Raw genomic sequence first — 115343 nt, 5'->3', positions numbered from 1 at the left:
ACTACATTATTGAAACAGCAAAACAAAGATATGGAGGCTGTATGCCGCTTTCACTTATTATTTTTAATTTACTAATTCAAGAGAGATCAGTACCTGTAAACTACAATCTTTGGCTATCACAAAAGTTCAAATCTGGCTTTATAAATGGTGAAAATATAGAAATGCAAATAGAAAAAATTTCTCCAGGCTTCGTGAGTTGCTATGAACAGAGTTTAGATAACTAATAGTAAATAAGCTACCTTATCTAATATATCTACCATTAATTATTTAAAAAGCCTGAAAAGTATTCTAACATGAAGTTTTAGTTAACAGTATATATGCTTATGGAGGTGTGATTATGTTAGTATGTCCAAAATGTAAATGTGAATATGAAGAGGGGTATACGGTCTGCAATGATTGTGACTGTGAATTAGTTCATGTACCTGAGGCAAATGGTGAAAATGTACCTGCTAAAAAGATGCCAAATATAATTGGATTAACAGGAAGAACATTAATTTTCGGAGCTATATTTGTTATAGGAATAATAATTTTAATCAGTAGTACAAGTCTAGCCGATACAGAAATGGCGATCATTATGAAGGCTCATGGAGGAAGTATGGACACTAGCTATTATTTGATTTATCTGGAACAATCTATAATAAAATATCGAACATTGGGCTGTGTATTATCAATTTTAGGCGGTTTGGGTGTATTGATAAATACAAGGATTAGTAAATGATATAAAAAGCATGTTTACTACCTGAAAAGATAGCGATGGTAATTTATTGTGAGGTGATCTTTTTGGATATGGAACAAGCAATAATTGCAGTAATCTGTGTTATTGCTTTAGTTTTAACAATAATAATAAAAAGAAAAAAATAATGATAAGTATATTTATTAAGTTACAACATTTTTTATGTAGGCAACAAATACTTAATCAAATAAAAATAAGAGATATAAAAGTTTAATGGGGTGTTTTGTAATGGATATAGTGGTAAGAAATGAAGAATTAAATGATTATCGTAGAGTGGAAGAGATCACAAGAGAGGCATTTTCCTATCCTGGAAGAATCGAGCGAGGAGGAATTGGTTCTCCGTATGAGCATTGGATGGTAAATGAATTGCGTAAACGAGATGGTATAAAAGAATTAAGTCTTGTAGCTGAAGCAGACGGTCAGATAGTTGGACATATTATTTGCAGCAATGCTCGTATTGAAATACCTGACGGAAGGATCATACATGTACTTAATTTTGGACCAATCAGTGTACTTCCAAAGTATCAGCGTCTGGGAGTGGGAAAAGCGCTTATAAACTCTATGATTAATAATGCCAAAAGTCTTGGCTATGGTGCAATTATATTTTTTGGGCGCCCAGAATACTATCCACAGTTTGGATTTGTTGAAGCTGCTGAATATGGTGTAACAGACTGTAATGGGGAGAATTACCCAGCATTTATGGCAATGGAACTAGTTAAAGGATATCTTGCTGATGTAAGGGGCGGTAAATACTATGAGTCAGATATTTATGACGATAGTAAAAATCGTGAAGATGTTATGAAGTTTGATAAATCATTTAGATAAATTTCAATTTGTCAAAATAAATTAAATGAGCATATAAGGTGGGGGCATTTAATGCACATCAAAAGATGTTTTAGGGGGATAAGCATATAAGACAATACTTGTTTCAACACTTAGAGGATGATTACTTCTCAATTTTTTTATTAACCTAACAAGATTTTTATTATATAACAGAACAGATAAAACAAAATGGTTATTGAAGCTACTATATATTAGTTTTTCTAATAAAAAACATCTCTGTTTATGGAAATAAGTTTAAATTATATGCTATAATTACCAGTGGATTATTTGTAATGGTAAGTAACTACAAACTATCTATAATTTATATTTTGGAGGTGTAAAAATGGATTTAAGACTTACATTTAACGAAGTTGCGTCTGAGTATGATAGAATGAGGCCATTGTATGTTGAGGAACTGTTTGAGGATGTTATAAAATATACAGACTTAGACAGTAGCAAAAATGCACTTGAAATTGGTATTGGTACGGGTCAAGCTACATCACCTTTTTTGAAGACTGGTTGCAGGGTAACGGCTATCGAACTAGGCAGCAAGATGGCAGCGTTTACAAAGGAGAAGTTCTCTGAGTTTGAAAACTTTGATGTGATAAATGATGATTTTGAAAGTATTATCCTTGAAAATAATTCATATGATTTAATTTATTCTGCCAGTGCTTTTCAATGGATAACTCCAGAAATAGGCTACCCAAAAGTTTATCAGCTGTTAAAAAGTGGCGGAGTATTTGCAAAGTTTAGTCATTCACTTTATCAAGAAGAGGAATTTGCAGCTGTAGCTGCTGCAATGGACAAAGTATACGATAAATACAGAAATGATTTTTACACTGATCCAAGGATAAGTTTAGATAAGGTCCATGAAGGGTATAAAAGAGTCTTGATTTCCATGAATCCGCCAACACCGCACAACAAAGAAAGATGCCTAGAACATGCTAATTGGATTAAAGAATTTGGATTTTCAGATGTGGTATATAAGTGTTATCATCAAACACTAATATATGATTCAGAAAGTTACGTATCGCTAATCAGTACTTATTGCGACCAAATAGCATTACCTGAGAGTGTAAGAATACAATTTGCTAAAGAAATAAAGGAAGCAATCGACAGCAATGGAGGAAAGTTTGGCCTTTCTGATACAATAGATTTGTATTTGGCTATTAAGTCTTAATTACACGTATGTATAGAGGGATACTTAATAGAAACGCTGAGTTGGTAAATAGAGAAAATTGAACAATTAGGAGAGTCCTTAATATTGAAAATTAATGGATGAAATTACGGATGTATCGCTTCGTAATAGTTATATTCCATCTAAAGAAAAAGCCTAGTGGTATGTATTAAATAAATGTTGGTACTGGTGCCTAAAAGTACAAGCTATAAAATACCAACATTTATTTAATACAGAAGCTTATACTATAAAAATATATACATACAAAAAAGCTAAGTTTATTTTTGGACAAAATTGAGCTGATATATGAATTAAACTAATGAAAGTATAATTTTCTGATGTATGAAACGGTAAATACTATGAAGCAGATATTTATGATGATAGTAAAAATAGTGAAGAGGTTAATGAGTTTCATAAATCATTTTGAAAATAGAAATTGTTAGATTAGATGTAAGAAATCAAAGTGGGGAGGGATATTGCATGGGAAAAATATTAGTGTTTATTTTTGATGGAATGACAGATTATGAAATAACATTTATTACTCACATATTGGGCGCAGGCGAAGGAAAAGAAATAATTACGATTGCATATGAAGATAAAATAATTAAAAGCCGTTCTGGATTTTTATACAAACCAAAAGCATTGGTTAAGGATGTATTAAACGAAGAGGTAGAAGGGTTAATTATTTGTGGAGGATGGTATGGAGACACAAGACGTGAACTAATAAAATTAATTAACAATTTGCATTCAAAAGGAAAATTAATAGCTGGTATTTGTGGTGCAGGTACAATTTTTCTAGCAAAAGCGGGTATTCTTGATAATGTAAAGTACACTACCCCTGCTGTTGAATGGACTGAAAAACATATTGAAGTTTTTGGAGAAAAAGACCCTTTTCCAAGAGAAAACTTAGTTAAAAAAAGAGTTGTAAGAGATGGGAATATTATAACCGCCCAAGGAATAGCCTTTATTGATTTTGCCATAGAAATATGTGATTGGTTCAATATTTTTGAAAGTCAAGAAGAAAGAGATAGTTTTGCTAAAGATATTAAAGGATTATAAAATAGATTTTATAAAAATAGCATGTAACTCAAATGGAAAATATTAAAAAAACGATTGAGGATTAAAATGAAAAGAAGAAATATTATATTAAGCTGTTTATTTATCTTATGTATTATAATATCAGCTTATGTTGGATTTGTTATAGGTAATAATACAAAAAAAGATAGTAAGTCAATTGATTATTCTAGTAGCACATGGGCAAGCATCCATATAAAAACTATACAACATATGCCATCAGGTATCGCATATTCAATAACTCTAAAGAATAATAGCAGCTATGTAATAAAACAAAATTCACTATATGTTAGTTATACAATTACTGAGAATAATAGTGCAAAAGCAAGTGAAGCTAAATTCGAAACAACAGGGAATAAATTAGATATTAAGCCAAATGAAGAGGTGCTACTATTTTGTTTTATCCCTTTGGAAAGTTATAAAGATAATAAAAATATTGATGTTACTAGGCTTCAGTATGAAATAAAAGGGTATTTAAATGAAGTTACTACATTGAATCATTTTACGCAAGCAGGTTATTTTTCAAAAGAAGAGCTTCAAACTAAAGATTAAAAGAAGATTTATAAAATAAATAGGATATGATATATTTCTAGAACACCGCATTATTAAAAGTTAAATTATGTGGTGTTTTTTACGTCTTAATTCAAGAACAATTTAGAAAGTCGTATATGAATAGTGAGCTTTATTTGATGTTAAACAGTTAAGTAAACTATCTGTTCAGCTGATAAGATAATTAAGTTATTTAATATAAGTTTTAACAATTCTATTAGAAATGCTTTTATGTAACTAAATTGTATTATTTTGGAGATAGCATATGCTATAATTTTGTATATTATAATATTTTAGTAAAATAATTCAAGTTGATCAAAGTTTAAATCTTATAAATTGTATGATGGGAGTAATAAGTAGGAAGGGTATGCAAAAGTGGGAATACAAAATAATTAATTGTAGCAGGAGTATTGGATTCTTTTCAGATTATAAGTGGGATAAGGATATGGAGGCAATGCTGCCAAAACTCGGAGAAGAGGGGTGGGAGCTTGTAAACGTAGTGGCTGAGTGTTCAGCATGGGGAGAAAATAACTCTGGGGCAACTACTGAGGAGAAATGGGTTTTTAAAAGACCCAAAAGTTAATAATGAAGTTTTAGTATTAAGGGAGGTGTAATCATGTCAATAATGGATAAGGTTGAAAATGTCAAAGAACAATACAAGGATGGGAACAACCTGGCAAAAAGAACTAATCTGCATGTTAAACATAGTACAAATAAGCAAGGCTTTGTACCTTGGCTTTTTGAGCAATATAAATTTTATAAAGGCTATCGAATACTTGAATTAGGATGCGGAAACGGCACACAATGGGAGAGTCGGATTAATACATTACCAGAAAACTGTACCCTTATTTTATCGGATTTTTCAGAAGGTATGGTAAAAGTTGTTTGGGACAAATATTCTGATCATAAGAATACTTTGGTACAAAAGTTAGATATTCAGAATATCCCTTTTCCTGATAATTGTTTTGATGTTATCATAGCTAACCACATGTTGTATCATGTTCCGGATTTACCAAAGGCCCTTTCTGAAGTAAAAAGAGTATTAAGAAGTGGCGGCAAATTCTATGCTGCAACCAACGGTGACGGAGGCATGAGAACTTACCTACGTGATGCTTTTAATAAGGTTAACCCAAACCTAAATTCTTTCACAAAAGAACTCTCGTTTACTCTACAAAATGGACAAAATTTATTAGAAAAGTATTTCGATGATGTTCAAAGGTATGATTATGAAGATTCGCTGTCTATCACTGAAACGCAGGATTTAATAGATTGGTTAGAATCTACAGTCACTATAGCAACTTATTCTGAGAATGATTTAAATGGCTTCTATGATTATTTCGAAGCTATAAGACAAAAAGATGGAGCTATCAATATTCCTAAAGAAGCAGGATTGTTCATATCCACTTAGCTATAAGTTTGTACAAAATTAAAGAAGATTTAGATACTATGCCTTTAAAGATTATAGTTAGGAAAGAGGGCTGATTCTATGAAATGTTTTTGTAAAGAAGCAGGTTTTGATTTAAGTTAAGAGTAATTAATTTTAGGGGGATCTATGAAAAAGATAACAAATGGCCTTGTTAAAGCGACATTTTTAAGCTTATGCAGCATATTTTATTTCTTGGAGGTCTTTTTTTATTATACTTTCACATCGCCAGTTGATCCAGGGGTCGAAGAAAATCAAGTTGGAGATTTAAGAGTTATGCTGATTTTATGCTTTATAAAAATAGTGATTATCATAACATATATCTTGATTTTAAATAAGTTAAAGTTGGAACACTTAAATAGTTATATTTTAATTTTTGCCTTTTCGATAGCTGCAGTTGGGGTTATTTTGCCGACGATACAGTATGCTCATGATTTAAATATAATTATAGCTATGAGAATTTTTATACCAATTATACTCAATGTAGTAATAGCTACTGTATTAGGCAGATATCTACTAAAGGTTCTAATTTTATCGAAACGGTTAAAGTCATGAATAAGATTATAGACTCCTTATATGAATTGTGACTGGTTCCAAGATGTGGATTCGCAGAAACTTATTATTTTAATTGTCTGACGTGATTTTGCATAATGTTGGTTTGGGTATCAAATATTCAGTTGACGTAAAGCTTGTATTATGCTAAATTAATTTTATTAAGTTGCAATTTATGAATTATAAAAACTTTATATGTTATAGTTTTCTAGGGTTCCGCAGTGTATAGCTGGCTGGTCCGAGAGAAAACGCACAGTTAAATGTGTACACGGAAGGACAAAAGCCTGGGAGATATTTTAATAATATTTCCTTGGGCTTTTTTTATTTTTATTTATTTTAGAATAATGCTGAAAAGTTAGAAAAGATAGGAGTGATATGTATGAGGTTTCAGTATACCCCAATTTTGCTGGTGATATTATCTAGCTTATGTTATCATCTGTTTCAAAAGTCAACGCCAGCAAATATAAATCCTATTGCTGCATTAATTATCACCTATGCTTGTGCATTAGTTGTATCTATTGTAGCTTTCTTTATACTTTCACCTAAAACAAACTTAATTCAATCATTTGGAGATGCAAATTGGGCAAGTTTTTTCTTAGGCCTAGCTGTAGTAGGTATAGAGTTGGGATTTTTATTAGTTTATAGATCCGGATGGAATATAAGTTCTGCAAGTCTTTTGTCAAATACCTTTGTGGCAATTTTGCTTATACCAATAGGTTTGTTGCTTTATAAAGAGAAGATTTCTCTAACAACCATTGCAGGTGTTATATTATGCATAAGTGGATTAATACTTATCTCAAAAAGATAATGGTTATATAATCGAAATTTTATTGCAGGAAGCATAGATAAGCTGCTTATTATTGGAATTTATCAAAATAAAGATTTGTAGATTCACCGAGTTCTTTTTTTGAGGCTAAGGATTGATGTGGTTTATCTGCTAAAGCGGAATAGATATTCTAGTTTCATGAATTTAAAATAATTCTATGGCTTTTGATCCTACAGTTATTTATCAAGATATTTTATGCAGATATATGAAGTTAGTAAAAATCAGTTATTCAAACTGCTTTATAAATATTAATAATCAAATGATATGAGGAGGAACAAAATAATGAAAAACTTTGTGATAGAAGATGATTTTTGGAGTCTATTTCCCAATGCTAAGATAGGAGTTGTCGTATGTCACCATATAGTTAACTCCATAAAAGATGAAGATAAATATAAAGATATGATTTATAATTCCGAAAAGGAAGCTTTAAAATATTTGCAAAATCCAGAGTTTAGCAGCAATGAGGTTATAAAAGTATGGAGAGAGGCATTTCAAAAGTTCAAAACCAAAAAATGAGCAAGATCATCTATTGAGGCTTTACTTAAGAGAGTGAACAATGGAAACCACCTAGGTACTATCAATCCTTTAGTTGATATTTATAATGGTATTTCCTTAAGATATGCATTGCCTTGCGGTGGAGAGGATATTGATACCTTTGTTGGTGATATAAGACTTACTAAGGCAGTTGGTGATGAAGATTTTATTACCTTAGGAACGGATAAAAGTGAATCTCCATATGAAGGTGAGATAATATATAAAGATGACGAGGGGGCTATTTGCAGGTGCTGGAACTGGCGTGAATCAGTAAGAACTATGCTAACTGAAGATACAAGAAATGCTTTTTTGTGCATTGAACTCACTGATGAAAAAAGAGTAGAAGAGTTTGAAAATGCTTTAAAAGATCTAGCAAAAACAGTGCAAGAGGAATTAGGCGGAACATGTAAAGCTTCAATTCTTGATATAAATAATAAACAAGTAACAATAGAGTAGTTGGAGGAATAAAATTTATGGAAAACTTTTTAATTAAAGAATGTGATTTAATGGATATAGAAAAAATTAAAGATATAGGTGAAAAAACCTTCTATGAAACTTTTTCTGATGAGAATTCAAAAGAAGATATGGAAAATTATTTAAGAGAAAATTTCTCTTATGAGCAAGTTGAAAGTGAAGTGAAAAATAGCGGCTCAAGATTTTACATAGTGGAAAATAATGAAGAAGTAGTTGCATATATGAAAGTGAATTTTGACAAAGCACAAACAGAGGAAGGTCACGAAAACAGCTTAGAAGTGCAAAGAATTTATGTATTGCAGCAGTGCAAAGGTAAGCAGATTGGTAAGAGATTAATACAAAAAGCTATAGAGCTTGGAAGAGAGAATAACATAAATTATGTTTGGCTAGGGGTATGGGAACATAATATAAATGCAATAAGATTTTATGAAAAGCTAGGATTTGAAAAGTTTGATACCCATATTTTCGTATTAGGTGATGATGAGCAGACAGATAATTTAATGAAGCTTATATTATAGGGTTTATTAAGGTACCGTGCTTAAATTTAGTAGTTAGTAATCTGATATGTAAATGTGATTACCCTAATGATGGTTATATGAGAACACCGCATTATTCATGAATTGAATTCTGCGGTGTTTTGCGTTGCAAGATTGAAAAATGGGGCATGAAATATATAAGAACAATATCTTGAGATTTAAATGGTGTGGTGGAAAAGTGTATTTGGAGACCCAGTAAACCATACATTTTGTGGAATAAATTGGTTTCTAATGATATAATTACAAGTAATTAAGTCAGAGTGGTAATTATATTTTGAATCCACATCAAAATCCTGATTTAATATGAAGTGTTAATTTACTTCTAAGCCTTTATGATACCTCGGAGGTTTGTATGGAAGAAAAAATATTAAATTGGTTGAGTAATTTGACCTTTCCAGAAGATGAAAAAGAAGAATCCCAATGTCCATTCTGTATTTTTGGAGAAAACACCTGGAGATATTGTAGAAATCCAATATTTATAGACCTAATTGTAAATAAAATATATAGTATTAATTCACAATATTTCAAATCATGGTTATGCATGGATTGTGCAGTTACGGAGGATTTTACATGAAACTGAATATACAACAAATGAGTTATGATTATGCAAGGCAAATATCAAAGTGGGCTTATAAAGAACCATATTCAATGTATAGCATGGACGGAAGTGATAATTGCAAAGATGAACTTCTTAATGGGTGTTATTTTTCGGTTTTAGATAAAGAAAGCAATCTTGTTGGTTACTATTGTTTTGGTGAAGCTGCTCAAGTTCCAGTAGGAAATAAATTTGGGGTTTATGCTAGCAAAGATGTTACGGATATTGGTTTAGGAATGAACCCAGATTTGTGTGGTCTTGGGTTAGGACTTGAATTTCTAAAGGGTGGTTTAGATTTTGCTAGAGATAAGCTATCTGCAAAAGAAATTCGTTTAACAGTATCAGCCTTTAATGAAAGAGCAATAAGAGTATATGAAAAAAGTGGATTTAAAAAAGTTAGTTCTTTTGAAAGATCATCTGATAGTGGCAATGTTGATTTTTTGGTTATGATTCTCTGATAAGAAAAGCTTCCTCAAATCAAATCTGATTGGAGAAAATTAAATAAAGATTATAAGAATACCAAGTAGTTATGTAATATTTTAATGATATAGCTAATTTAATATTAATAGGGGTGATATAGTGAAAAATAAAATAATATTAAGAGTATCAATGGCAATGTCCATAGCTTTAGTTTTTATAGGATTTATTTATTATTCTAACACTCATATTTCAATATGGCAGTTCAATATTTCTAAAAATGAATTGAAAGACGTATTAATAAACACTAAGGATAACAATTATATTATAACAAATCCAAAGTTGGTATCTGAATTATCTCAGGAAGTATCTAATATGAAAAAACTTAATAAAATTGAGCTAAATAATTTTCCTCCTAAAGAGAAAACTATGAAATATACGAAACTAATGATACAAACAAAGAATAATTACACCTATGGAGGTTCATTTTGGAAGGATGATAATGATGGAATAATGCTAGACAGTAGTGGATATTATTGGAGTGTAAGTAGTGATTTAATTGAATTGATAGATAAGTCAATAAATGATTCTAAAAAACTATAAAGATACTTAGAAGTCTTATATTAGAGTTTATTAATTCATTCTGATACAAGTGATAATTAACTGTTAAAGATGTGCGATAATATGATCATAAATATATGATTTTATTATCGCTATTTAATTCAATTATTTAGTTACACAGCCTTATTGTAAAAACGTTCTATTTCTATTATATGGGGTGAGGGTATGTTGATTTTAACTTCTAATGGATTATCATCAGATAATATTATTAAAAAAATGAAGGAATACTGTGATTCTCTATCTAAAGCTGTGATAGTTACAACTGCATCTGTCGAATTCAAAGAAAATGACTGGCATATTCCACAGTTGACTGAAGAATTAAAGTCATTAGGTTTACTTGTAGATTACTTTGATTTTGATTTTCAAAGGCCAGAGGTATTGTTAAATTATGATGTTATTGAAATAAACGGTGGTAATCCGTTTTATTTGTTAAATGCTATAAAGAGAGCAAACTGCGAAGACATCATGGAAAAGTTGATTCGTGAAGATTTCTTCGATATTTCAAGATTCGCAGGAGAGGGCAATATTGGACATATTATGGAACACATACTTTTATCTAAGGATATACTTTTAGTGTGATACAAAGATTATAAAAAGTACGAAGACAAGCATAAAATTAATAGACATTAAAGTTTGAAAGTGGTAACCGTGGATAGTATGTATACATAATCTATAGGTGAGATATAGGCTATGTAGGAGTAGTAAAATACCGTAAGTAAATATTATTGAATAATTAGAATGTAATGGAGAGGGGAGATATATGCAAAGTTTTAACTGGAAATTATTGAAATCTGAACATATTATTAAGGATAAATGGATTTCTTTGAGGGCTGATACATGTAAAATGCCAAATGGTAAGATTGTTACTCCGTATTACGTATACGAATATCCAACATGGGTAAATGTTGTAGCAATAACTAAACAAAAAGAAGTTGTTTTAGTGGAACAATATCGGCATGGATGCCAAAAGACACTTGTGGAACTACCATCAGGTGGAATGGAGCTATCAGATAAATCCCCTGTTGAAGCAATTAAGCGAGAATTGGCTGAAGAAACAGGCTATACAGGTGAAAAATTTATTCATATATGTACTATATCTGCTAATCCAGCAAACCATAATAACCTTACTTATTGTTTCCTTGCCTTGGATGTTGAGTTAACTAAAGATATTAATCTAGATGAAACAGAAGAAATTAGAGTTATACTAAAACCCATGAATGAAGTAATCAAAAGTCTTAAAAACAATGATTTTTTACAAGCACTACATGTTTCATCTTTATTTCACGCCCTTATGTATATGGATATTATAAAGATTTAATACTGAATATTCATATAAAACCACACAATAGATAAAATAGAATATTTATCTAAAACACCTCATTATTCGCAACTGAATTGTGGGGTGTTTTTAAGTTGTAATATAAAAATACAGACAAGCTATTTTCTACTGAAGTTTATCCAAATAAAGATTCGTAGGACCAGTATAAATTAAATTTCCGTAAAAGAACTCTATACTTACATTTTAGACTTAAGATTAAGAATTAGGATATTTGAAAAGTGAAAAATCAGTGGAAAAGATTAAAATGTCTACTAATTATGTGGGGGTAACTGGAAATTAATGATATAATTACAAGTGAGAAATCAATAGCTTCAAATTATCACAAACATACATATAAGGGGAATATCTATGATAAAGGGGATACTATTTGACTGGCATGGGGTGCTAGTTGAGAATAATAGCAATAATGATGAGACAATAAAAAGTATATATAATATGCTTTTACAAAATACCGCTGAAGAAGACGAGATTATAGAAATAGTTACATCATATAAAAAGTATGAACCATTGTGGGAAATGTTACCGGTATTAAAGAAATACTTCAAAATGTGTGTAGTTAACAATGGACCAAAAGCAACCTTTAAGTATTGGGACCAATATTATGGTTACTCTGAATTTATGGATTTTGTTAATTCAGAAATAGAGGGAGTAGAGAAGCCACAACCAGAAATATATAAAATTGCATGTAAAAGAATAGGTGTTGATCCAAGTGAAGTTATATATATGGATGACAGCTTTGGATTTCCTGAAGAAACTGAAAAGTTAAATATGAAATTCATACATTGGAGCACAACAAAAGATGGTTTTATGGAGTTTAAAAAATATTTGAATGAACATACAGAAGTGCAAATATGATGAGTCGTAGTAGAAGATTGGAACCTTAAAGTTTGGTATTTAAATTTATCGTAAAATAATAATTTAAAATCAAGGATAATATTATAGGTAAAAGAGGTAAATAGATGGAGATAAATCAGGTTTTAGAGTGTTGGAATCTTTCAAATGAACCAATTAAGCAAATTTATAGTTCTGCTTGGCAAATTGGTGACAAGTATATCTTAAAAACTGGCAAAAATATTGATGAAATGCATAGAAATTTATTGATGATTAACGCTCTATCAGAGCAAAACATACCAGTAGCTACAGTGATAAAGACCATGGATGGATTAGAATATATAGTTGAGGATAAATCATATTTTTTTATAAGCAAAAAAATAGATGGAGAGCATTTAACTGATATTTACCAGCAGAATTATTCTGAATTAGCATATTTAATTGGACAAGTAATTGGTAGACTTCATATAGCATTCAAAGCATGTGAAGCCAAGATTTCCTGTTATGATAATAACTTTTATGATGAGATTGTTGGCTGGGTATCTAAGACATTCGAGGATAAAAATATTACTTTAATACCAGATGATATTTTAAAGCAATGTGTTTCGGAATTAAAAGAAGTATATCCAAATTTGCCTCGTCAGTTAATACATAGAGACATACATCCAGGAAATATGTTGTTTAAGAATAACATGCTGACAGGTTATATAGATTTTGATTTAAGTCAAATCAATGCACGTGTTTTTGATCTATGCTATATGTCATTGAGTTTTTTAATTGATAATACTGATGACAATCAGAAAACAGCGAAATGGTTTGAAATATTAAATAAAATAGTTAAGGGTTATAACTCAATAACCCCACTAAGCTCTGATGAGAAAAAAGCTATCCCAGTTATGATGTTTGCTATCGAAATGCTTTTTGTTGCATATTTTGATAACAACAATGATACAGCTGGTACTAAAGGAGCTGCAAAAACTTTGTTATGGCTGTGGGAAAATAAAGAAAAAATCAGCTTTCAAGTGGAATTATAGTGAGTTTTAAAATAAGTTAATTGCATAAAAAATGATGCAAAGTGTGCTGAAAGGAAATATTATATGATTAATAAAGATATATGGAAGATAGCTATGGAACAATCGGCAATAGATTTAAACTGCAAAGCTACTGATTTCATGAGTAAAGGAAGTACAGTGGTAACATCAAAACTAAATGAAGGAAGAAAAAAGTGTTACAAAAAACCAATGTTTTGTGGATTAGCTTATTATGGTGAAGGATTAGTTGCCTCAGTGGACGAAAGAATAAAAGAGTTTATGGAAGTCTTTGTTAGTAGGCATTCTGAGTATAGGTGTTTTGATACACCGCAGTTAATTGTATTAAATAAAGAGTTCGGAAAATACGGTAAATGTGTATGCTTTATCGCAGAGTTCTTTCTTCCTGATTTAGAAAAGAAGGTATTAATTAATGAAAATATTGAAGTGAAAGTATTTTCAGAAGACGAGATTCCAGCATTGTATGAAGATGATAGATTTCATATGGCGCTAGGATATAACTCTGATAGTGATAAAAAGGACGTGTTGGCAGTAGTAGGATTTGTAGATGGAAAAATAGCTGGTGTAGCAGGTGCAAGTAATGACTGTGATACGATGTGGCAGATAGGTATTGATGTCTTACCTGAATTTAGACGAATAGGCGTTGCATCAACACTTACCAAGATTTTGACAGACGAAATCATTAAATGCGGCAAGGTACCATTTTACTGCACTGCGTGGTCCAATATTGCATCAAAAAGTAACGCTGTTAAGTGTGGCTATAAAACCGCCTGGGTAGAAATGACTGCGATCGATACAGAAGATGCTATGAAAATCATTGGTGAGTAAACAAGTTTTAGAGACAAGAAGTATTTTTAATTGATCCGTAGGTTTATAAAAATTGCTTAAAGCGCAGGTGATTGGAAGGTCCTACTTATGGAGTAGAGATATTACTTAGTCAGCTTTTGAACACTATTATATATTATAGAGTCCCTAGGTCAACTGTTAATTTATACATGACAGAAGATTCGCAGAGAAGGGGGACTTTGGAATGAGTATAAATTAAGTTTCGATATAGGAACTCTTTAGGAGAAGTAAATATGAAGGTATTAGTTATTGGTGGTACTCGATTCTTTGGGGTACATTTGGTTAACTCACTACTATCTAGAGGGCACAAGGTGACAATAGCCACTAGAGGTAATGCAAAGGATGTGTTTGGAGACAAGGTTGAAAGGATTATTATCGAACGAAATGATCCAAGTAATTTGAAGGAAACAATAGGCGGAGATTATTATGATGTTGTTTTTGATAATATTGCTTATTGCTCCAATGACGTAAAAGGTTTACTAAGTTCATTGAAATGCGGTAGATACATAATGACTTCTTCAGCTTCAGTCTATACAAACCAGCATATCCAAACTTCTGAAAGCGAATTTGATCCTATTTCATATCCACTTAAGTGGTGTTTTCGAGAAGACTTTCCTTATAATGAAGCAAAACGTCAAGCAGAAAGTGCTTTGTTTCAGATATATCCTCAATTTGGATCAGTCGCTGTCCGTCTTCCATATGTGATTGGAGAAGATGATTATACAAAAAGACTTTATTTTTATGTTGAACAAATTATTAAGGGAAATTCAATAAATGTGGATAATCTTAATGAAAAGATTGGTTTTATAGATTCTGCCGAAGCAGGAGACTTCCTAGCATGGATAGCAGAGCAAAATTTTGTTGGAGCTATTAATGGTAATAGTAATGGGACAATTTCTTTAAAAGAGATAATTGAATATGTAGAGCTCAAAACCAACAAGAAAGCAATCTATTCTTCTGAAGGTTTAGAAGGACCATATAATGGGCAAAAGTCCTTTGATCTTGATGTAATCCATGCAAATAAATTAGGTTACTGTTTCACTGATTTAAATTCATGGATATATAAATTGCTGGATAAATATATAAGAACGCTGGAGGCTAATATATGAATACTAATATGAAACATAAAAAGATTTTAGAAATTGTTAAAGAAAGATTAACCTGTTCAGCTCATAATTTAGATCATGTGCTTAGGGTTCTTAATCTTTGTTTATTAATTGCAAAGGATGAGGAAAATGTTGATTTAGAGATTCTAATTCCAGCAGCATTACTACACGATATTGCAAGAGTAGAGGAAAGCCAAGATAAAACTGGAGAAATTGATCATGCTGTCTTAGGTTGTGACATTGCTGAAGATATATTGAAGCAATTAGAATACGAAAAAGAAAAAATTCATAGGATAAAACACTGCATCAGTGCTCACAGATTTAGGACAGGAAATGAACCTAAAACAATAGAAGCAAAAATACTTTTTGATTCAGACAAACTTGATATTATAGGAGCAACCGGCATTGCTCGTTCCTTTATGTTAGCAGGACAGTTTGGACAGAGATTAATAACAGACACACCAATTAGCGACTATCTAAAAGCTAATACTGTTGAAAATGGAAGAATAAAAGAAGTATCAAAACACACACCTTTTATTGAATACGAAATAAAATTCAAGAAAATCCCTGATAAATTATATACAAAGACTGCAAAAGAAATTGGTGAAAAAAGACTGAAATTCATGGATGAATATTTTAAAACATTAAGAGCAGAAATTGATGGTGTAAATGAGGTGCTCTACATATAAATTAATGAATTTAACGATATTTTTAAACTATGTTATATATAGAAATAAAAAAATGGAGGCTCATATGGGGATTTTTTTATATTTAATTGGCATTATTAGTGCATATTTCATTATTAAACTGGCTGTGAAACACGCAATAGAAGAGAGCTTAGAAGATATTAGAGGTACGGTAAAAGAAGCAATAACGGGAGGGCTATATGAATACAAACGTAGAAATCAAGATAATTAGAAATAGATTAATTAATATGAAGGGGCTAAGATTTTGGAAAATTTAAATGAATATAAAATTTATAAGGCTAACTCAGAACAGTGGGCTAAATATCATGCTATTTATAGACTAAGTAATTTTAATGAATGGATGTCATTAAGCTTTCAGAGCGATATTGATAGGTATAAAAACTTAGATATTTGCTACTGGGTAGAAAAAGAAGGGAAAAGAATAGGTGGAGCACTTATTAAACCCAATATTCTTAAATGTGTATTTGTAATACCTCCCTTTGACAATATTAGCAAACTAATTGAGGTATTAACTTTATATGTTAATACAATATCTGATGAAACTGAAGAGATTGTAATTCCAGATGCTGATTTAAGAGTAGTAGAATCTTATAAGAGTGTGGCCTTTAAGTTGGATAGAATTGACAAGCTTATGGTGTGTGCTACTGATGAATTTAATGTGATTTGGGAAGAACGATATAAGATAGTAGCTCCTGAAATTGAGCATGTTGAAGCAATGGCTAAACTTTATTATGATTCTTATAGTAATAACAAGTTTCAGTATATATCATCTCAATCCTATGATTTTCAACTTTTAAATGTTCAAGCATATTTTAATCATATTAAAGCAATGAATATTACTAATGAGTGGTCTACACTAATTTTTGATACAATTTCAAACCAATTTGTTGGAGCTTGTATGGTTGGATATGTTAATGGATTACCATATATACTTGATTTTGTAGTGCACCCCGAATTTCAAAGAAAAGGTATAGGAGCAAAGATGCTGCAAAGGACATTAACTTTATTATCTGGAAACTATTCTGCAATAAGGTTAAATGTTACTGTAGGTAATAATGCAGAAACTTTTTACGATAAATTAGGATTTGTTAGCTTAGCAGAAAAGGGGTATATGACAAAGAAAGCTGGAGTTTAGATTACATTGAAATATTTGGTGAAAGGTTAATGTTCAAATTTTATGTCTATCATATTAATATAAGGCTATATATATGAGCGAGTTCCAAATAGAATTTATAAACCAAATTATATACCGTTAATAGTTAAATAGCTTATTGGTATGTTTTTAAGTCGTGGAAATGGGGTATCTATTGGGTTGAATAGATAAACTACTTCAGTTATTAAACTCCAAATAAAGATTTCGATGATTCTACGAATCTTTATTTTGATAAATTCTAATATGAAGTAGTTTATCTATAGATGTACCATTTCAATCCGAAAGCTATTTTTGAAACTATACTAGGTTCTGAGCAGAAGATTGAAAACACAAGTTTAATTTTAGAATTATCAACCTATATAGAGTTCCTATGTTGAAATTTAATTTATACTTGATTAAAAATCACGGCCTAAGACTTTTAGCATATATAAATTAAAAGTTGAGATATGAACTCAATAGCAATTACTATAAAAACTAAGAAAAAGGTGATGAAAATTAGTTATTTAGAAAAGGCAATATGTCTAGCTGTAGAAAAGCATAAAGGCCAAACTGATAAAGGTGGTATGCCATACATATTACATCCAATATATGTGATGAGCAAAATGGAATCTGAGATAGAAAAAATAGTAGCAATCTTACATGATGTAGTTGAAGATACAGATACAACTTTTGAGGATCTTAAAAATATGGGATTCTCAGGGGAGGTTTTAAGTACATTAAAATGTTTAACAAGAGGAGAAGAAGAGGATTATTTTGATTATATTGGTAGAATTAAAGTAAATCCTTTAGCAATCAAAGTGAAATTAGCTGACCTTGAGCATAATATGGATTTTAGAAGAATTAAAGATATAACTGATGAAGATATAATTAAGCGTACAAGAAAATATAAGAAAGCTTGGGATGAATTAAAAAGCAGCATATAATATTGACTTTACCCCAAGGGAATAGTCTAAATTTAGTTTTAGAGGTGATATTAATGAAGATAAATGAAGTTATGAAGATTACTGGATTGACTAAAAAGGCTATTTATTATTATGAGAATACAGGACTAATAAACCCTGCAAAAGACTATGAAAACAATTATAGAATATATACAGATGAAGATGTGGATCTACTAAAGAAAGTAGATCTACTTAGAAAACTGGAGGTGCCTGTAAAGGACATTGCAATAATTCTAAGTGATCCATTTAAGATAAATGAAGTAATGGTTAAACAGCTACACTCAATCAATGACAAAATCAAGTATTTAAATAAATCTAAAAATATAATAGAAAGCCTACTTGAGGATTACGATGATGTGAATAAAAGTCTAAGAACTGATAGTTTTGAAAAATTAAGTTTATATTTAGACATTGATAAAAAGGCTTGTGAAGGGTATATGAAAAAGGAGCTTAAAAGAATTTTTCCAGGTAATTTTGGCAAAGCAATGTCATTTTTTTTAAATGCTTACTTAGATGAGCCAATAGATACTGAGGAAAAAGAGAGAGCTTGGTATAACTTAGTGAATGTGCTGGATTCTGTTGAAGAAATAAAGTTTCCAAATGATATAAAAACTATATTAGATAGGGTATATGAAAATACAAACAATCAGGAAAATTTTCAAACATTGAATAAAGAAAAAATAGATAAATTCATAAGCGAACTTAGTAAAATGTCAACTGAAGAAAGACAGGCCTTGAAAACTAAAATGGAATCTTCAGTGGAAGATGATAAAAGCAGTAGATCAAGAGAAGATTACTTAAGGTTACGTAAATTTTTCAGTGAAAATCAAGTGGTATTGCCTAAAGAGTGTAGCATTTACTTGAGAATATTAAGTAAGAAATATAATGAATTGTGTGAGTATATCTTAAATGTGCAAAAGATAACAGGATAAGTTTTTGAAAATTGGTTTCAGATTGAAGGAGTTTATTTTTATAAAGATTTTCATCTATAAGCTCTAATGATCAAATACGGAAGCTATGACATATAAAAATTAGAACCAAAAGACAAAATTAAATCTACAAAATTGATAGCAGGAGTAAGTTTAATGGGGGATTTTACAAACACTGTACTTCTTTGGCTTCCTTTGGCAATAGTTTTAATGCTTACACTTAGCAATACTAACTCAAAAAAGAGAAGGAAAGATAAAAAATAGTACGGAAATGGAAAGGTGGAGCAAATTACATGTAATGTTCTATGTATTAAAGAAATGTGAAAAAAGGAGTGACTTTTATGAGCTATATATTAATGAGTGGTGTAATATTAATCTTTTTTTTAATATTAAGATTTGTAAAACAAAAGCAGATTACAGGATTCGGATATAAGTCAAAACTTTCAATGCAGAATTTGACTACCTGGAATGAAGGAAATAGATATGTTTCTAATTTTATTATTGTTGGAAGTTTATTGTCAATTATTCTAGGCTTAATTCTAAATTATAGCAATGCCAGCAATATAGCCATTGCTTTTTATATTAATATTGCTGTTATGTTAATAGCTAGTTTATTTACAGAGCTTCATTTGAGAAAGTTATTTAACAAGGATGGAAGTGCAAAATAACGTATTGAACAAGCTTGTAAAGTGATTAACAATAATCTGTGTGCGATGAATTGGAGTGTAATGATGTGATTTTAAGTAATTGGGATAAACATTAAATTTGTTTGGAATTGATATTTATTGAGAAGTTAAGACTATTTCTATATTAAAAAGATGAGGTGTGTTATGGTTGCTAATAATATAAGAGCATTATTATGGTATATTTTCTTGAGGATTGTAACCTTATTTTCAAATTTTGTTATTGGCTTTAATTCTTCTAAAATTGAATCACAGCAAGATGGTATAAATAGAATGAACTTTCAAATAGCAAAGACATGGACAATAGCTATTATAGTAATAATTTTATATAATCTCATAGGAAGATTTACTCTAAAAGACCAAGGCACCAGGGTGAAAAATATAATGTCAGTTAGTCTTATTTATATAGTGGGGTTAATTCTTTGCATTATGATATCTTTAGGTTTTCTTAAATCTGAATCTTTGTACTATATGTATACATCTGCTTTTTCACCATTTTTTACTAGCAATATTAAAGAAGGTGGACTACTAATGCAATTACCTTATGCTATAATACCTTCTTTAATTATGGGGATTTCGATAAAGAGTACTAATGCATAAGCATAATTTATCATGTACTATTTAAGAATCAAAAAATGGAGGTGTTAAATTGAGTAAGAAGTTTTTAGAATCTGAAAGATTACTTTTGAAACCTTTATCTTTTCGTGAATTGCAATATATAAATAACAATGAGATTAATAATGTTGAAAATCCAATTGAATCAGAATCAATAATGGATTCAGTTAAATTAGCAATATCAAAGAAAATAAGAAAAATGCAGAACATTAATGAAGATATTCATGAGTGGTATACATATTGGCTGATTATTAATAAGGAAAATAAAAAAGGAATGGGTTTTATCGGCTTTAAAGGAGTACCAGATATAAATGGCTATTCAGAAGTTGGATACAGTATTTCACCTAATTATAGAAAGAGAGGATTTATGACTGAGGCTTTAGAAACATCAATAAACTGGGCCTATGGATTTCAAGATGCTAAAGGTATAACAGCAGAAGTTCTAAGAACGAATATTGGTTCTATTAGAGTATTGAATAATTGTAATTTTAAATTAGTTAGTTCTACTGAACAAGTGCATAATTATATTATTAAGTTTAGATAAAATTTATATTTAGTAGTAGTTAGAATCTTTAAATGGATTAATAATAAATAAAGGAGAGTTATTATGGAAGAATTAAAAAGCATTTTAGAAAAATTCGCAGGATCAGGTTGGGATTTGATTGCTGTTCCTTCAAAAGCATATCTTGATGGAAACGGAGATAAAGAAGACCTAATCAGAGCTGTAGAACAAGCAGACAATGAATGTGGAAGTTGTGGTTGTGAGTTTGATCCTTTGTATAAGAAATGTATTGAATTAAAAGGCTCACTATAATATGTAAGATGCGATTATAATTACTGATTCTGTACACTTACTGAAGCCCAAAAACTAATATAGGTAATAATTGAAATCTATAGGGTTTCCAAATAAAAATATAAAATAAATTTAAAACTATTGACTCTTACCTTAGAGGAGACCTTAATATTATAAACGAGGTGAGGAATTATGCTATATACAGTAAAAGAAGTTGCAAAATTAACTGGAGTAACTATAAAAGCACTCCACCATTATCACAAAATAGGATTACTACAGCCCTGTGAGATTACAGACGCCGGCTATCGTCTCTATGGGACAAAGGAACTTGAGATTTTGCAGCAGATATTGTTTTATCGTGAGCTTGATTTCTCTCTCGAAAATATCAAAAAGGCATTGGAGGATGAACCAAGTCGTTTAATATGTTTAACAAAGCAACAGGAACTGCTACTTGCGCGCAAGCAGAGACTTGATTGTTTGTTAAAAACTATAAATGAATCCATCGTCCTCAGTAAGGAAGGAGAAATTATGAATACAACAGATATGTTTAAGGGATTTAACAAAGATCAGTGGAAGGTTGCACTTTCTGAGCAGAGCGAATATATCAAAGACAAATATGGCTATGATATACCAGAGGTGCAGGAAGCTGATGTGCCTAAGATGAATGAACAAGCTCTGGAAGCTCAACGTTTCATAAGATATATGGGAGATGCACTGAAAAGTGGATTGAGGGCTAATGATGAAAAGGTGCAAGAAGTATTGGAAAATCATATTCAATTTTTGAGAAAGCATGGTCATAGTATTGATGCAAAGGCACTTGCAGCTCAGACAAAATTCTTTTTAGAGGATGATTTTCATAGAAATATGCTTGAAGGTCAGCAGGTAGGACTTTCTTATTACTTATGTGTAGCTACTGACATGTATGCAGCTTCAAAATAATAAGTGATTGTAATATTTCTACAAAAGAATATAATACTCATGATATTCACGCAAATAAAACTTGATAATTTTATAACTGTTATAAAATGAACAAAAGTCCTAAATAGTACGAAAGTCATGGGGAAATAGAGATTCTATTTTCCCATGACTTTATTTATATTCAAATTTGTAAGACTATTACAAAGTTAAATTTCATAGATTATTAGCTTAATAAGTGACTATTTACAAATCTATAATCTCGTAGTAGCCATTGTTTTGCACAATAATATCTATAATGATTTTCTTCAGCTGACTTGTATGGAGAATCTTTTTTATATCTAAATAATTCAAATTCTTTTAAATTGCCAAGCAGTGGCAATATGTTTTTTTATATACTGCACTGATAAATTTGAATTGTTACAATAAAATTTTAAAGTTTTATTGTACATAAATATCTCCTCAAACTATTATTTATATGTTCTACACTTTATCAATATTCCGAAATGTTGCATGAGGTGTTTAAAATATTGATTAATAGACTTTGAGTAATAATAAATTATAACCAAATGGAAATAGAAAGTAATAACTTAAATGATTTACTCGTAAATGATAATTAATATAAAATAACTCCATGAAATTAAATTAACCGTTTAAATTAAACAACTTACCAATCTTTATTTTCATAAAATCTATTTTATTAGATGTCCATTTATTCGTAGCAATAAATGGATAGTTTTGTAGAAAGTTGTACAGAATTATGTATAATTAAATTAGTAAAAAGAACTTATCAGTACAATCCTTTTCTATCGGTTGATGATATAAAAGAAGCTGCAAATAAGGTGAAGTTTTTTAGAAACAAATCATGATAATATCTAAACATTAAGTTTAAATTAGGTTCATCTTAAAATTGATGAAGTCAATCTTTGCAAAATATAGTTTAGCTGGCTAAGAGTTATTAAAATAAACAATGAATTAGCTTAAATTACTTAAGTAAGTCTATTAAACAGAGAGTGGAGGCAATTTATGAAAGTTGTAGTAGCTATAGATTCTATGAAGGGAAGTCTTTCTTCAATGGAAGCAGGAAATGCAATAAAAGAAGGTATTTTGAGAGTAAAACCTGAAGCTGAGATTGTAGTTAAACCACTAGCAGACGGAGGAGAAGGGACTACTGATGCGCTTTTGGAAGGTCTTGGTGGAGAAAAAGTAGGTGTTATAGTCACAGGGCCCATGGGAAAACCTGTTGAAACTTATTATGGTTATCTTCCTGAAAAGAAGGTTGCAATAATGGAAATGGCTTCAGCTGCAGGTATAACATTAGTTAATGATTTTGACAAGAATCCAATGTTGGCAACAACCTTTGGTTTAGGTGAAATGATAAAACATGCAATTTTAAAAGGCTCACGACATTTTGTTATCGGAATCGGAGGTAGTGCAACCAATGATGGTGGGATTGGTATGCTTATGGCTTTAGGTTATGAATTCTTAGATGAGTATGGACAAAAGGTTGGAGAAGGAGCACAGGCTTTAGATAAAATAGCAAGTATATCAAAGGAACATTTAATAAAGGAACTAAAAGAGTGTACGTTTCAGATAGCCTGCGATGTTAATAATCCTTTATGTGGACCTAATGGAGCAACTTTTGTTTTTGGACCTCAAAAAGGCGTAACAGATGAGATGAAGAAAAGTTTAGATGAAGCTATGAGGAATTATGCTAAGGTTTCAGAATTATTCACAGGGAAAAAATGCTCCGAAGCAAAGGGAGCAGGAGCTGCAGGAGGACTTGGATTTGGATTTTTAGAATTTCTAAATGCAGATTTAACGCCAGGCATTGAGCTTGTACTAAAGATTATCGAACTTGAGAAAGAGATAATTGACGCAGATTATGTAATCACTGGTGAAGGACGACTGGATTTTCAAACTGCAATGGGTAAAGTTCCAGTGGGACTTGCAAAGCTTGCAAAGAGATATAATAAAAAGGTCATCGCTTTTGCGGGAAGTGTTACTAGAGAAGCTAAAGAATGTAATAATGTAGGAATTGACGCATTCTTTCCAATTGTAAGAGGGGTTACAACCATAGAGGAAGCAATGAACCCTGAAATTGCAAAGGAAAATATGATGGATGCGGTAGAACAAGTATTTAGATTGCTATAATAATTTTAAGGCTATGCAAGAGAGGATAATTTTTTTTACAACAGTGGATATTACAGCTTAAAGAGTTACAAGATATAATTTAATTCGAAGAACAGCTAAAATATTTGCCTAATGCCCACAGAGAAAAATCAGACTTATGAATTTAAGTCTGATTTTTTTTGCAAAGGATTTGAATTCTTCAATTTTATCGTTATAAACCTTTGGAATAAAGTAAAGTTTATTCAACTAATAATTTAAAGTTGACTAAAAATCTACAACTTCTTGACAAATTCCAGTATTTATGGAATAGTGAAAATATTGTAGAATAAATAAATATTTAGTAGAAGTTAGTCATGTACGATGGGGAGGATTTTATGGACCGTAACACTGTTTTCTATGATGAAGTTAAAGATGAATTAAAGACAGGGGATCTTATTCTTTTTCACGGATTGCTTTTAAGTAGTCAACTTAATGAAATAATTACTAGAAGTCAATGGTCTCATGTTGGTATGGTAGTAAGGCCAGAGGATATAGGAATAACTAAAAGTGACAGATTACTACTTTGGGAATCAAACATTTTGGTAAATCTTCCAGATGTTGAACTAAAAGAATCAAAGGTTGGGCCAATGCTTGTTGATTTGGAGGCGAGACTTATAACTGATGTTGAGGATAAAAAAGATAATAGATTCAAAATTCGTTATAATGGCTGTGAAATAACTGAAGAAATGCTGGAAAAGCTTAAGACATTTGTGGGGAAAGTACATATGGATAATTTTCCTGAATCAGAATTTAATTTAAGCAAAGAATTTTTTGAAGCTAGAATTCTTAACGAAGAAATTACTAACGATAGTTATTTTTGCAGCGAGTTGATTGCAGACACTTTTATAAATATGGGACTTTTAACAAGAAGATATGCACCTAACAGTTACATGCCCAAGGATTTTTCAAGTGATACTGTTTTACCTTTTATTAAAAAAGGACAACTTATAGATGGTCCATTAATTGATGTAGTAGGACAATAATTCATATAAAAAACTCTATATAATAGATTATATAATAATTTATTATATAGAGTTTTTTTGAAATTTTATTTGGAATATATGAAGATATATATTATCGTTGTGTAGAATACATTGGAACCGTACATGAAGACAAAATCTTCAATAGTATAATGAAAAGTATATGCATTAATGGTTAAAAATTGGGGTGTTTTAATGTATAATTAATTTATGCATTAATTTAACAGTTGAAGTTATTCAAATAATAAACATATTACATAAGTATATTAAAGCTAGTATTAAAATCTGAAATATAGTCATTAAATATTTTAATAATCAAAATAAATATGATTTTTTGCCTAACGAGTTCAACTAACTAATGGAAAAATGTAATATTCTTGACAAATATTAGCCGGTATGTAATAGTAAAAATAATACAAGTAAAATATTAAATTAAGTAAAATTCAAAACAATAAATGAAATGAAGTCGAATATTGCAGGAAAACTTATAGAAGGGCCGTTGAGTGATGTTTAAGAAAAACACTTTGATTTTAAAAAAACAAAATTTAATCCTTATCTTCTTTATTTTTATAACACTTTTTTTATTTGGATGTGATGTTCAGAAAGACGATATACCTAGAGCTTTCCAAGGAAAAGTAGACTTAAGCAATGTTAATTTTGATAATAGTAGAATAGCTAAGTTGGACGGGCAATGGGAATTATATTGGGGGCAGCTACTGGAACCAAAGGATTTTAATAATGATACAAGAAAAGCTGATGACTATTTACAAGTTCCAAGCACAGTAAAGGTTTCTGAATATAATAAAACACTTCCTAAATACGGTTATGGCACCATGAGACTTAGAATTAAAATGAAACCAGATGATGATAGACTTTATGGAATAAAGACGCAATATATATTATCTGCTTCAAAAATATGGGTTAACGGTAAACTACTAGCTTCCTCTGGACAAGTAAGTAAAGATGAGTATGGTGCCGCAGGAAGTTTTGAACATCAAATTGCATTTTTTAATAATGATAAAAGTGAAGTTGAAATAGTAATTCAAATGTCAAACTTTAATAATGTGGTTGGGAAAGTTCAAAGTATTTATATAGGAGATGCGAAGCAGATAAAAAAGGAATATGTGAGTGGTGTGGCTTCAGATGCTTTTATTATAGGTGCACTTGTTATAATGGGAATCTATCATTTTGCTTTATATTATAGGAGGCCTCAGAATAAAGCTCCGTTATACTTCGGTATATTTTGTTTATGCATTTCATTAAGAAATGCAATAGTTAGCGAGAGAATTATATTTGATATAATTCCTAATATTTCTTTTGCTTTATTTAATAAGCTAGCATATCTAACAGTATATATATCTCTACCATTTATAGTTATGTTTTTTAAAGAGATTTTTGAACATGAATTCTCAGCAAAAGTAGTAAAAGCAATGAATATCATATCAATACTGGTCAGTGTAATAACAATATGTACAAGCATTGAAGTTTACGATACTTTTTTGCTGTATTTTGAAATATGGGGAGTATTGCTATTTATCTATATTTTGTATATTATTGTTAAAGATATAATCAATAAGAATAAAGGCGCTATAATAATTTTACTTGGATTTTTGGTGTTTCTTACTGCAGTAATTCACGATATATTATTGCAGGCAGGTATGATGTATACTAAATCTCTTACTCCAATAGGTTTGTTTATTTTTATATTTTCACAGTCATATATATTAGCTGCAAAATTCTCTGATGCCTTCGAGAAGGTTGAAAAGCTAGTTGAAGAAAATAAAGCTGTGTATATAGATGAATTAACAGGTCTTCTAAATAGAAGAGGTCTCTATGAACAGGGAAGATCCCTATTTAGAGCTGCGCAGATTACAGGAGGTAAATTTACATTATTTTATGGAGACTTAAATAGGTTAAAGAAAATAAATGATTTTCATGGGCATAAAGAGGGTGACGAAGCAATTAGAACTGCAGCTAATCTTCTAAGAATGTCCTTTGGAAAAGATGATATAGTAGCGCATATAAGTGGAGATGAATTTATTGCTATTGCAGTTAATAAAGCTTCAAAAGTAGATGCAAAAGTAATTATAGATTTTATCAATCATAACTTTAATAAATATAATCAGTATTCCGACAAGACTTATCCATTATCCATAAGTATAGGATATTCTATATATAAGCCAAATGTTAAAACAACCTTTGAGAACATGATACATGAGGCTGATATTATGCTTTATGACGCTAAGACATTAATTGAAGGTAGATAGCTTTGGTGTGGATAATAGATGAATTTGAAAATTTGAAATCCCTTTGGAAGTATAGAATAACAGCAAAGCTGAGAATACTTTCAAAGGGATTTTTCTTTTGTTTATCATTAAGACAATTTAAGTTTTCTTAAATTCACACGATAACCAAAAAGTAGAAAATAAAGGGGGAAGGCAGTGAGGTTAACTGCTACACGAAATATGAAAAAATTCATTAAATTAGTGTTTGCTTATTTATTATGGGTAATAGTTTTTACAGTAATTTCAGCTGGTGTTGTTTTTTTTGTTGTTCCTTTTAGTTATGATTTAACTAATGTAGTAACATATACGTTTGTAATATCGATTGTACTATTCATTCTGTTTTTTATAGTAGGGATGATAAGAGGAAAGCTTAAGATTTTTAGAATATATAGTAGAAAAAGACTGATTTATAGAAGTATACTATTTTTATCTATGATAAGTATATTCTTAATTGTAAGTGTGTTACAAATGGGCGTTAGGGCTGGTTATATACAAATTAATGGGATGCATGAATTGACTAATAAGGAAAAAGTCCAATTTATAAAGGCTGTGTATACCAATCTTAATACTGCAAAATCTAGGGATGAACTTACAAAAGGCATGAATGTTGTAAAGTATAATAACATAGAGGTATATTATTACGAAGAAGATAAGAAATTAGCTGAAGAAATAGTAAATAAAATACCTGATTTAAACAAAAAACTTAATTCTGTTATTAACGTGAAGGATTCAGAACCTTTAAAAATTATAGTTTATAAAGATAAACAAGAATATAATAAATATAGTAACTCACCTAACAGTGCAGATACTCTTGGACTTTATAATAATGGTGTAATAAACCTTCACAATTTAAAAACTATTAAAGAGATAAATAGTGAAAATGGTATTGATGAAAGCAGTGAAGAAAGTTTTTTTAGGACAGTAACACATGAATACACTCATTACTATATTAGAGCTTATTTAAAGGAAAATAACTTATCTAGCACTTTGCCACCTTGGCTAGATGAAGGCTTTGCACAGTATATGGAGTATGAGCTTTATAATAAAGACTTCAAATTAGAAACAAAGCCCATAAAGGGACAAGTAATACCTCTTAGGGATTTATCAACACTAGGACAATGGGAAAGTCAGTGGAAAGACAGAGATAGTATTGAAAAGATTTATACTGAATCAGTATTGGCTATAAACTACATCTTCGATTCTAAGGGAAATGAAATACTAAAGAATATTCTAGCTCAGTCAAATAACAATAAGGTATCTGACGTTGATTATCAAAGTAACTTTGAGAAAACCATTAAGAATAATGTAGGATTAACCTTGGACGAGCTTCAAAATAAGGCTATCAAATAAACTATAACAAAAGCATTGACAGATATATTATCAATATAAGCTGTTAATGCTTTTTTACTACATAAGAAGCTATAAAAATTTAATGCAGCTAAACCAAGATATTTCAATGCTTTCAGAAACTTCTTATGGCGATACAGTAAAAAATAAAACTGATTTCACTGCTCAATTGTCCTCATATTCATTTGAAAAGACAGATTCGTTAAAAAAGCTCGCTTCAGCGACATTTTTATTAGCTTAAAACCTTAACCGTCACTCTATTTCTGCCATTCTTTTTAGACTCATAAAGTGCTTCATCGGCAAGTTTTAGAACTTCACCAAAAGTTTTAAGTCTTCTATCATATACTGAAATTCCAATACTCAAAGTAAAATATATAGGTTTATTTCCACAAATGATAGGTTCTTTAGAAACCATATCGCAGAAGAATTCTGTTATATTATTGGCTGCATCAAGACTGGTGGAGGGTAATATTACAGCGAATTCTTCCCCTCCTAAACGGCCTATTATATCAGTTTTTCTAAAATACCTTTTCATCTCACATCCTAAATAAGCTAAAACAGCATCTCCTGCAGCATGACCATTTGTGTCGTTAATATGTTTAAAGTGATCTATATCAATCATTAGAAGTGTAAAGCCGGTATTATAATCAGATGAACACTCCATTTGAAGGTTAGCTAGTTGCATAAACCGATTTCTATTATAAAGGTTAGTAAGAGCATCAGTTGAAGCAAGTATTTTTAGCGCTTCCTGATCATTTTTTCTTTCAGTAATATTTATAAGATTTATGAGCCTACCAACAATATTACCAAAATCATTTTTTATAGTGACTGTTTTCACTTCAAAATATCCATAGCTATCACCATTAGAAATCTTTATATCGCTACTATCATTGGTATTTAATATTTTAAGAAGATTAATTTGATCTCCTAATATGAACTCAATGGTTTTACCTTTCATAGAACTGTCAAGTTCTTGGAAAAGCTCTGCAGCAGCAGGATTATAATCCATAAGACGACTTGTATTGTCTATCAAAATCATGGCATCAGAACTTCGCTCAAATAGAACATCTCTAGCTAAAGTTTTAAGTGCTAAGAAATCATATTTGAATAGAGCTATAAGTATTAAAGAAAAAGAAAACGGAAGTATCAGCGCTACATAATTAAAGCTCACATTTCCTGGATTTATTAAAATTAGTTCAAAACTTATAAAAGGAAGCAGAGAAGCTAAAATCATAATCTTATACCCTGAACGTTCAAAGTCTGCAACTTTTCGATAGTTCTTTACATAACATGATATAGATATGAGAAAGTATAGTGTTATATAAATACAGTAAAACAAATACCAAGGTTCTTTATCAAATGTAAGAAAATTTAAGCCTAATGTTGTCTTTAGCATAAGTGATTTATAATAAAGGTGATGCATTGGATTTGTCAACTGCATCAAAAAAGTCAAAATAGGTACTGTAAATATAATAAAAAAGGTATTTCTATTAAAGGTTGTAATTGTTTTTGTATAAATTAAAGATAGTAAAAGCCATAAAGCTGGGTAAAATGGTATCCCTATATATTGAATCTGGTTCCAAAACATTATTTGAGGTAATGAACTACTGTTAAGCTCCAGAAGATATCCAAATAAATAAATACTAACAAGTAAGCAAAGGGAAAAGAAAACTTTTACTAATGTAGTTGTTCCCTTTGATATAGCATATGCTGCAAAAAATACTGCAAGTAATGCGGATAGGAAAAAATATATACTAAGGAACGCAAGTGTAAATGACATATAATAAACCTCTCTTTAACATTATTGATTCACCTGAATTTATTTTTGTTAATCCTTTGCAGGCAAGTTTGAAAATTTTTTTCCAAATATCCAATTAGAAATGTAATATTATAAAAAAATATATCATAACTAAATTTATAAATATAAAAATATCAGAATAAATGGTTATGAATGATAGTATTCAAGTAAAACAAAAAAAGACTTTATATATCAATATTCGACACAAAACTACAAAACTTAATTAAAACGATGAAAAAAGTGTAAAATAATAATATAAAATTAATGAAATATATTATAAGATATGTCAATTGAATTAGAAGACTATATTGATTTTTAAAGAAAAAGTCTCACCTCAAATATAAATGCAAGATATACGACTTATTGAATTAAAATATATTATTGGGGGTAAGTGTTTACTTTATGAAGTGACAAGTATAAAAGAAAAACTGAAATAATAACAATAGGTTTTCAAAACTAGAAAATTCACTCCTTTACTTTTGTGATAGAATTTTAAATGTATATAAAGTGTGTATATATATGAAAGTTTACTTGCTAGATTACTTATGAATTAATTCGGTAATTTATTATAATATGATTGGAACTTTAAGAACTTAAAGCGAATTAATACTATCTAAAATTAAGAATTAATGATTTTAAGTGGAGTGTTATTTTCAAGGGAGAGGATTTATATGGGAAATAAGATAACTTTTTTAGATATAGATGGAACCTTAGTAGATGTTCCTTCTGGGATGATTGAGCCAGCACAAAGTACTATTGAGGCTCTAAAAAAATTTAGAGCAAATGGTAACTATACTGTGGTAGCTACGGCAAGGTCAGCAGTTCCTAAAACTATCTCAAAATTAGACTTTGATGGGTATATATTTTGTAATGGGAATTATATAGTGTTTAACAACGAGGTATTACATGATAATTATTTTTCAATAGAAGATATCCAATATATAATGAATTTATCTGACAAATGTGATGCTCAATATCTGTTAAGTGGGCATCACGGTGTATGGTGCAGCAATCTTGATCACCCGCTTTGTGTTAGGCAAAGGGAATTATTCTTAGGTGGACCAGATAAGCCAAAGGATTCAATAGATATATGGAAAGTAGAAGATGTACATGCTAATATGGGAACAATACTATTTAATAGTGAAGAAGATATGATGAATTTTAAAGAAAAACTTCCCGAAGGTTGGGTTGTACATGCTTATATTGAAGCTAATATTAGATTGGATATACATTTACCTGGTTTCTCTAAAGGATCAGCAGTTGAGTTTTTATTCAAAAAATTAGGAATAGACAAAGAGGATACCTTTGCTTTTGGTGATGCTCAAAATGATATTGAAATGCTGAAACTTGTGAAACATGGCATAGCAATGGGAAATGGTACAGATGAGATTAAATCTATTGCATACTATGTTACTGATGAAGTTGACAAAGATGGTATTGCAAATGCATTAAAGAAATTTAAAGCCATATAAAATTTTATGTACAAAATAATAGGAGTAATAGTCTTTTAAAGTCTATCTCCTATAATATTTATAACTTAAATATTGAAGTTATTCATGCTTTGAAAAACATCAGAAACCACGATTTTTTAACATGAATAACTTAGATTTTGTGATGAAACCTTTACGTTTTTCTAGCTGAAATATTTATTTATACATGCTAGAGTATATCTAGGAACTGAGATTTTATGCAATCAATAGATTAAATTTGGACACGGTAATTCCTTAAAGAAGAATGATTAATAGTCATAATATAAAAACACTATAGGTATGTATTAAAAAAATGTTGTTGGTTATATACAAATATCCAACAACATTTTTTTAATACATAAACATAGGGAGTTTAAATAGCAATGAGTTCACTAATCCAAATATGGTTATAAAAACAATATAAATAAGCGCTTAAGCTTTTCCACACTGTTTCTTGTGTGCCATGGCAAATGGGGGATATAGTTATAACTTGATATTTAGAGTATTCTTTTAAATTTTCAGTGCAATTTTAACAAACTTTTAAAGTTAGTTTATAAATAGTTTAACAATTAATACTTTAGATTTAACCTCTTTAATTTATACTGTAGTTGAACATATAAAAGATGTGTTAATGAATAGATGGCAAAATGTATAATTGCATGATTTTCATACAAGTGAAAAAAATCACTATAGAAGAATTTTACTATTAAGTATTAATTAATAAATAGAAAATAGTTTGTATTACGAACAGATAAATTTTTATATGTAGCTTAATTGAGAGTTAAAAGGAGCAAGAAAAATGAATATAGGACTTTTTACTGATACCTACTATCCACAAATAAACGGGGTAGCCACTTCGGTACTAATGCTTAAAGAATACCTTGAAAATCTAGGTCACAAGGTATATGTGTTTACAACAACAGATCCAAAGGTAGAAGGATGGGAGAAAAATGTCTACAGAGTACCTAGTATACCTTTCGCAAGTGCAAGAAGGGTTGGATTGTTCTATAATCCAAGACTGGCAAAGGTTATAAAGAAATTAAATTTAGATTTAATTCATACACATACAGAATTTTCACTTGGCATTTTTGGAAGAGCTATGGCTAGAGAACTTAACATTCCTTTTCTTCACACATACCACACCATATACGAGGATTACACCCATTATATTGTAAAACTTAAAATTTTTGATCCATTAGCAAAGATAGCAGCTAGAAAATTAAGTGTTAATTTTTGCAATTCTGCAGATCAGGTCATTGTCCCAACGAAGAAGGTTCTAGACATGCTAGAATCCTACAATGTTGAAAAAGATATTTCAGTTATACCTACAGGCATTGAGTTAAATAAGTTTTCTAGAATTAATTATAATTTTGATATGGCACAAAGCTTACGTAAAAGTCTCGGAATAAATGCAGAAGATAAAGTTTTGTTGTATGTAGGTAGGATATCTAAAGAAAAAAATATTGAAGAAATAATGATTAATTTGAAAGATTATTTTAAATGTACAAAAGATGTGAAATTTGTGCTTATAGGTGATGGTCCTGATAAAAATAGACTAGAAACAATAGCAAGTGATTTAGGGATAAACGAACAAGTAGTGTTTGCAGGAGAAAGACCTTGGAACGATATAGGTAGGTATTATCAAATTGGAGATGTTTTTGTAAGTGCCTCTCAAAGCGAGACTCAAGGACTCACCTATATCGAGGCCCTTGCTGCTGGATTGCCTGTTATAGCAAAAGCAGATAAGTGTCTAGATGGAGTTATTGAAAATTACGTGAATGGGTATCTTTTTAATGATACTAAAGACTTTATTGAAGCTTTGAATTTAATTATATTTAATGATTTAAAGAAAAAGCAATTGTCTTTAGAAGCAGTAAAAACTGCAAGAAGATTTTCAGCAGAAAGCTTTGCAGTAGCTGTAGAACAATTGTATAAGACTATGGATATATACAAGGGATACGAAGAGGTTTCTATATAAAATTATCATGTTTTTGAAATTAAAAGTAAGGTGTATAAGTGGCAGAGTTTCTCATACGGAAACGTAATTTACATCTGATTATTTATTTTGAGGAATTGATAAGAAATGTCTATTGACGAAATTCGTCTTTAGAAGCACTGGACAATTAAGAGTTTTTCCTTAAAGATATATAAAATTTAACTAATAATTAATTATGGACAGGAGAGCTTGATATGAAAATAAAGACCCATGTGAAATTAGCAGAACTGGCTTTTAGAAAAAATATAAAAAATGCACCAATAGGATTTTCTAAATTTATGTTTAATTTTGGTCTTATAATGATTGATCAGTGTTGGCATGTAAAAACTCATCCTCACTACATGCAAAAATCCCTTGGATATATAAATGATAAGATTGAGAAGCTTATTGCTATAAAAAGGTTTAATCTTTATACTTCGATGCAGTTAGGAATAGTTGTACACTACTTATGCGATTTTTGCTGTAATGCACACATATCAGGTGGTGTTGGTAATATACCTATCCATCTCAAATATGAACGTGACCTTCAAAAGTATTTGCTTGAAAACTATGATTTCTTAAATGATCATATAAGTGAAATATCAGATAAGTTAAAAGATAAAACGAGACAAATGAATTCATTAAAAGAAATGATTAATGTTAAGCTTACTGAGTATGTACAAGGAGAAGCATCCTTTTTATGGGACATCACTCAAAGCACTGAGATTGTGTCACTAGTTTGCTCTAGAGTTTTTGAATTAAAAAACTGTGTTCAAGAAAATTATCAGTATAATACTAGAAAAGTTCAAATTACATAAGGAGAGATTGTATAAAGCATTATCAAATATGAACCTTTGATGCACAAAAGATATACTAGCAGAAAATATTGATTATTTATGATAAAATATATTCTGTTAATAAAAAGAGAGGTGATTCACCTGAATATAAAGAGACGGTTATTTATTTCTAACATCTTAGCACTAGTAGTTCCAATACTATTGAGCTCTGTTATGTTTGTTGGAATGATGTTTGTTGTTATGGAAGTAACGAAAACTCACGATGAGAAATTATTTGATGGTGACGGGCAACCGTTTTATGATTCAATAAAAAAAATAGATCAGATTATAACTAATCTACCAAAGCCTATTGAAGTAGAGCAGATAAAGGCTGTAGTAGATGAGTTTAATAGAAAACACAGTGTGATGAAAGTTTCTTTATCCATTTATGAAGGTGAAAAACTATTGTATCCTTCTTCTTCATACTTAGATAGCTCAATAATGAATATTGCTTTAGCACAGAATAATAATCATACTTTTTCTATGGACAATATTGCTATTTATAGAGCTAATGTAGGAAAATATACTATACTATTAACAGATACAAACTTTAATAATCATGATAATGAAAATTATAAAGATTATCGTACTAGGATAATTAATGAAGGTATAATAATGTTTTTATTCATTATAGTTATAATACTTCTTACAAATAGATTCTTAACAAAGTTTGTATTCAAGCGAATAATTACACCAATAGAGACTTTAGTTTATGGAGTTCATCAAATACGTGATGGAAATTTGGAGTATAATATTGAGTATACTGAGAACGATGAGTTTGCAGGAGTTTGCTCTGATTTTAATGAGATGGCACAGAGACTTTCAGACTCAGTAAAGGCAAGACAAAAAGATGAGTCTAATCGTAAAGAATTAATTGCTGGAATTTCTCATGATTTGAGAACGCCTCTTACTTCAATAAAAGCATACGTAGAGGGACTAGAGATGGGAGTTGCATCTACTCCAGAGACACAAAAACATTACTTAGATACAATAAAAAGTAAGTCCAATGACTTAGAGCATATTGTAAATCAGCTGTTTTTATTTTCTAAACTCGATATTGGAGAATTTCCATTCTACTTGGAGAAGGTTGATATCGGAAAATATCTATCAGAGATGATATGGAATTTGACTTATGAGTATGAAAATAAAGGCCTCATAATATCATTAACTGAAAATGTTGAAAATATCTGTGTAAATGTAGATAAGGTTCAACTTCGCAACGCCTTAATCAATATCTTGGAGAATAGTGTTAAATATAAGGAAAAGTCTGAAGTAAAAATGAAAATTTCTTGTACTAAAGAAAATGATTATATAAAAATTAGACTAGAGGATAATGGACCTGGAGTTTCAAGTGATGCCATTGAAAAGTTATTTGATATATTCTATAGAGGGGACTCTTCAAGAAGTAATCCAAGCAAAGGCAGCGGTTTAGGATTATCGATTACAACAAAAATTCTTGAACGTTTGGGTGGAGCGATATTAGCAGAAAATGTTACGAATGGTGGATTAGCGATTATAATGAAACTCCCTATATATAAAAACGTAGGAGGTAACATAGATGGCCAGAGTTTTAATAATTGAGGATGATAAATCTATAGCAGAAATTGAACGAGACTTTTTAGAAATAAATGGATTTGAAGTTTTTATAGCTACAAATGGAGAAGATGGATTAAAGCAGGCTACTTCTGGGGAGTATAATATAATTCTTCTGGACTTAATGCTTCCAGGGATAGATGGATATGAAATCTGTAAGAAAATAAGAGGAGTTATTGATATTCCAATAATCATGGTAACTGCTAAGATTGAGGATGCTGATAAGATAAGAGGTCTTGGTATAGGTGCCGACGACTATATATCAAAACCGTTCTCTCCAACAGAGTTAGTTGCAAGAGTAAAGTCCAATATTGCTCAATACGAAAGACTTACAGCTGGGCAATCTTATAAAAATGAAGAAATACACGTTGGTAGTATAAGGATAAATCCGAAAACTCATAGAGTTTATGTTAATGGAGAAGAGATAGAGTTCAAAAATAAGGAATATGAGTTGCTACTGCATCTTGTTACAAATTCTGATGTTGTCTTCAGTAAAGAAATGTTGTACGAGCGGATATGGGGAATAGATGCTTATGGAGACGTTAAAACTGTTGCAGTTCATATTAATAGATTGAGAGAAAAAATTGAAAAAGATCCTTCAAATCCAACGCATATAGAAACTGTTTGGGGAGCTGGATATAGATTTAAGGTATAGTTAAGAAAATTAGTACTGGCATATAAATATCTGAAGCATGAAATCAAGCTAATATCATACAATGAGTTTTAATATGAATGGGATAATGACCACTTTTGCGTAAGGTAAAGGTGGTGTTTTTATTTTCATTAATAAAGTGAATTTATAAATTTTATTTGTAATTAGGACCCAGTTTAATTTTAGTTTAACTTTTCAGTATTTGTAGTTTACAATTACTTGATATAATTATTGAAAGTTAGTTTAATATACATACTACTTCAAATTGAAATTTATCAAAATAAAGCTTCGTAAGACCATCGAAAGCATTATTTTGAGTCTAATGATTGAAGTAGTACGTCAATTTAGAGGAATAGATATCCCATTTCCACGATTTAAGAACAGACCAATAATCTATTTAATTATTAATGGTATTTTACTTGATAAATACATTTGATTTGGAACTGGTATATCTATAATAGACAAAATTTAAAATAACATAAATAGTTGATAGAACTATCAGATTAGCTTTTTAATTATTGGCATATCTATAACTATAGAATAGAGACAATAAATATAAGGAAATTAGATAAGGAGCTTAAGGATGGAGTATACTGGGCGTGAAAAATGGAAAATAAATATTGTAATCAATAGCATTACTTTTTTAGGAATGGCCTTAGTGGGAGTATTTATAATCTATGGTGTACAAAAGCACTTATTCACTTCTCAGGCTGCCTTAGAAGTGTTTTTGCATCATTTTGGAATATTTTCTCCAGTGATTTTTATGGTATTTCAAGCAGTACAAGCCGTATTGCCAATTGCACCTGGAGGTATAGGATGCCTAGGTGGAATCATAGCTTTTGGTCCAGTTAAAGGGTTTATTTATAATTATATTGGAATATGTATTGGCTCAATTATAGCATTTCTTATTTCTAGAAGGTACGGACTTTCTTTTGTTCAAAATATAGCAAAGAAGAAAACTTTTAATAAGTATGTTGGATGGCTTGAAAAACCAAATTTTGAAAAGTTATTTGCCATAGCTATATTTATGCCTGTAGCACCGGACGATCTTCTATGTTATTTAGCAGGTGTTAGTAAAATAACCTTGAGAAAATTTGTTGTTATTATAATTTTAGGCAAACCCTTTGCCATTGCTGCCTATAGCTTTGGACTTAATTTGATAATGCAATATTTATTGCCATTATTAAAATAGAGTAGAAGTCATTTTTGAAGAGTTATTATAAAAGAACCTATATATTTAATATGAAAGAATTCATATAACCAATGTGAGTTTAAATCTGGAGGAAGTTGTTAATGAAGATATTTTTATTTAAGGGATCTCTGAAAATTGTGGAAAAGAGTGGAGTTGGAAAAGCAATCCATCATCAGCAAAAAGCAATGGAAGAAAATAATATTGCTTATACATCGAATAAAAAAGATTATTATGATGTAATGCAACTTAATACGATTTTTCCTGATTCTGTGGTTGCTGCGATAGTTGCAAAGATGAAAGGTAAGAAAGTAATATATTATGGACATTCTACAATGGAGGATTTTAAAAATTCCTTTAAAGGATCCGATTTTTTTGCACCACTTTTTAAAAAATGGATTATGTTTTGTTATAGCCTCGGGGATGTTATTATAACTCCAACAGAATACTCAAAAAAGTTACTTAGCGGTTATGGTATTAAAAAGCCAATATTCGCTTTATCAAATGGAGTTGACCTTTCCTATTTTAGCCCAAGCCCTGACGGAGTCAAGAGGTTCAGAGAGAAGTATAAGCTGAAACCTAATGAAAAAGTAGTTATATCAGTTGGCCATTACATAGAGCGAAAAGGAATCAGTGATTTTATAAAATTGGCTAAACGTATGCCTGATATAAAATTTATTTGGTTTGGCTACACTAATTTAAAACTTGTACCATCATATATACAAAAAGCTATTGCAGAAGCACCTAAGAACGTAATTTTTCCAGGATATATTTCTGCTGATGAGCTTAGAGATGCTTATAGTGGGAGCGATTTGTTTTTATTTCTCACTCACGAGGAAACAGAAGGCATTGTTTTACTGGAAGCATTGGCAATGAAGATTGCAGTGTTGGTACGAGATATTCCTATCTATAGTGATGACTTTTCTGATGGAAAAGAGATTTATAAAGCATCCACCTTAGATGAGTTTCAGGATAAAATAGAAAAAATAATTGATGGATCATTACCTTCCTTAAAGGATGCCGCCTATGAACTTGTGAAGAAAAAAGACATTAAAGCCATTGGAAATAGATTGCAGAATATATATAATTCTATAGATAAATCATACGAGGGATTAGATTTAGAGCTGTAAATTTCAATAATTACTAAACTTGAACAAGCGAAAATACAAAACAATAGGTAGAAAAATTAATACTAATATTTAAGATCCAATAAATGAGATGTATAATTATAGGATAAGCAGTGTTAACTTTATACTGTATTACATTACTTTTTTATTAAATTAATACAATTGTGAAGTAAATAACTTTTAATAAAGGGTAGGGGGAATTTGGTGTGTTAATTAAAAAAATTCAACTATGGGAAGATAATGAGCAGGTAAATTTAGTTACTTATATTTTGGACAACTCAATGGAGTTCCAGACAAATAAAAAGAGAGCTTCTGTAATCATTTGTCCTGGAGGTGGGTACCTTGGAACTTCTGACAGAGAAGCAGAGCCTATTGCGATGAGATTTGCAACAAAAGGCTATAATACTTTTGTACTTAGATATAATACTTGCTTTAATAATATGGAGATTGACTTCAATAATCTTCCGCAGGTGAACGAAAGGGCAGTTTATCCAGGTCCATTATTTGATTTAGCAAAAGCAATGATGGTAATAAAAGAGAATGCAGAAGAGTGGCTTGTAGACAATGAAAAAATCAGCATATGTGGATTCTCAGCAGGAGCACATTTAGCTGCAAGTATGGGAGTTCATTGGCAGGACGAATTGCTAAAAGAAAAATTCAATGTTAGCAATGAAACATTTAAACCTAATACAGTAATTTTAGGTTATCCATTGCTAGACTATAATTTGATGAAAGAAGAAGTTGAAGAAACCGGCAATGAATGGGTAAGAGAATTTTGGAAGGTTTCTAATAAAGCTATATTTGGAAAATCAGATCTTACAAAAGAAGAATTAGCAGAGCTTAGTCCAACAAATTATGTTACTCCAAGTACACCACCAACTTTTATCTGGCATACTGCAGATGATGGGCTTGTTTATGTATCTAATTCATTAAAATTTGCATCTGAATTAACTAAGAATAAAGTGCCATATGAACTTCATATTTTCGAAAGTGGAGTCCATGGACTATCTTTGTGTGATGAAACTACTGCTTCTGAGCCTGCTCATATAAATCCGCATTGTGAACATTGGTTTGATTTAGTTGTAGAATGGTTAAAAAAACACTAGTATTTCAAGTTGAAAAATAAAAATGATCACTTATACTATGAAGAGGGTTTAATCTTAATAACGAAAGATTGAGCTCTTTTTTACTTTAAAGAAAAGTAAAAAACTTTTATACAGTATAATTGAATCTCTATATAGAGAAGGTTTGTAGTATATAAAACCACTGAGAATATGTATTAAAAAAATGTTGTTAATCATATGTAATAGATTAATATTGATTGGATGGCTAAAATAATATCAATAATTCTATAGAAGGCATTAACATTAGATATTGAATAACTTAAAAGATTAATATGGATGTACCACTTCGTAATAAAATATATATTTGATAATCTCGGCTTCTGGGGATTATCGAGCATGTTTAACTTAATAGTTGAAGTTGGAGCCTTATATAATAAATAATTTAGCTGTTATATTCACGACCTAGTGAAATGAAGGATATGGATATAAAGTAGCTAAATATATTAGAAAATCAGCTAATTTGAATTTGTAAGTAAATGTTTTCAGGCATATAATTATATTGTCACTATATAGTGACAATATATTTTTTTCATAGTTCATAAAATTAAAGTGTTCACTATAGAAATAAATAAAGATTCGTAAATTCTCCGAAAGTTTTATTACGAAGTGGTACATCCATGGCATGTCTGTGCAACAGTAATAAATGGTTTAAAAAATAGGTTTATTTTCAAAGTTAACAATATAGGAATTCAACTTAAATTTAATATAAAACTATCGAAAAGCATAGCATTTAAGAGTTTATAAGTATATAAGTTAATAATTAAAGTTGGAGTCCTATAAAATATGAAAAAATGCAAGCAAATTGGGGGGAGAACATGGGCACATACAAGTTTGCAATTAAGATGCTAAAGACTGATTTAAGGCAGACTATTTCTTATTTATTATCAATAGCTTTTTCATCATCAGCGTTATTTTATGCTTATAATTTAATGGATGATAGTAAGAATATAGCTACTGGAGGTACTATTTGGGAAACATTTCAGATGTTGTTATTCTTTTTGACTCTTCTGTTAATGTTTGTAGTGTTTTTTACTAATTCGTATTTTATGACTGAAAAATCCAAGGAACTAGCCATAGCAGAATTAAATGGGGTCTGTTCTTATAAGATGATAGGGCTGATAAGTTTTCAAAATCTTCTTATTGGTCTAGTAGGAAGTGTACTTGGAATAGCTTTTGGTATAGTTACAATGCCAATCTTGTCAGAAGTGCTATTTAAACTTTTAGGAATGAATGTCGGTTCATTTCATTATTCGAAAGATAGTTTGGTACTTACTATAATAATAATTGCATTTATAGTATGTCCTTATTTAATTATTGGAGATTACACTTATGTATTCAATAAGGAAATAAAAGATTTAATTTATGGGAAAAGACAGCTTTATACACCGAAAACAAAGAATTTTGCTAACCTCGATATTCCTGAGGATTTGAAGAATATTTTTGGGGGTAATTCTAAGAAAAGAGATGGTAAGAATTTTCATCTTACATCTACAATATTATATTTTATACCATTAACCGCACTATTCTTAAATTCAAAGGTTTTTCATTCACTACTATTTTTATATATGTTTATATCGGTAGCAGGAATACAGAGATTGTTACGTTATTACTTTCCAGAAAAGATCATGGAGTTAAAAAGGGATAAGTATTCTAATGATAAAATAAAAATGATTTCTCTAAGTAATCTTCATTACTCATTAAAGAAAGTAAATTTTTTAATTATGACTTTAGCAGTTTCTACAGTTGTTCTTATATATATGATAGGGATGAATGAAAAAATATATCAAATAAAGGCTGCGGGAATATTTGTATATGTTTGTGCTTTAGTATCCTTAGGTGTAAGTATACTATATAAATTTATAATAGAAGCTTCCTATAGAAAACACATATTTAGGCAGTTAGGGTTGATTGGGTATTATAAAAAACTCATAAAGAGGATTATAAAAGAAGAAATATTGATGCTTTATGGCATAGCAATAATCATACCGTTAATCCACATTGTTGTTTACCTATTTAAGTTTGCAACCTTTGGAATTATAACTGTTCAGCTTGCTATGATTTTGTTAGGTATATTCTTAGGAATATTTCTTTTTATGACTTTATTTTCTTATTTAATATATAAAAAACTCGTGATGTAAATTTAAACGGTAAATTTGGAGGTATTGATATGAAAGAGATAATAACTGTAAAAGATTTAATTAAAATTTATGGAGGAGAAAGTCAAGTAAAGGCACTCAATGGAGTTAGCTTAACAGTAAATGAAGGGGATTTTATATGTATAATGGGTCCATCTGGTTCGGGAAAATCAACCTTCTTAAATATATTGGCTAATATAGATAATCCAACAAAAGGCGCAGTGCTTTTCAATGGAGAAAGTATCTATAAGATGTCTGAAAGAAAAGTTGGGGAGTTTAGAAGAGATAATATAGGATATATTTTTCAGGATTTTAATCTAATCGATACATTAACAATAAGAGAAAATATAAATGTACCTTTGGTTTTAGCAAATAAATCAAAGGCTGAGATAAAGGAAAGAGTTGAAAATATAGCAAAGAAACTTAATATTTTCGAGTTCTTAGACAAGTTCCCTGTAGAATGTTCAGGTGGACAGAGGCAGAGAGCAGCTGCAGCAAGAGCCTTAGTTTCAGATCCTAGAATGATAGTTGCAGACGAACCAACAGGAAATTTGGATACAAAGAATTCTCATGATATGCTTAAATTACTCAAGGAGCGTAATGTTAATGATGGAATTGCTATAGTTATGGTTACTCACGATTCAATGGTGGCAAGCTATGCAAAAAGACTTTTATTTTTAAGAGACGGAAAGATAGATGATTCTATTGACAGAGGGGAATTGACTCAGAAGGAATTTTTCTATAAAATTGTTGATGTTACATCTAAAGAATCACAAGGTCTATTTGATGTAATGGGAGACTAATAGAGATCTTTAAGAAAATTAATAGCTGTAAAATTATCTTTATAAAATAAAACCACCGAAGGTTGTATTTTATTAGGATCAAGTTCGTTTTTATAATACAGTTCACTTTTTGATGAGATTCGCGGAAGGAAGATGTTATGAGTGGCATTAGTATCATTACAGTAGAAAATAGAAGGCTTTACCCAGTCAAGGCTTATGATACTGAAGAAAATAACGAAATAACACCAATTTTAGATATTGATAGTGTGTATGATTTATTGAATAGAAGAAAAAAAATATTTTTTATATCAAATCAATATGACCAATATGGACGTGAATTAGATAATTTTTATGGGTATATAGGTTCAGAAGATATAAAAACGCTGTTCTATGTAAATGAAGATGAAGTTAATAATAATCTAAGTGCTGTTATGACTTTATCCGAAGCTGCAAAGAAATGGGGCTTTTCTGATGGTTCTACTATTAGAAAGGCCATTGAAAGAGGAAAGTTTGAAAAACATGAAATCAAACAAGCTGGAGACATATGGATTACAACCTATGATGCTATGGAAAGAGTATTTGGAAAGATTAAAAATGAAGAGAATGAATTAATCATTTATGATGATTTTGAAAGCAATTTATATAGACTTTTTCTTAAGGATGTGCAAAGAGATTACCTAAGAGAAAAGGTAAGAGAAAGACATTTAAGAGAAAACGAGATCTTATACAATGATATAAAAGTAATTCTCAGAAGTGCTTTAGACGCCATAAGAAAAGGGAATAAAGTAATAATAAAGAATAAGCGAAGTAATAAGACTAAGCAAGTCATAAATACTGAAAGAGAACTTTTTGTATTTATTGAACTGTTCAGTAGAAGGAATTTCATGACTGAGCAACGAAATAAACGTCTTTTAGAAGAACTCAAGAAAATATAATATATGTATTATTTAAGAAAGAGCTGCTACAAAATGCATAAAAGCTCTTTATAAAAATCAAAGCTGTGCATAATTAAGGAAGACAAATCTCCTTATATGCATGGCTTTTATTCATGTAAAACTATAAATATCAGTATTGGAGGCAGCCACTATTTGCTCTTCTAATAGAGATTCTGTTAACTATAACTAGTCATCTAACATAACATATAGGTTAGATCTTAAATAGCATTGAGATACTGAAGTCTGTGATTTCAAATTGGGGATTTTCATTTAAATAATAAAAAATATGTTTTTCAATATAAAAGGAATTAAATAGAAAACCTTTTGAATAGACATATGCTAAGAATAGGTTTTGTAATATAATGGATATATTAATAAGCGACAATAAATTTGATAATGCTTTTATTGTGATTTAGTAAATACTACTTATATATCGGGGGATTAAAATGAAAAGAAATGACAGTGCAAAAATATCAAAAAAGAAATACATAATTTTATCATTAGTTATTTTAATTCTAGTACTTTCTCCATTTTTGCCTAAAATAACTTATACTGTAGATTCAAAGCTTGTTTCCATGGATATGAGACCTATATTTGCAATAAGCAAAGGTATGGCTAAAGATGGAGGCACCACTGAATATAGGGGGCTTGGATATCAAGTTATTAGGTGGAATAGATACGTGGCGGAAGGAACTGAGTATGGTTTTGAAATATATAAAGCGCCTAATTATAGGGACTTAAATGACGGACCTTCTAAAAAGTTGACTATTATTAAGGATATAAATAAGTAAATGAATATGCTTCTGTGGCAAAAACAATTTCATTAATCTAATATGAATAAAGTCATTGAAAATAGCGCTAAGCTCTTCAGATTTTGGAGAGCTTTTTAACTATCTAGAAAAATATAAAATTTTTAAGTTATCTAAACATAGATATTTCAATGGCATTAGAAGTTTTTTATTTTTAAATTTTTGTTAATTTATATTTTTGTTGAAAAGGTTCAGGAAATTATGGGTATAATTTGAAAGAGCAAAGATTGTTTAGTATAATAGCCTAGAAAGTAGGGCGAACTAGAAACAGTTTATCAATTTACAGGTAATAAATGCTAGTGATTATGTACAGAACTAAGTAAATAGTAAAATTAACTAATAATACTGATGAGATTATTTGGTATTGATAACAAATGTATTTCAATATATTAACAGGTAATAAGGAGAACATAATGAAAAAAACTGCAATTTTAATAAGTGGAACTTTAGTACTTTTAATTAGTATTTTTGTAGGATATAGGGCAGTAAGATACTATTCTGCTGATAACTATACAATTTCAGAAGATGGCAACACCATAATTAGCAAGAGCGGACAGGAATATGTACATGATAATAGCGATTTATGGCTAGAGGCAATAGCAACGGATAAACAGATAGGTAAAATAAGTGATTCAGGATCAGTATATTCACTAAAGGATGAGTCTAATTTAGATTGGGTTGCAGTGAATACAACTGATGAAATGACCATAACTCAGATTTATCATAAGAAAGAAATTAATGATTTTTCTATAGTTAATAAGGATATTAAGCAGATTAGGTTAATTGAAAATAAAGGTTTGAAGCAAGCCGTTGGCAAAGCGGTTGCTACCACAGAAGAAAAAAATATACTTAAAGAACTTAGTGAGAGTTTAAGTAAAGCTAAAACTAAACAACAGATTACGTCTAAGAATATAATGTCACTTCAACTACTTTTTGATGATTACAAAGGAATTTTCTATGATATCAATGTAATAATTTCTGACGATAAACAGGTGTATTTATCAGATATAAATGAAGATAACGTAGTTAAAGCAGGGCCTTTAGTGACTAATTGGATATTACAGCAGTATTCAAAGTAAAAAATATAATGCCAATATTGACTTTTGAAGTCTTATAAATAACATAAGTAAACATTGCACCACTGCAATTACTCTTGAATATTATCATATTAGGATAAGAAATTAAGATGGAGTAAATTAATAAAAAACGATTTATATATAGATATATTAGAACACTTAGTATATTTATAATTTCTATTTCTTTTTTTGAAACATCTTTAGAAGAGAGGAACTAATATGAATGATTTAACAAAGGATATTTTTGATGAACTGGCTCAGGATTTTGCAGATGATACTCAAGATCTTATAGTAGGTGAAGGAAACTTTAATAGCACTTGTAATGCTTTAGATTACGGAAAAGCAGTAGGCGTTATGTATCAGAAAAAAGGTGATGTAAAAATCCACAATGGAAGGATAATAGGTTGCGATGGTGCTGGTTATATAGTAAAACACTGTGCAAATGCAAGTAATGGGTATCCATTTAAATTTGATACCTTCTATTTTTACAATGAAAAATATTTTAATAGTCATAAAATCAATAAGAGCAATGCTTACCCGTTTATCAATATTGGAATCAGAGATACTCAAAAAGCATTTTGCTACTATGGTAGAAGAGAAGGTGCGAATAAATTTGATACTCATAATGGAGTATTCCATTCCTTTAAATATATAAATGATTCTAAAAAGTTAGTTACAAGCAGTAACTATGATTTGTTTTTAAGTTATAGATATAAACCTAGTGCAGTCCAAGAGATAGTGTATTATCATTATGTGGAGAGTTATGATTCTAAAACTCATAAAACATTTCTTCAATATGAGAAAGCTAAAGCAATAAAAATACAACATTTTGGTGAAATACCATTTAAGTAAGAAATATCATTAGTTATGAAAGTTTTTAAAATGTAGAAAATTATATTAAAAGAAAAGCCACTTCTTTAGAAAATAAAAAATTCTAAAATGAAGTGGCTTTAGTTTTTAGATTATATTGCTCCATATATTAGTGAGCTTTTTTCCAAAGGTTTCATAATAAATATAAGCTGGTTGCCAGAAGGTGTCGATATATTCTCGTTGTCTTGTATTAACTGAAACTAAAAGTTTACCGTGTTTGTCAGTGTTGGCTATTCGTATCACATTGTATCTTTCAGGAACACCTGGCCATAAAGCATCTGCTTGTGCACTTAAAGCACCAGCTCCTATCATTAGCATATTAGGATTAATATTTTGTGGATTCATATATTCAAGGCTTATAGTTCTGTGAACATGACCATGCATATAAAATTTAAAGTCCTCGTTTTGCATAGCATTTGAAAATTGAATATCTGTACCATATCCGTTTGTAGGACATACAGGATGATGACCTACAACAATTTTTATAAAATCTTTACCTTGAATTTCTTTTGAGGCTGAAATTAAACCTTCAGTATCGAAGTAGGTTGTATCCCGATGAAATTGGTCAATTTCAGCTGAAGTGTTTATCATAAAGAATGCTATCTTTTTATGATCAAAAAAATCACCAAGTATAACTTTTAACTGTTTTTTAGGGTTAGTAGGAAATGGGATACCGTAGAGCCTTTCAAACAAATATTGGCTATAGAAGGTAAATTTTTTGTACCATTCTTCATCATCACGTTTTAGATAAAAAATATCAGATCGTACATTAGTAACCACTTGGTCATTTGGGCCAGGAAGCCCTTGAGTTAAATGATAACTTGCCATAGTGATATCCCAACTTAAATCGTGGTTGCCTGGAACTATAACAAATTTTTGAAATGGAAGAGACAGACGTTCACTTAAAAGTTTTATAAAAGTATAGGCTTTATCGAATGAGGTCTTTGAGCCACCTCGACGTATAAAGTCACCACTTATTACTACATAATCAATATCATCAAGTCTTAAAGTATTTTCAGGATTGTCAAAGTAGACTTTCTTTAAGTCGCTTACTAGTAAATAAACTTCATTTTCTACATTTATTTCTGGTGTAAAGTGAAGATCGCTTAAGTGTAGTATTATCCCCTGGTCTTTTTTCGTACAGTTATTTATAGATTGATTATCAATATAATTCATAGCAATAGTTCACTATAAGCCTCTTAATGTTATTGAGCAATAACACTAAGAGTGCTTGTTTGAATTTGAGCTGAATTTATATTAATATAATTGATTTCAGCTTTTACTACATATCTATAAACTCCAGGTAATATTCCACTATCACTATAGCTTAAAGCTATAAATTCATTTTTCTCTACAGTTATATTAGTAGGTTCAGCTTCTGTATCTTCTTCTAGTTCTTCATTTAGTAGTATTTTGTATGGTAAAGTTGATAAAAGCTGCATGTTACCTTTTTCATCATAACGATATAATGAAAATACAAGTTCCATCCAGTCATATATAGCTAATTCATAATATAAATTTGCAATAAAATCTATTTTAGCTGTTGAGGTTTGTCTATTTCTAAGATCTAAGTCAATACCAACTATGGCATTATCAAAGTTATTATTTTCTAAATCTATAAAAGTACCATTAACACTTTTTATTATTGGCTGAAAGTATTTATTATGATTATTATTCATATTTGTTTCAATCAGTAATTCACTATCCATATCTTATACCTTCCATAATTAATCTTTTGTGAAAATTGTAATTCTCATCAATTTATTAACTATTGAGAGAATATATTTTTCTCTAACTGTTAAATTGAAGATGTGTTCTTAGTAGTCTACATCTTATTATTATTATATTAATACAAGCTAAAAAGGTTCTGAACTTATAGGGATATACAATTTTATTGATTTATGAAAAAATGAACATAAATGAAATGTTTTCAAAGAAAGATAAATAAATCTTTATATGATAATTTATTTTGTAAAATAGTAAAACCATTTTACAATTTCTCTAGTCTAATAGATGTAAAATATAAATTACGCGTAGTTTAAGATTTAAGGAGCATAAATATGATTACAGAAGAACAAGTACAATCAGCAATAAAAGGCGACGAAAAAGCTTTTGAAGATCTAATGAATATTTGTAAAGAAAATCTTTATAGGACAGCCTTTGCTTATACAAAAAATGAACATGATGCACTAGATGTACTTCAAGAGACTGTGTATAAGGCTTATATATCCATAGATAAATTAAAGAATCCTAAATATTTTAAGACTTGGCTTACAAAGATACTTATAAATAATGCTATTGACTTTATTAATAAAGAAAAGAAGATTATATCCATTGTTGATAATATGAAGGTTAGTTCAATTAATAGTGAAGCAAGTAGAGTAGATGAAAAATTAGATATCTTAAGTTCAATAGATAGACTTGAAGAGAAGCATAAGAGAGTAATAATATTAAAATATTTTCAGGATCTTACCATAACTGAAATCGCAGAAGTTATGAGCTGTCCAGTAGGCACTATAAAGACTTATCTAAATAAAGCTCTATGCAAACTTAGAATAACTATGGGGAAGGAGATAATTTAGTATGGATAACTTAGATAATATAAAAGATTATGTTGATATTCCAAATGATATAGATTTAGCTATTAAAAAAGGTATTGAAAGAGGAAGAGAAGAAAAAAAGAAAAGTGAAAGTATGGTAAGTTTAGTAAAAAATAAGAAGGTTTTTAAGAAAGCAGCTATAATTGCAGCTGCAGGAGTAATTGGTATTATCTCTGTAGTGGGATTTATAAATCCAAATGTGGTAAAAGCAATTCCAGGAGTGCAGTCAATTTTTAAACTTGTAGCTTATAATCAAGATGGAGAAACGCTGAGTAAATTTGAGAAGTTTTCAACTAGTGTAAATAAGACTATTGAGAAAAATGGAATAAAGGTAACTATAAATGAAATCACTATAGATGATAATTCCTTAGCTATTACTTCAACAGTTGAAGGAAAGAATCTTAATGAAAATACAACAGAAATGGGACAGATAAATTTGAATGGACAATCGCTCAAAAGCTGGGGAAGTAAGAATAAGAAGATAAATGACAATGAGATAGCGGTTGTAACCTATGCAAATGTATCTGATATCAATTTATCAGATAGCATTGAGGTAGAAATGAATACCGTGTGGATATCAGATGTAAAAGGCCCATGGAACTTTAAATTTACTGTTTCTAAGGCTGACAAGCAAAGTAATTCTAAGATCATAACCCTAGATAAAACTATTAAAATACCTAATAGCACTTTAAAGCTTGATAAACTTGTGATAAGTCCACTAGGAAATACAATTAATTATTCTGGAGTTTATGATAAAGAAAATCCGAGTATGCGTGATGGAATATATAGTTTTTTAGTTTTGGACGATAAGGGGAGGACTCTTGAGGCTAAAAGTTCAGGTTCCAGTTCTAACAAGAATAAATATGAAGGTAAAATACAAATAGATGATGATTTATCTAATATTAAATCAATCACTGTAGTACCAATATTTAAATACTGGGGAACTAACTATAAGAAAATTGAGGATTTGAATTGTGAAATACTTCAAACTACAATAAATAGTGAAAACTTTAATCTGCCTCAAGAAGAAGTAACAAAGACTAGACCTGTAACTGCTGAAGAAAAATCAAAAGGCTATGCTTTAGATGATGTAATTCATATCTATAATATGGATAAGACAAGAGAGTTTGTATCTTTAGAAAAATTAACTAATCAAAAAATAAAGGTTGGGAAAAATATCACAGCTACTATTAAAAATATTGAAGCTACAGATAAATACACAAAACTTACATTCCAATTTGAAGGCAATGGGGGATATAGTCCTCAAAACATCAATATGGCTGTGATTTTAGATGAAAACTACAAAGACACTGAGCGAGCAGAGGATGGTGACTTAGCTGTGCAGGAAGATATAAAGGATAGAATTGTATCTATAAAACTTCCACCAATTGATAAAACCAAGAAATATAAGATAGCAATACCTACAGTTAATGAACCAGAAATTCTAGATCAATATAAAGTGAAAATAGATTTAGAAAAATAAAATTATATTACAATAACTTAATTTCAACAATTTTTATAAGAGCTGTTAGATTAAAATGGTTATCTTTATATGGATATGCAGATATAAAAATATTTAAATATACCAATATATAAATATATAAATAGTCCAGTCTCAAATTTGCATTTAAGACTGGACTATTTTATATTCTATAGAAAATTCCTTGAAAATAGGAGATTTCTATAGATTTATATGAACTAAGTGCTATTTAGTTGTTTTTATCTTAGTTTCAACAGACATGCCAGGGATAACAGCTTTTCCGTTAGAGTCTAAAGTAATCTTTACTGGAACTCTTTGACTAACCTTTGTAAAGTTTCCTGATGCATTCTCAGTGCTGAAAAGGCTGAAAGTTGAAGCTGTTGCAAGTCCAGTTTCTTTAACTGTACCTGTAAAGGTAACTCCTGGGTAAGCATCAACTGTCATAGTTACTTTTTCGTTTGCACTTATACGTTCTAAATCACTTTCTAAAACATTAGCAGTAACTTGAAGCTTTCCTAAGTCAACTACTGATATTGCAGCTTGACCAGCAGCTATCATATCACCTTCATGAATATTAACTTGAACAACTGTACCATCTTGAGCTGCTTTAACTTCTGAATTTTCGAAGTTTAATTTAGCTAAATCAAAAGCAGCTTGTGCAGCTCTTACTTGAGCTTCAACTATAGCAACATCTTTATCAGAAGCCCCTGAGTTTGTAAGGCTTAACTTACTGTTTGCACCTTCAAGCCCTGCTTTAGCAGCAGAGATTTGAGCGTCTATAGCTTTGATTTGTCCTTGAAGCTGGCTTATTTGATTTTCAAGTTGTGTTTTACTTGAGAATAATTGTTCAACTGCTTGTGCTTTTACTGTGTATTGAGCTTCAGTTAATAAATTCTTTGCTCTAGCTGTATCTAATTGCTTCATTGCATAGCTTGCATCATAGTCTCCAGTAGATGGATCTTTGAAGCTATCCATTTGTGATATTAACTTATTGTATTCTGATTGTAGAGTGTTTAATGTACCTTGTAAGTTTGATTTTGAAGTATTAGCTCCATTTAATGATGCAGTAGCTTGGTCAACCATTGATTGAGCACCAGCTACTTCTTGAGCTCTAGCTCCACTTTCAACCTTTGTAAGTTGTGCCTTTGCAACATCAAGAGCAGCTTGAGCTTGATTTAATTGATATTGAAGTTGATCAGCTTCAAGTGAAAATAATACATCACCTTTTTTAACAGTAGCCCCAACTGATGTATTTATCTTTAATACCTTTCCAGGAAGCTTTGATCCTACATTTAAGATATCTCCAGTTATTTTAGCATCATCTGTGCTTACATAGTTCTTTTGATCCATATAATATTTTATTCCGAAACCACCAAGAGCAACAACAAGTACTGCCCCAACAGCTATTATTATTTTACCTTTTGATTTATTTGATTTTACTGACTTTTCCATAGTTATCCTCCTTATAATTAAGTACTACATTTCCATGCTTACTTGTTCTTCATATATAGTGTCTATTTTAGGGCTTTTCTTTTTAATTAAAAATGCTATCAATACTCCTACTACACATATTGAGGTTGCTACAATAAATGTATCGTTCATTGCTGTTACAGTGGCGGATTTTGCAATGTTACCATATATCTGCATGAATAATAAACCTTGTCCTGCAGTAGGACTAATTCCTTTTACTGTAACGGCTCCTTGAATTAGAGCTTGAGCTTTTGCAAATGCAGGAGAGCTTGTATTTAATGATTGGGCAAATATAGCATTGTGGAATGCCTGTCTGCTTTGTAATATTGTAGTTAAGATTGCAATACCAAGTGACCCAGATACCTGACGAAGAGTAGTGTTAAGAGCGGTAGCTCTTGCTGTCATGTGCTGAGGAATTGAATTCATACCTTCAGTTTGCATTGGCATCATTGCAAGTCCATTACCAAAACCTCTTACTGCCATAATTAACATCACAGTGTTATATGGAGTATCTAAGGTTAATCTACTAAGCATAAATGTGCAGCCTGCTACTATGGTTAATCCAATTACTGTAAGCCACTTTGCACCATATCTATCAAATAACTTACCACTGATTGGCATCATTATACCTGTTATGATTGCCTGTGGAAGCATCATCATACCACTTTGCATCGCGCTATAGCCTCTTAAGCTCTGCATGTAGATAGGCATTAAGAAAATTGCCCCATACATAGCTATAGTTGTTACAGTATTAATTATTAAACTTAAAGTAAACGGAAAGTTTTTGGTTACTCTTAAGTCTAATAAAGGTTCAGGGTGACTAAGTTCTATAAACACAAAAGCAGTTAATGAAAATAAAGCTACTGCTAAAAGTGTAATAGTATAAGGTGACATCCATCCATTTTCAGAAACTTTATCTAGACCTAATAGTAAAGCATAAAGTCCCAAAGCAGAAGTAACTGCTCCCCATATATCAAATCTCTTACCGTAATGTTTTGGAGAATCTTTTAAAAGTAAAATAGCTAAAGTAACTCCGATAATTCCAACTGGGATATTAATTGTAAATATCAATCTCCAATCCATATATTGAACTATGTAACCACTTAAAGTTGGTCCAATTGCTGGTGCTGCCATTGCGGCGATACCCCAGAAACCTAAAGCTACACCACGCTTTTCAAGTGGTACAGTTTGAAATAACATAGTCATACCAACAGGCATTATCATACCTCCGCCAATTGCTTGAACTACTCTTGCTGCAATCATAGTGTTTGTACTTGTAGCAAGACCGCAAAGGGCAGATCCAATTGTGAATACAACTAATGCAAAGACATAAATATTTTTACCACCAAACCTATCAGTCAAATAACCTGTAAGTGGGATAACAATACTCATTGTTAGCATGTAGCCTGTGAGAACCCATTGTATTTGCGTTTCTGCAGCACCAAAAATAGTCATCATCTTAGGAATTGCAACGTTAACTATACTGGAGTCAAGTATAGCCATGAAAGTTCCAACTACTATTACCGATAGACAAAGCCACATATAACGTTCATCATGTTTATCCATTTCGCACTTCCTTTCTAAGTTGATTATTTAAAGACGTACAGTTCTAAGCTAAAGTCATTTTCAAAGCTCCTGCTAAGTTTTAGTGAGAGAATTTGAAAATAACTTCAAATGTAGAAGTGAACATCTAAAATGGCATAACTAACTATTTGGTTAATACTACTTAAAAAAATATAAATGACTATATAAGCTGTTAATTACAACTAACTATTTAGTTAATTCATATTAAAAAATTTTTATCCCTTTTGGGATCATAAGTACATTGCTAAATTGACATACTTTTATTTCATTACTACTATTGCTTACAAATTTATAATTAAATACTTTTTAGCAAAAGTTATTAATATCAAGTCAGTAGGCTATAGGATTCGTGTATCGAAACTTAATTTATACTTATCCTAAAATCGCAGTTTTTAGAGGGTTAAGTATGTATAAATTAATAATTGAGCTAGGAAACCATCTATTAAATTAAAACATTTAAAAATATAATTTTAATAGATAAGAGAACTATTTATTTTTACATAACTAACTATTTAGTTAACAAATGATAAAAAATAAAAAAGCCCAAATACGTTCTCTCAATAGTAACATTATAATACTTTAAATTTAAAAGTCACTAACAAAGTATTTCCAGTTTATTAATAACTAACTATTTGGTTAACATAATGCAAAATATAAAGCAAATACATATTAATATTTGCTATTTACATTCATATGGCTTGTTTTGAATTAATTCTTTTCTAATACGTTTATATGTTTCTAAGAATTTTTTCTTTACGTCCTGTTCATCGAAACCATAGAAATGTCCCCATTTTTCACCCATTACGATGAAAGCTGCAGCAGGTACCATCATATAGAAAAATGAATTGATCATAAGAGTTACAGGATCTTCTACGGCTACACCTTTATTTTTTAGATTTGACACCTTAATCTCAAGTGATGGAAGGGCAGAACTAAAAATAGTCTCAGTACTTGAAGTTGCTTTTATTGATTCAATCATCATGACTCTAAGTACATCTTTCTTTTTTACCATAAAGTTATATAATAGTTGAAACAAAGATTCTATCTTACTATCGTCATCTATATCAACATTATCCGTAAAGCTATCTTTTATTTCCTTAAAGTCTTTTTTATATTGTAAAATTATTTCTTCAAATAATTTTTCTTTGCTACTGAAGTAATAGTAGAGCATTGCCTTATTCACTTTTGCTCTAGCCGCAATTTCATCTACTCTAGCGCCATCGAATCCTTTTTCAGAAAAAACCTCGATAGCAGAATCAAGAAGTTTTTGCTTAGTATCTTGTGATTTATTCTTTTCCAAATTGACACCGCCTCTCATAAACTTGTTGTTGTTAAAAATAAAATTTTACTTCAACAAATAACTTATATAAGTTGCCTAGTTAGAAATAGAGTGGTAAAACAATTTGTATAAGTTTATTTTAGTTAAAGAAAAAACACTAACTAACTACTTAGTTAATATAGCATAATTAAAGTTTAAATTCAAGATAGTCATCTCTCTATTAGTGTTAAGGGAAACAAGTTGCTAAATTTTCATTATTGAATTTTAATAATTTTATAGATATTGGTCTTTATGGGTAACCATACTTATCACAATAGGGGACAGGTAAGTTGTAATACTTATAAACACTTGTGAGATGTATTAAAAAAATGTTGGTAGGGCTAAGTAAGGCAAGAAATGTATTAAATAAATGTTGATAAGGATAGCATGCTGATTATATTTAACTCTAATTTAAAGTCTAATATGAAAATTCCCTTATAGATGAAAAATTATAACTTACAAATCTTACATAGGAGCTATTTTATTGATTAAATTATTTATTTCATTTTGTAGGCTTTTAGGTGAAAAATGGGAAACGCTGATTGCTGGACTTGGAGACAAATACACCAACCGATATTTAAAATTAATATATAACAGCATGTACACATATTTTTAACAACATTTATTTAATACATTTCCATAATGTATTTAAAAGTTATATAATATAGGCTATAGAAAATATTTCTCATGTTTGAAACTATTTATAATAAGTTATTATAATTTTGTTGATGTACGATTAGAGTATTAGAAAGCTAAAAATTTTAGTATTAAAAACAGTTTTAGATTTTAACAGTTATCTTTGGTTGAGATAATTGAAGTAATGTAAAAATAATTTTTTATATATTTTTAGAAAATGGATTATAGCCAGATTAATAAGTTGTGTAAAAGATAGGAGAGGATTGTTTTGTTAAATGAGATTTTAAGTCGTAGAAGTATTAGAAAATATAAAAATGAAGAAGTAGAAGATGAGAAAATACTTGAGATTATAGAAAGTGGAAGACTTGCGCCATCAGGCAGCAACACACAACCATGGCATTTTATAGTTATAAAATCACAGGAGATGAGAGAAAAACTTGCATACACGTCTCATAACCAAAAATGGATGATGACAGCTCCAGTTTTTATTGCCTGCGTTGGTGATATAAGATCAAGAATCGATGAATCTGTAGAAATAAAAATAGATGAAGAAAGCTCCCAAGAAGAGGTTAAACAGATTATTAGAGATACATCTATTGCAGTAGGGCATATGCTTCTTCAGGCTGAAAATTTAGGGTTAGGTACATGTTGGGTAGCTTGGTTTACACAAGAAGAAATCAGGCCAATACTTAATATTCCTGAAGATAAATATTTATTAGGAATAATTACCTTAGGATATGCTGATGAGGAACCAAAACCGCGTCCAAGAAAAAGTATTGAAGAAATAATACATTATGAAAGTTGGTAATTGGCGAAGTTTTTTAAAAAATTGAAATTAGATTACAAATAAGGTGGTTTATATGAATACATATGTAGCTTTATTAAGAGGAATTAATGTTGGTACAAAAAATAGGATTAAGATGGTGGATTTGAAACAGTTTTTTGAGTCCTTAGGTTATATTGATGTTAAGACATATATTCAAAGCGGAAATGTGATTTTTAAAGCAGATGAAGATAACGAAGAGGTAATAATAAATAAAATTGAAGCTACATTTGAAGAGCGATTTCAATTTAGCAGTAATATAATTTTGAGAACTGGAAAAGAACTAACAGATATAATAAGAAACTGCCCATTTTTAGAAAATGAAATAGCTGAAGCTAAAGCAACGGCTGAAGGGGAATGTTTCTATGTATCTCTCATGAAATACGTACCATCAGAGGATAAAATTAAGCTTATAGATAAGTATGAAGATGATGCTAATAAATATAAAATCATTGGTAGAGATGTATTTTTACTTTTTAGTAAAAGCATAAGAAATTCTAAACTCGCTAACAATCTTGGAAAATTAGATGTACCTAGCACAGTTAGAAATTGGAATACAATTAATAAGCTAGTATCAATGCTCGATGAGAAATAGGTCAGCAAATCAAATAGATGTATAGTTATAAATAAAGTTTATTGAAGTATGTTTGTAAGTTACATAGCTATAGATAGTATAGAAAAGATAAATTAAAAAAGCTAGAACGAAGGTGTTAAACATGTTAAACCCCTTGTTCTAGCTTTATTTTTATTTAAGATGAATAAGAAATATTTTAGATTAATGTATAATTACTAACATTTATAGTAATTATCAAATAATAATTCGATTCGATTTATTTGACAACTACTTTCCATTATTAAGATATCTGTTAAAAGTTCAAATATTCATAAATTAATATTGAAAAAAGTGGATATATGCACTATAATGCAATTAAGTAAACTTGAAGTTTACATAGAGGCGGATTTAGAATTTTTATAATTACAGATTTGGAGATTTAGAATTATGGGAGCAGAAGAGCGCAAAGAAAAGGAAAAAGAATTAAGGAGAAAAGATATTATAGATGCAGCAGAAAGAGTGTTTTTTTCTAAAGGCTATGATGTGGCAACTATGGACGATGTAGCAAGAACTGCAGAGTTTAGCAAGAGGACTGTATATGTATATTTTAAAAGCAAGGAACAGATTTATTTTGAAATAATGATTAGAGGCTATAAGATCCTAATACAAATGATAGAGGATTATGACAAAAAGTTAAGTAATGATGCTGGAATATATAAGATAAGAAAGCTTGGATTAATTCTCTTTGAATTCAGTAAACAATATGAGGATTATTTTAGTGCAATAATGAATTATGAAAATGGTGAGATGGACTTTTCAACTGGGGTAACAGATAGGGCTAAACAAGAATGCTATGAGCTTGGAGAAAGAATATTTGATTATCTTATCTGTTCATTAAAGCAGGGAATTGAAGATGGAACTATTGATAATAGCGTAGATATTACAAATACTGCTTTAGTATTATGGTCGTGCACATTAGGAATTTTTAATACTTTAAGGACAAAGAAACGTTATATTATGGAGTATCACCAGAGAAATGCAGAGGAGCTTTTGGAAGAAGCTTTTGATATGCTTACAAAAGCCATTAGGAAATGATGACATAAATTAGACAACTTCCATATTTTTATAAGCTTAATTTAGTCTTATTAGGGTCTACTCAGAAAAGATCTTGAAACTCTTTATACACAAGTGATAGGGATTTTATAATATTTCAAAAGCAATAAAATAGAAGGGGAGCTGAAATGAAGTATAAAATGATGAGAAAAGTGAGTAAGGTATTGATAGTAATATTTTTAGTATTAATTATCTTATTATTAACAATATTTACAGCTGGTGGGGCATTTGTAAAAGAAAAATATTTGGAGCCATGGGGTAAGAGTTATTCTGATAAATTTGAAGATAAAAGGATAAAACTGATATCAAATGGTATTCTAGCTGCCAGTGGACACAATATGCAACCATGGGTTATAAGGTTAGACCAAGATAAGAATGTTTTTTATTTATATGCAAATAGCGATTTGTTAACTACAGAAGTAGATCCTTTTGCAAGGCAAACAATGATAACACAAGGAACATTTTTAGAATATGTTGTGGTTTCAGGAGAACACCTTGGGTATAAGGTAAGCATAGATTTTTTTCCAAAAGGTCAATATGATGAACAAAACTTAGATAGTAGTATGAAAGAAAAACCAGTGGCTAAAGTAACTATTTCAGAGTCTAAAAATAAAGACAGTAAGTTATATGATTTTATGTTTTTTCCTGACACAAATAGAGAGATTTACAAAAAAACTAATTTAGCAAAAGAGCAGGAAGATACTTTGATAAATTTAAGTAATGAGGATGTAAAAATAACAGTATTAGATGATGGAAATAGTTTGAAAAAGTTAGGTGCATATGCCATGAAAGGTGCTGAAATAGAGGCAAACATCCATAGAATGAATGAAGAATCAGCCAAAGTATTTCGTGTTAATGAGTATGAGAAAAATAAATATAGATATGGTTATTCTTTTGAAGGACAAAATATAACAGGTTTGAAAAAGTACTTGATGCAAGGGATTATAACCCTTATTGCCTCAATAAATAGTGAAAAAGCTTCAAGTGATATATATATTAATTCCACTAAAACAGCAGTAGAAAATACTCCTGCATACGGTATGGTTATTACAAAAAATAATAGCCGCATTGAACAAGTAAAAAGCGGGATGATATATAGCAGTCTAGTGCTGAATGCTCATGCTTTAGGATTAGTTATGCAACCTTTAAGTCAGGTATTAGAAGAATATCCTGAGATGAAAGATCAATATGTAAATTTTCATAAAGATTACGCTAATAAAGGTGAGACAATTCAGATGCTTTTTAGAATTGGTAAGCCAACAAAAGAGGTACCTCAGACCATGAGAAGAGATGTTATGGATTTTATAAATAAGTGATTTATATGAATTGAATTTTATGCTTCATAAATGGAAAATAGTAAATAAGTAGTGCACTTCAAATATTAAATAATATTTTGAGGTGCGATTTTTTTTGCATGCTTTTATAGAGTGGCTAGCTCAGCTATTAAATTATACATACCTACAGAATATAGGTGAGGGATTTTCGAACAAGTATAAATTAAGTTTCAATATGGGGATTCTTTAAATATGTATCACTTAAATTAGAAAGCTGTTTTTAAAAAATTCACTACTTTTGGTGAGAGAATTTACAAATATAAGTTTTATTACGAATTCGAATTAATAAAGCTACTGTTATATGAATTCATAATAAAGGATATTTAACAAGGAAAATACAAGTAATAATTGGAACAATTGTTAGTATATTTTTAAGTCATATAAATGGGATAACTATATATTTTATAAAGCAAAATAAAAAGGAGTTAAACCATAGAACTAGGTTTAATAGACAAGATGGTTTTTAATTGAATAATAAAAAGGAGTGATATTATGAAAAACTTTATTATAACTACATTGACAACTTCAATTTTATTTTCATGTATTGCAAACTTTGAACATAAAATATCTCCAGATTTTAAGCAATTTAGTGGAACTGAAGAGGTTTTATTTAATATAGATGGATTAAACAGTGAAATTGATGGTAAAGTGTTTTTTAACAGTAAGTCAGAGGAGGTATTAAATAATGAAACTATGACCTTAGAAAAAGCTATAAATAGTGGTTACATTATTGAGACTCCAGAAGAAGACTTTAATGTAAATCTTAACAATGATCATATACTGGTATATAACATTAAAAGATTAGATGCTTTTATGGATAATATAGAGCATAAGATTAGTGATAGAGTTCGTATTGTGAAGTACGCGAGAGAAAATAAAAAAATATGGGTTAATAAGCTGTACGATTTAGAATATAACGGTCAGGTAATTAAACTTGAAGTGTATGATACTTATAGCGATCCTAACAAGTTTATTAAGTCTCCAGCTTCTTATGAAAACAAAGTAGTTAAGAGAGATTATGAGGAGTATTTATGGTATGGTATATGTTCTAATAATAGCGAAAATGATGGGTGTGCAACTTTAATAAGTTTAAAGAAATCTGAGCTTGTTAGGTAATTCCATATAAGATTTAATAGAGTACATCCATAGCAAGTGATGTTGTTTATAAAAGAAAGTTATGGTGTACTATGCTACATATGTTGTGAATTATTTATTATGAAATAGACCATGCATATTTGTGAGTGAGTTATCTATGCATGGCTTTAATTATTATTTAACGATCATTTGATTTTTATTAAAGAGCTCTTTTTGATTCCTACGAGATTTCTAAGCTTATATTTGATTATGGTAGTAGGAATATGTTCATTTTCTTTATGTGCTGATGTTTTAGTCCAAAAGTAAAAATCTCTAGGATTTACCTCTAATTTTGCTATTGGTTTCACTGGTTTTTCACAAATCCACTCATCAAATTGTATTGAACCATTACTGACTTTATGAAAACAGTCAGATGGAAGAATATATATCATTCCTGATGTCCAAGGCTTTTTTCTTAAATCATCTTTGGAAAGAGAGAAAAAGTAAAATTTAGGACCTGTTTTTATTTGAACACAGCCATTTCTTATACTATGTTCAAGCTTAGTTCTATCCAGTACTGCATAAAATACTGGCCATATCCCATCCTTAGAAGCAAATACAGCTTCAGTAATTTTTCCATTAAAAAGTGTTTGTATCCTAGGTTCAAATTCATCAATATTTTTATTGTTAGTACCATGAAGTATGAAGTTTTCTTTCAAAGAAAGATATTGTACAAATCTATATTTAGGAAATCTACTATTATATCTTATAAGAAAGCTCTTAGGTTCAGAAATAATGCTTTCATACTCTTGTATCTCTTCTTCTGAGAATTCTATATTAGGTTTTGAATAAAAAACTAGTTGTAAGAATAATTTAGACAAATAATCTACTAACAATTAAGATTCTCCTTATCCAATGTATTGAATTCTTTTTAAAAGCTTCTTTTAATTATATATCCTTATATAAGTATGGTATTTTACAAGTAGATGTATTCAAGAATATAAGAAAATATATGAAAAAAGTATATGTATAGATAAATTACTTCGCAATAAAACTTATATACTTAAATTCTTATATGATAATTCAGTGGAGTTCATAAAACAGTTTTCAGATTGCAAGGGGGCATCCGTAACTGTAACTAGGTTTAATAGAATAGAACAGTATTTTTAAGTGGTTTGTTTTTACACATAATGGTAGTAGATGGTATAATGAATGTTGGAATGTTTATTAGAGTTAAATTAACATTCGAAGAAGAAAATCATATAAATAAAATAATAGTATAAGACAACTAGTAAAGTTAGAAAATAGGGGTATGTGTATTATGAATATAATAAAATACTTGTTGATATTAATATCAGTATTATTGCTTTCAGTTATAGCAGTTACTAGGGGAATTGGTCAAGCTTTTATAGTTGGAGGAACAATAAGTATTATACATGGAGTTCTTATGCTTAAAAGTAAAAAATATGAGAATTCAATATATAGTAAATTGGGTAAACCTGTAGAATTTGGATTTCCAGACAAAGAAAAGTTTTATAAAGATCAAGGTGTAAATTGCAATAGTAAAGTTAATAAATATTTTAATTCAGAAATGCTTATGGGTTTTGTTATTTTGGTACAGTCTGCTATTAATAATAAATTACTAATTACAAAGTTATCCGTAGTAAATGCAGCATTAGTTGGGGGGGCCATATTTGTTATTGTTATTTTCTTTGATATTTTAAGCAAGTCAATAGCAAGAAGAAGTAAAGAATATTCAGATTTCTATTTAAAGATCTTATGCATTTTAATTTTTATTACCATTCCATTTATGTTCTTTGGATTAATATGGGTGTTGAGAAAACAATATTAAAAAATATATTTAATTATATATGGATGAACATTTCCTAATAAGTTGTGTGTTTTCAAATTAACTGGTGTATCCTTATGAATATATAATTTGTAAGTAAAATGTAAATTACCTATTAATTATCATAAGAACTTTGAATAAGGCTGGTGGATATTCAAAGAAAAATAATTAATAATTGAGTGTAAAAGAGTGTTGGGAGAACGATAATAAAAGAGAGGTAAGAAATTTATGGTTGAAAGAAGTTTATATGAAAAGTTGACAAGGCTATTTGAGAATGAAACAAATTTAATACTATCCAAATCCATTGTTGGTACAACTGATGCTGAGAGTTTAACAGAGTTCGTTAATGATTTTTGTAAGACTTATCTTAAAAGTGAAGTTGGTGAGTGTTTATACGCAGGTCTTAGTGTTGGGGCCTCATTTGGTTTAAAATTAAACAATGGACAAGAAATATTCCTAAAGATTAATAAGCCCAATAATGATGATTCAATAGCTCAATGTTCATTTGAGGGAATGAAGGCTATTTCTACAGTACAGGAGAAGCTATCAGAATATCAATTTCCGTGTCCTAAAGTTATTATTTCACCTGTTGAATACAGAGATGTCATTGTAACAGTAAATAGTTATGAAGATATTGGTGCGCAAATAGATGCACATAATCCAAGTATCAGAAAATCTATTGCAGAAAAGTATGCCGAGTTAATAAAGCGTACAGATCCATTTATAAAGACGGAAGGATTTAAGTACTTTAATTTCTATAAGAATGACAAGCTTTTTCCAACTCCTCATAATGCACTATTTGATTTTAATAAGGCAGGAACAGCTGCCAACTGGATTGATAATATTGCTTCAAGATCAAAGAAAATTATAAACTCTATTCCTGAAAATTTGGTACTAGGACATTGTGATTGGTCTTTGAAGCATTTCCGCTTTGTTAATGATGAAATGATAATGATCTATGATTGGGATAGTTTGTGTCTTCAGGACGAATATCATTTACTTGGTATAGCAGCAAGTACTTTCACTACTACCTGGGACATACCAGTTAAGATAACTCCATCACAACATGAAGCTTATGAATTTGTAAGAGAATACGAAAGTGTTCGCGGAAAAAAATTTACTAAAGAAGAGCTTATGAAAATATCAGCATGTTCAACTTATATTATGTCATATACTGCTCGCTGTGAGCTTGCTGTTGATCCAGATAATAACAACTTTGAAGGGTCATTTAGACAAGCGTTGAGTAAGATGACAGGTGATAATTATCTGGGAATTTAGCTTTTAACAGGAGAAATTTAAACTGCTAATTTATGAATTTTAAAATCATAGGTGCGTAATTTTCTTAAAAGCATAAATTAAGTTTATAATATAACTGTTTAATTATGAATGCTAAAAGTCATTGATGTATGATTTTCGAACATGCATAACTTAAGTATTTGTAATGGAACACTATATAGAATACTAATTTTAATTATTAATTTATACATGCCTGAGAATCCTCAGATGCTAGGATTTTCGAATAAGTAAAATATTTAACTTGATTTTTATATAATAACTATGGAAGAAAGCAGGAGAACATATGAAAAAAATTATTTATATACTGGTTATTTTATCGCTAGTTTTAGTTGGTTGTAAGAATAAAGAAAATACGGTGAGTAACACTATAATCAACTATGAAGGGAAAAGTCAGAATTGGGAAGTAACTTATAAAGTAGAAGGAAACGAAAAGAAACATGATAGCTATTATACCTTTAAATATATTGGAACAGATACGAAACCAAAATCTGAAGTTCAATATTCTATTGATGGACCTAAAGAAGGAGAGAGCGATCAGTTTCTACTTAAAGATAAGAATGAATATAGTGGTAAAATGAAAAACACTGGTGGAATGCCAAGTGACACTGATAGGGGCATAAATGTTAAGGTAGAATGGGATGGAAAAACAGAACTATTAGTGTTAAACAAGTTAAAATAAAATCATATCTGCCTCTCCGGGTGAATATGAGGAAAGTTTTGTATACGAACAAGATTTGTTTTTTTACTGTATACTATAAAAAGCTTTTGAAATTGATTGAAGTATCTAGGTTTAGCTATCCTAAAAATTTTATACTTTCTTTTACAGTTAATAAGCACTTCTGGAGGTCAGAAGTGCTTTGATTTTGAAAATTTTATATTTTTATCACTGAATATTAAATTATTACTGTGTAGATTTTAAAAACTTAGTAATAGGATTTTATAAATTAAAAAACTAAAGCTTTTTAGTTTTTTTAAACATAAGTGCAAATGTATCAACTATAGATATACCAGCTGATATGGCAACTGCTTTAACTGCATTTATCTGAAGCCATGGAATAAAATTACCTAATAAGAAAAGTACAATGAAAACAAATATGAACTTTATTATAATTTCTTTTAATGATGAACTCATGTCACTACCTCCAAAAAGTATATGTATATAATTTAAAATATTATGTAAAGATTTTAGCATGGAACAAAGAGATATAGGTTACAGCAGAGTTTCATTATTTTTACATAAACAGAAAATAAATGATATAATTTTAAGTGGAAGTTTTGATAGACTGATATATAGTAATTTACTAAGTTGAGCTTCTATATAAGTAAAGAAGAAGTCGATTGATAAAATAAAACCATACATTATATAATTATATATTTTTACGAAGTTTTAATTATAACATTATATAAATATATAGTAAATATGTGGAGTTAGAGCTATTATTTAGCTGATATAAGATAGTAATAGATTAAAAATGAAGGAGGTTAAGTGCTTGTGATTAAAAGCTTTAAGTTAAGCACTAGGTAAGTTTATGAACAGATTAGAAAAAGTTCATGAGATAGTAGATAGTATTTTAATGAAGCAGACTAATACAGAAATAAGACGTCATGGGTATGTGCACCTATATGGAGTATCTTCTAACTGCAGCATTCTTGCATTAAGACGGGGAGCAAATGCAGAGTTAAGTGCTGTTTCAGGTATGCTGCACGATATTTATACCTATAAAGCGGGAGACAGCTACGAGCACGCAAAGTTAGGTTCTATTGAAGCAAGAAAAATTTTAAATGAAATTAAGTTGTTTACTGAAGAAGAAATAAATATTATTTGTAAGTCTATTTATAACCATAGTAATAAAAATGATGAAGGCGGGATATATGAAGAAATCCTTAAGGATGCTGACGTACTCCAGCATTATTCATATAATACAGGATTTCCTGTGGCTGATCATGAGAAAGAAAGAGTAACAAAACTATTTAAGGAATTAGGTATTGAAAATTAATCAATGAGAATAGGAGTATTAAGGATACATTAGAAAAGGGGTGTTTTAATGAACTATGAATGGTTAGATGAATATTGCCTTTCAAAGCAAGGAGCTAAAAAAGACTTTAAGGAAGAATGGAATGCTACAAGATACTTTATTGGAGAAAAAATTTTTCTTATGGTTGGAGGAGATAAATATAATAAGGCTATCATTACAATAAAGTGTGAACCATTCTTTGGGCAAATGCTGAGAGATGAGTATGAACATATTATTCCAGGATATCACATGAATAAATTACATTGGAATTCAGTATATTTTGATGGTGATGTACCTGATAATGTGGTAAAGCAGATGATAGATATGTCATATAGGATAGTACTTAATTCTTTAAGTAAGAAGCTTCAGAAGGAAATTCTTAAAGACGCATAAAACCACCTATTACCAATTGTACTGTAAAAAGATAAGAAATCAAAGGGAAGACTTAAATATGATTGTGTAATGTTGAAACAGAAGAATAATAATGAATATTTTACGACCTAAGAGCTTGATATATTCGATAATAATAGATAAGCCTCTAACATAGTTCTTAGTAAACATTACGGTATATATACGGATATCAGTTTTAATTATAATTTGGCATAATATTTCTTAAAAGGTGAAAAACTTAAAAAGTAGGTTTTTCACCTTTATTTTGCCTAAAATCCACTAAAAATTAGAAAGTATTTAGGAGAATGTTAAATGGAAATAGCTTTAGTCTTAGTTTTACTGATAATTCTTATACTGCCGTTGACTATGAGAAAGGTAGAAGATAATTTAGAGTACTTTCTTTTTGCAATGGGAATTTTAGCAACTATCATATCAAAGGCAATGAGTATTCATTTTATCTTAGAGATTTTAGAAAACCATTTTTTGTATATGATAACTTTTGCTGTACTTGTTGGTGGTTTATTATTTAGATATATAAATAGGTATGTGGAAAGAGCAATGAATTACAGCCTTAAACATGTTTCTTTAAAGGTATTTATATTCACTATGATTATACTAATTGGATTAGTTTCAAGTGTTATAACTGCAATAATTGCAGCTCTTTTCTTGGTAGAGATTATTGAGATGCTGCCAGTAAATAGAGAAAACAAAATAAAAATAAATATAATAGCTTGTTTTTCCATTGGATTAGGATCTATTTTGACACCAATTGGTGAACCACTAGCGACTATTATTGCAACTAAATTAAATCTGGATTTTTGGTATATGTTAAGTAATATTGGAAGATATATTATTCCAACAATAATCATTTTGGGGATTCTTGGTGCTTCCTACGGAATAAAAAATAATGAAGATTTGGAAGAAACTAAGCCTAGGATTGTAAATCAGACAATAACAGATATAGTAGTTAAGGCCGTTAAAATCTTTATATTTATCATTGCATTAGATATGCTAGGCGCAGGCTTTAGGCCTCTAGTAGATAAATATATCATACAATTAGATAGTAGCATTTTATATTGGATAAACATGTCCTCAGCAGTGCTTGACAATGCAACTCTTGCAGCAGCTGAAATAAGTAGTAAAATGACTGCAAAGCAGATAAATGCCATAACACTTGGTCTTCTTATAAGTGGTGGAATGATGATTCCAGGAAATATCCCAAACATCATATCATCAGGACGTTTAAGGATAAAAAGCTCTGAGTGGATGAAATTTGGAGTGCCTTTAGGGTTAATTATTATGGTGACTTTTTATGTGATTCTATTTGTGTAAACTCTTCCATAGTTGTAGTTAAAATCGAAATGAGCTATAATTATCTACATTAATGGAATATTATGGAGAACTATTTAGGCTTATTACGATAGTGGTATAAAAAGCATTGAAGAAACAAGCTTAAAAGTTAATGAAATTCAATTAGAATATTTGAAAATAATTAAGGGTAAATTTGATAAGTCTTATAGTGTAAGTTTTCAGAGATTGCCAATCATATAGGGCAAAGGCTAAGATGCAGACGTTAAGGAGATAAATAGAATGAATGCTATTAATTATGAGGGGAATAAATACTTATTTGAAGAACTTAAAGAATTGGATGAAAAGGATGAAAACAAACTAAACTTAAGAGTAAAGACAGAACATTTTATAGTTTATTTTAGAGAAAATGATAGTAAATGTATGGGTAAAGTTATAGATGCACTAGAAAATAATTATAGTAGAATAACAATCAATTTAGATCAGAAATTGCAAAGCAAACTAATTATAGAAATTTATTCTAACATTAAATCACTTCATCATGCTTTAGGGCTACAAGATGCTCCAACTTGGATAAGAGGAGGGCTTGGAGCTGGAAAAATTATAATAGCATCACCTCTAAATCCACCGCCAGGATCAAACTTCGATAATGTAGTAAATACTGCAATACATGAATTTGTGCATATTTTAGTTAATAAAATAAATAACAATACTCCAAGGTGGTTAAATGAAGGAATTGCTTGTTACGAAGCCAAGGATAATAATGAAAGCTGGATAAGACAAACGGTTAGTGAAGGGCTTAGTAATGGAAAGATTCCTACTTTCAAAGACTTAGACACCGGAGAAGATTTTGAAACATTTTTTGCTCTTAATGGCTATCAATACTCATATACTATGGTTGAAGCAATAATAAATTTATTTGGTTATGATAAATTAAGAAGGTTTGTAAGGTCACCGAATAAATTTGATGAGGTTCTTAATATAAGTAAAACTAATCTTTATATGAAATATATTGATTACATAAGAGAAAATTATTGATGTGCTACTTCTTAATAAAAAACATTTTAAATACTGTAAGGGTGCATTTTAGATTTTAATAAAAGGAGGAGAAAGTTTCATGGACTTTAAAGAAGTAAAGATTGAAATATATATTCCAGAAGAATACGTGGTGACTTTGAGAAACGAACTAAATGACATTAATGCATGTACAGTAGGGGATTATGACAATGTTATGTCCTTAACAAATGTAAGAGGATACTGGAGGCCATTAGAAGGTTCAAATCCTTTTAACGGAGAGATAGGGAAAGTTTGTGAAGGCGAAGAATGTAAGATGGAGCTTAGATGCAAACGAGAATACGTAAAGGATGCTTTAAAGATCATCAGAAAAATTCATCCATACGAAGAACCATTGATTAATGTGATTCCAGTAGTGAATGAGTTGTTTGAGTAGTGAAAAATTAAATTAATTTATGGGGAGACAAATTTATTTTAATAAAAGATAAAATACATTAGTAATCTATAGAATAATATTAGATATTGTTACAGTAAGGTAAAAAGATTTACGTTAGGGGAATAATTATGAAAATTTTAATTGGACAACCAATACATGAAAAACAAATTGAACAGATTAAGAACCATATAGAAGCTAATAATATGATAGATTTAGTTCTATATCCTGAAGGATATTTATCAAATGAAAAGTCCGTAGAAGAAGCATGTAAACTAGCTAAAGACTATAAAGTAGCAATAGTATCATCTTACAGAAAAGATAATAAGGATAGAGCTATTATAATAAGTGGTGAAGGTAATAAAATCTTAGAAAGACCTAAAACTATTCCTGATGAAAATATAGAATTATATGATCCTTTAACTGTTACTTATAATAATAATACAATTGGGTACATATTATGTATGGAGATTCTAAAGGCTAAAAGGGATTTAAAAAGAGTAGAAGAAAAAATTGATTTTGTAGTACATCCAATTGGGGTAGGAATGTTTAGTGAAGAACAGTTTGGGCAGTGGGTTGAGGAAGCAAAGGCTATTGCAAAAAAGTATAAAACCTTTGTTATTGGAACAAGCCACGCAGATGGTTCTTATAGAAGTTGTGGTGTATCAATACCTATTTCATATTGTATAGATAATAATGGCGACCCGATATTCATTTCAAAGTCAGATACTAGAACTAGGATTGTGGATTTAAGTTCAAAAAAAGTTGAGATAATTGAGTAGCTTTTGCAGATATTAATCTAAATATCATGTCTTAGGGAATATTTTATATAGAAAAGAGGCAAGTACTATGACATTATTGCCAAAGTTTATTTATCATTACTATGAAGCTGAAGTTGGTCCTTTTAAAACTTTATCAGATTTATCAGAGGAACATTCGGAAAATGAATTAGAAAAGATACGTAGAAATGGAGAAACCTTTGCTAGTAAGAGATCGGAAGATTACATGACTATTAGAAGGGAATTAGAGCAGAGGGTTAGAACATTGTTTATTGAAAAAGGTGGTAAGCCATTAAGAGAAACACCTATTTCTATGACTTTAGGACCATGTCAATGGATTAAGGAATGGTATAAAGATGGACAAGAACTCAAGATTCCAATAGAATTTTTTGATCATAAGACAATAAGTTTTACTTACGGAGATATTTTTCCTGCTATGAGATATAACGACAAAAAGCCTTATCGGAAAAAAGTTTATACATTAGAAGAGATAAAAGAAGTTGTATCAATAAATGGGATTCCTCAAGAATGGAATAAAGATGGTAAAAATGGGCCAGATAGATATATAGAAGTTCAAGTTTGGTGTGATGTAGATATCAATAACATTTCTGTATTTAAGTGATGTCTAACTATAATAGAAATTAGATAGAAAATTATTAGAAGGAGTATTATGAAGCAAAGAATAATAAGTTCAGTTATCGGCTTGCCAATTTTAATCGGAATACTGCTTAGCAAAAATTTAATACTTTTAAATGTTACGCTTCTCTTGATTATAACAATTGGGCTTAATGAATTTTACAAATCCTTTAAGGATTTTAATAGTAATTATACTATGATAGGAATAGGCTTCTCTGCGTTGTATTACATATTTGTATTGCCTAATTTTAGTTCTAATATAGGATTGTTCATAAATTTATTCTCTATTTTTTTAGTGTTTTACTCAGTACTTTTTTATAGTAAGCAAAATGCAAAAAACATAGCTATAACATTTATAGGTTTTTTCTATGTTACTTACATGTTTTCATTTATACGTCAAATAATTAGCATGAATGGTTATGGAAATATTTTTGTTTGGTTTGTATTTATTATAGCTTGGAGTGCTGATACATTTGCATATGTAGTAGGTAAGACTTTTGGTAAGAAGAAATTAACACCAGAGCTAAGTCCTAATAAATCTATTGAGGGATTTATGGGGGGAGTAATAGGTGCAACATTGATGTCCTGTTTATATGGAATAATAATTTTTAAATTTACTGGATTCCATACAAATAAATTCTTGTATTTTTGCTTAGTAATGGGAGTTATAGGATCAGTGATATCACAATGTGGAGATTTAATAGCTTCCTTAATAAAAAGATTCAATGGAATTAAGGACTTTGGAAATATAATTCCTGGGCACGGTGGAATCTTAGATAGATTTGATAGTATCATATTAACGGCGCCATTTGTTTATTATTTCATAAAAATTATGCTAAAAATATAGAGCTAAGTTCTGTTTGATTATGTAGTCTTACAGCACATAGTAGGTTATTAATACATTTTTAGGAGCGAGAGTTATGAAGTTTAAGAATAAAGTTAAAAAAATAGTATGGATTTTTGTAATTCTGGCGTTTTGTATAGGCCTAATAATGCCATTAATAATGGAATCCTCTAAAAACTTCAAAATAGTATTTGTAGGACATATCATAGGTCTTAGCTTTTTTTCGATAGTGGTATTTGGGTTAGGTATTTCTAATCTTAGAATTATTAAATATAAACAAGAAAAGCCTTCAGTGAAAATAAGCGCAAAAGTTCTCGGTACATTTTTGATAATATTATCGATTGCTTTTGCATCTATGGCAGTTCCTTATTACAAGGATTTGTCAAATATGATGAACTCACAATATGAAGCCTATGATGGACAATTAAAAGATTTTAAGGTTACAAAAGGTAGAACAACTATTACTAGATTTACAGTAGGAGATAAAGATTTTGAGTTTAATGGACAATATTCCAAAAATTTTCTTATAAAGGGGAAGAAATATCATGTAGAGGTTCTACCTAACACCAACTATGTGGTAAGCGTTTATAGATATTAGCTGCTAAGATTACATAGAAAAAGTTTAATTTCTATATAAAAAAATACTCAATATTACATTACCTAACTATTTCTAATAAATCTTTTGGATTCTTTAAGATGTAAGTTGAATTGATACCATATTGAGATTTACATCCCCAAGATGCTAACGCAAAATCAATATGAGAGTCATATGCACATCTGAAGTCATATATAGTATCTCCAATATATATAGTATTTGATGTATCTGAACCTGAAAGTTCAATAAATTTTAGTATGGGTTCAGGATCAGGTTTATGCCTTTCAGTGTCATCAGCACAGACAACTATATTAAAGAAATTAGATAGTCCAAAAGGTATAAAATCAGCTTCATATTCTAGTTTGGTTTTGGAAGTAACTATACCAATAGAAATCTTCATTTTATGAAGTTTTGCTAAAGTTTCTTCCATATCATCAAAAACTTTCACATGATGAAAATAATCCCTTAAGTATTTATTCCATTTCATGCAGCCTTCTTTAGGGTCTTTTATTCCAAGCTGTGTAAGTGCAGCTTCGCCTGTTATTCCAAAAGAGAAGATTAAATCTTCAAAGCTTAGTTTTTTGCCGGTTTCTTCATAGACTAATTTCTGAAGAGAAGAAAGTACTGCAAATTCTGTATCTAAAATAGTGCCATCAATATCAAAAATAACAGTGTTATACATAGGGGGAACCTCCAATAGTTATTTGATTATCATAACATAAAAAATATTATGATTTGTTGTATGTAATCTATGTAAAAATAACATCAAGCAAAAACTTTGAATTTACGAGTTGTTTAAAAATATTTAATTGAAAGTGGATAAGTATGAAAATAAAAAGTTTTATTATTGGACTTATTATTGTTTTTACAATCCCTATTTTAGACTATTATTATATGCATTATATAGCTAAGAATGTATCAATACAATTAGCGGAAGTAGATACATCTAAAACTGCATTTGAAAATGAGGACTTAGAAGGTCTAGTAAAAGATGAAAAATTGAAGCCAGGTGTAAATTTACTAAGATCCAGTAACACAAGAATTTGGTATCTTTGCTTTAATGGAATTGGAAATGAATACAAAGATTTAAAATTTAAAGTTAAAGGATATACCGTAGTAGCTAGTTTTACTAAATCTCCTAGAGAAAATACTTATAAATGTAGAAAAATATATAGACTTGGTTATGCTGGACAAATGGAAGATTTTAAACTGATTGAAAACGGCAATGAGATAAATTTTGTAGAAAAGTTTTTAAGCACTAAGTTTTAATATATATGTCTAATATTGAATATTTAGATAAGGTTAGAAAGGGGAAAGCTTTTAGTGAAAAAATTATTAAAGTCTTCTAAAGTTATTATAAAAAAGGCAATGCCTTTTGTCTTAATTATTGCTATTTTATATATTATAGCTATAAATGATCTAAGGAAACAGGATCAAAATGAGATAGATGATTCATTTACAAATCAGTTAGTTCTAGCTAACGGTATTCTAAATAGTGATTATAATAAGAGTAATGATGAAGGAAAAGCTTATTTAAGAACAACAGCTGCTGGAGGTTTATATTCAAGTTTAAATTTGATGAGATTTAGTTCTTATATCAATAATGAAGATAGAAACGATTTGTTTGGTGCAATAAATAATCTTTATTTATGTATGACTAATTCCAATACAAGCAAAGTTATATTTACTACATATAACGAAAAAGTGAATCAATATTTGGTAAGAATTATTAGAAACCCTAAGGATAAGGAAGCTTGCAAAGCCTTAGATGAATTGACTTATAGTGTGCTCAATTCAAAATAGTAATATAAAATAGAACTTTCTAAAATAGTAATAGCGCATTATTCTTTGTGTTGGAGAATTGGTTTTTAAATGAACATAAGTATATTACATGTTTTTTAAATTTTGAGCAGTAAATAATATGAAAAAGAATTTTATAGTTATATAGTCACGAAATTAATGCAATAAAAAAGATAGCCTTAATGTAAAACCAAATTGTAAAAGGAATAAATCTTTATTACAATAGAATAGTAGATATTTTTAGTCTTAGCATAAAGCAGAACAAATGAAAATTAGTTGATAAGTTAGTTGGAAATTTAATTGAACAGCTAATTTAATAGAATCTATTTAAATAATTGGAAAGCTAAAGAAATATAATATTTTAATATGGAGGAAACATGAAAATAGATAGCATTATTTTTGATTTAGATGGAACACTATGGGATTCAACACAAGGGGTTACAGATTCCTTTAATGAAATCATAAGTAATACAAAGATTACTAGTACAATAACAGTAGAAGATATAAAAGGAATAATGGGATTATCAGTACTTGAAATACCATTAAGATTATTTCCTCATCTAGAAGATGAACAGAGAACAACCTTAATAACTGCATGTTGGGCAAATGAGTGTAAGTACTTAGAAGAACATGGTGGTAGTTTGTTTGATAAATTGGAATATACTATTGAAAAATTAGCAAAAAAGTACAAATTGTTTATAGTTAGTAACTGCCAAGTTGGTTATATAGAAGCTTTTCTTAAGGCTCATAATCTAAGTGAGTACTTTATTGACTATGAAAATGCAGAAAGAACAGGACTTACTAAAGGGGAAAATATAAAGCTTGTAGTAGAAAGAAATAACTTAAAGAATCCAGTTTATGTTGGAGATACACAGTGGGATATGGAAGCAACAAGATTTGCTGGCATTCCTTTCGTATTTGCAAGTTATGGCTTTGGACAAGTGGATGATTTTGATTACAAAATTGATAGTATAGATCAGTTATTAGATTTAGATAATAACTAGAAAGCAGATTATATAAGGCTTTTAAGAAATAACATGTGGAATTTTGGTGTTAGTATATTAGTGTAGACCTGGAAAACCGAGCGCTCTAAAATATATCAAGATGAATAAAAATAAGCAGCTATACTTAAGTATAACTGCTTTTTGGTTGCGGGGGCAGGACTTGAACCTACGACCTTCGGGTTATGAGCCCGACGAGCTGCCAACTGCTCCACCCCGCGATATTGTGTTTGTAACTTGCCTACTTGATAACTATACACTAATTAATATATAAAGTAAAGGAAATAATAAATTTAATTTTAGAAAGCAGAAAATAGGTTATTAATAATGGCGCTATTAAAGCACCGTGTTGAAATTGAATGGTTAATCATCCGACGCTCTTTAGATGAACAACTCTATGATTGAATTTATATTTTTAGGAGTAGAGTTGTTCATCCTTAATGAGCTTACGCAAAGAATTAATATGATTTTGTCATATTCTATGGCTAAAACTGTAAACTCACTACGTTCGAACAGTACAGTTTTACTTTTTAATAATCTATACTTTTTATAAATCTTTCATATCTTAAATTTAAGAAAATAAAAAGGTTATTTGATTAAAAAGTAAAAAGTAAAAATATATCGCCTGCCAGAATTTCTTCACATACGTTCAGAAAAGGCAGATGCGTAAAAAAATCACTAATAAAGAACGATTAGCGATTTTTTAGAGCCATTACATCTGAAAAAATCATTTAATTCTAGTTGCTCGCTCATATAGCATCTCCTGTATAACCAATCAATTTCAACAATATTCTTAAACATAGCCTTAATAATAGCTCAAGTTAGGGGAGTATAGCTTTTATAATTGAGAGTAGGAGAATAGATCAACAATATAGTTGATATTAAAATAGTACTTTGTCTATATGATAATCTTTATAAATTAAAAACAAAAGATAAATAAAATTTAAATAAAAAAATAAGCAGCTATACTCTAAGTATAACTGCTTTTTGGTTGCGGGGGCAGGACTTGAACCTACGACCTTCGGGTTATGAGCCCGACGAGCTGCCAACTGCTCCACCCCGCGATATTATGTTTGTAACTTGCCTACTCACTTAATATACAGTAAAGGAATTATAAAGTCAAGAAGTTTTGAAAGAAAATTTAAAAAAACTATATTGGACTTGAAAAAAACTTACAAAAAAAAGCAAAAACTGCCGTTAAAAAAATTTAATGGTATATTTATGTGAAATTATGTTTACAAATCATGCTAAAGAGAATATGATATAGAAGGTAATAAAATTGAATATCTCGTTAGGTGAGGTTCCTACAAGGATACACGCTACTGCCCAGAAATGTCGAGAGACGCCAATGGGTCAGCAGGTACTGCCGAATTAAGGTTTTACTTAATGTAGCTGACAACATTCATAAATATGAATGCTAATGCTCAAAGCCTTGTAGTGCTAAAGCTCAACGGATGGAGAAAATAAGTGTTTTTTTGTCGAGCATATAACTCTTCATTCGTCGGGATGAAGAGTTTTTTTAGTCTTTAGAAAGTTATAATAAAGCAAAGTCAATAGATAACTAAATATTGATATAAGAAAAAAGTAATCTTTGCAAAGCTAAAGAATAAAAAAGAATGTATGGACTGTAAGATTCATCACATACTTTCATAAAAGTGGATGTGAAAAAAAACTAAATGAGATTAGAATTAGTGAAAGTAACATGAATATAAAAATAGGAGGTGGTTACTAATGGAAGACGACCCTGAGGATAAGACGAATACAATTAAATATAGAATTTGGATCGTTATTTACACGGGTAACTGCCGTTTGAGTGACGATGACTTTGGAGGTTATTGTTATGAAACTAAAAATAGGTATTCACGGTTTTAATGCAGATTATTTGACGAGCCCCTCTAATAACTAAAAATTTCATTTTTGCATGTATTGCAATTTGAAACATTGTAAGAATAAGTTATGAGCATCATGAAATATTTATGATGCCGTAAAAAGAAGGGGTGAAACAAATGGATAAAGCAACTAGTTTTTTCTTTAGCAAGATCTTAAAGAAAGAAATTCACAATAAATCAGGACAATTAATCGGTAAACTTAGCGATTTCATACTTGATTTTAATCAGGAAAAACCTACAGCAACTTATGTTCAAATTAAAAATGGAGCAAAGTCTTTCTATGTTTCATTAGAAAAGCTTGATATTTTTAAAGATAGCAAAGAAAGATATTATATAGAAATAAATACCAAGAGTTTATTAATAAGTTTGCCAGATAGCAAGGGTATATATTTAGCAAAAGATTTTTTAGATAAGCAGATAGTAGATACCAACGGAAAAAGAGTAGAGCGAGTAAATGATGTAAGATTAGGAAATATAAATGGTAGATGGCAGCTTATTGCAGTAGATATAGGAACTAGAGGTCTCTTAAGGCGTCTGGGAATAGAATACCCATTTATATTATTGACAGGAGCGCTTAACTTTCAGCTAAGAAACAAACTTATTATTTGGGATAATGTACAGCCACTATCAACTGGTAGTAATAATTTGCAGCTTTACTCACCAGCAAACAAAATCGAAACTCTCCATGCGGCTGAAATAGCAGATATAATTGAGGAATTAGATAATAAAAGTCGTCATATTCTTTTTAATAGTCTTAACAACCAAAAAGCTGCTGAAGTTCTTGAGGAGATAGAGACAGAAGTTCAGGTTAATCTGCTTAACTCTATGTCTGATAAAAAGGCTTCAGATATTTTTGAGATAATGCCATCAGACGAAGTAGCAGATATTCTTGAAGAAATAGAAGATGATAGAGTTGAAAAACTTCTTACTCAAATGGATGAGGAAAGCCAAGAAGAAATAAGAGAACTTATGGAATATGAAAGAGATACAGTTGGTAGTATTATGTCTAAAGACTTTATTGCTTTCCTTCCAGATATAACTGTGGCAGAAGTAGCAGAGTGGATAAAAATCAATGTTCCTGATGAAGAGGAAACTTATTATATTTATGTTATTAACAATAAGAGTAATCTTCTCGGTGTTGTTCCGGTATTAAGACTAATAACATCAGATAAAGATACTAAGCTTTATAACATTATGGCAACACAGCCAAAGATATTGAGGGATGAAGATACTATAGAAGAAGCAATTGAAACAATGGAAAAATACAGCGTAAATTCTTTGCCAGTTATAGATGAAATTAATGAATTAGTGGGAACAATATCATTAAATGACAGTGTTAAAGAGTATGCTCCAATGAGGAGGGTGGCATTATGAATGAAGTAAAGAATAGCAGATTCAAAAAGATACTCTTTATCATGACTATTATTGGTCCAGGACTCATAACAGTAAATGCAGGAAATGATGCTGGTGGCATAGCAACTTATGCTTCTGTTGGAGCAACTTATGGATATAAAATGCTTTGGGGACTTCTTCTTATTACTTTCAGTTTGGCTGTAATTCAGGAAATGAATGCACGTATGGCTATAGTAACAGGAAAAGGTCTAGCAGATCTAATAAGAGAAAAATTTGGTGTAAAGCTTGCGCTTTTTGCAATGCTCACTTTATTTATAGCTAACTTTGGTGTGTGTATAGGTGATTTCGCAGGAATTGCAGCAAGCATGGAACTGTTTGGTGTAACTAAATATATTTCAGTGCCTGTAATGGCTTTTGCAGTTTGGTTCTTAATTACTAGAGGATCATATTCAAAAACTGAGAAGTTATTTTTAGCTTTCACTTTTGTTTTTTTCTCGTATATAATAACTTGTTTTATAGTAAAACCAAACTGGCATGAAGTTTTAACAGCAACAGTTACACCTACACTTCAATTTAATAAAGCATTTATATTAACCTTTATAGGTATGATAGGAACTACAATTACTCCGTATATGCAATTTTATCTTCAGTCTTCTGTAGTAGACAAAGGGATAAAACTAAAAGATTATAAGTACGAAAAATTAGATGTTTATTTAGGGGCTATATGGGGAGACTTAGTGTCTTTCTTCATCATAGTGTGTACGGCTGTTACTTTATATAAAGCTGGAATACAAATAGACAGTGCAGAGCAAGCTGCTTCTGCGCTTAGACCTTTAGCAGGAAATTATGCTTCAATCCTATTTGGAGCTGGACTTTTTGGGGCATCAGTGCTTGCAACAATGATAATTCCACTATCAACATCATATGCTATATGTGAATCCTTTGGCTTTGAAAGTGGATTAAATCATAAATACAAAGAAGCACCTACTTTTTATGGTATATTTACTTTTATGATAATATTCAGCTCAGTACTAGTACTTATACCACATATATCTTTGGTGGGAGTTATGCTTGCAACTCAAGAAATAGCTGGTATGTTAAGCCCAGTTATATTGATATTTATGGTAGTACTTGTAAACAAGAAGGAGCTTATGGGTGAGTACGTAAATAACAAGGTGCAAAATGTGGTGATTTGGATTACTGTAATATTTATAGTAATTCTTTCAATAATACTTTTTGTTTCACCTTTAATAGATCTTATTTTTAAATAACAAGAAGAAGATAAATAAATCCTTTAAAGAAATTAAGTTATGTATGTTCAGAAATCTTGAATTTTGAAGATTTTCTACAGATGCATAACTTTTTTTACTGTATAGAAAATTTTAAAATAGATAAAGCCGTGGATAGTTATATCTTATTGCATAGAAAGGTAATTATGACAAAACACAATGCTAATTAATGAAAATAGGAAATCTATAGTTTTATAGATTTAGAATAGATTTTAATGTATAGTTAAGTTATGGTTTGTAATAATATTTTTAAGAGCTTGTTAAGAAAAATAAAAGGGATGATATTATGAGTGGAAATCTGAAAAAACAAGCAGCTATTAGAAAGTCCAACATACTTAATGGCAGTAAAGAAACTGATGATCTAATTAAGATAAGAAAAAGCTTACTGTTTATTTTCAATCCTAATAAGGTAGGGCAGTGGCTTGAAGAAATGGAAGCTAAGGGGTATAGATTGGATAAGATAAATAAGAGAGGGAATCTCTTTTATTTTACCAGAAATGAAAAAAGAAAAACTAAATACTTTATAGATTTTCCAAATATAATTGATAAAGTATATTTTAGAACATATATAAAGCTTGGTTGGAAGCCGATGTATAACACAAGAATGATAGGTGGAAAGATGGTTATATGGATGAGAACAGTTGACCAAGGTGATGTATGCAGTAAATCAGAATTTTTAAATTGCAATATGAAATTGCCTAAGAATGTTTTTAGAGTAGTAACTGCTAATCTGGTGAATTTAATAATATTAGTTTACTTTTTTATAAATTTAGTAGCAACTGTTCATAAAAATATATACAGAGTTGATATGTTTTACATTGGACTCAATACATTTTTTGCATTGCTTGCATTTACTTTCTTTTATCTTTTACACGGATCAGTTGCGTATTTTATAAAGTTAAAGAATTTATAGGAAGGTAAATATTAAAAAGAGTGTGAATCCCCTTATCAGAACACGTGGGAGTTTTAAAAATGGATTTTAGAACGAGATAATGTATCTTTATTAGCATACAATGGATTTTTATGTACTAATTTATGGTTTTGATGTAAAATAAAGTAATGATATCTGCTTTAGTGCCAGGTAAATTTACATATTATAAGGAATGAAATTATGGAAAAAGATGAAAATATAAAGTGTTTAACTGATTATATTAAAGTAGATGAAAGTCTAGAAAATAATGATGAATTGGTAAGAATAATAAAAGGTTACTGGTTGCTTTTATTTCCTTCTAAACTTGAAAGATGGTTAGAAGATATGGAAATGGAAGGATATAAACTACACAGAATTGCCTTGAGAGGACTTATACTTTATTTTAAAAAAAATGAGAGCAGTAAAACGCAGTACTTTACTGATTTTCTTCCATATGTCAATAAACAATATTTCGAATCTTTTATTAAAATTGGGTGGAAACCAATCCATTATATGTGGATTGATGGGATTAGGATGATAATTTGGAGGAAAGCAAGCAATGATATCGATAACACTTCTAAGTTTGTTTTTTTAAAGCAAAAGAAAGTTCGTGACAAAACATTAATGAAAAGGATACTATATAACGTAATTCTAGCAAGTGCTTTTTGTTCTACTTCATTGAATATGGTATTCACTCTTCAAAGAGAAAATCGTAATGTAGATTTAGGGTTTATAATTATGAACACAATACTTGTTGCAGCTATAATCATCTCAGTTTGTAAGTTAATTGGTGTGATTTTGTATTTGTTAAAAATAAGAAGAATAGATCAAGTTTAAGTAAAGTATATCAGCATATCGAAGAAGCTTCTCTCCATCTGAAGTAAGTAGAGTGACTTTGTTGTAATATAATTGTTATTTCATGGAAGGCGATTATTTCTATTTGTAGATAATATATTCATTTTTAAAGGAAGTCATTTTGACTTCCTTTAAATTGCGTTTAATTAGAAGATCAAGCGTTAGACTGTCATAAGAATTATAGAGGTTTCTTAACCCCGTTAAATCCATAACCCATAAAAGCAGTTATAATACATCCAACACCCAAAATGAAAAGTAACAACCATATCCATCTAGGAGTTTTAGTGTTTTTTTGAAACCTATTATTCTTTAAAAAAGAATAATAATCAGTACATCCATTCCATAAACCATTAAAAATAAACCATATTCCCATAATTATCCGAGTAACTATACCAACATAATATACATCAGCAACCCTATCAATTATGGAAAGTGGTGTAATTAATATTATAGAAAATAGCACTATTATAGGAATATTAATTAGCAGATATAATTTTCTAAACTTTGATGTTTCCATATATAGGGCCTCCATTCTATTGTAAAAAATATAGATATATAATAAATTACAGGACCTCTTTATACTTATTATAATATTATTCAACTTGGTGCTTAAACAGCACCAAATTTAATTATAATATCCCTTGGTTGTGGAATATACAGGTAAATGTTATAATTATTTGGATAATATATAAGGAGTGATACTATGATAATTTGGGGATGGGGTAAGGTGACCAGAAAGTTTATTGGTGGAGTTTTTGAGCGTACCTGCAACTATTGTAACCAGACTAATGTTTGGAGATTATGTATTGCAACAACATGGTTTACCTTGTTTTTTATACCTATAATACCATATAAGAAAAAATATCAAATTGCTTGCCCGAGTTGTGGAAGTTATGTCGAGCTAACAAGAGAACAATTTGAAAAATTAAAGGTTGAAATGCAGGATGCGGCTTCTGGCAAAGCTGTAATTGAGACTATTGATGAAAGTTTAAAATATTCAGGTAAAACTGAAACTCAGATAAATTACTTAAAGCAAATGGAAGAGTACAATAAGATGAAAGCTGATAGTGAGTAATCTTTGTGGCTATTATACAGTGAATTAGCTTAATTCATGTATAATAGCCAATTTTAATTTTCTACTAGATACATAAAATTCATTTGTTAATAACCTTATGGTTTATGATAATAGAAATTAGGGTGTTTCTACAGTAAATGCTATATGAGTGAGATATTAGAATTAAATGATTTTTTGAAATGGAATGGCTCTAAAAAATCACTAATCGTTCTTTATTAGTGATTTTTTTACGTATCTGCCTTTTCTGAACGTATGTGAAGAAATTCTGGCAGGCGATATATTTTCACTTTTTACTTTTTAATCAAATAGCCTTTTTATTATCTTAAATTTAAGATATAAAATATTTATAAAAAGTATGGATTATTAAAAAGTAAAACTGTATTGTCCGAACGGAGCGAGTTATCAGTTTTAGCTATGTAATTGAAGAAAATCATATTAATTCTTTGCGAAACTCATTGAAGTGTCGGATGTAGAGACACCCTAATTTCAATATATGGTCCATAGACCTATTAATAATTATTAATATTTAATATATTTTTATTTTATATTTACCAATTATTATAAATATATAGGATGCAGATAATAGAGTACCAATAAGTATGTGGTGTGTTTATATGTCTGTTAAATAATATGTAGTAGGAGAGATTAGGAAATATGTGGATCAAGAATTTTAGACATAAAAAACTGCAGACAGCACTTATGTTTTTAATAATAATGTTATGTTCTATGCTGATAAGTGCGTCTATAAGTATTCTAATATCATTAGATAAGCCCTTTAAGGATTTCGTGAAGGAGTGTAATTCAGCTTCTGGAATCTTATATCCATATTCTCAAAAAGAGAAGGAAGTAATTGCATTAGGAGAAGCATTTGCAAAGCTACCAAATGTTAATAAGATTGAGTATAGTAAGGTGCATTATATTGAGGAAGAAATTACTTCCAATGATAAAAAGTTAGAAGGTTTTTTTAGATTAGCAGAATATAAGGACTCAATTTATGGAGATATTAGATTCCTTAAAGGGAACAAGGATACGATAAGGGAGCTGAAGGATAACGAATGTATAATTCCAGCATGTTTAAGTAATAAAAATAACGTTAATATTGGAGATAAAATTAAAATAAAATTTTCTGATGGAAATATCTTTTATACAGTAAGAGGTATATATTCAGAAATTTATGATATGACTACTTCATACGATAGTGAAATATTGGTAAAGCAGTTGCCAACAGGGGTGTACGGAAATCTAAACATTAGGCTTTACGGAAAGCCGGGTGTAACAGGAGAGGATATTGAACAGGCTTACAGAGAAAAAAACGATGGACAAATGAATGGACACATAATAACTCTAGAAGACACCATTAATGTAAATAAAATTTCCGGTAATATAATCGGAGCAATTTTTCTTGCCATAGGGATTATCATGTTAGTTGTTAGCTGTATAATAATTAATTTTATGATACAAAATCTGATGATTACGGATGCTAAAGTTATTGCCATATATAAGACAATGGGATATAACTCAAGTGACATTTTGAGTATGTACCTAAAGTTCTATTTCTTAATAACTTCTGTAGCCTGTATATTAGGTGGCGTAGCTTCTGCAAGTATATCAAATATTATATTAATTTCAGTATTTAAGAATATGGGAAAAGTGATAAGCCATAATTTGTTTATTCCTGGAGTTATTTGTTATTTAGTGATTGTAACTTTAGTAATCGGTATGATATATAAAATCATAAGTAAGACAAAGAATGTCAAGCCGGTTTATGCCTTAAATGGGATGACAAATTCCAGTACGAAAAAGAAAAAAAATTATAAGGGTAATTTAAAATTTCAGTTTTCAGCTATGGGAATTGCATTAAGGGGGGTAATGAGAAATAGAAAAAACTCCATTGTGATACTCATAACTTCTATTGTGACAGTATTTGGTATAAATTTTGGGGTAATATCTCTGGATGTGGCAAATACTTTGAAAGATAACAACGACTATTGGCTTGGTGTAGACAAATGCGATGTTATGATTAACGTAACAGATAGTAATAAAAATGGAAAAGTAGAAGATATTATAAAAAATGATTCAAGAGTATCGTATTTTTTAAATAGCAATATAGCAACTCAAGTTACTATGAAATGGAAGAAAGGAATGAAATTAACAACCATGAAAGGCTTTGTTTTCGATGATTATTCTAAAGCGAACCTTCCAATTACTGAAGGGAGGAACCCTGAAAACGGAAATGAAGTTGCTATTAGTAGCAAAATATCTAAGAATCTTAATAAAACCATTGGTGACTATATTGAAATATATCTAGGTGGAGAAAAAAGAGTAAATTTACTTATAACAGGTATATTTCAAACTTATCTTGAACTGGGGGATTGTTGCAGGTTAACTACCTCTGTATATACAGACAATAATTATGATTTCAATTATAACTATTTTTCAATATATTTAAAGGATAAAAAGCAAATGAACTCTTTTATAAAGGATATGAAGAAGAAGATAGGAGGAAATGGCAATATAACTGCCAGAACAGAAGCCTTCAGTAGTATTATGGACATGATAGTAACTCCTCAAAAAGGAGCTATTCCTCCAGTAGTTGCGCTAATGCTTTTAGTAGGTGGTATTAATATTTTCTGCATAGTAATCTTAAGGAACACAAGTAATGAAAAAACAAATGGTATTTATAAATGCCTCGGATATTCAACTTGGCATCTGATATGCTCAAATCTATATTATGTTGGGATACTTGCGGTAATCTCTATAATAATTGCAGTGCCTATGATTATCTTACTTTATCCAAGTATTATGAAAGTATGTTTGTCTATGTTTGGATTTATAAAATATCCTGTAACCTATAATTATTTCCATATAGCCTTGGTAAATATAGTAGTACTTATTGCTTTTATTATAAGTACACTTATATCTTCACGGTCACTTAAAAAAGTTGATGTTAGAGATTTGGTACAGGAATAAGGGTTAGGATTAATTATAAATATGATCAATGACTGAGTTGAAATTAAGTGGTTGTGACGGAGATGCTAACCAATTAATTTCAACATAGTACTTTAACTATTGAAGGAGTTGTTAGTTTATGAAAGATGTTATTATAAAAACAGAGTTATTATGTAAGAGTTTTATAAGCGATGGCGAAGTAAACAATGTTATTAAAAACTTAGATTTAGAGATTTTTGAAGGTGATTTTACTGTTATTATGGGGAGCTCTGGTTCAGGAAAATCTACTCTTCTTTATAATTTGAGTGGAATGGATGAGGTGACTACAGGGAAGGTTTATTTTGAAAAAATAGACATTACAAGAATGAAAGAAAAAGAAATCTCAAAGCTTCGTAAAGAGAGATTAGGTTTTGTATTTCAAGGAATAAACTTAATTCCTAACCTTACTGTATATGAAAATATTTTAAGTCCAACCTATAAGACAAAAGCTGAACGTAGAGAAATAGAGGAGAAGATAGGTACTTTATTAGAAAAAATGGAACTTACTTCTCATAGAAAGAAGTTTCCAAATCAGATGTCTGGTGGTCAAAAACAAAGAGCAGCTATATGTAGAGCTTTGATAAATAATCCTAAAATATTATTTGCTGATGAACCGACAGGAGCTCTTAATTCTTCTCAGGGGGAAAATGTTTTAGATATATTTACAACTATTAATAATGAAGGACAGTCTGTGGTAATGGTAACTCACGATCTAAAAGCTGCTTTAAGAGGAAACCGTATTATTTATCTTAAAGATGGCCGTATAGATGGCGAATTAAACTTAGAGCAGTATGATAGAATATCAGCTTCAGAAAGAGAAGAGATATTGTATAAGTTCCTTAAAGAGAAGGGATGGTAGAACTTGTAAGAATAGTTAATCTAAGATATAATTTTCGTAGATATAAATATAAAATGAAAAGTTTATATAATTATATATATACGATCACAAAATTATATATTTATATAATCATATAAATATATAGTGATAATGCTGGTTTTAGAAGAAATATATATTCAAAAAAGCAGTATAGTTATATCTATAGTTTATTAATATTAATAAATTAAATTGCAAGCACATAAATAATAGTTTGAAAATGGGGTGCAAAATGGGGCATAAGATACTGATAGTAGAGGATGAAAAAGAATTAGCAGATATTCTAGGGGCATATTTAGAAGTGGAAGGCTTTGAACCTGTGGTGACACATGATGGGCAAGAAGGATTAAAAAAATTTCATGAAAAGATGCCAAGCCTCGTACTGTTAGATATAATGCTGCCAAAGGTAGATGGAATAAGTGTATGTAAAGAGATAAGAGAAAAATCAGAAGTACCTATTATTATGATCTCAGCTAAAAGTGGAGAAATGGACAAAGTTATAGCTCTTGGAATTGGCGCTGATGACTATGTAACCAAGCCGTTTAGTCCATTAGAATTAGTAGCAAGAGTAAAGGCACAGCTTAGAAGATATGAAAAAATAAAAGTTGTACACCCTATAGACAATAATGAAGTGAAAATAGGGGAGTTAATACTTAATAAATCCTCTTATTCAGCAATGGTTAAGGGAGAGCAGTTAAACTTAACCACTAAAGAATTCGATATGTTATACTTTTTTGCTAAAAACCCAAATCAGGTTTTTTCAAAGGAGCAAATATATGAAGGCGTATGGGGGTATAACGGTATCTGTGATGACAACAGCATAATTGTATATGTAAATAGAATCAGAGAGAAGTTAGGGAAATATGATTTAGAATATATAAAAACAGTATGGGGAGCAGGATATAAATTCATTGCATAAAAGATATCACCTAAAAGGGGAGTTTTCTATGAATAATATTCTTTATAAAAGAAATATTATAACGGCTGCTATTATAGTAGTCGTTCTTTTCGTATCAGTTATCTTAAGTATATATAAGTTTTTTAATATTGATTCTAAGATATATGATAATGATATAAGAATGATTGTTTCGAGGCAAAAAAATGAAATAGAAAAAGGAATGTACCATGAAGGGAGTTATCCGTATATTGTTTTTGGCCTAGATGGAAGAGTTCTATATAATGGGGGGGCCTTTGACTATAAAGTTGGAGAATTATTAAATACTCAAGAGATGATTCAAACGGATAAGAGCTTTAGTATTAACAATAAACATGAGATAAAAGAAAGTTTTGTGTTGGAGAATGAGGGAAAGGTAAATGGATTTGTAGTTTTCTTGATACCTGAAAAAGATATTTTAATAGAATCAAATTTTACAAGAGTAATAAATATATTTTCTCCAGTGTTTATTGGTGTTCTTATAAGTGCTTATATTTTAATAGCTAGGACTTTGTACTTTAGCAGAAGGATTTTAACTCCCTTAAAAGAAATTAGTGTTTCCACCAAAGGAATTATTGCGGGTAATTATGATTTAGAAATTATTAGGACCTATGAAAAAGAAATAGGAGAAAATGAAGTTGGTGATCTTACATATTCCTTTGAACTTATGAGAGATGAATTAAAAGCAAAGCAAATAAGAGAAGAAGTTCTTAAAAAATCTCAACAAGAATTGATATCCTGTATTTCCCATGATCTTAAGACTCCGATTTCTACAATCAAAGCATACAGTGAAGGTCTAAGGGATGGGATAGCTAGGACTCCTAAAGCTCAAGAGAATTATGTAAATATAATCATAGGAAAGACAGATTTACTTATAGATATGATAAGTGAACTATTGGAATACTCAAATGCTGAACTAAATCAGCTTGATATAAACATAAAAGAAATTTATTTTTATGAGTATTTCATTCCTGTAATGAAAGAGCTAGAGGTATATGTAAAACAGAAAGATATTGATTTTTCCTACGAAGTAAATACAAGAGATATGTTAGTATGTATAGATAAGAGGCGGATAACAGAGGTTTTATATAATCTAGTGGAGAACAGCATAAAGTATATGAAAAATGGTAGAGGAAGTATCATTATTGAAGCAGAGATGCAGAATGGAAAAGTACTTATAAAGGTGAAGGATAACGGTATTGGTATAAGCCCAGATGATATGCCTTATGTTTTTGATAAATTTTATAGAGCTGAAAAGTCCAGGAGTTCAAGTATACCAGGTTCTGGGCTAGGGTTATCTATATGCAAATACATAATAGAAGAGCATGGTGGTGAGATATACTGTAAAAGTAGGCACAGTAATGGATGTGAATTTGGATTTACGTTAAAGTAAGTTATGAGCTACAAGTGAGTATTAGTGTTCACTTTTGCAACTTTCATGTATTAATTTTTCATAATAAAATTTATATTTTCAAGTTTTCTTATCAGAACAAGAGGAGTTTTGAAAATAGTTTTCAGATTGAAGTGATAAATTTTAAGAAATATAAAGGAGAAAATGATGATGGATAATATTAATATCTTAATAGTAGAAGATGATGATAGTATAAATAACTTAATAGCAAAGGTATTGAAGAAAAATAATTACGATGTGGTACAAGCCTATTCTGGCACAGAAGCTTTGTTGTATCTTGAAAGAGATACATTCCAATTAGTACTATTGGATTTAATGCTACCAGGTAAGACTGGTGAGGAATTAATTAGAAGCATAAGAAAAAATAAGACTATGCCTATAATTGTAGTTTCAGCAAAGATGGATAAGCAGTCAAAATTAGAGCTTTTTAAACTAGGAGCAGATGATTACATTACTAAACCTTTTGATTTAGAAGAATTGTCGGCGAGAATTGATGTGAATGTTAGAAGATATATAAATTTTAATAACAATGAAGTTTTTGATGAAAAGCTAACTTATAAGGATATTGTGTTAAATAAAGAAACTAAAGAGGTTGAGGTAAATGGACTTAAATTAGTTCTAACCGCAAGGGAATTTAATATACTAGAATTATTTTTAACCCATCCTAAAAAAGTATTCAGTAAAGCTAATATTTTCGAAAGTGTGTGGGGAGAAGAGTATTTATGTGATGAAAACACTGTAAATGTTCATATGAGTAATTTAAGAAATAAATTGCAAAAGGCAAATCTAGAAGAGGAATATATAGAAACAATATGGGGAATGGGCTATAAGCTTAAAGGATGAACTTAAGGTTTTCTTAAGGATTCCTTTAAGTTTTTTTATTTTATCAATTATAGAATATTGATGTAACGATTAATAAGAAAATTTATATTTTCAAATTTTCAACTTACACTAAGAGAAACTTTAAAAATGTCTTTAGGATTGAAACGGTACATCTTTATAGGCTTCCTAGCTCAACTATTAATTTATACATGTCCGAAAATCCCCAGAAGCCGCGATTTTTGAACAAGTATAAATTAAGTTTCGACATAGGAACCCTTTAAAAGCATAATAATTGATTAAATATAAAGTTTGGAGGAATCAAGCTATGAATAAGGTTTTAACAGTAGAAAAAATAACTAAAGAATATGGAAGAAAGAATGTTCTTGAAGGTGTTAATCTTTCGGTAAATCAAGGGGAGATTATAGGACTTGTAGGGCCAAATGGTGCGGGAAAGACAACGCTCATGAAGATTATTACTGGGCTTATAAAAAATTATAGTGGTGATGTATTTATAGAAAATGAGAATATAAAGACTTCAAAAAGGAAAAAAACAAAGTCAGTAGGCTGTGTTATAGAGACACCAGGGTTTTATCCTAATTTAACTGGATATGAAAACTTATTATTCTTTGCTGAGATTTCTGGTATGAGAGATAAAAGCGAAATAGACGAAATAGTAAAAAGTGTTGGGATTGAGGATTATGTTCATAAGAAAGTTAAGCAGTATTCTTTAGGAATGAAACAAAGACTAGGTGTTGCTCAGGCTGTATTAACTTACCCGCCGCTTTTAATACTAGATGAACCAACAAATGGGTTAGATCCAGCAATAGTTCCTAAGCTGAGAAAGTTTATAAAGCAACTTGCTAAAGAAAAAAATACAGCAGTGCTAATATCAAGTCATATCCTTTCTGAAATTGAGCTTATGTGTGATAAGGTTGTGTTTATACAACAGGGAAAGATAATTAAGATTGAAAGTTTAAATAGATATAGTGAGGATGGTGGTACAGTATCTTTTGTAACAAGTAAAATAGAAGCTTTAGAGTCTTTTTTAAATGAAAGAAACTTAAGTTATAAAGTTATAGATAAAGATCAAATTCAATGTAAAATCAACACAGAGGATCTGGAAAATCTAGTTTCCAGTATAAGTAAAGCTGATATACCACTAAGGAGTGTATATGAAGTTAAAGATAGCTTGGAGAAAAAGTATTTGGATACAATGAGGGGGGAATAAAATGGATAGGTTATTGAAAACAGCATATCTAAATGTAAAAAATGTTTTGAGTACAAAGGAATTATTATTAGGAATAATAGCTGCTTTTGGATACTCAATGTTATGGGTCCTGGTTGTGCATCCTCCTAAATACGATCTCGAAGGTTATAGTTTTGAATTTGAGCGTTTTTTGTTTGTAATAATGCTATATGGAGCAGTATGTCTTTTGAGAGATGATATTAGATTTAATACTAGCAAAACTGTTTTTACTGGAATCTTCAATAGGATAGAAATAATGTTATCAAAATTCATATCACTTCTGATGCTAGCTTTGGCCTTCTTTGTAGTTGCAGAAATAAATAATATTCTAGCTTCTATATTATTGTACTCAAAAATAGGTATCACAGGATTTTTGGCATATTCACATATACAAATGTTTATAACTTATGTAGTTACAACCTTAACTATGGGAAGCATCATGATACTCATAGTATCTATAAGTTTTAATGAAAGTAAGTCCATATTATTTTATATATTATTTTTAGCAATGATTAATTTTTATACCTCTGGTATAACAATGTTAGTTTACAGAAATCCAGAATTAAAAGATAAGTTATGGGGATATATGATAACACCTTTTTATAATGTATCCGCATTAAATCAAGGCATGTATACAATAAGAGCTGTACTGATAAATTTAATCTGGGCACTAGTATTTTTCTTAATTACTACTGTTGTGATTAACAGAAGAGAAATAAAGTAATAAGAGAGGAGTTTATTATGGATAGACTTTTAAAGGTTGCTACACTTGAAATAAAAAGAAAAAAATTTATAAGAGAGTTAATAATTTCTTTAGTTATCTTGACTGCGTTATCATTTTTAGGCTATTATGTTTTGATATATTTTACTAGTGAATCACATTTATCTACCATTCCAGAGACCTTCCTTCAAACAATTCCATACATTATTCTGGTTTTTAGTAGTGTTTCATTAACACAGGAATTTTCTAATAAAACTGATAGAATGATTTTTACAGGAATATTTAGCAGAAGGGAAATAATAATTTCTAAATTAGTTAGCATTATATTTATTTCGGTTATGTGTCTAGTATTTTATGAACTAACAGAAGTAGTAGGCAGAACCTTTGAAATACGAGCACTGCTTACTCATTTGTGTACATTTTTAATTTATTCCTTCACCATAGGCTCTTTTATACTTATGATTTCAACCATAACTTCTAATTTTATAATCACTGGAGTTATTGGCTACATTTTGTATTTTGATTTGATACTGGTACTTTTTAGTCAAGCTTTAGAATCTAAAAGAAGTGAAGTTTTGACTAAAGTAATAGAACAGTTACCGTTCTATATAGCAAACACAGGATTTTTTGTAGGTCATTATACTTTTTATCAGGCAATAATTATGATAAGTTGTGGTCTGTTATTTTTTGTCATTACTTGTGTTATAATAAATAAAAAAAGTTTATAAAGATGTACCACTTTGATCAGAAATCTATTTTTAAAACTATTACAGGTTTTGGTGAGAGAATTTTAAAAATTAAATTTTGTTACATAGTGGTACACCTATAAAGGATTGCATTATGAGTGATACTGTATTAAAGCTAAACAATATAACAAAAAAGTATAAGAATTTAAATGTACTTAAAGATATAAGCATGACTATAAAAAAAGGACAAATCTATGGTCTAATTGGTTTAAATGGAGCGGGAAAAAGTACACTGCTTAAAATTATATCTGGTCTATCTATTCCTGATAGTGGTAGTATAGAGCTTTTTGGAGAGTCTGAAAAAGCTAAAATCGAGGTACAAAGAAGAAGAATTGGAACCATCATAGAAAAACCAGCACTTTATGAAAATAGATCTGTTTATGAAAATATGAATATTAATAGGATTCAAAAGGGTATACCAGGGATAGCCTCAATAGATAAAACACTAGGTATGGTAGGTCTTATTGAATTAAAGAAGAAGAAAGTAAAAGACTTATCCTTAGGAAGTAAGCAAAGAGTTGCAATAGCTATGGCATTACTTGGAGATCCTGAGTTTTTGATTTTAGATGAGCCTATAAATGGGTTAGATCCAATTAAAGTCATAGAGATAAGAGAGCTACTAAAAAAGTTATGTAGAGAATACGGGATTACAATACTTATTTCGAGCCATATGCTAGGAGAGCTTTATCATCTTGCAAATTATTATGGAATAATCCATAAAGGTAAGTTAGTGCAGCAATTGACACTTCAGGAATTAAAGGTCAGGTGTAAAAAATATGTTCATATCAAGGTAGATAGTGTTGCAAATGCTGCAGTTATTCTTAGTAAAAAGTTAAATACAACAGAGTACAATATTCTGCCAGATAATATCATAAATTTATATGATTATATAGATGAAACAGGGAAAGTTACAGAGACTTTAGTAAAGGAAGGAATTAGGGTAGAACAGATTATGCCAATGGGAGAAGAATTGGAGAGTTATTTTTCTAGTGTAATAGGGAGAGAAGATGATGTTTAATTTATTAGAGATGGAATTTTATAAGCTTAAGAGATCTAAATCCCTCTACTTTCTTATATTGATATCCTTGCTACAAGCAATTGTTGTTTATTTTTTTTCTGAAAGATTAAAACAATATAATGGTAAGGACACTCTAACCTATATGTTTTTTATTCAATCTACTTTGGCGTCTACTTTATTTATCGGAATTTTTTCAGCAGATTTTATTGGCATTGAATTTACTTCTGGTTATATAAAAAACTTAATAGCCTATGGACATAAAAGAAGAGACATCATTATATCTAAAGCTATAGTCTACTTTATTGGCTGTATATTTATAAATTTTATAAGTCCCGTAGTAGTTACAATAATAAATACATTTAGAAATGGCTATGCAGCTGGATTCAATGCCTTAAACTTTATAAACTTAATAAGCTTAGTTTTTACTATGATTATCCTACAAATGGCTACCGCTAGTATTAGTTTATTAGTTATATTTGTGTCCAAAAGTCCTATCATTAATATAGGTGTGATTATTTCGTTGGATTTTGTATTTAGAGTTATGAATATAATATACATTCGCTATTTGGCGACAGGAGTCATCTACGATAATTTTCTATTATCTCAAGCTGAACTTATAACAAGAGATGGTGCCGGAGGAATGGAGTATTTACGAGCACTTATAATAGGCTTAGTAACTATATGCTTATGTATATCGCTTACTAATTATATGTTTAAAAAATTGAACATTAAGTAAAAAAATACTGGAAGGCAGGAGTATGATGTTATTTTTAGGTTTGGCTTTCTCAAGCATAATAATCTTTTTAATATATAAGTTGTTTTATTCTGAAAGCCAGATATCAAGCTTAATAAAGCAACTTTCAGAGGTTAACAAAAGTAAATCGGCTGGAAAAATCACCATTGGGTTGTCTAATAAAAAGATTGAACTTTTGGCAGAAGAAATAAATAAAACCATCGTTATAAGAAAACAAAGTGAAGCTGAAAGAATGAAGGTTGAAAATGACTTGAAGCAAACAATAGCAAATATGTCCCATGACCTGAGGACTCCACTCACATCAATTATTGGGTATCTTCAATTTTTGAAGCTAGATGAACTTAGCGAAAATGAGAAAAAGGAATATATAGAAATAGCTGAGAACAGAGCTAAGTCACTGGAAACTCTATTAAATGATTTTTATGAATTATCATTAATTGAGTCTTTGGATTATGAACTTAATATGGAAAAGTTAAATATAAATAAAATATTGCAAGAAATTATATTAGGAAGATATGCTGATTTTGCTGAAAGAAATATTAGTCCAAATATAAGTATACCCAATAACAACCTTTATGTTATAGCAGAAAAGAAATCATTGGAGCGAATAATCGAAAACTTGCTCTCCAATGCTATAAAATACGCAAAAGATAAAATAGATATATCGTTAAAAGAAGAAAAGGACGGAATGCTACTTACTGTTAGTAATACTTTTACGAACTTAACTGAAGAAGACTTAGAAAATATATTTGATAGGTTTTATATGGCTGATAAAACACGTTCAGGCATGGGGACAGGCTTAGGGTTAGCCATTGTAAAAGGTTTAGTGGAAAAGATGAATGGAACCATTTCATCAGATATTAAGGAAGATATGTTTAATATATGCTGTAGTTTTCAAGCTATTAATTAGTCTATTAACTCGCTACCTTCAGTTAACGCATAGTACTACACAATTGAAGTTATAAAAAAATAGTTATTTCTAATTAATGATTTTATTTATAAATTTTGTTCGAAATATAAATCATTTTAAAAGCAATCTTTATATGGAGTTTAATGACTGAAGTAGTTTATCTATATAGTAATGCCTTGAAAGCAGAAAGCAGCTTTTCAAAGGCATTTTTTACTGTAAAGAAAATATAAAAATTTTGAGCTAGCTAAACCTTGTAATTACAACTACTTTACTAGCTTTTTATAATTTTATCTATAGATTGTATCAATCTTGTAATTAGATGAATAATAAGCTATATAAGAGAGATTAATATATCAATATTAAAGGAGTAGTGATTATTATGGAGTACTTATTAGATACAAATGCTGTAATAGGACTTTGGAACCAGTATCCTTTTGTTATTGATAAGCTTATAGAAGAAAAAAAGCTTAGAATCTCAAGAGAGGTAAGTGAGGAACTTGTTATAAAAGAGATGCGCCTATATAAGGGCCAACAAGTATTATCAGATAGATTTTGTAAATTGATATTTTTTATAATAGAAACTGATAGACATGAAATTAATAAGTTCTACTCTACCTTGAATATAAAGCATACTAAGAATGGTAATACCTATGTTGATAATAAAAATAAATTATCGCAAAATGATCTATCACTTTTGTATACCTGTCATTTAGATAGTAACTTGATATTGGTAACTGAGGATAAGTATTTGTTCAATGCTGCAATAGGTATTTTAGGAGAAGATAGAGTGATTACATTAAATAAACTAGTAGAAAAAGTTGAGGTAGAAGTATAGGCTATTTTTAATGTGCAAATAATGATACTAAAATCAATTCAAACCCTGATTTTATGTATAAATTTTTAAAAAGTTATATATTTTTATATTTAAAAAGTTTTCATTTTAACATTTTAAATATTATTAAATTTAAAATGTTAAATATTTTCGTTATAAGAATTCTACATAAATGTTATTAGGAAAGATGGATGCATAAAAAACGCTGAATGGAGGTCGCTTCAGCGACTTTTCTATCAATATTAATGTTCCTTAAAGGTGAAATTGGATACATATTTTTAAAAATAAAAAGGTTTCTTTATACAAATTGCTACTTTTTTGTAATTGAAAAATTTTCCTGGTAATGTTATGGTAATATTGTCATATTTGTCACAAAAGGGGAGTTATTATGAATGATAATATTACGGTTGAACTAAAAAATCTTTGTATGAGTTACGGATACAAGGAGGTCTTAAAAGGAATTAATTTAGAAGTACATAAGGGAGAGATTATAGGTTATATAGGAACCAATGGAGCTGGAAAGAGTACTACAATAAAAATAATCTTGGGTATTGTAGAAGGTTATACAGGAGAGGTTAAGGTATTAGGTCAAGATATTTCAAAAGATAGGCTCGAATATAAAAGGAAAATAGGGTATGTACCTGAGATAGCTGAAATATATGACAATCTTACTGCAAGAGAATATCTTACTTTTATCGGAGAATTATATGGAATGTCCTATGAGAAAGCCGATAGTAAGGCTGAAAGATTGATGGACATATTTGGTATAAGGGATTCTTACGATTCAAGAGTGAATTCTTATTCTAAAGGTATGAAGCAGAAGGTATTACTAATCTCAAGTATGCTTCATAACCCGGAAATATTATTTTTGGACGAGCCACTTAGTGGGTTAGATGCAAACAGTGTGATGGTTGTGAAGGAAATTCTGTCTCATCTTGCTAAGCAGGGGAAAACTATATTTTATTCTTCTCATATAATGGACGTAGTTGAGAAGATAAGTAATAGAATAATACTTCTTAATAATGGTCAAATTGTTGCTGATGGCAGCTTTGAACAGCTAAAGGAAAATTCTAAGGAGGGCTCCTTAGAACAAATCTTTAACCAAATTACTGGGTTCAATGGTTATGAGGCTATTGCAGAAGAATTTGTATCTATAGTTGAAGAGGTGTAGCCCTATGAAAGATTTTAAGTTTTTAAAGTTTTTAGATAGATTTAAAGCTTTATTTGAAAAATTAGGCGTAGATTATAAAGCTATGAGGAAAATTTTACAGATTAAATTGATAATGGATGGAAGGAGAGTTCCCACTGTTTTTTCTAATAGTAACAAGAAAGATGATGATACTAGCAGTAATAAATTCTTTAAATCTTTAGGAATTTATCTTTTAATGGGGCTCATACTGATCCCGTTTGTAATTATGGATACCAATTACATCTATCAAATGAGTTTTGTATTTGTCATAATTACCTTCTTTGTAATGACCTCTTTGATTTCTGATTTTTCTTCAGTGCTTTTGGATGTTAAAGATAAGAGTATAGTAGGCACAAAGCCTGTTAATCTTAAAACCTTAAGGTTTGCAAAAACTATTCATGTTTCACTTTATATGTTCTATATTACGGCTGCTTTGGTTGGACCAGCACTTTTGGTTAGCTTATATAAACAGGGAATTCTGTTCTTTCTTATATTCTTAGTTTTAATAATACTAATTGATATGCTAATAATTGTTCTAACTTCTTTAGTTTATTTCTTAGTTTTGAGGTTTTTTGACGGAGAAAAGCTAAAAGATATAATAAACTACATCCAAATAGCTTTAACCATGGTACTTATGGTAGGTTATCAACTGCTTGGAAGACTATTTAGTATAGTGGATTTACAGATTCAATTCGTGCCAAAATGGTGGCAGTATTTTATAATACCAATTTGGTTCTCAGCGCCTTTCCAGATGCTTAAAAAATCAGAGATAAATAACACTTTTATTATATTTACTATAATGGCAATAGTAATTCCGATCATGGCGATGGTTATATATATAAAGTTAATGCCTGCTTTTGAGAAAAATCTTCAAAAGTTAAATAATAATTCTGAGAATGGTAAAAGAAAGAGCAAGAAGCAACATCAACTTCTTTCCCTACTTCTTTGCAGAAGCAATGAGGAGAGGGTGTTTTTTAGATTTGCTTCTGATATGATGAAGAATGAAAGAGAATTTAAGCTGAAAGTGTATCCTACCTTAGGCTTCTCTATAATATTTCCATTCATATTCTTATTCCAACAGATAGGCTTTTCAAGCTTTAGTAAAGTAGCAGAAGGAAAATCTTATTTTTATATATATTTTTGCGGGATGATGCTTCCTACGGTTATGATGATGATAAAGTATTCTGAAAGATATAAAGGAGCGTGGATTTATAAAACTTTGCCTATAAATAGCTTTGTGCCAGTGTTCAAGGGAGCAATAAAAGCATATATAGCAAAGCTGTTTTTACCTTTATTCTTAGTTGATACTATAATCTTTGTATTTATTTTTGGATTAAGAATATTACCTGATATGCTCATAGTACTTTTAAATACAATGATTTTTAATATAATGTGTTTTGCAGCTAATAAAAAGACCTTGCCTTTTTCTGAATCTTTTGGAAGTACTAAAGAAAATGGAATGTTAAATTTGATGTTAGCTTTAGGACTGGCGGTTCTAGCAGGAATTCATTTTCTTTGTACTAATATAAATTACGGTGTGTATGTATATATTATTTTAGCATCTATAGCTAATTTAATACTTTGGAAATATGCTTTTAAGATTTCACCTGATAAAATTAATAAAAGCTAGAAATGATTACTTGGATCAAAAATCTACTTTTAATCTCCCACAGAATGTAGTACTAGAATTTTAAAATATAAATTCTAGTACTAATTTAAAAATCAAAGAATATTGTTAGTGAATTTAATGGCTTGTGCATGAATATTATCAAAAGCTAAGCAATATATATAGAGTTGGTAAAGGACTTGCTGATATTACTGAATCTTTTGCATTAAGCAGTCTATGTCTTACGTTAAAATTATATAAAATAATGGAGGAAGAGATAGAAGATGTTTAAATTGATGATAGCAGATGATGAGGCAAGAATAAGAAGAGGAATTAGAAAAGCTATCGAGTGGGAACAACTTGATATAGAAGTTGTTGGAGAGGCAGAAGATGGAGAAATGGCCTTAAGCTTAGCACAAAAGACATGTCCAGACATAATCCTCTTAGATATATGCATGCCTTTCTTAAATGGTTTAGAGCTTATCACTAGATTAAAAGCTTCTGATAAAGAATGTATGATCATAATTATTACAGGACATGATGAGTTTGAATACATGCAGCAAGCTATAAAACTTAAGATTTTTGATTATATTCTGAAGCCTGTAAATAAAGAAAGTCTTAAAGATGCTATTACGAGAGTAATTGAGGAATTAAATAAGGTAAGAGAACGTAGGAACTATTTAGACTGGGTTAATAAACAGTTTGATAGCAATATAAATACTCTAAGACATAGCTTTGTAAATAGCTGGTTAAGTGGAAATATGCCCTTCGAAGCCGTTGTTAATGAATTGAAATTTCTTAAGATAAATATAGACAACAATGTTGGAATAGTGGTAATAAAGGTTTTGGATAGGTTTAATACTGAAATAGTATCAAAAAAGTGGGATAATAGGCTTCTGAGTTTTGCCATAATAAATATATGCTATGAAGTGCTGGGAGATTTTGAACCTATATTTAATTATGTTGATAATGAAGATAATATTATGATAGTTTTCAAAATAGATAATACTTATGAATGGATAAGCATTGGTACTATTATAGAAGAAAAAATATTGAAACATCTTAAGTTTAATATTCTTCTGGAACAGAGAAAGATTTCAAATGGTATTGTTGGAATTAAACAAGCCTATAAATCTTTAGTAAACGTTATCAATGAAAAAGCAATGCTTAAACCTGTAGTGCTTTTAGCTATAAAGTATATAGAAGGTAATTATTTTTCAAATGATTTAAGCTTGGAAGTAGTTGCAGAACAATTTAATGCCAATCCCTCGTATTTAAGTAGAATTATAAAGCAAGAAACTGGATCTTCTTTCATTGATTATTTAACCAATTTAAGAATCAAAAAGTCAATATTTATAATGGATGACCCAACTATAAAGATTTATCAGGTAGCCGAGATGGTAGGCTATAGTAATCAACATTATTTTTGTAAAGCCTTTAAGAAAGTTATGGGAATCTCTCCAACTGAATATAGGGGAGGGAGTGGAATTGGATAGAAAAATATTAATACCTAAAAAAATAATCATGGTATTAATTTTTATAATCGTGCTATGTTTTATTTCTGTTTTAGTAGGAAGAACAAAAAAATCTGAAGGGGTAGAGTTTGTTATAGGTATGTCTCAAGCAAATTTAACTGAGCCTTGGCGGATATCAATGAACGAGGAAATAATAAATGAAGCCAAAAAGTACAGCAATTTAAAGATAATTTATAAAGATGCTGGAGGCGATTCAGAAAGACAGAAAAAAGATATACAAGAGCTTTCAGATTATGGGGTTGATTTGTTAATAGTGGCAATAGATGATTCAAAAAAGCTAACACCTTTAGTATCAGAAACATATAAGCGAATCCCTGTAATAGTTTTAGATAGACCAGTAGAGGGGGCAGACTATACTTTGTATATTGGACCAGACAATGAATCAATAGGTATACAAGCTGGTAAACTTGTGTCAAATCTAATTGGAAATAAACAAGGTAAAGTCATAGAGGTACAAGGTATGCTTAATTCACCTCCTGTGATTGAAAGAAGTAAAGGGTTCAAAGAGGTGTTGAAAGATCATAAAAATATAGAAATTTCTAGAACTGTAATAGGTGAATGGCAAAGAGATGAAACAGAAGATAAAGTTTCTGAATTACTTGCAGAAGAAAAAGATATAGATGTTATATTTGCTCACAATGATTACATGGCACTTGGCGCATATAGAGCAGCTTATAAATTAGGACTTAAAAATATTAAAGTTATCGGAGTGGATGGACTTCTAGGTGCAAATGGTGGTCTTGACTTAGTGGATAAAGGAATTCTTCAGGGAACCTTTACTTGCGAGACTGGAGGTAAAGATGCTGTAAAATACGCTATTGAAATATTGAGCAAAAAGCAAAGTATCCCTAAAGAAATTATATTAAGTAGTGATAAGATAACAAAGGAAAACTTAGATAAGTATCTCAGCAATATGGAGTTTCTTAATTAATAAAGTATAAATTAGCTTACCTAAATTTGAAATTAAGTGGTTATTCATCCGATGCTTTAATGAGCTTACGCAAAGAATTAATATGATTTTGTCATATTTCACCGATGCACCACTTCATAATTGATTTTATATTTTCAAATTCTCTGCTAAGAAACCAGCAGAGCTTTGAAAATAGTTTAATGGCTGAAGTGTTGCATCTTTGGCTAAAACTGTAAACTCACTACGTTCGAACAGTACAGTTTTTTACGCCACTTCATCTGAAAAAATCATTTAATTCTAATAGCTCGCTCATATAGCATCTCCTGCATAACCACTTAATTTCAATAGTAACTATATATAAAACATAAAGACCAAGCATTTTAGAGGGAATACTCTCTATTTATGCAGGGTCTTTGATTTTATGGAGCTTTTTATATTTATAGTAAAAAACAAATCTTGTTCGCCTGTAAGGTTCATCATATGCATACAGAAAAGCAGGTGCGTAAAAAATTCACTGAATTAATTCGCTTATCAACTTCTTTATTCAGTACAAATAGTATACAAAATTACTGATTAATGCAAATACAAAAAGTAGGATACATTATATAATAAATTTGTAAATGATTACAAAGTAATGGGGGAATAGTTATGAAATTAAAAAAATTAGTAGCACTAGCATTAACTTTAGCTTTGACTGCAACAGTAGCAATTGGTTGTGGAAGCTCTAGTACAAATAATTCAGGTGGAGACAAAAGTGCAAATACAACTAGCAAGAAATTAGTTTTGGGATTTTCACAAATAGGTGCAGAAAGTGGATGGAGAACTGCTGAAACTAATTCAATCAAGGAAATACCTAATCTTGACTCAAATGTTGAACTTAAATTTTCTGATGCTCAGCAAAAGCAAGAAAACCAGATAAAGGCTTTAAGATCCTTTATAGCTCAAAAGGTTGATGTAATTGCTCTTGCACCAGTAGTTGAAACAGGTTGGGATACTGTTTTTAAAGAAGCAAAAGATGCAAAGATTCCAATTATATTAGTTGATAGAGGTGTTAAGGTTAGTGATGATTCCTTATATTCAACTTTTATAGGTTCAGACTTTATTGCAGAAGGTAAGAGTGCAGGTAAAATTTTGACTGACAAGTTTGGAAAAGATGCAAAGTTAAATATAGTTGAGCTTCAAGGAACTGTTGGAGCAAGTGCTGCAAATGACAGACAAAAGGGTTTTGCAGATTACATTAAGGACTACCCAGGCTATAAGGTTATAAAATCACAATCTGGTGATTTTAGCCGTGCTAAAGGTAAAGAAGTTATGGAAGCTTTCTTAAAGTCAGAAGGTAAAAATATTCAAGCTGTTTATGCACATAATGACGACATGGCAATGGGAGCTATTCAAGCTATAGAAGAATATGGACTTAAACCAGGCGTAGACGTTGCTATAGTTTCTATAGATGGTATTAAGGATGCTTTCCAAGCTGTAGCAGATGGAAAGAGTACAGGTGTTGTTGAGTGTAATCCGCTTCTAGGGCCTCAAATATTACAAGCTGCAAAAGACTTAGCTGCAGGTAAGACAGTAGATAAATGGATAAAATCCAATGAAGGTGTTTTTGTAGGCGATCAAGCTAAAAAAGAGCTTCCAAATAGAAAGTATTAAGCTTTTTAAAGCTTAGGCTAAGGTTAAGTTTAAGAACTGCATTGAAATTAAGGTGCCACTTGTCAGATACTTTAATGAGTCTATCAAATCTAATAACTCACTCATATAGTATCTTAGTAGTAACACCTTAATTTCAACAATAATGTTAAACAAAGAGTAGATTAAAAATGCCCCCCTTGAAATTGAGCGTAGTTCCAGACAATACTTTGGGGATTGATATATAAGTTCTATTTGATTTTCTTCATAAATTAATGGCCTAAAGCATTCTTACTTCAATACTTTTATGAATAAAACTTGTTGGAACTTATATATTTTTAAAAGTGTGAGTTGATAAATTGTATATACTTTTAAGTTATAAGTATCTTCTAAAAGTTTAGTTTATGCTTGTAGGTAAACAGTTAACATTGGAATATTGGAATTTGTAGTTAAGAAAATGTATTTGTGAAATTTCAATTGGTTGAGATAGCATGATATTAAGATTTATATGTATTATTTAATAAAGTCAATTTGATATGATTCTATATTTACTATTTTAAAAGGAGGGGAGATATATGGCAGAAGATGGTGTAGTTCTAAGTATGAAGGGAATAAGTAAATCCTTTCCTGGAGTTAAAGCTCTTTCAAAGGTTGATTTTCAGCTTAGAAAGGGCGAGATTCATGCACTGATGGGTGAAAACGGTGCTGGGAAGTCTACACTAATAAAGGTTCTTACAGGAGTTTATGAGATAGATGAAGGAAGTATAACTTTAAATGGTAATGATATTAAGATTACATCAACTTATGATGCACAACAGCACGGAATAAGTACTGTTTATCAGGAAATCAATCTCTGTCCTAATCTAACTGTAGCAGAAAATATTTATATTGGTAGACAGCCCATGAAGGCAGGCAGTATTAATTGGAAAGAAATAAATAAAAATGCAGAAAAGTTGTTAAGAGAAAGACTTAACCTAAATATAGATGTTAAAAAAATACTCTCATCTTATTCGGTGGCAGTGCAACAAATGATCGCCATCGCCAGGGCGGTGGATATATCAAGGGGAATACTTATACTTGACGAACCTACCTCAAGCCTTGACAGTAGCGAGGTTGAAAGACTGTTTAGTATTATGAAAAAATTAAAGAATGAAGGAATGTCTATTATATTTGTTACTCATTTTTTAGACCAAGTATATGGTATATCAGATAGAATAACTGTACTTAGAAACGGTCACATGGTAGGAAGTTACGATGCTGATAAGCTTTCTAGACTAGAGCTTGTATCTAAAATGATCGGTAAAAATATAGAGGAAGTTAAAGCTTTGAATAGCTCAAACAAAAAAGAAGAGAAAAAATTTGCTGATGGCAATTTAATAAGTACTTCTGGTTTTGGACGAGTAGGAAGCATAGAACCTTTTAATATTGAGATTAAAAGAGGAGAAGTTCTAGGACTTGCTGGACTTTTAGGAGCAGGTAGGAGTGAATGTGCAAGGTTAATATTTGGAATAGACAAGGCTGATCATGGAAACATAAAAATAAGAGGAAAGGAATACTCCTATATATATCCTCAAAGAGCTATTGAAGAAGGTTTTGGTTTTTGTCCAGAGGACAGAAAGGTTGAAGGGATTGTTGCTCAGCTCACTATACGGGAAAATATAATTTTAGCTCTTCAATCAAAACGTGGAGTTTTCAAATATATTCCTATGAAGCAACAGCAGGAAATTGCACAAAAGTATATTGATATGTTAGGTATAAAGACACCAAGTATGGAACAGAGGATTGATAATCTTAGTGGTGGAAATCAACAAAAGGTTATTTTAGCTAGATGGCTTGCAACAAATCCAGAGTTATTAATACTAGATGAACCTACAAGAGGGATTGATGTTGGTGCTAAGAGTGAAATCATGAAGCTTGTACTGGATTTGGCTAATGAAGGAGTAACAATAATATTTATATCTTCAGAGCTTTCTGAAATAGTAAAATGCTGTGATAGAATACTGATTTTAAGAGATAGAAATATTATAGGAGAACTAAAAGGAGAGGAATTAGAGGAAGCCAATATAATGACAACAATAGCAAAAGGAGGATTAAGCGGTGGAGAAGTTTAACTATAGTAATCTATTGAAAAAGATCTATCATTCTTCTATTTTTTGGCCACTTGTATGTCTTATAGGAATTCTTCTTTTTAATCTAATAATGAGACCTGGTTTTCTTGGCTTAGAGGTAAAAGATGGACATCTGTTTGGAAGTCTTGTTGATATATTGAATAGAGCAACACCATTAATTCTTTTGTCTCTCGGAATGACAATTGTTATTGCAACACAAGGTATAGACATCTCCGTAGGATCTATAATTGCTATAAGCGGAGCGGTTGCAGCTACGATTATAGTTTATACCGGAAATACTTTTCTTGCTATTGTAGTGGGAATTGCCGCAGGCCTAATTTGTGGAATGTGGAATGGAATGCTGGTGTCATATATAGGGGTTCAGCCCATGGTAGGTACCCTTATACTATATATCGTAGGAAGAGGTATTGCTCAATTAATAACTAAGGGACAGATATTAACTTTCACAAATAAGTCTTTTACTTTCATAGGTACGGGATATTTGTTCCTTCCTGTGTCGGTTTATATTACTATAGCGGTGATATTAATTATATATCTACTTATGAGACGAACTGCCTTAGGTGTATTTGTAGAAGCTGTAGGCATTAATAGCACCTCAAGTAGATACTCAGGTATAAATTCTAAAAAAGTAAAGTTTATTCTTTATGTAATAACAGGAGCACTAGCAGGTCTAGCAGGTATAATTATATGTTCAAATATAAAAAGTGCAGACGCTAATAATGCAGGACTTTGGATGGAACTTGACGCTATATTAGCTACAGTTATTGGAGGTACTTCAATGAATGGCGGAAGATTTTATCTCGGAGGAACTGTAGTTGGAGCACTATTTATACAGACCTTGACCACTACAATCTACAGTATGGGTGTGCCACCTGAAACAACTCTTGTTGTAAAAGCGATAGTAGTTATAGTAGTATGTCTTATCCAAAACGAAGAGTTTAGAAAGCTAATTCTTAAGTTTACAGGCAGTAAGGAAAGGAGGCTAAAGGCATATGAAAATGAAAGCTGTTAATTTAGCGGGGATCAAACCGAACCAAGGGAATGCTTCAATATATGCAACCATAGCATTGTTTATCTTGCTTTTTGTAGCTGGCGGTATAAAGTATGATAATTTCTTTAGTGTCCAAGTTTTTTCAAATCTTTTGATTGATAATTCATATTTAATTGCACTAACCATTGGGGAGACTTTTACAATATTGACAGGAGGAATAGATCTTTCGGTAGGTGCAATGGTTGCTTTTGTAAGCATGATCACTGGATCTCTACTGCAAAAGGGAGTTAATCCAATCATAGTAATGATATTTGTATTATTTGTTGGAATAGTTATAGGAACTACTCAAGGATATTTAATACAGAGGTTTAAGCTTCATCCTTGGATAATAACTTTAGCCGGCATGTTTTTTGCTAGAGGTGCAGCTTATCTAATAAGTGTAGATTCTATAAGTATAAATAATCCTATGTTTTCAAATATCGCTTCATTTAGAATACATCTTGGACAGAATGCTTTCGTATCAATAAATGTTATTGTGAGCTTACTTTTGGTAGTTGCGGCAATATATATATTGAAGTATACCAAGTTTGGAAGAAATATATATGCTATAGGAGGAAGTGAAAACTCTGCAATACTTATGGGACTTCCTGTAGCTAAGACAAAGATTTTAGTATACACTTTCTCAGGTTTCTGCTCGGCTCTTGGAGGTTTATTATACACTATTTACACTTCTTCAGGCTATGGTCTTCATTGCAATGGTACTGAGATGGATGCTATAGCTGCCAGTGTCATAGGAGGAGTAATCTTAACAGGAGGATTTGGCTCTGCCATAGGTCCATTGTTTGGTGTTTTGACCACTGGAGTAATTCAAAATCTTATAATTTTCGATGGTACCCTAAATTCTTGGTGGACTAAAATAGCTGTTGGAATGCTGTTATTTATCTTTATAGCACTTCAAAGATTTATAGTGATAAGAAATGAGAAAAGAAAAACAGTTGTTACATGAAAATATTAAATCAGGCTTATTTTAAAAAGTAGGCCTGATTTTTTTACTTTATAGAGAAGTATAAAATTCTTATGCTAGCTAAACCAAGATAATTCAATTATTTTGTAAGCTTTATATATAAAATGAAAAGTATAAATTATTTGGTATATAGATAATCTAAAGCTCAATAGTATACTTAAATATCAAGGCAAAAGTATTCCTTGGGAAATATTGTAAACAAACAGGAAATTAGATATGATTATATAGACAGAAGCAATAGTTGTTAATCTATAAATGGAATTCATATTATTTTGAATTGGGTGATTTATATTGAAAAACTCTTTATCTACCTTTTTTAATAGCAGCATAGGAAACAAGCTTATGATTTATTTTCTTTTAGTTATTTTATTGCCAGTTATAACAATAACTACTGTAAGCAATTTGATATACAATAACTCCATAAGTGATGTTCAAAATGTTAATACTGATCAGATGATTCAGCAGATAAGCACTAACGTAGATTTTTATATGAAAAACATGGAGAATATAATCAATACTTTGTCCTTAGACCCGAGAGTAGTAAGTTTTTTAAATTGTAAGGAATTAAGTAATGGTAAAAAAACCGAAGCGATGGAATATGATGTCACAAAGGCAATAATGGGATTCACTCCTTTTCACCCTGAGATTGTTGGCATTATGGTTGTGAATAAAAATGACCTTTATGTAAGTGACATAATGTATAGAATATCTAGAGACCCACTTATAAATGAAAAATGGTATATAGAAGCAGCAGATCACCCAAATAAAATTCAACTTTTTAGCAAACCCATAGGGAGAAATATAAATAATGTATTTCAGTACTGCGCTGATGATGTAGTGTCAATGAGTAAAGCTATTATTGATGATAAAACAGGGAAATGTATAGGCGTTATACTAATTGATATTAAGCTTGATATAATTAAAAGTGTAATTGAAAGTGTTAAACCTGGTAAAACAGGTTTTGTGTATATAGTAGATTCTAATAATGAGATAGTATATACTCCAGTGAACGAAGTTGTATATAGAATAAAGGATCAGTGGGTAAGAAATCTAAAAAATAATATAATTGTTAAAAACATAAATAATAAAGACTACAAGATTATGTGCAAAGGATCTGAATACACCCAGTGGAAGACTGTAGGAGTATTTCCTTTAGATGAGAGTACAAAAACATTAAGATATATTAAATATTACTCTTTGGCAGTAGCAATACTCACCATTGTACTTGCAGCAATACTTGCAATGATATTTACTCGTTCTATAGTAAATCCTATTACTAAATTAAGAAAGCTTATGAAAAGAACTGAGGAAGGAGACCTTAATGTATTTTTTAGAAGTAAATACGGTGATGAAATAGGTGAACTAGGAAATTCTTTCAATAATATGATTGAAGAAATAAAAAATTTAATACACCTGGTACAAACAGAAGAAAAGAGTAAGAGGAAGGCTGAAATAAGCATACTTCAAGCCCAGATAAAGCCTCACTTTTTATATAATACTTTAGATACAATTCAATGGATGGCTGAGGAACATGATGCTCAGGATATTATCGATGTAGTAAATGCCCTAACTACGCTTTTAAGAATAGGTCTTAGTAAAGGGAACGAAATAGTTACCGTTAGAGATGAAATAATGCACATAGAAAGCTACCTTATTATCCAGAAGGTTAGATATGAGGATAAGCTGGACTATGAGATAAAAATACAAGAGGATATGATGAATTTTGAAGTAACCAAACTTATATTGCAACCTATAGTGGAGAATGCAATATATCATGGTATAAAAGAAAAAAGGGGAAAGGGAAAAATAATAATTGAAGGTAAGATTATTGATAAGAAGCTTTGCTTCACAATAACTGATAATGGAGCAGGCATGAGCGAGGAAAGAATGAAAAAACTAAATAAAGTACTTCACGGTAAAAATCCTGGAGAAATGAAACTAGGCTTTGGAGTATATAATGTTAACGAAAGAATAAGATTATCATACGGAGAGGAATTTGGACTTGAGTTTCAAAGCACCGAAAATGTTGGAACTATAGTGAAGGTATGGCATCCACTAATTACAGGCATGTAAATTTTTTATAAAGTTCATGCTGAAAATTTATTGACTTATAGTGTACTCTATGGAGTATAGTTTTTATATGGATGTAAAGCTTTAGAAATTTTACTGTATGGGATAATATAAAATTTTTATGTCCGATAAACCTATATAATTCAATGCTTTTAGAAGTTTTATGGTTAGACAGTAAAAATAAAACTTATTCGCCTGCCAGATTTTTCTCATATGCATTCGAAAAGGCAGATGCGTAAAAAAAGCTCACTGAGAGAGCACTTCAGCGATTTGTTTATTGTTAAAGTCAGCGCAGTATTTATGTGAGCCTTAAAAGCTATATGCTAGTTTAGTAAATAAAAAAACAAAAAATATCAATTATTAAGGTGTTGGAGGTAGTGAATTTATGATTAAGAGAAAATTTGGGAATACAGGGTTTGAGATTACTCCAGTTATATATGGCGGTATAGTGTCAATGAGAGATGGGCAAGAGGCTTCTGATAACTATGTTTCATGGGCTATAGATAGAGGAATTAATTATTTTGATGTGGCTCCATCCTATGAAGATGCACAAGAAAAATTAGGTAAATCTCTTATCCCATATCGTAAAAATATATATCTTGCTTGTAAAACCACATGTAGAATGAAAGTAGATGCACAAAAAGAATTCGAAGAATCTTTCCGTATGCTACACACTGACTATCTTGATGTTTATCAAATGCATGCTTTAAGTAAGGAAGAAGATGTTGAAAAAGCGTTTGGTAGTGGTGGAGTTATGGAAATGATGGTGAAAGCCAAAGAACAAGGGGTGGTTAGAAAATTAGGCATTACCTGTCATAATGAAGCTGTTGCTTTAAAAGCGATGTCGCTTTACGACTTTGATACGGTGCTATTTCCTTTGAACTGGCATATGAATCTAGGACACGATATGGGAACAAAGCTATGCAAGACAGCGAAAGAAAAAGGCATGGGACTTGTTGGTATGAAGCAGCTTATTGAAAGGGCATGGCTTAATGGGGATGAAAGAGAAAAATCACCATTTCCAAAGTCTTGGTGCAAACCAATAGATCTTGAAGACAAAAAACTGCGAATTGCTGCAATGAAATATACACTTTCACTTGGAGTTGATGCCTTAGTTCCACCAGGGGATTTTGTAAATTTCTCATTTGTTGTTGAGAACATTGATGGGTGTTTAAAAAATCCTTTAAATGATGAGGATTTGGCATTTCTAAGACAAAATTATGAAAAGGTAAAGGAATATCCATTTTTTAAGGTACAAATATAAAATTATGAGCTCTTAAAGCTCCGTACTAAAATTAATTGGTTATCAATCTAAATAAAAAGGCGGACCTCGATATGAAAATCGAAGTCCGCTTATATTCATTCCAAAGGTTTATAACAGTATACCTAAAATATCTCTATGTTTTTAAATCAGTAAACCATTTTTTATATTCAAATTAGTAAAAGTAACTTTTTTAGTTCTTTCCACCGTAGCTTTGATAAGTTGCATAAACTGCATTTGCATATTGGTCTGCTAAGATTGGACGACCATAAGAATCTGTTGCACCTGGATACCAGTTTGGTCCTCCATTATAGTGTAATAAACCACTATATACACTACCAAATTGAACTATATTAGCATTTAAAATCAATGCTCCTAAATATACTTGATCTTGGTAGCTGCCATGATTATAGGTATGACCAAATTTTGCTTGGAATTGGGATGCATAAGCATTTCTAGTGTTAGGTTCTACTTGCATTAAACCATCACCAGCAGATGGGCTACCACTTAAGCCAGCGCCAAAAGCACTTTCCTTTTTAATAACTGCACATAGTAATAAAGCAAAATCACCAGTATTACCATATACTTTGTCAGCATTGATTGTGTATGTCCAAATGTCGTTTGGAACTTCACCAGGTTTTGTTACAGTCGGAGAAGCGCCACCTCCAACTTGAATTATATTCCACTTTTGAGCTGCAGTGCCGTTGTCTGTAAATATATCAACATTAGTGTAATCAGCATTTCCAGCTGCATAAACATCAAGGGCTTTATTACTATTAGCATTGATTATTTTATAAGATCCATCACTGTTTGATACCAGTCTCCACTTTTGTGCTCCAGTACCATTGTCATCATAGATATCAACATTGGTATAATCAGCAGTTCCAGCTGCATATACATCCAGTGCCTTCCAGCTATTATTGTTAATTATCTTGTATGTTCCATCTGAATTAGCTACTATATTCCACTGTTGAGCTGCAGTGCCGTTGTCTGAGTAAATATCTACATTAGTATAATTGGCAGTTCCAGCGGCGTATACATCAAGCGCTTTACCACTACCAACATTAATGATTTTATAGGTTTGTCCAGAAATAACTGCGGCTGAAGCTTTTAAGGGGTTGCCTACAGCAAGAGTAGTAACAGTTACTGCAGCCATAGCTATAAAGGTTGCAGCCTTTTTTATAAAGGTTTTCTTAATCATTTTTAACACATCCTTATAATTTTATTAATTTTAGATTGGTGAATCATTTTATTAACTAGGTGTAATTGATGTTGGATTTCTTAAAATGGATTTTACTGAAGAGAGTATATTTGAAGATATTAGGTGGTGTTATAAATACTGGAATGTAGACTATAGAATAAAACTACTAATTTGTTTATGTTTTACTTAGGAGAGTAAAATAAATTAATGATATTTATTAATTTATTATTAGTTGATAAAAAGTTAAGATATCTTGTTGCTGAAATAGCATTAGATGGATTCTATGATTGGAATATAAAAAAGTTAAGAGAAAGCGATTTATTTATGGATGTACCACTTCAAATTGAAATTTGTCAAAATAATGCTTCGTAAGACCATCGAAATCTAAATTTGGAGTTTAAGGATTGAAGTAGTTTATCTATGGCTAAGAATATGAAATAAGATTTGCAACTTAATTTGTTTATTAAAGATAAATACTCTTTAGTGGAATGTTTTTGAAGAGTTTAATATTCGTTGGAATTCACTAAGGACTTTCATTATGTTGTTATAGAATCTAAATTATTGATTATATGTATTATTGTAACAATAATATTAATGAATGTCAATTTATTTGAAGTTAAACAGTGTTAAAATATCATTTTTATATACAGAAATGTATACAAAATTTAGTACTAAAGTATGGTAGAGAGTCTATAGTTGTTAATATGATTAATAGCAGCATGATATAGCTTAAGGATATTAAAGCAATAACTTGTAATAACTATGAAGAATAACTACATATTAAAGAATAGTTATTTATGACGGTGCGAAATCTTGTTGTGGAAATATGTTATTTAGTATAAAAATTTAATATGGTATAAAAAATATATGATATAATGTTAAGATAAGGAAATTAACGATATTAATACTTTTTGATAATAATAAAGAAAATTACGTGATGTTGAAAAATGATCATAAATATAAATTGCTCAAAGGCAACACAATATTTTAATAAAAATCATTTGGTAATTTCAATTAGAAAAACTCAGTGCATTTTAAAACAAATATATTACAAATAGATAATAAAATAATATTATGTTTAAGATTATAAAATAAATACAAGAGGGTGATGTTATGGAAAAAGTTGCTTTATTAAAATGTACAGAATATAACGTTGATACAATTGAAAAAAAACTAAGAGAAGGCTTTGAATTATTAGGCGGAAGTTCTTTTTTGAGAAAACTAATACCTAAAAATAGCAAAGTTTTATTGAAACCAAATTTTCTAAGTGTGGTTGAAAAAGGTTCTATCGTAATAACCCATTATGCTATGTTTGAAGCGGTTATAAGAATAGTTAAGGAGTATAGTGATGATATAGCATTTGGAGATTCACCAGCTTCTGATAATAATAGAAAGGCTGCTGAGCAATCAGGGCTTATGGAAGTTGCCGAAAGATATGGGGTTAAGTTTGTTGATTTTAGTGACGAAGTTCATGTAGAACTCGCTAATCCTATAATGTATAAATTTTGGAATATTGCTAGAGCGCCTTATGAGGCTGATGTAGTTATAACTCTACCAAAACTAAAGACTCATGCTATGATGTATTATACTGGGGCTGTAAAAAATCAATTTGGGTGTGTACCTGGTTCTAAAAAAGCACAGTGGCATACAAAATCACCGAATGTTATTAATTTCAGTAAAATGCTTTTAGATTTGAATTCTGTCGTAAGGACAAGTTTTGCTATACTTGATGGCATACTTGCAATGGAAGGTAATGGCCCTAGAAATGGAACTGCTAAAAAGATGGACACTATCATAATGGGAAAATGTCTTACAGCCGTTGATTCAACAGCAGTTAGGCTGATTGGTTATGATAATGTACTAGCTGTGCCGTTTTTAAAAGTTGCTCACGAGACGAAGTGGGGAGCTGTATTACCTGAAGAAATAGAGGTTGTTGGCGAAAAAATAGAGGATATGAAGTGTAAAGATTTCAAATTATCTAGAAATGCAAAAGTAGTTAATTTTATCACTCCATCTGTAAATAAATTAGCAGTATCTTTAGCTGCTCCTGACCCAGTTGTAATTGCAGACAAATGTGTAGGTTGCAAAAAATGTGCTGAGGTTTGCCCTGAAAAACCAAATGTAATATCTTTTAAGAAACATAATGATAAACTAATACCAAAGTGGAACTACAGTAAATGTATACGCTGCTTCTGTTGTCAAGAACTTTGCCCAATGGGAGCAATAGAAACAAGGGAAAAGCAATTAAGTAAGATGTTAGGTTTAAGATAGCTAGCATTAAAAGTTGAAGCTGTTAAAGTACCGTTTTGAAATTAAGTTCTTAGCTAGTAGATGTTTTAGTTTTATTAGCTCGCTCATTTAGCATCTCCTGAATAACCATTTAATTTCAATAAGATTTTTAAACATAAAAATAAAAGAATCCATTTTACTAAAAGATGCTTATAGAGGAGACTATTATTTCAAAATCTTCTATATAAGGTACCTAATAGTACTAGGATTCTTTTATTTTGCACAGATTTATATAGATATCACATTTACGTGGTTTAACAATCTCCTAACAACTATTAATAGTTAACAGAAATATCGCTTAATTTTATTAGATAGGACTGGTTTATATTTTTACAACACCGATTTCTTATAAAAAAAATAGGATATAGGAATCATGATAACAAAAATAACTATAAAAATAGATAAAAGAATTAAAGACAACTGTAGGGTTATAATGCCTAAGTTTATGAACTTTGCAAGATAAATCACAACATGGACTAAAGGTATTACTATAGCTACACCATATAGCAATATTAATTCTTGCTTTATAATTTTTTTAATTTGTTTAGTATGATATCCTAGTAATTGCAATTGCATGAATATATGCTTTCTGTAAGAAGCTTCAATCATAAACTTGTACAAAATACTAATACCAAGTGATACAATAGCACAAATATATACGAAAATCCCCATAACCTTAACTTGATATGTTTCCCCATAGGATCCAATTATAAATACAAGGGATACGGTAGATATTGCTAAGGTTACAATAAGAAAGTTCATCTTTCTTAAAGAGTAGTGAAGATTACTTAGTGAAATCAATTTAATTTTATCACCAGCAAATACATTTTTTTTAAGACTTAATATCTTATCTGGAAAATAAGTTGTTAATAATTTGTGTATTCCAATAACTGAAAAGACTAAATAAAAAACCATTAAAGCATAAAAGTTTTTGGAATTTAAAAAAAGTACTGTTATAGGGAGAAGATAAAGGATTATAGATAATATATTTTGTGGTGCAATGGATTTTGTTTTGCGCGGTGCTTTAGGTTTAGAGTTTTCTAAGAATGGAAATAATTTTCTTATATTTTCGATTTCTGGGATTGTGATTTTCTTTGCATGGGGTGTATAAAGCTGTCTTTGCCCATAAATTAAGTCTTTTATTTCTCTATGAAATAGATATCCATAATCTCCACCTATTATATAAGGACACATTATAAGCATAACTATTATAAATGTAAGTATTATACTATCTGAGGTGGTTGAATATACATTTTGCTGAGCACCTAATAATTTATACATAACTGAGGATACTACAGGCAATGAAACCATTCCTAATAATATACCAAGTATACTTCCTACAATTCCAAGCAAAAAAGTTTGAAAACTCAAAAGGCCCATGAGTTTAGTAGAACATACTCCATTTAATTCTGCAACTGCAAATTCCTTTGTCTTACTAGTAATAAAGTAGGAGTTTGCGAAGAACACCATGAATAGTAATAATATAGTTAGACCAAACAAAAGTACTTGGCAAAGCTGTGATGTGTTTCCCCTTAGTGAAGTG

112 protein-coding genes, 2 tRNA genes, 1 pseudogene and 2 riboswitches (2 of these 117 running past the window's edge) are annotated in these 115343 nt (G+C 29.9%); of the genes and pseudogenes, 101 read left to right on the top strand and 14 right to left on the bottom strand.

Translation table 11 applies throughout. From position 1 onward, the window contains the following. The 35 genes and pseudogenes from OCU55_RS09630 to OCU55_RS09460 all read left to right on the top strand — a co-directional run. On the top strand, nucleotides 1-224 hold the final stretch of the coding sequence (locus OCU55_RS09630; protein ID WP_261852089.1) for a hypothetical protein. Its footprint begins 856 nt before the window's first position; 224 of the gene's 1080 nt are visible here — the last part of the coding sequence; its start codon lies off the left edge, out of view; its stop codon occupies nucleotides 222-224. 113 nt (nucleotides 225-337) lie between these two features. Beyond that, nucleotides 338-718, top strand: coding sequence for a hypothetical protein (locus tag OCU55_RS09625; protein WP_261852088.1), 381 nt, complete (start codon nucleotides 338-340; stop codon nucleotides 716-718). 243 nt (nucleotides 719-961) lie between these two features. Further along, nucleotides 962-1558, top strand: a complete 597-nt coding sequence (locus OCU55_RS09620) for a GNAT family N-acetyltransferase (RefSeq protein WP_261852087.1) — start codon at nucleotides 962-964, stop codon at nucleotides 1556-1558. A gap of 340 nt (nucleotides 1559-1898) precedes the next feature. Continuing rightward, on the top strand, nucleotides 1899-2735 hold the full coding sequence (locus OCU55_RS09615; RefSeq protein WP_261852086.1) for a class I SAM-dependent methyltransferase: 837 nt from the start codon (nucleotides 1899-1901) through the stop codon (nucleotides 2733-2735). Nucleotides 2736-3212: 477 nt separating this feature from the next. Continuing rightward, complete coding sequence (locus OCU55_RS09610; RefSeq protein WP_261852085.1) at nucleotides 3213-3791, top strand: DJ-1/PfpI family protein; 579 nt, start codon at nucleotides 3213-3215, stop codon at nucleotides 3789-3791. Between the two features lie 66 nt (nucleotides 3792-3857). Then, complete coding sequence (locus tag OCU55_RS09605; protein WP_261852084.1) at nucleotides 3858-4358, top strand: hypothetical protein; 501 nt, start codon at nucleotides 3858-3860, stop codon at nucleotides 4356-4358. 364 nt (nucleotides 4359-4722) lie between these two features. Further along, complete coding sequence (locus OCU55_RS09600) at nucleotides 4723-4938, top strand: DUF4177 domain-containing protein (protein WP_261852083.1); 216 nt, start codon at nucleotides 4723-4725, stop codon at nucleotides 4936-4938. Nucleotides 4939-4971: 33 nt separating this feature from the next. Continuing rightward, the gene (locus tag OCU55_RS09595; RefSeq protein WP_261852082.1) at nucleotides 4972-5763 is read left to right on the top strand and encodes a class I SAM-dependent methyltransferase; all 792 of its coding nucleotides are present in this window, start codon (nucleotides 4972-4974) and stop codon (nucleotides 5761-5763) included. A gap of 144 nt (nucleotides 5764-5907) precedes the next feature. Then, nucleotides 5908-6333, top strand: a complete 426-nt coding sequence (locus OCU55_RS09590) for a hypothetical protein (RefSeq protein WP_261852081.1) — start codon at nucleotides 5908-5910, stop codon at nucleotides 6331-6333. 194 nt (nucleotides 6334-6527) lie between these two features. Then, nucleotides 6528-6623: riboswitch (guanidine-I (ykkC/yxkD leader) on the top strand. An 86-nt stretch (nucleotides 6624-6709) separates the two neighbouring features. Then, nucleotides 6710-7138, top strand: coding sequence for an EamA family transporter (locus OCU55_RS09585; protein WP_261852080.1), 429 nt, complete (start codon nucleotides 6710-6712; stop codon nucleotides 7136-7138). Nucleotides 7139-7438: 300 nt separating this feature from the next. Next, nucleotides 7439-8146 (top strand): annotated as a pseudogene (locus OCU55_RS09580) (B3/B4 domain-containing protein). A 17-nt stretch (nucleotides 8147-8163) separates the two neighbouring features. Beyond that, entirely contained in the window at nucleotides 8164-8682 is a 519-nt protein-coding gene (locus tag OCU55_RS09575) for a GNAT family N-acetyltransferase (protein ID WP_261852079.1), read from the top strand. Nucleotides 8683-9052: 370 nt separating this feature from the next. Then, on the top strand, nucleotides 9053-9274 hold the full coding sequence (locus tag OCU55_RS09570; protein ID WP_261852078.1) for a hypothetical protein: 222 nt from the start codon (nucleotides 9053-9055) through the stop codon (nucleotides 9272-9274). After that, the gene (locus OCU55_RS09565; protein ID WP_261852077.1) at nucleotides 9271-9753 is read left to right on the top strand and encodes a GNAT family N-acetyltransferase; all 483 of its coding nucleotides are present in this window, start codon (nucleotides 9271-9273) and stop codon (nucleotides 9751-9753) included. The genes OCU55_RS09570 and OCU55_RS09565 overlap by 4 nt, the downstream gene beginning before the upstream one ends. Nucleotides 9754-9874: 121 nt before the next feature. Further along, nucleotides 9875-10315, top strand: coding sequence for a hypothetical protein (locus OCU55_RS09560; RefSeq protein WP_261852076.1), 441 nt, complete (start codon nucleotides 9875-9877; stop codon nucleotides 10313-10315). A 183-nt stretch (nucleotides 10316-10498) separates the two neighbouring features. After that, a complete protein-coding gene (locus tag OCU55_RS09555) occupies nucleotides 10499-10912 on the top strand; it encodes a Type 1 glutamine amidotransferase-like domain-containing protein (RefSeq protein ID WP_261852075.1) in 414 nt (137 codons plus the stop codon). Between the two features lie 181 nt (nucleotides 10913-11093). Continuing rightward, nucleotides 11094-11651, top strand: coding sequence for an NUDIX hydrolase (locus OCU55_RS09550; protein ID WP_261852074.1), 558 nt, complete (start codon nucleotides 11094-11096; stop codon nucleotides 11649-11651). 369 nt (nucleotides 11652-12020) lie between these two features. Further along, nucleotides 12021-12527 (top strand): HAD family hydrolase, encoded by a 507-nt coding sequence (locus OCU55_RS09545; protein ID WP_261852073.1) that lies wholly within the window; start codon nucleotides 12021-12023, stop codon nucleotides 12525-12527. Between the two features lie 104 nt (nucleotides 12528-12631). After that, the gene (locus OCU55_RS09540) at nucleotides 12632-13537 is read left to right on the top strand and encodes a phosphotransferase enzyme family protein (RefSeq protein ID WP_261852072.1); all 906 of its coding nucleotides are present in this window, start codon (nucleotides 12632-12634) and stop codon (nucleotides 13535-13537) included. 63 nt (nucleotides 13538-13600) lie between these two features. Continuing rightward, entirely contained in the window at nucleotides 13601-14380 is a 780-nt protein-coding gene (locus tag OCU55_RS09535) for a GNAT family N-acetyltransferase (RefSeq protein WP_261852071.1), read from the top strand. Nucleotides 14381-14631: 251 nt separating this feature from the next. Beyond that, entirely contained in the window at nucleotides 14632-15507 is an 876-nt protein-coding gene (locus tag OCU55_RS09530; RefSeq protein ID WP_261852070.1) for an NAD-dependent epimerase/dehydratase family protein, read from the top strand. Then, complete coding sequence (locus OCU55_RS09525) at nucleotides 15504-16193, top strand: HD domain-containing protein (RefSeq protein WP_261852069.1); 690 nt, start codon at nucleotides 15504-15506, stop codon at nucleotides 16191-16193. The genes OCU55_RS09530 and OCU55_RS09525 overlap by 4 nt, the downstream gene beginning before the upstream one ends. A 64-nt stretch (nucleotides 16194-16257) precedes the next feature. Further along, nucleotides 16258-16422, top strand: coding sequence for a hypothetical protein (locus tag OCU55_RS09520; protein ID WP_261852068.1), 165 nt, complete (start codon nucleotides 16258-16260; stop codon nucleotides 16420-16422). 33 nt (nucleotides 16423-16455) lie between these two features. Next, on the top strand, nucleotides 16456-17346 hold the full coding sequence (locus tag OCU55_RS09515) for a GNAT family N-acetyltransferase (protein WP_261852067.1): 891 nt from the start codon (nucleotides 16456-16458) through the stop codon (nucleotides 17344-17346). Between the two features lie 464 nt (nucleotides 17347-17810). After that, on the top strand, nucleotides 17811-18287 hold the full coding sequence (locus tag OCU55_RS09510; RefSeq protein WP_261852066.1) for a GTP pyrophosphokinase: 477 nt from the start codon (nucleotides 17811-17813) through the stop codon (nucleotides 18285-18287). A gap of 53 nt (nucleotides 18288-18340) precedes the next feature. Then, a complete protein-coding gene (locus OCU55_RS09505; protein ID WP_261852065.1) occupies nucleotides 18341-19237 on the top strand; it encodes a MerR family transcriptional regulator in 897 nt (298 codons plus the stop codon). Between the two features lie 338 nt (nucleotides 19238-19575). Next, complete coding sequence (locus tag OCU55_RS09500; RefSeq protein WP_261852064.1) at nucleotides 19576-19902, top strand: SdpI family protein; 327 nt, start codon at nucleotides 19576-19578, stop codon at nucleotides 19900-19902. A gap of 162 nt (nucleotides 19903-20064) precedes the next feature. Beyond that, a complete protein-coding gene (locus OCU55_RS09495) occupies nucleotides 20065-20517 on the top strand; it encodes a hypothetical protein (protein WP_261852063.1) in 453 nt (150 codons plus the stop codon). 49 nt (nucleotides 20518-20566) lie between these two features. Next, nucleotides 20567-21076, top strand: a complete 510-nt coding sequence (locus tag OCU55_RS09490) for a GNAT family N-acetyltransferase (RefSeq protein ID WP_261852062.1) — start codon at nucleotides 20567-20569, stop codon at nucleotides 21074-21076. A gap of 63 nt (nucleotides 21077-21139) precedes the next feature. Further along, entirely contained in the window at nucleotides 21140-21346 is a 207-nt protein-coding gene (locus tag OCU55_RS09485; RefSeq protein ID WP_261852061.1) for a hypothetical protein, read from the top strand. Nucleotides 21347-21517: 171 nt separating this feature from the next. Then, nucleotides 21518-22264, top strand: coding sequence for a MerR family transcriptional regulator (locus OCU55_RS09480; RefSeq protein WP_261852060.1), 747 nt, complete (start codon nucleotides 21518-21520; stop codon nucleotides 22262-22264). 1002 nt (nucleotides 22265-23266) lie between these two features. Beyond that, nucleotides 23267-24394 carry a glycerate kinase family protein gene (locus OCU55_RS09475; RefSeq protein ID WP_261852059.1) on the top strand — a complete coding sequence of 376 codons (1128 nt, stop codon included), beginning with the start codon at nucleotides 23267-23269 and terminating at the stop codon, nucleotides 24392-24394. Nucleotides 24395-24747: 353 nt separating this feature from the next. Beyond that, the gene (locus OCU55_RS09470; protein WP_261852058.1) at nucleotides 24748-25395 is read left to right on the top strand and encodes a hypothetical protein; all 648 of its coding nucleotides are present in this window, start codon (nucleotides 24748-24750) and stop codon (nucleotides 25393-25395) included. Nucleotides 25396-25898: 503 nt separating this feature from the next. Further along, nucleotides 25899-27659, top strand: a complete 1761-nt coding sequence (locus OCU55_RS09465; RefSeq protein ID WP_261852208.1) for a diguanylate cyclase — start codon at nucleotides 25899-25901, stop codon at nucleotides 27657-27659. 174 nt (nucleotides 27660-27833) lie between these two features. After that, nucleotides 27834-29027, top strand: a complete 1194-nt coding sequence (locus OCU55_RS09460) for a collagenase (RefSeq protein WP_261852057.1) — start codon at nucleotides 27834-27836, stop codon at nucleotides 29025-29027. 229 nt (nucleotides 29028-29256) lie between these two features. On the opposite strand, the gene OCU55_RS09455 is transcribed toward OCU55_RS09460, so the two are convergent. Beyond that, nucleotides 29257-30804: a histidine kinase N-terminal 7TM domain-containing diguanylate cyclase gene (locus tag OCU55_RS09455; RefSeq protein WP_261852056.1), complete on the bottom strand. Its 1548-nt coding sequence runs from the start codon at nucleotides 30802-30804 to the stop codon at nucleotides 29257-29259. A 689-nt stretch (nucleotides 30805-31493) separates the two neighbouring features. On the opposite strand from OCU55_RS09455, the gene OCU55_RS09450 reads away from it, so the two are divergent. From OCU55_RS09450 to OCU55_RS09385, 14 genes are all read left to right on the top strand, one after another. Beyond that, nucleotides 31494-32294, top strand: a complete 801-nt coding sequence (locus OCU55_RS09450) for an HAD family hydrolase (protein ID WP_261852055.1) — start codon at nucleotides 31494-31496, stop codon at nucleotides 32292-32294. A gap of 796 nt (nucleotides 32295-33090) precedes the next feature. After that, nucleotides 33091-34269, top strand: coding sequence for a glycosyltransferase family 4 protein (locus OCU55_RS09445; protein WP_261852054.1), 1179 nt, complete (start codon nucleotides 33091-33093; stop codon nucleotides 34267-34269). A 212-nt stretch (nucleotides 34270-34481) separates the two neighbouring features. Further along, nucleotides 34482-35084, top strand: a complete 603-nt coding sequence (locus tag OCU55_RS09440) for a zinc dependent phospholipase C family protein (RefSeq protein WP_261852053.1) — start codon at nucleotides 34482-34484, stop codon at nucleotides 35082-35084. Between the two features lie 192 nt (nucleotides 35085-35276). Next, complete coding sequence (locus tag OCU55_RS09435) at nucleotides 35277-36683, top strand: sensor histidine kinase (protein ID WP_261852052.1); 1407 nt, start codon at nucleotides 35277-35279, stop codon at nucleotides 36681-36683. Then, nucleotides 36661-37350 carry a response regulator transcription factor gene (locus OCU55_RS09430; protein WP_261852051.1) on the top strand — a complete coding sequence of 230 codons (690 nt, stop codon included), beginning with the start codon at nucleotides 36661-36663 and terminating at the stop codon, nucleotides 37348-37350. The genes OCU55_RS09435 and OCU55_RS09430 overlap by 23 nt, the downstream gene beginning before the upstream one ends. A 580-nt stretch (nucleotides 37351-37930) precedes the next feature. Then, entirely contained in the window at nucleotides 37931-38539 is a 609-nt protein-coding gene (locus OCU55_RS09425; RefSeq protein WP_261852050.1) for a TVP38/TMEM64 family protein, read from the top strand. A 101-nt stretch (nucleotides 38540-38640) separates the two neighbouring features. Next, the gene (locus OCU55_RS09420) at nucleotides 38641-39666 is read left to right on the top strand and encodes an LTA glycolipid anchor biosynthesis glycosyltransferase, IagA/BgsA family (protein ID WP_261852049.1); all 1026 of its coding nucleotides are present in this window, start codon (nucleotides 38641-38643) and stop codon (nucleotides 39664-39666) included. Nucleotides 39667-39869: 203 nt separating this feature from the next. After that, complete coding sequence (locus tag OCU55_RS09415) at nucleotides 39870-40769, top strand: alpha/beta hydrolase (protein ID WP_261852048.1); 900 nt, start codon at nucleotides 39870-39872, stop codon at nucleotides 40767-40769. A gap of 833 nt (nucleotides 40770-41602) precedes the next feature. Then, nucleotides 41603-42925 carry an FtsX-like permease family protein gene (locus tag OCU55_RS09410; RefSeq protein WP_261852047.1) on the top strand — a complete coding sequence of 441 codons (1323 nt, stop codon included), beginning with the start codon at nucleotides 41603-41605 and terminating at the stop codon, nucleotides 42923-42925. Nucleotides 42926-42954: 29 nt separating this feature from the next. Next, nucleotides 42955-43725: an ABC transporter ATP-binding protein gene (locus OCU55_RS09405; RefSeq protein ID WP_261852046.1), complete on the top strand. Its 771-nt coding sequence runs from the start codon at nucleotides 42955-42957 to the stop codon at nucleotides 43723-43725. 137 nt (nucleotides 43726-43862) lie between these two features. Next, entirely contained in the window at nucleotides 43863-44639 is a 777-nt protein-coding gene (locus OCU55_RS09400) for a helix-turn-helix domain-containing protein (RefSeq protein WP_261852045.1), read from the top strand. Nucleotides 44640-45085: 446 nt separating this feature from the next. After that, the gene (locus tag OCU55_RS09395) at nucleotides 45086-45430 is read left to right on the top strand and encodes a hypothetical protein (RefSeq protein WP_261852044.1); all 345 of its coding nucleotides are present in this window, start codon (nucleotides 45086-45088) and stop codon (nucleotides 45428-45430) included. Between the two features lie 431 nt (nucleotides 45431-45861). After that, the gene (locus tag OCU55_RS09390; protein WP_261852043.1) at nucleotides 45862-46527 is read left to right on the top strand and encodes a hypothetical protein; all 666 of its coding nucleotides are present in this window, start codon (nucleotides 45862-45864) and stop codon (nucleotides 46525-46527) included. 216 nt (nucleotides 46528-46743) lie between these two features. Further along, a complete protein-coding gene (locus OCU55_RS09385) occupies nucleotides 46744-47376 on the top strand; it encodes a hypothetical protein (RefSeq protein WP_261852042.1) in 633 nt (210 codons plus the stop codon). A 105-nt stretch (nucleotides 47377-47481) separates the two neighbouring features. On the opposite strand, the gene OCU55_RS09380 is transcribed toward OCU55_RS09385, so the two are convergent. Then, entirely contained in the window at nucleotides 47482-48570 is a 1089-nt protein-coding gene (locus OCU55_RS09380; RefSeq protein ID WP_261852041.1) for a metallophosphoesterase family protein, read from the bottom strand. 29 nt (nucleotides 48571-48599) lie between these two features. Then, a complete protein-coding gene (locus OCU55_RS09375; RefSeq protein WP_261852040.1) occupies nucleotides 48600-49103 on the bottom strand; it encodes a hypothetical protein in 504 nt (167 codons plus the stop codon). Nucleotides 49104-49454: 351 nt separating this feature from the next. On the opposite strand from OCU55_RS09375, the gene OCU55_RS09370 reads away from it, so the two are divergent. Both OCU55_RS09370 and OCU55_RS09365 read left to right on the top strand, forming a co-directional pair. Continuing rightward, nucleotides 49455-49976, top strand: a complete 522-nt coding sequence (locus OCU55_RS09370) for a sigma-70 family RNA polymerase sigma factor (RefSeq protein WP_261852039.1) — start codon at nucleotides 49455-49457, stop codon at nucleotides 49974-49976. Between the two features lies 1 nt (nucleotide 49977). Continuing rightward, nucleotides 49978-51477, top strand: a complete 1500-nt coding sequence (locus tag OCU55_RS09365; protein ID WP_261852038.1) for a DUF4179 domain-containing protein — start codon at nucleotides 49978-49980, stop codon at nucleotides 51475-51477. Nucleotides 51478-51699: 222 nt separating this feature from the next. Here OCU55_RS09365 and OCU55_RS09360 read toward each other — a convergent pair whose 3' ends face one another. The 3 genes from OCU55_RS09360 to OCU55_RS09350 form a co-directional block, all read right to left on the bottom strand. Then, the gene (locus OCU55_RS09360) at nucleotides 51700-52926 is read right to left on the bottom strand and encodes an HlyD family secretion protein (protein ID WP_261852037.1); all 1227 of its coding nucleotides are present in this window, start codon (nucleotides 52924-52926) and stop codon (nucleotides 51700-51702) included. 24 nt (nucleotides 52927-52950) lie between these two features. After that, on the bottom strand, nucleotides 52951-54510 hold the full coding sequence (locus OCU55_RS09355; protein WP_261852036.1) for a DHA2 family efflux MFS transporter permease subunit: 1560 nt from the start codon (nucleotides 54508-54510) through the stop codon (nucleotides 52951-52953). Between the two features lie 697 nt (nucleotides 54511-55207). Continuing rightward, nucleotides 55208-55828, bottom strand: coding sequence for a TetR/AcrR family transcriptional regulator (locus OCU55_RS09350; RefSeq protein ID WP_261852035.1), 621 nt, complete (start codon nucleotides 55826-55828; stop codon nucleotides 55208-55210). Between the two features lie 922 nt (nucleotides 55829-56750). Between OCU55_RS09350 and OCU55_RS09345 the strand changes: the two genes are divergently transcribed. From OCU55_RS09345 to OCU55_RS09325, 5 genes are all read left to right on the top strand, one after another. Next, a complete protein-coding gene (locus OCU55_RS09345) occupies nucleotides 56751-57290 on the top strand; it encodes a nitroreductase family protein (protein WP_261852034.1) in 540 nt (179 codons plus the stop codon). A 52-nt stretch (nucleotides 57291-57342) separates the two neighbouring features. Beyond that, complete coding sequence (locus OCU55_RS09340; RefSeq protein WP_261852033.1) at nucleotides 57343-57900, top strand: DUF1697 domain-containing protein; 558 nt, start codon at nucleotides 57343-57345, stop codon at nucleotides 57898-57900. Between the two features lie 405 nt (nucleotides 57901-58305). Further along, nucleotides 58306-58953, top strand: a complete 648-nt coding sequence (locus tag OCU55_RS09335) for a TetR/AcrR family transcriptional regulator (RefSeq protein WP_261852032.1) — start codon at nucleotides 58306-58308, stop codon at nucleotides 58951-58953. A gap of 146 nt (nucleotides 58954-59099) precedes the next feature. Further along, nucleotides 59100-60287, top strand: a complete 1188-nt coding sequence (locus OCU55_RS09330; RefSeq protein ID WP_261852031.1) for a hypothetical protein — start codon at nucleotides 59100-59102, stop codon at nucleotides 60285-60287. A gap of 510 nt (nucleotides 60288-60797) precedes the next feature. After that, nucleotides 60798-61421, top strand: a complete 624-nt coding sequence (locus OCU55_RS09325) for a DUF4362 domain-containing protein (RefSeq protein ID WP_261852030.1) — start codon at nucleotides 60798-60800, stop codon at nucleotides 61419-61421. Between the two features lie 164 nt (nucleotides 61422-61585). On the opposite strand, the gene OCU55_RS09320 is transcribed toward OCU55_RS09325, so the two are convergent. Then, a complete protein-coding gene (locus tag OCU55_RS09320; protein ID WP_261852029.1) occupies nucleotides 61586-62275 on the bottom strand; it encodes a hypothetical protein in 690 nt (229 codons plus the stop codon). A gap of 425 nt (nucleotides 62276-62700) precedes the next feature. Here OCU55_RS09320 and OCU55_RS09315 point away from each other — a divergent pair, with 425 nt between their 5' ends. The 3 genes from OCU55_RS09315 (at nucleotide 62701) to OCU55_RS09305 (ending at nucleotide 65203) form a co-directional block, all read left to right on the top strand. Beyond that, nucleotides 62701-63231, top strand: a complete 531-nt coding sequence (locus tag OCU55_RS09315) for a hypothetical protein (RefSeq protein WP_261852028.1) — start codon at nucleotides 62701-62703, stop codon at nucleotides 63229-63231. Between the two features lie 225 nt (nucleotides 63232-63456). After that, nucleotides 63457-64506, top strand: a complete 1050-nt coding sequence (locus tag OCU55_RS09310) for a hypothetical protein (protein ID WP_261852027.1) — start codon at nucleotides 63457-63459, stop codon at nucleotides 64504-64506. 301 nt (nucleotides 64507-64807) lie between these two features. Further along, the gene (locus OCU55_RS09305; protein WP_261852026.1) at nucleotides 64808-65203 is read left to right on the top strand and encodes a hypothetical protein; all 396 of its coding nucleotides are present in this window, start codon (nucleotides 64808-64810) and stop codon (nucleotides 65201-65203) included. 273 nt (nucleotides 65204-65476) lie between these two features. On the opposite strand, the gene OCU55_RS09300 is transcribed toward OCU55_RS09305, so the two are convergent. Further along, nucleotides 65477-65656, bottom strand: a complete 180-nt coding sequence (locus tag OCU55_RS09300) for a hypothetical protein (RefSeq protein WP_261852025.1) — start codon at nucleotides 65654-65656, stop codon at nucleotides 65477-65479. A 397-nt stretch (nucleotides 65657-66053) separates the two neighbouring features. Here OCU55_RS09300 and OCU55_RS09295 point away from each other — a divergent pair, with 397 nt between their 5' ends. From OCU55_RS09295 to OCU55_RS09255, 9 genes are all read left to right on the top strand, one after another. Next, complete coding sequence (locus OCU55_RS09295; protein ID WP_261852024.1) at nucleotides 66054-66521, top strand: HD domain-containing protein; 468 nt, start codon at nucleotides 66054-66056, stop codon at nucleotides 66519-66521. 48 nt (nucleotides 66522-66569) lie between these two features. Next, on the top strand, nucleotides 66570-66932 hold the full coding sequence (locus OCU55_RS09290) for an MmcQ/YjbR family DNA-binding protein (protein ID WP_261852023.1): 363 nt from the start codon (nucleotides 66570-66572) through the stop codon (nucleotides 66930-66932). A gap of 309 nt (nucleotides 66933-67241) precedes the next feature. Next, nucleotides 67242-68261, top strand: coding sequence for a DUF1646 family protein (locus OCU55_RS09285; RefSeq protein WP_261852022.1), 1020 nt, complete (start codon nucleotides 67242-67244; stop codon nucleotides 68259-68261). A 258-nt stretch (nucleotides 68262-68519) separates the two neighbouring features. After that, nucleotides 68520-69275 carry a peptidase MA family metallohydrolase gene (locus OCU55_RS09280; protein WP_261852021.1) on the top strand — a complete coding sequence of 252 codons (756 nt, stop codon included), beginning with the start codon at nucleotides 68520-68522 and terminating at the stop codon, nucleotides 69273-69275. Nucleotides 69276-69354: 79 nt separating this feature from the next. Next, the gene (cutA, locus tag OCU55_RS09275) at nucleotides 69355-69687 is read left to right on the top strand and encodes a divalent cation tolerance protein CutA (RefSeq protein ID WP_261852020.1); all 333 of its coding nucleotides are present in this window, start codon (nucleotides 69355-69357) and stop codon (nucleotides 69685-69687) included. Between the two features lie 128 nt (nucleotides 69688-69815). Continuing rightward, a complete protein-coding gene (locus OCU55_RS09270; protein ID WP_261852019.1) occupies nucleotides 69816-70466 on the top strand; it encodes a hypothetical protein in 651 nt (216 codons plus the stop codon). Between the two features lie 67 nt (nucleotides 70467-70533). Continuing rightward, the gene (locus OCU55_RS09265) at nucleotides 70534-71085 is read left to right on the top strand and encodes a hypothetical protein (RefSeq protein WP_261852018.1); all 552 of its coding nucleotides are present in this window, start codon (nucleotides 70534-70536) and stop codon (nucleotides 71083-71085) included. A gap of 48 nt (nucleotides 71086-71133) precedes the next feature. Beyond that, nucleotides 71134-71946, top strand: coding sequence for a phosphatidate cytidylyltransferase (locus tag OCU55_RS09260; RefSeq protein WP_261852017.1), 813 nt, complete (start codon nucleotides 71134-71136; stop codon nucleotides 71944-71946). 73 nt (nucleotides 71947-72019) lie between these two features. Continuing rightward, nucleotides 72020-72541: a hypothetical protein gene (locus OCU55_RS09255; RefSeq protein ID WP_261852016.1), complete on the top strand. Its 522-nt coding sequence runs from the start codon at nucleotides 72020-72022 to the stop codon at nucleotides 72539-72541. Nucleotides 72542-72599: 58 nt separating this feature from the next. Here the strand turns inward: OCU55_RS09255 and OCU55_RS09250 are convergent, their stop codons facing one another. Beyond that, the gene (locus OCU55_RS09250) at nucleotides 72600-73220 is read right to left on the bottom strand and encodes an HAD family hydrolase (protein WP_261852015.1); all 621 of its coding nucleotides are present in this window, start codon (nucleotides 73218-73220) and stop codon (nucleotides 72600-72602) included. Between the two features lie 143 nt (nucleotides 73221-73363). On the opposite strand from OCU55_RS09250, the gene OCU55_RS09245 reads away from it, so the two are divergent. The 3 genes from OCU55_RS09245 (at nucleotide 73364) to OCU55_RS09235 (ending at nucleotide 75342) form a co-directional block, all read left to right on the top strand. Beyond that, on the top strand, nucleotides 73364-73807 hold the full coding sequence (locus tag OCU55_RS09245; RefSeq protein ID WP_261852014.1) for a hypothetical protein: 444 nt from the start codon (nucleotides 73364-73366) through the stop codon (nucleotides 73805-73807). 54 nt (nucleotides 73808-73861) lie between these two features. Continuing rightward, nucleotides 73862-74341, top strand: a complete 480-nt coding sequence (locus OCU55_RS09240) for a hypothetical protein (protein ID WP_261852013.1) — start codon at nucleotides 73862-73864, stop codon at nucleotides 74339-74341. A 374-nt stretch (nucleotides 74342-74715) separates the two neighbouring features. Beyond that, nucleotides 74716-75342, top strand: coding sequence for an HAD family hydrolase (locus tag OCU55_RS09235; RefSeq protein ID WP_261852012.1), 627 nt, complete (start codon nucleotides 74716-74718; stop codon nucleotides 75340-75342). 142 nt (nucleotides 75343-75484) lie between these two features. Here the strand turns inward: OCU55_RS09235 and OCU55_RS09230 are convergent. Both OCU55_RS09230 and OCU55_RS09225 read right to left on the bottom strand, forming a co-directional pair. Further along, nucleotides 75485-75560, bottom strand: a tRNA-Met gene (locus OCU55_RS09230). A gap of 767 nt (nucleotides 75561-76327) precedes the next feature. Next, nucleotides 76328-76403 (bottom strand) — tRNA-Met (locus OCU55_RS09225). A gap of 216 nt (nucleotides 76404-76619) precedes the next feature. Further along, a riboswitch (M-box (ykoK) riboswitch) is annotated at nucleotides 76620-76806 on the top strand. Nucleotides 76807-77070: 264 nt separating this feature from the next. Here OCU55_RS09225 and OCU55_RS09220 point away from each other — a divergent pair. The 5 genes from OCU55_RS09220 to OCU55_RS09200 all read left to right on the top strand — a co-directional run bounded on the left by OCU55_RS09220 (nucleotide 77071) and on the right by OCU55_RS09200 (nucleotide 81617). Continuing rightward, nucleotides 77071-77211 (top strand): hypothetical protein, encoded by a 141-nt coding sequence (locus tag OCU55_RS09220; protein WP_261852011.1) that lies wholly within the window; start codon nucleotides 77071-77073, stop codon nucleotides 77209-77211. A 134-nt stretch (nucleotides 77212-77345) separates the two neighbouring features. Next, a complete protein-coding gene (locus OCU55_RS09215; RefSeq protein ID WP_261852010.1) occupies nucleotides 77346-78602 on the top strand; it encodes a magnesium transporter in 1257 nt (418 codons plus the stop codon). After that, entirely contained in the window at nucleotides 78599-79852 is a 1254-nt protein-coding gene (locus OCU55_RS09210; RefSeq protein WP_261852009.1) for an Nramp family divalent metal transporter, read from the top strand. The genes OCU55_RS09215 and OCU55_RS09210 overlap by 4 nt, the downstream gene beginning before the upstream one ends. A 304-nt stretch (nucleotides 79853-80156) precedes the next feature. After that, on the top strand, nucleotides 80157-80783 hold the full coding sequence (locus OCU55_RS09205) for a DUF2812 domain-containing protein (RefSeq protein ID WP_261852008.1): 627 nt from the start codon (nucleotides 80157-80159) through the stop codon (nucleotides 80781-80783). A gap of 198 nt (nucleotides 80784-80981) precedes the next feature. After that, nucleotides 80982-81617, top strand: coding sequence for a DUF2812 domain-containing protein (locus OCU55_RS09200; protein WP_261852007.1), 636 nt, complete (start codon nucleotides 80982-80984; stop codon nucleotides 81615-81617). A gap of 196 nt (nucleotides 81618-81813) precedes the next feature. On the opposite strand, the gene OCU55_RS09195 is transcribed toward OCU55_RS09200, so the two are convergent. Next, nucleotides 81814-82152 (bottom strand): hypothetical protein, encoded by a 339-nt coding sequence (locus OCU55_RS09195; protein WP_261852006.1) that lies wholly within the window; start codon nucleotides 82150-82152, stop codon nucleotides 81814-81816. 186 nt (nucleotides 82153-82338) lie between these two features. On the opposite strand from OCU55_RS09195, the gene OCU55_RS09190 reads away from it, so the two are divergent. From OCU55_RS09190 to OCU55_RS09080, 23 genes are all read left to right on the top strand, one after another. Beyond that, nucleotides 82339-82710, top strand: coding sequence for a zinc ribbon domain-containing protein (locus OCU55_RS09190; RefSeq protein WP_261852005.1), 372 nt, complete (start codon nucleotides 82339-82341; stop codon nucleotides 82708-82710). A gap of 654 nt (nucleotides 82711-83364) precedes the next feature. Beyond that, entirely contained in the window at nucleotides 83365-85680 is a 2316-nt protein-coding gene (locus tag OCU55_RS09185) for an ABC transporter permease (protein WP_261852004.1), read from the top strand. Between the two features lie 118 nt (nucleotides 85681-85798). Next, nucleotides 85799-86557, top strand: coding sequence for an ABC transporter ATP-binding protein (locus OCU55_RS09180; RefSeq protein WP_261852003.1), 759 nt, complete (start codon nucleotides 85799-85801; stop codon nucleotides 86555-86557). Nucleotides 86558-86804: 247 nt separating this feature from the next. Next, the gene (locus OCU55_RS09175; RefSeq protein ID WP_261852002.1) at nucleotides 86805-87491 is read left to right on the top strand and encodes a response regulator transcription factor; all 687 of its coding nucleotides are present in this window, start codon (nucleotides 86805-86807) and stop codon (nucleotides 87489-87491) included. Between the two features lie 28 nt (nucleotides 87492-87519). After that, a complete protein-coding gene (locus OCU55_RS09170) occupies nucleotides 87520-88899 on the top strand; it encodes a sensor histidine kinase (RefSeq protein WP_261852001.1) in 1380 nt (459 codons plus the stop codon). 165 nt (nucleotides 88900-89064) lie between these two features. Then, a complete protein-coding gene (locus tag OCU55_RS09165) occupies nucleotides 89065-89760 on the top strand; it encodes a response regulator transcription factor (RefSeq protein WP_261852000.1) in 696 nt (231 codons plus the stop codon). Between the two features lie 304 nt (nucleotides 89761-90064). Next, nucleotides 90065-90967 carry an ABC transporter ATP-binding protein gene (locus OCU55_RS09160; RefSeq protein WP_261851999.1) on the top strand — a complete coding sequence of 301 codons (903 nt, stop codon included), beginning with the start codon at nucleotides 90065-90067 and terminating at the stop codon, nucleotides 90965-90967. 1 nt (nucleotide 90968) lies between these two features. Next, nucleotides 90969-91709, top strand: a complete 741-nt coding sequence (locus OCU55_RS09155) for an ABC transporter permease family protein (RefSeq protein WP_261851998.1) — start codon at nucleotides 90969-90971, stop codon at nucleotides 91707-91709. A gap of 17 nt (nucleotides 91710-91726) precedes the next feature. Then, on the top strand, nucleotides 91727-92434 hold the full coding sequence (locus OCU55_RS09150) for an ABC transporter permease (RefSeq protein ID WP_261851997.1): 708 nt from the start codon (nucleotides 91727-91729) through the stop codon (nucleotides 92432-92434). Between the two features lie 112 nt (nucleotides 92435-92546). Beyond that, complete coding sequence (locus OCU55_RS09145; protein ID WP_261851996.1) at nucleotides 92547-93470, top strand: ATP-binding cassette domain-containing protein; 924 nt, start codon at nucleotides 92547-92549, stop codon at nucleotides 93468-93470. Continuing rightward, entirely contained in the window at nucleotides 93463-94206 is a 744-nt protein-coding gene (locus OCU55_RS09140) for an ABC transporter permease (RefSeq protein WP_261851995.1), read from the top strand. The genes OCU55_RS09145 and OCU55_RS09140 overlap by 8 nt, the downstream gene beginning before the upstream one ends. Before the next feature lie 22 nt (nucleotides 94207-94228). Then, on the top strand, nucleotides 94229-95134 hold the full coding sequence (locus tag OCU55_RS09135; protein ID WP_261851994.1) for a sensor histidine kinase: 906 nt from the start codon (nucleotides 94229-94231) through the stop codon (nucleotides 95132-95134). 379 nt (nucleotides 95135-95513) lie between these two features. Continuing rightward, a complete protein-coding gene (locus OCU55_RS09130) occupies nucleotides 95514-95969 on the top strand; it encodes a PIN domain-containing protein (protein WP_261851993.1) in 456 nt (151 codons plus the stop codon). 385 nt (nucleotides 95970-96354) lie between these two features. Then, nucleotides 96355-97137, top strand: a complete 783-nt coding sequence (locus tag OCU55_RS09125) for an ABC transporter ATP-binding protein (protein WP_261851992.1) — start codon at nucleotides 96355-96357, stop codon at nucleotides 97135-97137. A 4-nt stretch (nucleotides 97138-97141) separates the two neighbouring features. Beyond that, entirely contained in the window at nucleotides 97142-98785 is a 1644-nt protein-coding gene (locus tag OCU55_RS09120) for a hypothetical protein (protein WP_261851991.1), read from the top strand. Between the two features lie 260 nt (nucleotides 98786-99045). Beyond that, entirely contained in the window at nucleotides 99046-100257 is a 1212-nt protein-coding gene (locus tag OCU55_RS09115; RefSeq protein ID WP_261851990.1) for a response regulator transcription factor, read from the top strand. Then, nucleotides 100250-101227 carry a substrate-binding domain-containing protein gene (locus tag OCU55_RS09110; protein WP_427847047.1) on the top strand — a complete coding sequence of 326 codons (978 nt, stop codon included), beginning with the start codon at nucleotides 100250-100252 and terminating at the stop codon, nucleotides 101225-101227. Before OCU55_RS09115 ends, OCU55_RS09110 begins: the two co-directional genes overlap by 8 nt. A 627-nt stretch (nucleotides 101228-101854) precedes the next feature. Then, a complete protein-coding gene (locus OCU55_RS09105) occupies nucleotides 101855-102859 on the top strand; it encodes an ABC transporter substrate-binding protein (protein WP_183277631.1) in 1005 nt (334 codons plus the stop codon). 551 nt (nucleotides 102860-103410) lie between these two features. Beyond that, nucleotides 103411-104946: a sugar ABC transporter ATP-binding protein gene (locus tag OCU55_RS09100; protein ID WP_261851988.1), complete on the top strand. Its 1536-nt coding sequence runs from the start codon at nucleotides 103411-103413 to the stop codon at nucleotides 104944-104946. After that, nucleotides 104933-105976, top strand: a complete 1044-nt coding sequence (locus OCU55_RS09095) for an ABC transporter permease (RefSeq protein ID WP_261851987.1) — start codon at nucleotides 104933-104935, stop codon at nucleotides 105974-105976. The genes OCU55_RS09100 and OCU55_RS09095 overlap by 14 nt, the downstream gene beginning before the upstream one ends. Next, nucleotides 105957-106961, top strand: a complete 1005-nt coding sequence (gene yjfF, locus OCU55_RS09090; protein ID WP_261851986.1) for a galactofuranose ABC transporter, permease protein YjfF — start codon at nucleotides 105957-105959, stop codon at nucleotides 106959-106961. The genes OCU55_RS09095 and yjfF overlap by 20 nt, the downstream gene beginning before the upstream one ends. 309 nt (nucleotides 106962-107270) lie before the next feature. Then, nucleotides 107271-109052 (top strand): cache domain-containing sensor histidine kinase, encoded by a 1782-nt coding sequence (locus OCU55_RS09085; protein ID WP_345795589.1) that lies wholly within the window; start codon nucleotides 107271-107273, stop codon nucleotides 109050-109052. Nucleotides 109053-109434: 382 nt separating this feature from the next. Then, nucleotides 109435-110313 carry an aldo/keto reductase gene (locus OCU55_RS09080; RefSeq protein ID WP_261851985.1) on the top strand — a complete coding sequence of 293 codons (879 nt, stop codon included), beginning with the start codon at nucleotides 109435-109437 and terminating at the stop codon, nucleotides 110311-110313. A 190-nt stretch (nucleotides 110314-110503) separates the two neighbouring features. Here the strand turns inward: OCU55_RS09080 and OCU55_RS09075 are convergent, their stop codons facing one another. Beyond that, the gene (locus OCU55_RS09075; RefSeq protein ID WP_261851984.1) at nucleotides 110504-111511 is read right to left on the bottom strand and encodes an RICIN domain-containing protein; all 1008 of its coding nucleotides are present in this window, start codon (nucleotides 111509-111511) and stop codon (nucleotides 110504-110506) included. Between the two features lie 207 nt (nucleotides 111512-111718). Here OCU55_RS09075 and OCU55_RS09070 point away from each other — a divergent pair, with 207 nt between their 5' ends. Both OCU55_RS09070 and OCU55_RS09065 read left to right on the top strand, forming a co-directional pair. Beyond that, complete coding sequence (locus OCU55_RS09070; protein WP_261851983.1) at nucleotides 111719-111883, top strand: hypothetical protein; 165 nt, start codon at nucleotides 111719-111721, stop codon at nucleotides 111881-111883. 741 nt (nucleotides 111884-112624) lie between these two features. Continuing rightward, nucleotides 112625-113782 carry a DUF362 domain-containing protein gene (locus OCU55_RS09065; RefSeq protein WP_261851982.1) on the top strand — a complete coding sequence of 386 codons (1158 nt, stop codon included), beginning with the start codon at nucleotides 112625-112627 and terminating at the stop codon, nucleotides 113780-113782. Nucleotides 113783-114130: 348 nt separating this feature from the next. Here the strand turns inward: OCU55_RS09065 and OCU55_RS09060 are convergent, their stop codons facing one another. Then, nucleotides 114131-115343, bottom strand: partial view of an FtsX-like permease family protein gene (locus OCU55_RS09060; RefSeq protein WP_261851981.1) — the 3' portion only. It continues 131 nt past the right edge of the window; only the last 1213 of its 1344 coding nucleotides appear in the window; its start codon lies beyond the right edge, outside the window; its stop codon occupies nucleotides 114131-114133.

Source organism: Clostridium folliculivorans, from assembly GCF_024341905.1.
GTDB classification, from domain to species: Bacteria; Bacillota; Clostridia; order Clostridiales; family Clostridiaceae; genus Clostridium_AR; species Clostridium_AR folliculivorans.
This window is presented reverse-complemented; position numbering and strand designations above follow the sequence as displayed.

Coding starts and splice junctions, on each gene's coding strand:
- OCU55_RS09390 (WP_261852043.1), top strand. CDS start 45,862: ATGAAAAAAACTGCAATTTTAATAAGTGGAACTTTAGTACTTTTAATT.
- OCU55_RS09310 (WP_261852027.1), top strand. CDS start 63,457: ATGGTTGAAAGAAGTTTATATGAAAAGTTGACAAGGCTATTTGAGAAT.
- OCU55_RS09175 (WP_261852002.1), top strand. CDS start 86,805: ATGGGGCATAAGATACTGATAGTAGAGGATGAAAAAGAATTAGCAGAT.
- OCU55_RS09465 (WP_261852208.1), top strand. CDS start 25,899: ATGTTTAAGAAAAACACTTTGATTTTAAAAAAACAAAATTTAATCCTT.
- OCU55_RS09220 (WP_261852011.1), top strand. CDS start 77,071: ATGGAAGACGACCCTGAGGATAAGACGAATACAATTAAATATAGAATT.
- OCU55_RS09150 (WP_261851997.1), top strand. CDS start 91,727: ATGGATAGACTTTTAAAGGTTGCTACACTTGAAATAAAAAGAAAAAAA.
- OCU55_RS09525 (WP_261852069.1), top strand. CDS start 15,504: ATGAATACTAATATGAAACATAAAAAGATTTTAGAAATTGTTAAAGAA.
- OCU55_RS09270 (WP_261852019.1), top strand. CDS start 69,816: ATGAAAATTTTAATTGGACAACCAATACATGAAAAACAAATTGAACAG.
- OCU55_RS09600 (WP_261852083.1), top strand. CDS start 4,723: ATGCAAAAGTGGGAATACAAAATAATTAATTGTAGCAGGAGTATTGGA.
- OCU55_RS09170 (WP_261852001.1), top strand. CDS start 87,520: ATGAATAATATTCTTTATAAAAGAAATATTATAACGGCTGCTATTATA.
- OCU55_RS09300 (WP_261852025.1), bottom strand. CDS start 65,656: ATGAGTTCATCATTAAAAGAAATTATAATAAAGTTCATATTTGTTTTC.
- OCU55_RS09245 (WP_261852014.1), top strand. CDS start 73,364: ATGAAAATAAAAAGTTTTATTATTGGACTTATTATTGTTTTTACAATC.
- OCU55_RS09120 (WP_261851991.1), top strand. CDS start 97,142: ATGAAAGATTTTAAGTTTTTAAAGTTTTTAGATAGATTTAAAGCTTTA.
- OCU55_RS09380 (WP_261852041.1), bottom strand. CDS start 48,570: ATGAATTATATTGATAATCAATCTATAAATAACTGTACGAAAAAAGAC.
- OCU55_RS09425 (WP_261852050.1), top strand. CDS start 37,931: ATGGAGTATACTGGGCGTGAAAAATGGAAAATAAATATTGTAATCAAT.
- OCU55_RS09235 (WP_261852012.1), top strand. CDS start 74,716: ATGAAAATAGATAGCATTATTTTTGATTTAGATGGAACACTATGGGAT.
- OCU55_RS09435 (WP_261852052.1), top strand. CDS start 35,277: ATGTTTGTTGGAATGATGTTTGTTGTTATGGAAGTAACGAAAACTCAC.
- OCU55_RS09250 (WP_261852015.1), bottom strand. CDS start 73,220: ATGTATAACACTGTTATTTTTGATATTGATGGCACTATTTTAGATACA.
- OCU55_RS09450 (WP_261852055.1), top strand. CDS start 31,494: ATGGGAAATAAGATAACTTTTTTAGATATAGATGGAACCTTAGTAGAT.
- OCU55_RS09620 (WP_261852087.1), top strand. CDS start 962: ATGGATATAGTGGTAAGAAATGAAGAATTAAATGATTATCGTAGAGTG.
- OCU55_RS09540 (WP_261852072.1), top strand. CDS start 12,632: ATGGAGATAAATCAGGTTTTAGAGTGTTGGAATCTTTCAAATGAACCA.
- OCU55_RS09555 (WP_261852075.1), top strand. CDS start 10,499: ATGTTGATTTTAACTTCTAATGGATTATCATCAGATAATATTATTAAA.
- OCU55_RS09260 (WP_261852017.1), top strand. CDS start 71,134: ATGAAGCAAAGAATAATAAGTTCAGTTATCGGCTTGCCAATTTTAATC.
- OCU55_RS09160 (WP_261851999.1), top strand. CDS start 90,065: ATGAATAAGGTTTTAACAGTAGAAAAAATAACTAAAGAATATGGAAGA.
- OCU55_RS09520 (WP_261852068.1), top strand. CDS start 16,258: ATGGGGATTTTTTTATATTTAATTGGCATTATTAGTGCATATTTCATT.
- OCU55_RS09510 (WP_261852066.1), top strand. CDS start 17,811: ATGAACTCAATAGCAATTACTATAAAAACTAAGAAAAAGGTGATGAAA.
- OCU55_RS09405 (WP_261852046.1), top strand. CDS start 42,955: ATGAAAGAGATAATAACTGTAAAAGATTTAATTAAAATTTATGGAGGA.
- OCU55_RS09440 (WP_261852053.1), top strand. CDS start 34,482: ATGAAAATAAAGACCCATGTGAAATTAGCAGAACTGGCTTTTAGAAAA.
- OCU55_RS09135 (WP_261851994.1), top strand. CDS start 94,229: ATGATGTTATTTTTAGGTTTGGCTTTCTCAAGCATAATAATCTTTTTA.
- OCU55_RS09360 (WP_261852037.1), bottom strand. CDS start 52,926: ATGGAAAAGTCAGTAAAATCAAATAAATCAAAAGGTAAAATAATAATA.
- OCU55_RS09385 (WP_261852042.1), top strand. CDS start 46,744: ATGAATGATTTAACAAAGGATATTTTTGATGAACTGGCTCAGGATTTT.
- OCU55_RS09125 (WP_261851992.1), top strand. CDS start 96,355: ATGAATGATAATATTACGGTTGAACTAAAAAATCTTTGTATGAGTTAC.
- OCU55_RS09065 (WP_261851982.1), top strand. CDS start 112,625: ATGGAAAAAGTTGCTTTATTAAAATGTACAGAATATAACGTTGATACA.
- OCU55_RS09500 (WP_261852064.1), top strand. CDS start 19,576: ATGAGCTATATATTAATGAGTGGTGTAATATTAATCTTTTTTTTAATA.
- OCU55_RS09285 (WP_261852022.1), top strand. CDS start 67,242: ATGGAAATAGCTTTAGTCTTAGTTTTACTGATAATTCTTATACTGCCG.
- OCU55_RS09455 (WP_261852056.1), bottom strand. CDS start 30,804: ATGTCATTTACACTTGCGTTCCTTAGTATATATTTTTTCCTATCCGCA.
- OCU55_RS09585 (WP_261852080.1), top strand. CDS start 6,710: ATGAGGTTTCAGTATACCCCAATTTTGCTGGTGATATTATCTAGCTTA.
- OCU55_RS09605 (WP_261852084.1), top strand. CDS start 3,858: ATGAAAAGAAGAAATATTATATTAAGCTGTTTATTTATCTTATGTATT.
- OCU55_RS09445 (WP_261852054.1), top strand. CDS start 33,091: ATGAATATAGGACTTTTTACTGATACCTACTATCCACAAATAAACGGG.
- OCU55_RS09255 (WP_261852016.1), top strand. CDS start 72,020: ATGAAGTTTAAGAATAAAGTTAAAAAAATAGTATGGATTTTTGTAATT.
- OCU55_RS09100 (WP_261851988.1), top strand. CDS start 103,411: ATGGCAGAAGATGGTGTAGTTCTAAGTATGAAGGGAATAAGTAAATCC.
- OCU55_RS09080 (WP_261851985.1), top strand. CDS start 109,435: ATGATTAAGAGAAAATTTGGGAATACAGGGTTTGAGATTACTCCAGTT.
- OCU55_RS09570 (WP_261852078.1), top strand. CDS start 9,053: ATGGAAGAAAAAATATTAAATTGGTTGAGTAATTTGACCTTTCCAGAA.
- OCU55_RS09180 (WP_261852003.1), top strand. CDS start 85,799: ATGAAAGATGTTATTATAAAAACAGAGTTATTATGTAAGAGTTTTATA.
- OCU55_RS09410 (WP_261852047.1), top strand. CDS start 41,603: ATGGGCACATACAAGTTTGCAATTAAGATGCTAAAGACTGATTTAAGG.
- OCU55_RS09290 (WP_261852023.1), top strand. CDS start 66,570: ATGAACTATGAATGGTTAGATGAATATTGCCTTTCAAAGCAAGGAGCT.
- OCU55_RS09340 (WP_261852033.1), top strand. CDS start 57,343: ATGAATACATATGTAGCTTTATTAAGAGGAATTAATGTTGGTACAAAA.
- OCU55_RS09105 (WP_183277631.1), top strand. CDS start 101,855: ATGAAATTAAAAAAATTAGTAGCACTAGCATTAACTTTAGCTTTGACT.
- OCU55_RS09195 (WP_261852006.1), bottom strand. CDS start 82,152: ATGGAAACATCAAAGTTTAGAAAATTATATCTGCTAATTAATATTCCT.
- OCU55_RS09565 (WP_261852077.1), top strand. CDS start 9,271: ATGAAACTGAATATACAACAAATGAGTTATGATTATGCAAGGCAAATA.
- OCU55_RS09325 (WP_261852030.1), top strand. CDS start 60,798: ATGAAAAACTTTATTATAACTACATTGACAACTTCAATTTTATTTTCA.
- OCU55_RS09210 (WP_261852009.1), top strand. CDS start 78,599: ATGAATGAAGTAAAGAATAGCAGATTCAAAAAGATACTCTTTATCATG.
- yjfF (WP_261851986.1), top strand. CDS start 105,957: ATGAAAATGAAAGCTGTTAATTTAGCGGGGATCAAACCGAACCAAGGG.
- OCU55_RS09355 (WP_261852036.1), bottom strand. CDS start 54,510: ATGGATAAACATGATGAACGTTATATGTGGCTTTGTCTATCGGTAATA.
- OCU55_RS09140 (WP_261851995.1), top strand. CDS start 93,463: ATGTTTAATTTATTAGAGATGGAATTTTATAAGCTTAAGAGATCTAAA.
- OCU55_RS09075 (WP_261851984.1), bottom strand. CDS start 111,511: ATGATTAAGAAAACCTTTATAAAAAAGGCTGCAACCTTTATAGCTATG.
- OCU55_RS09495 (WP_261852063.1), top strand. CDS start 20,065: ATGGTTGCTAATAATATAAGAGCATTATTATGGTATATTTTCTTGAGG.
- OCU55_RS09215 (WP_261852010.1), top strand. CDS start 77,346: ATGGATAAAGCAACTAGTTTTTTCTTTAGCAAGATCTTAAAGAAAGAA.
- OCU55_RS09280 (WP_261852021.1), top strand. CDS start 68,520: ATGAATGCTATTAATTATGAGGGGAATAAATACTTATTTGAAGAACTT.
- OCU55_RS09590 (WP_261852081.1), top strand. CDS start 5,908: ATGAAAAAGATAACAAATGGCCTTGTTAAAGCGACATTTTTAAGCTTA.
- OCU55_RS09575 (WP_261852079.1), top strand. CDS start 8,164: ATGGAAAACTTTTTAATTAAAGAATGTGATTTAATGGATATAGAAAAA.
- OCU55_RS09545 (WP_261852073.1), top strand. CDS start 12,021: ATGATAAAGGGGATACTATTTGACTGGCATGGGGTGCTAGTTGAGAAT.
- OCU55_RS09625 (WP_261852088.1), top strand. CDS start 338: ATGTTAGTATGTCCAAAATGTAAATGTGAATATGAAGAGGGGTATACG.
- OCU55_RS09305 (WP_261852026.1), top strand. CDS start 64,808: ATGAAAAAAATTATTTATATACTGGTTATTTTATCGCTAGTTTTAGTT.
- OCU55_RS09400 (WP_261852045.1), top strand. CDS start 43,863: ATGAGTGGCATTAGTATCATTACAGTAGAAAATAGAAGGCTTTACCCA.
- OCU55_RS09375 (WP_261852040.1), bottom strand. CDS start 49,103: ATGGATAGTGAATTACTGATTGAAACAAATATGAATAATAATCATAAT.
- OCU55_RS09190 (WP_261852005.1), top strand. CDS start 82,339: ATGATAATTTGGGGATGGGGTAAGGTGACCAGAAAGTTTATTGGTGGA.
- OCU55_RS09295 (WP_261852024.1), top strand. CDS start 66,054: ATGAACAGATTAGAAAAAGTTCATGAGATAGTAGATAGTATTTTAATG.
- OCU55_RS09610 (WP_261852085.1), top strand. CDS start 3,213: ATGGGAAAAATATTAGTGTTTATTTTTGATGGAATGACAGATTATGAA.
- OCU55_RS09505 (WP_261852065.1), top strand. CDS start 18,341: ATGAAGATAAATGAAGTTATGAAGATTACTGGATTGACTAAAAAGGCT.
- OCU55_RS09205 (WP_261852008.1), top strand. CDS start 80,157: ATGAGTGGAAATCTGAAAAAACAAGCAGCTATTAGAAAGTCCAACATA.
- OCU55_RS09475 (WP_261852059.1), top strand. CDS start 23,267: ATGAAAGTTGTAGTAGCTATAGATTCTATGAAGGGAAGTCTTTCTTCA.
- OCU55_RS09535 (WP_261852071.1), top strand. CDS start 13,601: ATGATTAATAAAGATATATGGAAGATAGCTATGGAACAATCGGCAATA.
- OCU55_RS09470 (WP_261852058.1), top strand. CDS start 24,748: ATGGACCGTAACACTGTTTTCTATGATGAAGTTAAAGATGAATTAAAG.
- OCU55_RS09335 (WP_261852032.1), top strand. CDS start 58,306: ATGGGAGCAGAAGAGCGCAAAGAAAAGGAAAAAGAATTAAGGAGAAAA.
- OCU55_RS09615 (WP_261852086.1), top strand. CDS start 1,899: ATGGATTTAAGACTTACATTTAACGAAGTTGCGTCTGAGTATGATAGA.
- OCU55_RS09480 (WP_261852060.1), top strand. CDS start 21,518: ATGCTATATACAGTAAAAGAAGTTGCAAAATTAACTGGAGTAACTATA.
- OCU55_RS09155 (WP_261851998.1), top strand. CDS start 90,969: ATGGATAGGTTATTGAAAACAGCATATCTAAATGTAAAAAATGTTTTG.
- OCU55_RS09115 (WP_261851990.1), top strand. CDS start 99,046: ATGTTTAAATTGATGATAGCAGATGATGAGGCAAGAATAAGAAGAGGA.
- OCU55_RS09420 (WP_261852049.1), top strand. CDS start 38,641: ATGAAGATATTTTTATTTAAGGGATCTCTGAAAATTGTGGAAAAGAGT.
- OCU55_RS09430 (WP_261852051.1), top strand. CDS start 36,661: ATGGCCAGAGTTTTAATAATTGAGGATGATAAATCTATAGCAGAAATT.
- OCU55_RS09315 (WP_261852028.1), top strand. CDS start 62,701: ATGAATATAATAAAATACTTGTTGATATTAATATCAGTATTATTGCTT.
- cutA (WP_261852020.1), top strand. CDS start 69,355: ATGGACTTTAAAGAAGTAAAGATTGAAATATATATTCCAGAAGAATAC.
- OCU55_RS09165 (WP_261852000.1), top strand. CDS start 89,065: ATGATGGATAATATTAATATCTTAATAGTAGAAGATGATGATAGTATA.
- OCU55_RS09370 (WP_261852039.1), top strand. CDS start 49,455: ATGATTACAGAAGAACAAGTACAATCAGCAATAAAAGGCGACGAAAAA.
- OCU55_RS09395 (WP_261852044.1), top strand. CDS start 45,086: ATGAAAAGAAATGACAGTGCAAAAATATCAAAAAAGAAATACATAATT.
- OCU55_RS09485 (WP_261852061.1), top strand. CDS start 21,140: ATGGAAGAATTAAAAAGCATTTTAGAAAAATTCGCAGGATCAGGTTGG.
- OCU55_RS09595 (WP_261852082.1), top strand. CDS start 4,972: ATGTCAATAATGGATAAGGTTGAAAATGTCAAAGAACAATACAAGGAT.
- OCU55_RS09130 (WP_261851993.1), top strand. CDS start 95,514: ATGGAGTACTTATTAGATACAAATGCTGTAATAGGACTTTGGAACCAG.
- OCU55_RS09330 (WP_261852031.1), top strand. CDS start 59,100: ATGAAGTATAAAATGATGAGAAAAGTGAGTAAGGTATTGATAGTAATA.
- OCU55_RS09070 (WP_261851983.1), top strand. CDS start 111,719: ATGATATTTATTAATTTATTATTAGTTGATAAAAAGTTAAGATATCTT.
- OCU55_RS09200 (WP_261852007.1), top strand. CDS start 80,982: ATGGAAAAAGATGAAAATATAAAGTGTTTAACTGATTATATTAAAGTA.
- OCU55_RS09145 (WP_261851996.1), top strand. CDS start 92,547: ATGAGTGATACTGTATTAAAGCTAAACAATATAACAAAAAAGTATAAG.
- OCU55_RS09185 (WP_261852004.1), top strand. CDS start 83,365: ATGTGGATCAAGAATTTTAGACATAAAAAACTGCAGACAGCACTTATG.
- OCU55_RS09365 (WP_261852038.1), top strand. CDS start 49,978: ATGGATAACTTAGATAATATAAAAGATTATGTTGATATTCCAAATGAT.
- OCU55_RS09530 (WP_261852070.1), top strand. CDS start 14,632: ATGAAGGTATTAGTTATTGGTGGTACTCGATTCTTTGGGGTACATTTG.
- OCU55_RS09550 (WP_261852074.1), top strand. CDS start 11,094: ATGCAAAGTTTTAACTGGAAATTATTGAAATCTGAACATATTATTAAG.
- OCU55_RS09265 (WP_261852018.1), top strand. CDS start 70,534: ATGACATTATTGCCAAAGTTTATTTATCATTACTATGAAGCTGAAGTT.